The following is a 92,911-nucleotide window of genomic DNA, read 5'->3' as shown; positions in this document are numbered from 1 at the left end:
ACCGGCCGAGGACGGCAGCAACGGCTCCATCCACGCCCACGCCTCATCGGAGACCACCGCTCGATGCTGTCGCATCGCCCGGAGCCTGCCGATCCGGACCGCCAAGATCCGTCAGACACGCCCTAGGCCTCCTCGTCCTCCGCCAGGAAGCTCCAGGTCTCCCGCGGCGGGGTGGCCGCCTGGCCGACCGCGCAGCTCGGCCGGAAGTCGCACCAGGCGCACTGCCGGCCGGGGGCGGCGGGGAAGGCCTGGTCGGGGTCCAGCCCCTCCTCCACCGCCCGGGTGGCGGCGCCGATGTCGGCGGCGACGTCCTCGGCCCGGCGGACGTGGTTGGCCAGCGAGCGGTCGGTGTGCTCGAACGCCGCCACCGTGCCGCTGGGCAGGTGGTGCAGCTCCACCCGCGAGCACGGCCGGCGCAGGGTGCGGCGGACGCCGAGCACGTAGGCGGCCAGGGCGGGTGAGCCGCGGGCGTCGTCGTCGGTGCTCACGCTGCGGCCGGTCTTGTAGTCGACGACGACCAGCTCGTCGCCGCGCTGGTCGATGCGGTCGACCCGGCCCGAGAGGGCGAGGGCCGTCGTGGTGCAGCCGACGGTGCGCTCGGTGCCCACCGGCTCGTCGGTGGGGTCGAGCCCGGCGACGTACTCGGTGAGCCAGCCCGCCGCACGGGCGCGCCAGCGCTCGGACTGCTCGGCGTCCCGGAAGCCGGCCGGCGACCACGCGCTGTAGAGGAGCTGCCGGGCGGCACCGGTCGTCCGCTTGTCGACGGGCAGCTCGAACCACGACCGCAGCGCGGCGTGCACCGCGGCGCCCACGCTGTTGTGCGCCCAGGCCGGCCCCTTGGCCGGGGTGGGACGGTCGACGTAGGCGTAGCGGTAGCGGCGCGGGCAGTCGCTGAAGCAGGCGAGCTTGCTCGGCGTGGCCGGGAAGAGCCGCTTGGGCATGCCCGGCATCTCGAGCTGCGCGGCGCCGGAACTCACGCCGCAGAGGCTAACCGGGCCGCCGACGGTTCCGGCGTCAGTCGGTGAACGGCGCGCTGCCCGTGCCGGCGGCGACGAGCGCCTCCAGCTGCTCGGGATCGGTGGTGCACGCGCCGATCGGCGTCGTCTTGTTGGTGCCGTGGTAGTCGCTGGAGCCGGTGGTGAGCAGCCCCAGCTCCCGGGCCAGGCCGCGCAGGTGCGCGCGTTCCTCGGGGCTGTGGTCGGGGTGGTCGACCTCGAGGCCGAGCAGCCCGGCCTCGGCCATCGCGCGGATGGCGTCGTCGCCGACGACCCGGCCGCGCTTGGTGGCCAGCCCGTGCGCGAACACCGGGACGCCGCCGGCGGCGCGGACCAGCGCGATGCCCTCGCGCACGTCGGTGTCGCGCTTGGCGACGTAGTGGGGGCTGCGCGGGTGCAGCAGCGTGGCGAAGGCGTGGTCGACCGACTCGACGACGCCGGCCTCCACCAGGGCGCGGGCGATGTGCGGCCGGCCGACGACGCCGCCCTCGCTGGCCTCGACGATCCGCTCCCAGCTGACCGGGTAGCCCGCGGCGGCCAGGGCGGCGGCGATCTTCTCCCCGCGGCCGAGCCGCTCCTCGCGCAGCCGGGTGCGCTCGCTCATCAGCGCCGGGTGCTGGGGGTCGAACAGGTACGCCAGCAGGTGGACGCTGATCGGCCGGTCGCCCTCGGGGAACCAGCGGCAGGACAGCTCCATGCCCGGGATGACGGTGAGGCCGGGGGGCCGCTCCGCGGCGGCCATCACCCAGCCGTCGGTGGTGTCGTGGTCGGTCAGGGCGATCACGTCGAGCCCGGCCGCGCGGGCGCCGGCCACGAGCGCGGCCGGGGTCTCGGTGCCGTCGGACACCGAGGAGTGGGTGTGCAGGTCGATCCGCATCGCCGTCCACCCTGCCCGATCCGCGCTGCGGGACGCCGTCAGGGTCCCGTCCCCGGCGGTGGACGGCGCGGGATCGGCTCGGTGTCCTGCCGGTCGACCGGTGGCGGGGGTGGGCGCCGCGGCGGTGGGAGTGGCGGCTCCTCGTCGCCGAGGTCGCCGTTGTCGACGCCGCCCCCGTTGTCGCCCGGGAAGAGCAGCTCGCTGATCTTGCGGTAGAGGACGTCGGCGCGGGGCAGGTAGGTGACCCGGGACAGCGCCTGGTGCTGGCCGGCCGACTCGATGCGGAAGGTGCCGTAGCCGAAGACCTGGCCGAACAGCGTCTCCTGCCAGGTGAGGTCGGTGATCCGCCGCCGCGGCAGCAGGGTGACGGTGCGGACGATGACGCCCGAGGTCAGCAGCATCCGGCGGGGGCTGACGATGAAGTGGCGCATGTACCACTCGGCGACGTGCAGGGCGAGGTAGCCGAGCCCGGCGACGAGCAGCAGCAGCCCGGCCGAGCTGCTGACCCGGTTGTCGGGGTCGAGGGTCAGCAGCCAGAGCCCCAGGACGACGGCGGGCAGCGACTTGGCGACCGGCTCGAACAGCGAGGCCCAGTGCCGCCTCGTGGCGATGATGACCTCCTCGCCGGGCAGGAGGTACTTGGCGACGTCCTTGCGGGCCCGCCGCCCCTCGTACATGGTCCGGTGCCGGCCGGTCCCCTCCGCGGGCCGGGCAGGCGGGCTCACGTCAGACCAGCGAGCCGACGAAGTCCGCGAGGGAGGAGGCGGCGTTGCCCAGGGCGTCGCCGGCGCTGCGGACGAACTCGGCGGAGTTCTCCGGGAACTTGATCACGTAGAAGACCACGAAGGCGACGACCAGCCAGGTGACGACCTTCTTCAAGTTCACCGTCACCTCCGCGTCGGGGCCGCCGGGAGTGGCGGACCGCTTCGTCCCAAGGCTCACACAGGCCCCAGCGGTTCCCGGGCAGGACGCGCCGGGGGTGATCGACTACTTCCCCGGGAGCAGGTGCTCGCTGGGCGGGCCGAGCGGCAGGTCGGGGTACAGGCGGTCGCGCAGGTCGAGCAGCTCGAGCTGCTCGGCGAGCAGCCACGCGGCGTTCATCGGCCACATGACCAGCCACAACCAGACGCCGTAGGCCTCCCCCACGAACGCGGCGCGGTCGTCGGCGGTGGGGACCGCCCACAGCGGCGCCCGCTGCCCGGCGGCCTTGACGTCGACCGACGACGGGCCGGTGATGACGTCGCCGGGGTCGAGCCCGGGCAGGCCGGCGTAGCCGCAGCCGACCCCGGTGCCGGGCTCCTCGGCGACCAGGACGAGCTCGGCCGACCCGCCCAGGGGCGCGGGTCCGGCGGTGTCGACGACGATCGCCCGCGCGCCGGGCTCGCCGCCCCAGGCGAGGCCGGTGACCGTCCAGCCGGTCGGCATGGGGTCGGGCACCCAGGCGGGCACGCGGGCGTCGGCGGTGACGGCGCTGATGGCGTCGTGGGCGATGAGCACGGTGTGGTGCAGCGGGGTCACCGCCCCGTGCAGGTGGCACCAGGCCTGGGCGTCGTGCCCCGGGCGCACGACCAGTTGCTCGCCGCACCGGGGGCACACCGCCGAGACGCTCATCGCCGATCACCGTCCTGGGAGCGGGGGCATCCGTCAAGCCGAGCGCCGCGCCCGGCGCCGGCGGACGGGAGCCGTGCGGGCTGCGTAGCCTGCCGCGCATGCCCTCCCCCGTCCAGCCCGGCCCGGAGCGGCCGCTGGTCCCCTGCGTCGGGGCGGTGGTGCGCGACGCCGCCGGGCGGCTGCTGCTCGTCCGGCGCGGGCAGGAGCCCAGCCGGGGGCTGTGGTCGCTGCCCGGCGGCCGCGTGGAACCGGGTGAGACCGCCGAGCAGGCCGTCGTCCGCGAGGTGCGCGAGGAGACCGGCCTCGAGGTGGCGCCCGGCGCCGTGGTGGGCCGGGTCGTCGTCCCCGCGGACGCGGCCGACTACGACGTCGTCGACCTCGCCTGCACGCCCCTCGACCCGGCCGCCGAGCCGGTGGCCGGCGACGACGCCGACGACGCCCGGTTCGTGGAGCCCGACGACGTGGCGGCGCTGGGCTGCACTCCCCGCCTCGTGGAGACGCTGCGGGCGTGGGGTGTGCTCGGGACCGGCCCTTCCTAGACTCCCCGCTCGTGGACCCCGGGGTGCGGGTGCTGGCGTGGCGACGGACCGACGAGGACGCCGGCCACAGCATGGCCCGCGTCGAGCACCGCGCGGACGGCTGGACCTTCCACGGCAGCGAGGTGCTGGCCGGCCCGGCGACCGTCCTGGCGTGCGGCTTCCGCGTGGAGGTGGACGGGTCGTGGCGCACCCGCGGGGTCGACGCCTGGTCGGTGGCCGCCGACGGTGACCACCGGCTGGCCCTGGCGGCCGACGCCGAGCGGCGCTGGTGGCGCGACGGCGTGCGCGCCCCCGAGCTCGACGGGTGCGTCGACGTCGACGTCGCCGCGACGCCGCTGACCAACACCTTCCCGATCAACCGGCTGGCGTCGCTGCCGGTGGGCGCCTCCGCGACCACGCCGGTGGCCTGGGTCGAGGTCCCGTCGCTGCGGGTGGTGCGGGTCGAGCAGACCTACCGCCGGCTCGCCGGGCGGCGGTGGGAGTACAGCGACGAGGCGCACGGGGCCTTCGAGCTGTCCGTCGACGACGACGGGCTCGTCGTCGACTACACCGGCATGGCCGCCCGCGTCCGGCCCTGAGCGCCGTCCGCCGGCGGCCTGCCCGGCCGGACCGGCCGGGCCGTCGTCACCGGGCCGTCGTCACCGGGCCGCCGTCACCGGGCCGTCGTCACCGGGCCGCCGTCACCGGGCCGCCGTCACCGGCGGGCCGGCTCCGGGCGGCCGGGCTGCTCGCCGCCCCGGCTCTCGCCGTACGACCGCTTGGGCACCATGACCTTGCGCCGGAAGGTGCAGACCACCGTGCCGTCCTGCTTGTAGCCGATCGTCTCCACGTGGACGATCCCGCGGTCGTCCTTCGACTTCGACTCCGTCTTGTCCAGCACGGTGGTCTCGCCGTAGATCGTGTCGCCGTGGAACGTGGGCGCCACGTGCCGGAGCGACTCGATCTCCAGGTTGGCGATGGCCTTCCCCGACACGTCGGGCACGCTCATGCCGAGCAGCAGCGAGTAGACGTAGTTGCCGACGACCACGTTCCTGCCGAAGTCGGTGGTCTCGGCCGCGTAGTGCGCGTCCATGTGCAGCGGGTGGTGGTTCATCGTGATGAGGCAGAACAGGTGGTCGTCGTACTCGGTGACGGTCTTGCCGGGCCAGTGCTTGTAGACCGCCCCGACCTCGAACTCCTCGTAGTACCGACCGAACTGCATCTGCTCGCTCCCGATCTCGGCGCGTGCGGGCGCACGGCGATCGCAGAGCGCGGCTCCACCCGCGGTACGCGGTGCGCCGGCTGCCCACCACGAAGCACCGGTGACCCGTCTGGACGGGCGCCGATCCTACGACCCGCCCGGGCTGCCGTTCCGCGCACGGGGGCGGCCCGGGCGAGGACCGGGTCAGAGCAGCGCACCGATGCGCGCGGCCATGTCGGCCTCGTGCTGCTGGTAGGACGCCGCCACGTTGCTCAGCAGCCCGCCCATGCCGTTCAGCGCGTCGGCGACCCCCTGCGCGGACAGCCGCCACTGCTCGTAGAGCTCGGTGAACCGCGCGGCCGCCTGGCTGTCGGTCCACCCGTCGAGCACCGAGGTGTTGATGCCGGCGGAGAGCGCGGCCTGACGTCCGGTGGCGTCGGCCGCCTCCGCCCGGCACTGGCCCGCCATGTGCTGCAGGGTGGCGATGTCGACCTTCACGGCTCCTCCTGTGCGCCCGGGCCCCTCCCGGTCGACCGCAGACGCTAGGCCGGAGCGGGCCACGCCCCCCGTTGCCGTCCACAACCCCCGAGGTCGTCCACAGATCGACGCCGAGCGGCCCGCGCCCGTGGCCCCGCGGGACACCATCCGCCGGTGACCGAGACCCGCGCCGCGTCCCGGCGGCGGCCGCCGAGCACCCGCTGCTGGACGTTGTGGTCGCCCGACGGCGCCGTCGACGTGGAGCTCACCGCGTCCGACGAGGGGACGCTCGCCTCCGTCCTCCCCGCGCTGGGGCACGCGCTCGGCGCGCCGGTCGAGGGTCTCTGGGCGGGATCGACCCGGCTGCCCGACGACCTCCCGCTGACCGCTGCGCAGCTGCGGCACGGCGCCGCGCTCGGCTGGGGCCGCCCCGGCCCGCGCCCCCCGTCCGACCGGCGCACGAGCGCCCTGGAGCTGCACGTGGTCGGGGGGCCCGAGGCCGGGCGCACCGAGCCGCTCGGGCAGGGCAGGCACGTGCTCGGCCGGGGCGCCGGGGCCCGCTTCCGCCTCGACGACCCGGACGTCTCCCGCCGCCATGCGCAGATCACCGTGGAGTCGGGCCGGATCACCGTGGCCGACCTCGGCTCCACCAACGGCAGCCGGCTGGGCGACACGGACCTGCGCGGCACGCCGACCGCGTGGACCAGCGGGTCGGTCCTGCGCACCGGCGCCAGCGCCGTCACCGTCCGCGGCCCCGAGGGCGGCACGGCCGCCCTGCGCCCCGCGCCCGGGGGACGACAGCGCCTGCGGCTCGCACCGCGGCTGGCCGAGCCGCGCCAGGAGGTGGAGGTCCGGTTCCCGCGGCCACCGGCCCCGCCGCCGCGCCGTCGGCTCGCGTGGATCGCGGTCGCCGTGCCCCTCGTCGCGGGGGTGGCGATGGCCTGGCTGCTGCGCACCCCGCAGTTCCTGTTCTTCGCCCTGCTCAGCCCGGTCATGGCCGTGGGGACGTGGTGGTCGGAGCGCTGGTCGGGGCGCCGCGAGGGCCGGCGGCAGGCCGCCGAGCACCTCGCCGCCGTCGCGGAGGCCGAGCGGCGCCTCGCCGCCGCCGTGAGCGCCGACCGGCTGGCGGTCGAGCTCGCCTCCCCCGACCTGGCGGCGCTCACCACGGCCGCCCGGCGACGCTCGAGCCGGGTCTGGGAACGTCGCCGGGGCGACACCGACGCGCTGCACGTGCGGCTGGGCACGGGGTCCGGTCCGTGCGCCGTGGTCCGGGTGATGCCGGACGGCGACCGCCGGCGGGAGACCGTCGGGCACCTGCCCGTGGTCCTGGACCTCCGCGCGGCAGCGGGCCTGTCCGTCGTGGGGCCGCGGGCCGCGGCCGCGGGTGTCCTCGCCGCCGTGGTCGCCCAGGTCGCCGTCCTGCACGGCCCCGACGAGGTGCAGCTGGCGCTGGTGGCCGACGACGCCTCGGCCCCGGACTGGCAGTGGGTGCGCTGGCTGCCCCAGCTGCAGCACGCGTCGGTCGCCGGGCCCGACGCGGCAGCGGCCGACGAGCAGCTGCGCCGGTGGGTCACCCGCGTCGTGGCGGCCCGGCGCGCCGCCCTGGACGAGCGGGCGGGACCCTCCGCCGGCGAGCCCCGCCTCCCGTGGCTGCTGGTCGTCCTCGCCCGCCCCGTCGACCCCGGCGTCGCGGCGGCCCTGCGAGCCGGGCGGGACGTGGGCGTGGGAGTGCTGACGACCGCGACGACGGCGCAGCTGCTGCCGGCGACCGCCGACGCCGTGCTGGCGCTGGGCGGTGAGACGGGTGCCCGCGGGACCCTGCGCCGCGCCGGGCAGGCCGACGTGCCCGAGGTGGTGGTGGACCGGCTGCCCCGCGGGGTCGCCGACGAGCTGGCGCGCGACCTGGCCGTGCTCGAGCCGGCCGGCGCCGCGGCCACGCTGCCGCGCGAGGTCCGGCTGCTCGACCTCCCCGCCCCCGGCGTCCACCTCGACGACGACGGGCGCACCACCGGTCGCTGGAACCGGGCCCGCGACACCCTGACCGCGCCGGTCGGCCGCACGGCCGAGGGCGTGGTGAGCGTCGACCTCGGCCGGCAGGGGCCGCACGCTCTGGTCGCCGGCACCACCGGGTCGGGCAAGTCCGAGCTGCTCCAGACGCTGATCGCGGGCCTGGCCCTGCACCACCCGCCGGACCGCTGCTCGTTCCTGCTCGTCGACTACAAGGGCGGGGCCGCCTTCGCCGACGCGGTGTCGCTGCCCCACACCGTCGGCCTGGTCACCGACCTCGACGGGCCGGCGACCGAGCGGGCGCTGCGCTCCCTGGGCGCTGAGCTGACCCGGCGCGAGTCGGTGCTGGCCGCGCACGGGGTGACCGACGTGTCCGCGCTGCCCGCGGCCGTGGACCTGGCGCGGCTGGTGATCGTGGTCGACGAGTTCGCGGCCCTCGCCGAGGAGCACCCGTCGTTCGTGCCCGGGCTGGTCGGCATCGCCCAGCGCGGCCGGTCGCTCGGCGTGCACCTGGTGCTGGCCACCCAGCGACCGGGCGGGGTCGTCTCCCCAGAGATCCGGGCCAACTGCAGCCTGCGGATCTGCCTGCGGACGGCCGACGAGGCCGAGGCCCGCGACGTGATCGGGACGAGCCGGCCCGCGTTCCTGCCCGTCGACCTGCCCGGACGGGCGCTGCTGCGCACCGGGAGCGCGCCCCCCGTCGAGTTCCAGGTGGCGCGGGCCGCCACGCCGGTGCCGGAGCCCGACGCCGGCCCCGTCGTCCGGCGCTGGCACTGGGCCGGGGGTGGCCCCGCCGGCCGGGGACCGGGCCGGTCCCGCGGCGGGAGCGACCTCGCCCGGCTGTCCGCGGCGCTGCGCCGGCGCGCGGCCGACGACGGGGAAGGGGCGCCGCACCGGCCGTGGCAGCCGCCGCTGCCCAGCCGGCTGCCGGCCGAGGCGCTCGACGAGGCAGTGCCCGGCCGGCGGTCCGGCGCGCGCCTGCGCATCGGTCTGCTCGACCGTCCCGACGCGCAGGTGCAGGAACCCCTCGAGCTCGACCTGGCCGACGGCGGCGGGTGGCTGGCGGTGGGCGGCCCGCGCAGCGGTCGCACGACGCTGCTGCGCACGGTGCTCGCCGAGGCGGTGCACCGGCGGGCGCCCGAGGAGCTGCACGTGCACGTGCTCGACCACGGCGGCGGGGCGCTCGCCGGCGAGGCGGCCGGCCTGCCGCACACCGGAACCGCGGTGGGCGCCGACGACCCGTTCCGCGCCGTCCGTCTGGTGGCCCGGCTGGGCGAGGAGGTGGCAGCCCGGCGCGCGGGCCGGGCGGCCGGCGCGCCCGCCCCCGCGCTGCTGCTGCTGGTCGACGGGCTGGAGGCGGCCGGTGAGCAGCTCGACCAGGCCGACCCCGGCCAGGGTTCGGCGGCGCTGCTGCGGCTGGTCCGCGACGGCGCGGCCGTCGGGCTCACCTGCGTCCTCACCGCCGACCGTGCGGTGCCCGGGGGCCGGCTGGCGTCCGTGGCCGGCCGCCGGCTGGTCCTGCCGCTGGCCGACCGCGCCGACTACGCCGTGGCGGGCATCCCCGTCCGGCTCGTGCCGGAGGCGCGGCCGCCGGGGCGGGCGCTGCTGGGTGAGGCAGGCCAGGAGTGCCAGCTGGCCCTCCCCCGCCCGGTCGTCCGGGAGACCTTGCGGCCGCCCGACGCCGCGGCGCTGCGCATCGCCGCGCTCCCCGCCGATCCCCGGCTGCCGCTGCCGTCACCGGCGGGCGCCGACGGGCCGGCCGACCCGGCGCTCCTCCCGGTCGGGCCGGGCGGGGACGAGGGCCGCGTCCTGTCCGTGGACCTCCGCCGCACCGGCGGGCTCCTCGTCGCGGGACCACCCGGGAGCGGTCGCACCGCGGCCCTCGAGGCGTTCGCCACACACCTGCGGCACGCCGGGTTCGCGGTGCTCCTGCTCGCGCCGGGACCACCGGCCGACCTGCCGGGCTGGGCGGCGTCGCTGCGGGGCCGCCCCGGAGCGGTCGTCGTCGACGACGTCGCCACGTTCGGCGACGCCCCGTTGCTCACGACGCTGCCGGGCGCCGGCGCCACGGGCCGGGTCGTCGTGCTCGCCGCGGGGCAGGCCGCCGACCTCGGCCGCCACTACCAGGGCCCCCTAGCTGACCTGCGGCGCAGCCGCAGCGGGCTCCTCCTGACCCCCGGCCCCGGTGACGCCGACCTGCTCGGCATCCGGCTCCCGCGCGTGCCCGTCCCCGCGCGCCCGGGGTCCGGCTGGCTCGTCGTCGCCGGCACGCCGCAGCGGGTGCAGGTGGCCCGGCACCGGGACGGGGAGTAGCCGGGTGACGCCGTCAGAGGAGGTCGAGCGCGGGGCCGATCTCCTGCGTCGCGTACCAGGCCAGCTCGTGCCCCTCGGCCTGGTCGACGACGAACTGCGCGTCGTCGCTGCCGAGGTCGGCCTCCAGGACCACGTCGACCGCGGCGCGCACGTCGTCCTCCGCCTCGGCGCCGTCGATGTGGGCGCTGGCCACGTCCCGCAGGGCGATGTCCCCGGCGACCCGGACCGTGCCCCGGTCGGCGTCCGGGTCCCGCGCCGGGTCGTCCCGCAGCTCGACGGCGGGGTCGGGCACGTCGGCGGCCAGCACCACCCGCCGGCGGGCGGCGGTCGGGTCGACGTCGAGCAGCCGCAGGCTGGCGCGGGCCGCGGTCAGCAGCGCCGCGTACTCCAGCTCCTCGGTGTCCGCCTCGGCCTCGCTGACCGCGTAGAAGTCCCGCAGCGCGGGCGTCACCGCGAACGCGGTGTGCGGTCCGGGCAGCCGGCCCTCGTCCACCAGCGTCCGCAGCAGCGTGGTCGTCGCCGGCAGGTACACGCGCACCCGGTTGGCTCCCTTCGTCGGTGGACGGCGACCGTAACGCGGGAGCGCCGGGCCGCGGCGACCGGTCCGCCGGGCTCAGGCCGCCGCGTGGACCAGCTCGGCGACCTCCTGCTCGATGAGGTCGGCCAGGACGTCGACGTCCCCGACGCCGTCCCGGTCGGCGTTGAGGCCGATGAAGACGCGGCCGTCGTAGCTGGTGATGCCGATGGACAACCCCTGCCCGCGGGCCAGGGGCACGACGGGGAACACCTCCAGCACCCGGCTCCCGGCCGCGTAGAGCGGCACCTGCGGACCCGGCACGTTGGTCACGACGAGGTTGAACAGCCGGCGCGACAGACCCCGCGCGGCCCGCACGCCGAGGGCGTGCATGGTCGGGGGCGCGAACCCGGTGAGGGCGATGAGCCGGTCGGCGCCGACCGACTGCCCGTGCAGCGCGACGCCGCGCATCGCGTAGCCCAGCCGCGCCAGGCGGACGCCGGGGTTGGGCTCCCCGACCGGCAGGTCGACCAGGAAGGCGGCCACCCGGCCGCCGGGCGAGGCGTCGGCGTCCTGCAGGGACACCGGCACGAGCGCGCGCACCGACGTCGAACCCGTGACCGGCTCCCCGCGGGAGAGCAGCCACTCGCGCAGCGCGCCGGTCACCACCGTCAGCAGCACGTCGTTGACCGTCCCGCCGTGCAGGCTGCGGACCTTCTTGACGTCCTCGAGGTCGGCCCGGGCCACGGCGACCCGCCGCTGCCGGCCGGTGGTCCGGTTGAGCGGCGTGTGCGGAGCGGGGAAGACCGCCGAACGCGCCGCGCGCAGCAGGTCCCGGCCGATGCCGGCCACCCGCGCCGCGTTGGCCCGGACGTCGGTGACCGCGTGCCGGGCCGCGTCGAGGGCGGCCGTGGGGCGGCGGGCGTACTCCTCGAGCGCCTGCAGGACGAGCGCCGCCGCGCCGGGCGGCCGGGCGGGCGTCCACTCCCCCACCGGGGGCGCGGGTGCGTCAGGTTCGGGATCGAGGAGCACCTGGCCGATGTCGATGGCGCTGAGGCCGTCGACCAGGGCGGGGTGGGTCTTGGTGACGACGGCGACCCGGTTCCCCGCCAGCCCCTCGACCAGGTACAGCTCCCACAGCGGGCGGCTGCGGTCCAGCGGGCGGGACATCAGCCGCGACACCAGCTCCATCAGCTGCGCCTCGGTCCCGGGGCGGGGCAGCGCGGAGCGCCGGACGTGGTAGGTGCAGTCGAAGTCGGGGTCGTCGGCCCAGACGGGGCTGGCCAGGTTGCCGGGGACCTCGAGCACGCGCTGGCGGTACCGCGGGACCAGCGGCAGCCGGGCGGCGACGAGCGCCTCGAGGGGCTCCAGCCCGTCCGGGGGGGCGTCGAGGACGAGCACGCCGCCGACGTGCATCGGGTTGAGCCGTTCCTCCAGGTAGAGGAACGAGGCGTCCAGTGCGGTCAGCCGCTCGACCATCGCTCTCCTCGTGGGCGGGGGCTCCAAAGTACGGCGGGCCGGCCCGAGGCACAGCCGTGTGCGACCACCGTCACCCGGTGGTTCACCCGGCGCGCCGGCGGCCGCCCCACCGGCGCCCGGCCGCAGCGGGCTCGGGGACACCGGCGACCTGCGCGGCCAGGGTGCGCAGGGCGGCTCGCAGCGGCGACGCCGGCGTCACCTCGGCCAGCGTCCGGCCGGCGGCCAGCGCGGCGTCGGTCGCCCGGCGGTCGGCCGGCAGGAAGAACCCGACCGTCCGGCCGGCGAAGCGCTCCAGGGCCTCGGCGATCTCCGTCCGGGCGTCACCCGGCACCGGGCCCCGCCGCACCTGGTTCACGACCAGCACGGGGTCGACCTCCGGCAGGACGTCCGCCAGTTCGCCGAGCGCCCGGACCGTCCGCTGCAGCGCGACCGGGTCCGCCCCGCTCACGCACAGCACCGTGTCGGCGGCCTCCAGCACGGCGAGGGTGGCGCCGTTGCGCCGTGGGGCGGCGGTGTCGAACGACAGCTCCTCGTCCTCCTCTAGGCAGAAGGAGCAGTCCACCACCGTCAGCTCGGCCAGCCGGCGGGCCTCGTCGAGCACCGCGCCCACCGCGCGGGGCCGCAGTTCCGGCCAGCGGTCCGCACGGGCCAGCCCGGTGAGCACCCGCAGGCGCGGGCGGACCGTCCAGGCCAGCCGCGCGAGCGCGCCGACGTCCAGGGTGCCGAGAGCCGCCTGCCGGGCCGCACCGGCCACCCCCGGCGACTCGTCGAGCAGCCCCAGGACCTGGGCGACCACGCCGCCGTACACGTCGGCGTCGACCAGCAGGGTGGGGACGCCGAGCCGGGAGGCCTCGTCGGCCACCCCCACCGCGACGGTGGTCCGGCCCGGCGCGCCGATCGGTCCCCAGACGGCGACGACGCGGCCCCGCCCGGCGGGGTGCTCCGCGGCGACCTCCGGCGCACCGAGCGCGGGCAGCGCGGCCCGCGGGTCGCCCACGTCCCGTCCACCGGTGGGGCCGCGGTCCACCGCCTCCCGCAGCGCGCGGGCGATGGCGCCGGGCTCGGCGTCGGCCGGCAGGACCCGGGCGACGCCGAGCTGGCGCAGCCGGTCGGCGGCACGGTCGTCGCCGGGCTCCACCAGCCCGACGACGGCGACCCCGGCCGCCTCCAGCCGCGCCACCGCCTCCCCGTCGAGCCGGCGCAGGTCCGCCGACAGGAGCGCGGCCTGCCCCGTACCGGTGGCGGCCGCCGCCAGCAGCTCCGAGACGTCGACGCACCGGCGGACGACGGCGACCCCGTGGTCGGCCCGGTCGAGGGCGCCCACCAGCTCCGACTCCCAGGACGCGCCGGTGACGGCGGTGAAGACCTGCACGGCCATCAGTCGGCCGGCTCCGCCGGGGCGTCGACCGAGTCGTGGACGACCACGACCAGGGGCCGCCCGCCGATCGCGGCGAGCACGTCGGAGGCCTCGTCGGCGTCGACCGAGACGACCACCTGGACGGTCGTGGTCGGCGTGGAGAGCACGCCCTCCGACCGGCCGGAGACCGCCTGCACGGGCGCGGAGGACACGACCCGCGTCACCGAGCCGTCCGCCACGGCGGTCGCCCCCGCCGCGGGGTCGGCCACCGCGTACACGTCGACGAGCTGGCCCCGCCGCAGGCTCGGCGGGACGAACCCGGACTGCACCGGCAGCGCGAGCTGCACGAGGTCCTCCGGTTCGACGAGCGCGGACCGCGGCAGGAGCTCCCCGTCCCGGACCGCGCGCGCCAGCGTCCGCCCCTCCGGACGGGTCGTCGTCGACAGGTACGCCTGCCCGGTGCCGTCCAGCCGGACGTCGACCCGCACCAGGTCGTCGGCGGTGAGCACGGTGCCCGCCGCGAGGTCCCCGGATGCCGCCCACACCGGCACGGTGGCGTCCGCGGCCGCGACCACCCGCGCCCCGAGCAGCACCGAGCCGAGCACGAGGAGCACGCCGAGGACCAGCCGCAGGTCGAGCCACCGCGGCGGCCGGACCCGCCGTGGCGACGGTCCGGGCAGCTCCGGGGACGGCCCGGCGCCCGAGCGAGCACCGGCCGAGGGAGCGGGGCGCACGGCGGTCACGCGGAGTTCCTCCGGTTCCTCCCGGCCTCCGGGAGCGCGAGTCGACGTCGACGCCGCCGCTCGGCGTCGATCGGGAGCAGATGATGCGATACGGGCACGGGTGCGTGCATTCGCCGTCCACACGTTCGGGTGTGGACGGTGGTCACCTGCCACCGGTGCGGCTGACACACTGACCCCGACGGACGGAGACGCACCGATGCCCACACCCCGCTTCCTGACCCTCGACGACGTCGCGGAGATCCTCAACGTGTCGTGGTCGCAGGCCTATGCGCTGGTCCGGCGCAAGGAGCTGATCGCCATCCAGATCGGCGGCCGCGGTCAGTGGCGGGTCGAGGTCGACGAGCTCGAGCGCTTCATCCAGCAGAAGTACGCCGAGGCACGGGCCGGGACGGTGCCCGAGGAGCCCGCGCCCGCCGCCCCCGCCGAGCAGGTGACCGGGGCCGACGAGCCGTCGGTCCCCACCGGAGGCCGGCGCCGGCGCTGAACCGCCGGATCACCCGCCCCCGGCCGGCGCGGTCCGCACCACCGACACCGCGCTGAGCGCGACGGCCAGCACCGCGCGCACGGCGCCGGCCCGCCGGGGCTCGTCGAGGTCGTGCAGGGCGAGCTCGAGGAAGTCCGCGCCGACCCGGTCCACCGTCCCGGTCAGCACCGCGCCGTCCCCGAGCACCACCTGCACCGCGCTGCGGTCCCGCGCCAGCGCGCGCACCGCCCACCGCAGGTCCAGCCGGGGCCGCACGGCGCCCCCGTCCGTCGCCGCCGCGGTCTGCCGGCCGAGCCCGCCGACGACGAGCACCGCCGCGGCGGCGACCAGCGCCTCGCGCCCGGCGTCCTCCTCGACCAGCAGCCAGTCGCTGCCGATCTCGACCAGCGTTCCGGTGAGCTGACCGGTCCCGCGGCAGCGCAGCGCGACGGGCGCCCCCAGGGCTCCCGCCACCCGGTCGACCAAGCGCACGGCGCCGACCTCCGAGCGCGCACGCGAGGCCCACTCGGCGCGGTCCGCGGCCGCCCCGGCCTCGTCGAACTGCGCCTGCAGGTCGGCGAACAAGTGCTGCCACCGCATCCGGCACCTCCTCCCGCTCAGCTTAGATCGTCGAAGACTCTTGCGTTTACTTGCATTTGATTGCTTTAGTCTCGTTGCGTCACGGCGAAAGGAGGCGATGTGTCGGGACGACGGCTGCTCGCCACGGCGCTGGCGATGGCCCTGGTCGCGCTCGGGCTGGCGGCTCTCGGCCCCGAGCCCGAGGTCCTCCGTCAGGCGGTGACGCACCCGCAGGGGCTGTCCGACGCGTCCGGGCCGGACGTCGTCGTGCTGGCCTGGGCCGCGCTGCTCGCCTGGTCCGTGTGGGCCTGGGGCGCCGTCGGGCTGGCGTTGACCGCCGCCGGGGCGCTCCCGGGCCTGGCCGGCGCCGCCGCCCGCTGCCTGCTGCGGGTGGTGCTGCCCGCCGGGGCCCGCCGGGCCACGGCCGTGGCGCTGGGCATCGGCATCGGCGCAGGTCTCGGCGCCCCGGCGCTCGCCGTCGCCGCGCCGGCCGCCCCGCCGGTGACGGCGGCGCCCGACTGGCCCCGGACCCCGGCCGGCACGGCGCCGGACTGGCCGCAGGTCGAGGCGCCGGCCGCTGCGTCGGAGGCGCCGGCGCCCGCGGGGGACGAGCACGTCGTCGTGCGCGGGGACTGCCTGTGGGACATCGCCGAGGCGTACCTGCGGCGCACGACCGGAGCCGTACCCGGCGACCGCGCGATCGCCGACGCCGTCACGGCGTGGTGGTCGGCCAACGCCGCGGTGATCGGGCCCGACCCCGACCTGCTGCTCCCCGGCCAGGTGCTCCACCCACCCCGCTCGACCTGACCCCCGAGCAGACCCGGCCCGCGAGGACCAACCGCTCCCGCCGCTCCCCCGGCGTCCGCCACCCGCACCGACCCCACGAGGGAGCCCGCCATGAGCGCACCCACGCCCGCGTCACCCGTCCTGCACCTGACCGTGGTGCCGACCCCGCAACCGCCGCTGGAGGACCAGCGGACCCCGTTGCGGCTCGTGGTGCCGGGCGTCCGGCCGCCCCGCCCCCCGCACCGGCCCGGTCCGCGCCCGCGCTCCGGGCCGGCGGTCGCGGGACCCGACGGCGACTTCGGCCCCACCTGGTCGCTGCGCGCGGACCTCCCCGACCTCCGGCAGTCCGGCCGCCGGCTGCTGGTCACGGCGCTCGAGGCGCTGGCCGGCCGCCGTCCGATGAGCCAGCTCCGGCCGCTGATCTCCCACGGCGTGTGGACCGCGCTGTCCCGGGGCCACCGGCCGCGGTGGTGCACGGTGGGCACCGCCCCGCTGGTCCTCGGTCCGGTCCACGTGTGCGAGCCGGTCGACGGCGTCGCCGAGATCAGCGCGGTGGCCCGCCGGGGCGGGCGCGCCCACGCCCTCGCCGCCCGGCTGGAGGGCATCGACGGCCGCTGGCGGTGCACGGCGCTGCAGATCGGCTGACGCCCCCCGCGGATGACGCCCCTGCCCGCCGGCACCGGAACGGAGGGGTTCAGCAGCAGCGCCCGACCACCGCCCGCTCGCGGGCGTCGGCCCGCCGCCGCTCGAACTCCCGCCGGCTCATCGGCTCGTGACCGTGCGCGGCGCAGTGCTCGAGGTAGCGGTCCCAGCCCGCCTCCCCGCTCCACTCCCGCAGGTACCACCGCACGCCCCGCCAGGCCCGGGCCAGCGAGGCGGCCGGGGAGGCGCTCACGTCCCGTGCCCCGAGCCGCTGCCAACCAGCCGGGAGTGCTCGGCCATCGCGCGTCTCTCCTCGGCGGTGGGGAACAGCCCGGACGGCTCGACCAGCCTCGACGGCTCGGCCGGGACCTCGGTCGTGGGCACGGGACCGCGGGCGCGCAGGGCCCGCCCGATCACCACGACGGCGTTCACCACCACGACGATCACCAGCAGCGCGAAGACCGCCTGCAGGACGCCGTTGAGGGTGGAGTTGAAGACGACCTGCTCCATCTGGGTCTGGTCCTGCGCGGGCGCCAGCACCTCGCCCGCGTCGAGGGCGTCGGCGTACCGCTGACGCTGCGCGAAGTACCCCACGGCGGGGTCCGCGGAGAAGACCTTCTGCCAGCTCGCCGTCATCGTGACGACGAGGTCCCACACCAGCGGCACCGCGGTCACCCACGCGTACCTGATCCTGCCGTGCTTGATCAGCAGGACGGTGACCAGCGTCAGCGCGATCGCGGCCAGCAGCTGGTTGGCGATGCCGAACAGCGGGAAGAGCTGGTTGACGCCGCCCAGGGGGTCGGTCACGCCGACGTAGAGGATGTAGCCCCACAGGCCCACGGTGATCGCGCTGGCCAGGATGTTGCCGGGCCGCCAGGACAGGTCGCCGAACTTCTTCCAGACGTTGCCGATCGTGTCCTGCAGCATGAACCGCCCCACCCGGGTGCCGGCGTCGACGGCGGTGAGGATGAACAGCGCCTCGAACATGATCGCGAAGTGGTACCAGAAGGCCTGCAGGTTCCCGCCGAAGCCCTCCGCCAGGATGTTGGAGATGCCGACGGCCAGCGTCGGCGCACCACCGGTGCGGGAGACGAGGGTGTCCTCCTGGACCGCCGCCGAGGCCGCGGCCAGGTCCTGCGCCGTCGTGTCGAAGCCGAGGCCGTTGACGAACGCGGCGGCGGACTCGGCGGTGCCCCCGGTCGCGCCGGCCGGGGCGTTCATGGCGAAGTAGAGCCCCTGGTCGATGACCACCGCGGCGATCAGCGCGCTGATGGCGACGAAGGACTCCATCAGCATGCCGCCGTAGCCGATCAGCCGGACCTGGCTCTCCTTGGCCACCATCTTCGGCGTCGTCCCGGACGAGATCAGGGCGTGGAAGCCCGAGAGCGCGCCGCAGGCGATGGTGATGAAGACGAACGGGAACAGCGAGCCGGCGAAGACCGGACCGGTCCCCTCCCGGGCGAACTCGCTGACCGCGTCGGCCTGCAGCACCGGCCGGGCCAGCAGCAGGCCGACCGCCAGCAGCACGATCACGCCGATCTTCATGAACGTCGACAGGTAGTCGCGCGGGGTGAGCAGCAGCCACACCGGCAGCACCGAGGCGACGAAGCCGTAGACCACCAGCGCGAGGACCAGCCACTCCCGCGACAGGGTCAGCGCCTCGCCCAGGCCGGTGTCGTCGATCCAGCCGCCGCCGATCACGGCGAGCAGCAGCAGGACGACGCCGATCCCGGTGGCCTCGAGCACCCGTCCGGGTCGGAGCCGGCGCAGGTAGACGCCCATGAACAGCGCGATCGGGATGGTCAGCGCGATGGAGAAGACGCCCCAGGGCGACTCGGCCAGGGCGTTGACGACGATGAGCGCCAGCACCGCCAGGATGATGATCATGATGGCGAAGACGGCGATCAGCGCCGCGATGCCACCGACGATGCCGATCTCCTCGCGCACCATCTGGCCGAGGCTCTTGCCGTTGCGGCGCATCGAGAAGAACAGGACCGTCATGTCCTGCACCGCCCCGGCGAAGATGACGCCGACGATGATCCAGATGGTGCCCGGCAGGTAGCCCATCTGGGCGGCCAGCACCGGGCCCACGAGCGGGCCGGCCCCGGCGATCGCGGCGAAGTGGTGCCCGAAGAGCACGCGCCGGTCGGTGACGTCGAAGTCGATCCCGTTCTCCAGGCGCTCGGCCGGCGTGGCCCGCCGGTCGTCCACCCTCAGGGCGCGGTGGGCGATGAACCGCGCGTAGAAGCGGTAGGCGATCGCGTACGAGCACAGGGCGGCGAAGAGGATCCACAGCGCCGACACCGTCTCGCCCCTGGCCAGCGCCAGGACCGTCCAGGCCACCGCGCCGACCACCGCGACGGCGAGCCAGACCACCACCGACCGCACCGACGGCCGACGGCGGGTGCCGACCGGTCCGTCGCCCCTGCCCGCCTCGTCCCTGCTCACCACCGTAGACATGCGCGCCTCCCGTGCACCGGGCGGCGCCCGGACGGCGCTGCCCGAGGACAGCACGATGGTGCGACGCCCGGGCCTGCTCCACCACTCGGGAGCGCGGCTGCCCGGCCGTCCCCCGGCCGGGCAGCGCCGTGGGCTAGCGGGAAGCCCCGTGGCAGAACTTGTACTTCTTCCCCGACCCGCACGGGCAGGGCGCGTTGCGCGCGGGCTCCTTGGTCCCCGTCACCGTCGCGGTCTTGGCCGCCTTGGCCGCACCGCTCTCCTTGGGGGAGGCGTCGAGGCTCGGCGCCGAGTAGCTCAGGTTCTGCGGCGGCTTCGGGGCGTCGAGGCCCTTCACCGCAAGCTGCGGGCCGGTGCCCGAGGCCACCGGCTCCTCCGCGTCGGCGGCCGGCGCCGGGTCGGCCACCGGTGCCGCCGGTGCCGCCTCGGCGGCGGGCTTGCGGCCCCGCCGCGCGGTCGCCGTGCCCCCGCCGGCCGCGGCCTTGCGCGCCGCGTCCTCCTGGGCCTTCGCCCGGGCCAGCACCTTCGCCGTCCCCTCCTGGGCGGCGGCCAGCGCGCGGGCCTCGGCCTCGGCCTGCTTGGCCCTCGCCTCGGCCTCTTGCTCCTCCTTGGTCTTGACCTCGAGGTTGAACAGGAAGCCGACCGACTCCTCCTTGATGCCGTCGAGCATCGCGTTGAACATGTCGTAGCCCTCGCGCTGGTACTCCACGACCGGGTCGCGGTTGGCCATCGCGCGCAGGTGGATGCCGGCCCGCAGGTAGTCCATCTCGTAGAGGTGCTCGCGCCACTTGCGGTCGAGCACGCTCAGCAGCACCCGCCGCTCGAGCTCCCGCATCACCTCGGCGCCGAGCTTGGCCTCGCGCTCGTCGTAGGCGCGGTGCACGTCGGCGAGCAGCGCCTGCTCGAGCTCCTTCGCCGTCAGCGCCGCCTGGTCGCCGTCGGCGACCTCCTCCAGCACCTCGTCGACGGTGACGCCCACCGGGTACAGCGCCTTGAGCCCGGTCCACAGCTGCTCGAGGTCCCAGTCCTCGGCGTAGCCGGTCTCGGTCGCGCCGACCACGTAGGCCCGCACGACGTCGTCGAGCATCGCCTGCACCTGGTCGGCCAGGTCGGCGCCGTCGAGGATCTTGCGCCGCTCGTCGTAGATGACGGTGCGCTGGCGGTTGAGCACCTCGTCGTACTTGAGGACGTCCTTGCGGACCTCGAAGTTCTGCTGCTCCACCTGGGTCTGCGCCGAGCGGATCGCCCGGGTGACCATCTTCGACTCGATCGGCTGGTCGTCGGGGACGCGCAGCGTGTTCATCATCGACTCGAGCATCGGGCCGTTGAACCGGCGCATCAGGTCGTCGCCGAGGGAGAGGTAGAACCGCGACTCCCCCGGGTCGCCCTGCCGGCCGGAGCGGCCGCGCAGCTGGTTGTCGATCCGCCGGCTCTCGTGCCGCTCGGTGCCCAGCACGTACAGGCCGCCGGCCTCGACCACCTGCTCGTGCTCCGCCTTGACCTGGGCCTTGGCCTCCTCGAGGGCGTCGTCCCAGGCGGCCTCGTACTCCTCCGGCGTCTCAGCCGGGGACAGGCCGCGGGCGCGCAGCGCCTCGTCGGCGATGAAGTCGGGGTTGCCGCCGAGCTGGATGTCGGTGCCGCGGCCGGCCATGTTGGTCGACACGGTCACCGCGCCGAGCCGCCCCGCCTGGGCGACGATGTGCGCCTCCCGCGCGTGGTTCTTCGCGTTGAGCACCTCGTGCGGGATGCCGCGCCGGAGCAGGAACTTCGACAGGATCTCCGACTTCTCGACGCTCGCGGTGCCGACCAGGACCGGCTGGCCGGCCTCGTGCCGCTCGGCGATGTCCTCGACCAGCGCCTCGAACTTCGCCTTCTCCGTCTTGTAGATGACGTCCGGCTTGTCCTCGCGGATCATCGGCTTGTTCGTCGGGATGGGCACGACGCCGAGCTTGTAGGTCTGGTGCAGCTCGGCGGCCTCGGTGGAGGCCGTACCGGTCATCCCGGCCAGCTTCTCGTAGAGCCGGAAGTAGTTCTGCAGGGTGATCGTGGCGAGCGTCTGGTTCTCGTCCTTGATCTGCACCTTCTCCTTGGCCTCGATGGCCTGGTGCATGCCCTCGTTGTAGCGCCGCCCGGCGAGCACGCGGCCGGTGAACTCGTCGACGATGAGCACCTCGCCGTTGCTGACGATGTACTGCTGGTCGCGGTGGAAGAGCTCCTTGGCCTTGAGCGCGTTGTTCAGGTAGCCGATCAGCGGGGTGTTGACCGCCTCGTAGAGGTTGTCGATGCCGAGCTGGTCCTCGACGAACTCCACGCCCTCCTCGGTGATGGCGACCGTCCGCTTGGCCTCCTCCACCTCGTAGTGCACGTCCTTCTTCAGCAGCGGCGCGATGCGCGCGAACTCCTGGTACCACTTCGCGCTCTGCTCGGCCGGGCCGCTGATGATCAGCGGCGTCCGCGCCTCGTCGATGAGGATCGAGTCGACCTCGTCGACGATCGCGTAGAAGTGCCCGCGCTGGACCAGGTCGGCCTTGCTCCACGCCATGTTGTCGCGCAGGTAGTCGAAGCCGAACTCGTTGTTGGTGCCGTGGGTGATGTCGCAGGCGTACTGCTCGCGGCGCACCGCCGGGGTCTGGCCGGAGAGGATGACGCCGACCTTGAGCCCGAGGAAGTGGTGGACGCGGCCCATCCACTCGGCGTCGCGCTTGGCCAGGTAGTCGTTCGTCGTGATGACGTGGACACCCCTGCCGGCGATCGCGTTGAGGTAGGCGGGCAGGACACCGGTCAGCGTCTTGCCCTCACCGGTCTTCATCTCCGCGACGTTGCCCAGGTGCAGCGCGGCGCCGCCCATGATCTGCACCCGGTAGTGCCGCTGGCCCAGCGTGCGGGTGGCCGCCTCCCGGACGACGGCGAACGCCTCCGGCAGCAGCTCGTCGAGCGTCTCGCCGTCGGCGTAGCGCTCCTTGAACTCCTCGGTCCTGGCCCGCAGCTCCGCGTCGGTGAGCTCGGCCGTCTCGTCCGCCAGCGACTCCACGGCGTCGGCGATCTTGGACAGGCGACGGAGGATCTTGCCCTCACCGGCACGCAACAGCTTCGTGAACACCACGGCTCCAGGGTAGGCGTGAGCACCAGCGGCGTCGGCCGTTGCGACGTCGGGCCGCTCCGTAGGCTCCCCGGGTGGCCCTCGACCTGCACCACCTGAGTCCCGGCCTGCTCACCTTCCTCACGGAACGGCACCTGGCCACGCTCACCACGCTGCGCGCCGACGGCACCCCGCACGTCGTCCCGGTCGGGTTCACCTTCGACGCCGCGACGCTCACCGCCCGGGTGATCACCTCCGGCACGTCGGCCAAGGCCCGGCACGTCCGCGCCGGGCAGGGCCGGGTGGCGCTGTGCCAGGTCCAGGGCCGCCGCTGGCTCACCCTGGAGGGGACGGCGGTCGTGCGCGACGACGCGGCCGCCGTCCGGGACGCCGAGGCGAGGTACGCGGTGCGCTACAAGCCGCCGCGGGAGAACCCGCGTCGCGTCGTCCTGGAGATATCGGTCGACCGGGTGCTCGGCAACGCCTGACCATGTACCGGTGGACCTGAGCACCGTCGACCTGACCACCGAGGTGGTGCGCACCGAGCGCCTGGTGCTGCGCCCCTACCGCCCGGACGACGAGGACGCCGTCCTCGAGGCGTGCCAGGACCCGGGCATCCAGCGCTGGATCCACGCCCTGCCCGTGCCCTACACCCGCGAGGTGGCCCGCGCGTGGGTCACCGAGGTGGCGCCGGCCGAGCGGGCCGCGGGCCGGGGCATGCCGGTGGTGGTGGAGGCCGACGGCGTGCTCGTCGGCTCGAGCGGGGTGCACCTGCGCGAGGGCTACCTCGGCCCCGAGATCGGCTACTGGATCGCGCCGCACGCCCGTGGGCGGGGTTACGCGGCCGAGGCGGCGCACGCGCTGGCCGAGTGGGCGCTCGGGCTCGGCGCGCCGCGGGTGCACCTGGTCGCGGACGTGCGGAACACCGCCTCGCAGGCGGTGGCCCACCGGGCCGGGTTCACGAAGGAGGGCGTGGTCCGTTCCTGCATCCCCTACCGCGACGGCACGCGGGGCGACGCGGCGCTCTTCTCGCGCCTGCCCGGGGAGTGAGCGGAGGCCGGGAGCGCAGGGATGCTGCGCTCCCGACCTCCGCCTCGGCCCCCTGCGGGGTCCCGCCGCGAGCCTGCGAGTGGCGGGGGCAGGGGTCCTTCGTCAGACGGTCGCCGGCGCGGCTTCGGGTGCGCGCTGCTGCGCTGCGCCGTTCTGGGGGGTCTCGACCAGCCGGATCAGGCCGTAGTCGAAGGCGTGGCGCCGGTAGACGACGGTCGGCCGTCCGGTGTCGGCGCACTGGAAGAGGAAGAAGTCGTGGCCGACCAGCTCCATCTCGTGCAGGGCCTGGTCGACGGTCATCGGGGTGGCGGGGTGGTGCTTCTCCCGCACGATGCGGCCGGGCAGGTGCTCGTCGAGGTCGGTGACGTGCGGACCCTCGGCGAGCTGCCGGTCGAGGTCGAGCGCGGCGCCGAGATCGAGGTCGGCGGCGGTGTTGCCGGAGACCCGGACGCTCTGCGGGGTGCGCCGGCCGTGGTGCACCCGGCGGCGGTCGGCCGCCCGGCGCAGCCGGTTGTCGAGCTTGCCCTCGGCGATGTCGAGGGCCGTGTAGAAGTCCGACGCGCTGGCCTCGGCGCGGACCACCGGACCCTTGCCGCGCATCGTGATCTCGACGCGCTGGCAGTTGCCGGACTGGCGGGGGTTCTTCTCGTGGAAGAGCTCCACGTCGATGCGGAGGATCTTGAGCTTGCCGTCGAACCGGTCGAGTGGGGTGAGCTTGTCCCAGACGTGCTGCCGGAAATGATCGGGGACTTCGACATTGCGGCCCCGGACCACGATCTCCATGAGACCTCCCGTTCGTGCGCGGGCTGTGATCGCTTCGACGCTAGTCGCTCGGGTGGGCTCCCGACAGTCGATCGTGGGACGCCCGGTGTTCACCTGGGACGGCGGTTGCCGCCGGTCCCCGCGGGGTCACGGCGTGGCGTCGCCGCCACCACCGCCGCGAGCACCGGCGTGGCGTTGACCGTGCGTACCCGACCGAGCACGGAGGCGGCCTCGGTCAGGGTGGCCCCGCTGGTGACGACGTCGTCCACGAGCACCACCGGCGCCCCCACCGGCGGCCGCACGGCCAGCTCGAAGGAGCCCGCCAGGTTGGCCCGCCGCTGCGCCACCGCCAGGCCGGCCGAGTCGCGCACCCGACCGCGGCGTCGCAGCAGCCGGGTCTCGGCGGCCGGCACCCCCACCGCCCGCAGCTCGGCCGCCGCGCGCCGGGTGAGCTCCCGGACGTGGTCGCGGCCGCGGGTGCGCAACGCCGCCGCCGACGGCGGCACGGGCACCAGAAGCACCGCCCGGCCGGTCCCCCGCCCCGGGACCCCGGCGAGGACGGCCGCGGCGGCCAGTGCCAGCGCCGTGCCCAGCGCCGCGCCGAGCTCCGCGCGCCCGCGCTCCTTGAACGCGAGGACCGCCGCCCGCACCGGGCCCTCGTACGCGCCGGCGGCCACCGTGGGCGGGAAGCCCGCGGGGAACCGCCGCGGCGCGGCCGGGTGCGGCACCGCCAGCAGCCGGGCGCAGGCCCGGCAGAGGACGGCGCCGGGCAGCCCGCAGCCGGCGCAGGTGCGCGGCAGCACGAGGTCGGCGAGCGCGGACGGCCAGGAGGGCGGCACTCCCCCAGCCTGTCCGCACCGGCCGGGCGGGCGGGGCGGCCGACCGCATCTGTGGACTACAGCGGGTAGAACGGCTCCGTGCCGGGCAGCGGCTCCTCGCCGCGGATGAGGGTCACCCAGGTGCCCCCCGAGAGCTGCCAGATCGTGTCGCCGGCGCTGACCAGCGGCGAGCGGCTCGGCGCGGCCGCCACCGAGGTGGGCTGGGCGGGCAGCCCCGCCGTCCCGACGTCGTCCAGGCCCCACCCGTCGACCCCGACCGTGTAGGGCTCGATGCGGTCGCCGCCGGCGTCGCCGGCGAGGACGACGAGGCTGCCCGCGTCGCGCCAGGCGACGTCGACGACCTGGCCGAGGGAGGGCGCGATCTCGCGCAGGTCCGGCAGGGCGACCGCGCCGTTCTCGGACCGCACCACCGTGCCCACGTAGATCCGCGGGCCCTCGGGCCCGTCGACGACCACGGCGGCCCGCACGCCGTCCGGCGACAGCTGCAGCTCCTCGGTGCGGCCCAGCCCGGGCAGGGTGGGCGTGCTGACCGCCTGCGGCGGGCCCTGCGCGGGCACCCGGACGACCGCCTCGCCGTCGCGGACGACCCAGAACTCGGCGCGGGTGGCCGCGACCGTCGGCACGCTCAGCGTGCCCGCGGTGAGCGTCGGCGCCAGGTCCCCGCCGTAGCCGCCGGTGAGCAGCGACTGGCCGCCCCCGGCGCCGGTCACCCCCGCCATGGAGACGAGCTCGCCGGTGCGCGGATCGGCCGAGACGGCCGCGCTCGTGAGGCCGTAGGCCCCGGCGCCGGCCGGGCCGGGCGCCGCGCGGCCGGTCACCGTGTAGAGGGCGCCGTTGCTCAGGTAGTGCCCGGCGGCGTCCACCGCGACGCCGTCGGGGTCGAAGCGGGCCCAGTCGTCGACGGTCTGCACCGGTGACACGCCCTCGATCACCAGCGGCTCGCCGTCGACCAGGATGCGCACGTTGCGCGCCGAGAAGGGCTCCAGGGTCCAGACCAGCTGCGCGCAGATCTCCCCGAGCTGCGGGGAGTCGCGGGAGACGTTGGTCAGGTTGACGGTGAAGGTCTGCTCCGACACCGTCACCGCCTCGCGCAGCCGGGCGCCGGCCAGCGGGTTGCGCACCCCGGCGGTGAGCGCGGCGGACGGCCCCTCGAGCAGCCGGTCGACCAGCGTGGTCGGCTGGGCGTCCCCCGACACGAGGTAGCGCGGGTCGGGCACCAGCCGCTGCCCGGTCGGGTCGAGGAAGTAGGCCGGCAGCTCGTCGTACAGGCGCGCGAAGTCCGGCTCGAGCATCAGCAGCCCGTCGGGCGGGTCGGCGATCCGCCACTCGCCGTCGACCTGCTGGAGGGTGAACTCGCGGGCGAAGGACTCCTGGTCGCCCACGGTGAAGACGCCCCGGGGGTCGACCGTGCCGACGAGGCCGGCGGTGACCCGGATCGTCCCCACCGAGGTGGTCACCGCCGAGTAGTCCTGGCTGAGCACGGTGATGCCGGTCTCGTCCGACCACGTCTCGGCGGCCTCGCCGGTGAGGTGCTCCCGGGCGACCGGGTGCCCGCGCGTGGTGCTGGCCGCGGCGTCGATGAAGCCGCTCACCACCTCCTCCGGCGTCGCGCCGGGCTCCGGCGGCACCGGCTCGATGCCCACCGTCTCGTCGGGCTGGTCGGGCGCCTGGGTGATCTGCACGGTCGGCGAGCTGGTGGGCACGGTGGAGCAGCCGGCGACCGCGAGGACCGCGGTGAGCACCCCGAGCAGGCGCCTCACGGCCGCACCTCCGGCCGGGTCTCCGGGCGGCGGACGATCGTCGGCCGCAGCGGCAGCGGGGAGCTGGCCAGCTCCCCGCCGGCGAGCAGCGGCAGGGTCAGCCGGAACTGCGCCCCCTGCCCGGGCTGGCCCCACACCTGCAGCCAGCCGCCGTGCAGCCGGGCGTCCTCGAGGCTGATCGACAGCCCGAGGCCGCTGCCGCCGACGGTGCGCACCCGCGACGGGTCGGCCCGCCAGAACCGGTCGAACACGTGCTGCGCCTCGGCGGGGGTCAGCCCCACGCCGAAGTCGCGGACGGTCACCGCGGCGGCCGAGGGGTTGGCGGCGAGGGTGATCTCGACGGGCCGGCCGGCGCCGTGCTCGATGGCGTTGCCGACCAGGTTGCGCAGGATCCGCTCGACCCGGCGGGCGTCGATCTCGGCGATGACCTCCTCGGCGGGCCGGTGCACCACCAGCTCGGAGGTGTGCATCCGCGCCAGCGGCGTCATCGCCTCCACCACCCGGTCGACGAGCGCCCCGAGCCCGGTCGGCTCGGCGTCGAGGACGGCGGCGCCGGCGTCGTAGCGGCTGATCTCGAGCAGATCGGTGAGCAGCGCCTCGAACCGGTCCAGCTCGGCGCGCAGCAGCTCCGCCGAGCGCGCCACGTGCGGCGGGAAGTCGCCGCGGGACTCGTGCAGCACGTCGGCGGCCATCTGCACCGTGGTCAGCGGCGTGCGCAGCTCGTGCGAGACGTCGGAGGTGAACCGCTGCTGCAGCTGGGAGAGCCCCTCCAGCTGGGTGATCTGCCGCTGCAGGCTGTCGGCCATCGCGTTGAAGCTGGTGGCCAGGCGGGCGAGGTCGTCCTCGCCGCGGACGACCATGCGCTCCTCGAGCTGGCCCTCGGCCAGCCGCTGCGCCGTCCCGGCCGCCCGGCGCACGGGGTCGACCACGAGCCGGGTCACCAGGACCCCGATGAGCACGACGAAGAGGGTCAGCGCGATGCCGCTGATGATCACCGTGCTGCGGATCAGCGTGAGGCTCTCCGCCTCCTGGTCCAGCGGGAAGGCGTAGTAGAGGCCGATCCGCTCGGTGCCGCCGGGGGCGCCGGGCACGGAGGCGCCGACCAGCAGCGTCGGCTGCGGGGTGCCGCCGTCGTCGGGGACGAGCGCGTAGCGGTAGGACTGCCCGCCGGCCTCGACGTCGGCCCGCAGGTCGGCCGGGACCGCCGGCCACACCGGCCACCGCGTGGTCGCCGTGCGCGGCTGGGCGTCGCCGGTCCGGTAGACCATGACGACGTCGAAGTCGCCGGCCGGGCCGCCGCGGTTGAGCAGCGCCTGCACGGTGCGGTCCAGCGTGGACCGCACGCTCGCCGCGTCCCCCGCCGCGATGCCGGTCACCTGGTTCTGGGCGAAGAAGACGCCGTCCTGGGCCTGGTCGATCGCGGCCTGCCGCTTGACCGACAGCAGCTGGTCGCGGATCTGGCTGAACAGCACGACGCTGACGATGATCACCACCGTGCCGGCGACGGCCATCGTGATCGCGCCGATGCGCACCTGCAGCGACGAGCGCCAGGCGCGGACCGCCCGCGCGGTGAGCCGCCGGCTGACGTCGGCCACCCGGCGGGCCCGGGCACGCGCCGAGCCGGTGAGCTCCCGGGCCAGCCGCGGCAGCAGCGGGCCGCGCTCCCCGGGGGGCGCGGGCTCGGGCTGGGGGGCCGGCGCGATGCGCGGCCACCGGGGCTCGGCGGTCGAGCCCGCCTCCAGGGTGCCGGTGGACCGCGCCGACGCGGACGTCGCCGTCCGGCCGTCGCGCGAGGTGGTCACGGGCGGGCGGTCACGGCGGGCCGGCCTTGTAGCCCACGCCGCGCACCGTCAGCACCACCTCGGGCTTCTCGGGGTCCTTCTCGATCTTGGCCCGCAGCCGCTGCACGTGGACGTTGACCAGCCGGGTGTCGGCCGCGTGCCGGTAGCCCCACACCTGCTCGAGCAGCAGCTCGCGGGTGAACACCTGGCGCGGCTTGCGGGCCAGCGCCACCAGCAGGTCGAACTCCAGCGGCGTCAGCGGGATCGGCACGCCGTCGCGGGTGACCTGGTGGGCCGGCACGTCGATCTGCACGTCGCCGATGGCCAGGGTCTCCGCCTGGCCGCTCTCGCCGCGGCGCAGCTGGGCGCGCACGCGGGCGACGAGCTCGACCGGCTTGAACGGCTTGGTCACGTAGTCGTCGGCGCCGGCCTCGAGCCCCTGGACGACGTCGATGGTGTCGCCCTTGGCCGTCAGCATCACGATCGGCACCGTCGACTGCTGGCGGATGTCCTGGCAGATCTGCAGGCCGTTGCGGCCCGGCAGCATCAGGTCCAGCAGGACGATGTCGGGCCGGGTCTGCTGGAAGACGCCGACCGCCCGGTTGCCGTCGGAGACGAAGGCCGGTTCGTAGCCCTCCCGGCGGAGGACGATCCCCAGCATCTCGGCGAGGGCGGCGTCGTCGTCGACGACCAGGACGCGGCCTCGACTCGGCCCGTTCTGCGGCGCGGTGGGTGGCACGGCGCCCATTCTGCGCTGTCCCGCGCACCGGACGCCGCCACCCGCCCCCAAGACACACGGGCGGGTGGCAGGCGACCCGATGGAACGGCCCGGCTGCAGGGGCCCCACGCCGAGCGGAGCGAGGTGTGGGGGGGCAGCCGGGTCCTTGCTCAGTAGCGGTAGTGGTCCGACTTGTACGGGCCCTCGACGGGGACGCCGATGTAGTCGGCCTGCACCTTGGTCAGCTCGGTCAGCTTCACCCCGAGGGCGTCGAGGTGCAGGCGCGCGACCTTCTCGTCGAGCAGCTTGGGCAGCACCGTGACGGTGGGCTGCTTGCCCTCGTAGGCGGCGCGGTTGGCCCACAGCTCGATCTGGGCGAGCACCTGGTTGGAGAACGAGGCGCTCATGACGAAGCTGGGGTGCCCGGTGGCGTTGCCGAGGTTCAGCAGCCGGCCCTCGGAGAGCACGATGATCGTGTGGCCGTCGGCGAAGCGCCACTCGTCGACCTGCGGCTTGATCGTCGTCCGCGTGACGCCCGGGGTCCGCGCGAGACCGGCCATGTCGATCTCGTTGTCGAAGTGCCCGATGTTGCCGATGATCGCCTGGTGCTTGGTCGCCGCCAGCTGCTCGGCGGAGATGATGTCGCGGTTGCCGGTGGCGGTGATGATGATGTCGGCCTTGCCGATCACCTCGTCGAGCGTGGTGACCTCGTAGCCGTGCATCGCGGCCTGCAGCGCGTTGATCGGGTCGATCTCGGTGACGATGACGCGGGCGCCCTGGCCGCGCAGCGACTCCGCGCAGCCCTTGCCGACGTCGCCGTAGCCGCAGACGACGGCGACCTTGCCGCCGATCATCACGTCGGTGGCGCGGTTGATGCCGTCGATGAGCGAGTGCCGGCAGCCGTAGAGGTTGTCGAACTTGCTCTTGGTCACCGAGTCGTTGACGTTGATCGCCGGGAACAGCAGCCGGCCGTCGCGGGCCAGCTCGTAGAGGCGCATGACGCCGGTGGTGGTCTCCTCGGTCACGCCCTTGATGGCCTGCCCGATGCGGGTCCACCGCTGCGGGTCCTCGGCCAGGCTCTCCCGCAGGGCGGCGAGGATGACGCCGTACTCCTCGGAGTCGGTCCCGGTGGTGTCCGGCACGGCGCCGTCGGCCTCGAACCGGGTGCCCAGGTGCACCAGCAGGGTGGCGTCCCCGCCGTCGTCGAGGAGCATGTTCGGGCCGACGACGTCGCCGTTCTCGTCGCGGAACTCGAACAGCCGCTGGGTGCACCACCAGTACTCCTCCAGCGTCTCGCCCTTCCAGGCGAACACGGGGACACCGGCGGGCTCCTCGGGCGTGCCGTCGCCGACGACGATCGCCGCGGCGGCGTGGTCCTGGGTGGAGAAGATGTTGCAGCTGACCCAGCGCACGTCGGCGCCGAGCGCGACCAGCGTCTCGATGAGGACGGCGGTCTGCACGGTCATGTGCAGCGAGCCGGCGATGCGGGCGCCGGCCAGCGGCTGCTGGTCGCCGTACTCGGCCCGCAGTGCCATGAGGCCGGGCATCTCGTGCTCGGCGAGGCTGATCTCCTTGCGGCCGAAGCCGGCCAGGGAGAGGTCGGCGACCTTGAAGTCGGGCTCGCCGGTCGGGGTGGTCGGTACACGGGTGCCAGTGCTGGCGGTCATGTCGCTCCAGGGAACGGCCCGGCCCACCGCGGACCAGGCATCGGTCGGTCGCGTACGTGGAGAGCGAGCATGCCGAGGCTTCGGCGGGGCTCGTGCCGGCGACCAGGCTAACGCAGCCCGCCCCCGCCCCGGGTCCTGCCTCAGCCCAGGCCGGTCGTCGCGCGGTAGAGGAGGGCGGGGCCGGTGGCGCTGACCGGCTCGCCCGCGGGGACGAACGCCGACCGCCCCTTCTCGAGCACCACCTCGCCGTCGGGCGCGGCCAGGACGGCCGTGCCCTCGGTGCACAGCAGCAGCTGGGGGCCGGGGGTGGTCAGCACGCCGGTGCCCCGGTCGAGCTGGATGCGGGTCAGGTCGAAGTCCTGGACCGGGACGGGGTAGCGCAGCCCGCCGGGGCCGAGCACCGGGTGGATGACGGGGATCCGCCCGTCGGTGAAGTCCAGCACCTCGATCAGCGCGGCCAGGTCCACGTGCTTGCTGGTCAGGCCCCCGCGCAGCACGTTGTCGGAGCTGGCCATGACCTCGATGCCGGCGCCGGAGAGGTAGGCGTGCAGGTTGCCGGCCGGCAGGAACACCGCCTCGCCGGGGGCCAGCTTGAGGTGGTTGCACATGAGGGAGATCACGACGCCGGCGTCGCCGGGGTAGGACTCGGCCAGCGAGGCGGCCCACCGGTAGGTGTTGATGAACTCGGGGTCGTGCGCGTCGACGAACGACCGGGCGCGCACGGCCACCGCCTCGACCAGGGAGCTGCGCCGCTTCTCCGACAGGGCCAGCAGCTGCGGGATCGCCGTCCGCAGGCCCCCGCGCGCCAGGGCGGCGATGGTGGGCATGAGCTCGGGCAGCTGCAGCTTGGCCAGGCAGTGCAGCGACTCCTCCACCGGGCGGAAGCCGCACAACGCCTCGAAGGTCGTCAGCGCCAGGATCAGCTCGGGCTTGTGGTACGGGTCCTTGAAGGTGCGCGTGGGGTCGTCCTTCGGCACCCCGGCGGCCTCCTCGGCGGCGTAGCCGGCCTCGGCCTGCTCAGGGGTGGGGTGCGCCTGCAGCGACAGCGGGGCGTCGGCGGCCAGCACCTTGAGCAGGAACGGCAGCCGGGGACCGAACCGCTCCACCACGGCCGCGCCCAGCAGCGGGCCGGGCTCGGCGGCGATCGCCTTGTCCAGCGGCACGCCGGTCGAGAGCACGCTCGGGTCGTCCGGGTGGGCGCCCATCCACAGCTCGGCGTGCGGCTCCGCGGCCGGCGAGGGGAGGCCGAGGAGCTCGGGGATGACCGTGCGGGAGCCCCAGGGGTAGTGCCGGACGGTGTTGGTCAGCTGCCACATCGGTGCCGAGGGTAACGGCGGTCCCCGCCCGCGGGCGGCCGCTCCTCCCCCGGCAGGGAGCTCCCCGGGCCGCGTCCCCCGCGCTCAGCCGGCCGAGGTCCGCACGTCGGGCGCCCCCAGCCGGGCGGCGTCGGCGGTGCGGTCGTCGGGCATGCGCTGCGACTCCCGCTCGGCGGCCACCCGCGCGACGTAGTGCTCGACCTCGCGGGCACGCCGCTCGTCGTCCCAGCCGAGCGGGCCGGCCACGAGCTCGGCGACCCGCGGCGCCGACTCCACGCCGCGGTGCGCGGTCTCGATCGAGACCCGGGTCCGCCGCGTGAGGACGTCGTCGAGGTGCAGCGCGCCCTCGGCGGTGACCGCGTGCACCACCTCGGCGGCGAGGTAGCCGGGGGCGCCGTCGAGCGGCCGGGCCAGCGCCGGGTCCCGGCGGGCCAGGGCGAGCACGTCCGTGGTGCGGTCCCCGTGCCGGTGGAGCAGCCGCGCGACGGCGTCCTCGGGCAGGCCGCTCTCCCCCGCCAGCCGGGGCGCGGCGTCGCGCACCTCCGCCCACCGGCGCGCCCCGACCAGCGGCAGGTGCGCCGTCCGCGAGGCCGGGACCCCGGGCAGCCCGGCGACGGCGGCGTCGACGGCGTCCGCGGCCATGACCCGGTAGGTCGTGTACTTGCCCCCGGCGACGAGCACCAGGCCGGGCACCGGCGTGACGACGGCGTGCTCCCGGGACAGCCGGCTCGTCTGGTCGGCCTCGCCGGCCAGCAGCGGCCGCAACCCGGCGTAGACGCCCACGACGTCCTCGCCGGTCAGCGGCCGGGTGAGCACCCGGTTGACCTGGCCGAGCAGGTACTCGATGTCGGCGCTGCTGGCGGCCGGGTGCGCGCGGTCGAGCCGCCAGGGGGTGTCGGTGGTGCCGACGATCCAGTGCCGGCCCCACGGGATGACGAACAGCACGCTGGTCGGCGTGCGCAGGATCAGCCCGGCGTCGGAGCCGGCGATCGCCTCCCGCGGCACGACCAGGTGCACGCCCTTTGAGGCCCGCACCCGCAGGCTCGGCGCCTGGGCACCCGGCCCTCCGCTGGTCAGCATGGCGCCGACGTCGTCGCTCCAGACGCCGGTCGCGGCGATCACGCTGCGCGCCCGGACCTCGAAGGCCGACCCGTCGGTGAGGTCGGCGACCCGCACGCCGACGACCGGGCCGCCGGCGCCGTCCCGCAGCAGCCCGGTCACCCGGGCGCTGGAGAGCGCACGCGCGCCGTAGCCGGCGGCGGTCCGGACGACGGCCAGCGTGTGCCGGGCGTCGTCGACCTGGGCGTCCCAGTAGCGGATGGCCCCGCGGACGACGTCGCCGCGCAGCGCCGGGAACGCCTCGAGGGTGGCCCGGCGCGACAGGTGCCGGTGCGCGGGGATGCCGCGGTCGGCGGCGAGCGCCGCGCCCAGGACGTCGTAGAGCGCCACGCCGGCGCCGTAGTAGGCCCGCTGCCACACCGGCGCGGTCAGCGGCAGCAGGAACGGCAGCGGCGTGACCAGGTGCGGCGCGATCGTGCGCACCAGCCGGGCGCGCTCGTGCAGCGCCTCGTGCACCAGCGGGAAGGCGAACTGCTCCAGGTAGCGCAGCCCGCCGTGGATCAGCTTGCTCGACCGGCTCGAGGTGCCCGCCGCCCAGTCGCGGGCCTCGAGCAGCGCGACCGACAGCCCGCGGCTGGCCGCGTCGAGGGCGGCGCCGGCGCCGGTGACCCCGCCGCCGATGACGAGGACGTCGACGACCTCGTCCGGCAGCCGGGCCCGGTCGGCCCGCCGCCGGGCTGGTGAGAGCTCGGTGCGCACGCCCACGACTGTCCCCCCGCTGCCGGTCCCTGGTCGGTGCGGCCGTCGCGCCGCGGGTCAGGGCCGGTCGGTCTCCTCGCCGGCCCCGCTGGGGTGCGCCCCGCTGGAGTGCGCCCCGCCGGGAGCCGCCGCCGCTCCGCCGGTGGGGCGGCCGCCCTGCACGGTGCCGCCGTGAGCGGGCGGGCCGTCGGGGGCGGGGTGGTCCTTCGACGACGACGCGCGCCGGTGCCACGTCAGCGCGCCGACGAGCACGATGAGCCCGCCCACGACCAGGCCGAGGACCGCGCTGGCCAGCGTGTTGACCAGCCACCCCACGAGTCCGCCGAGCGCGCCGGTGGCCTCGTGCGCCGCCTCCTCCCAGTGGTGCACGGTGTCGTAGAGGACGTGCAGGCCCAGCTCGTCGGTGCCCACCAGCAGGATGTGGCCCCCGACCCACAGCATCGCCGCGATGCCGACCACCGTCAGCACGGCGAGGAGCTTCGGCATGCCCTTCACCAGGCCGCGGCCCAGGGCGGTCACGGCCTTGCCGGAGCGCTGGGAGAGGTTGAGCCCGACGTCGTCCATCTTCACGATCAGGCCGACGACGCCGTACACGAGGACGGTGATGGCGACCGCCACGACGATCAGGATCAGCAGCCGTGAGAGGAAGGCCTCGTCGGCCACCTCGTTCAGCGAGATCACCATGATCTCGGCCGACAGGATGAAGTCGGTGCGCACGGCGCCGGACACGATCGTGTCCTCGTCCGGTGCCGCCTGCTCGCCCGAGCCGTGGCCGCCGTGGTGCCCGCCGCCGAACCTCTCCCACACCTTCTCGGCGCCCTCGTAGCAGAGGTACGCCCCGCCGATCATGAGGATCGGCGTGAGCAGGAACGGCAGGAACTGGCTGAGCAGCATGATCGCCGGGAGGATGATCAGCAGCTTGTTGCGCAGCGACCCGATCGCGATGCGCCGGATGATCGGCAGCTCGCGCTCGGCGGCCAGGCCGTGCACGTACTGCGGCGTCACCGCGGTGTCGTCGACGACGACGCCGGCGGCCTTCACGCTGGCCCGGCCGGCGGCGGCCCCGATGTCGTCGACGGAGGCGGCGGCCGCGCGGGCCAGCGTCGCCACGTCGTCGAGGAGCGCGGCAAGTCCACCTGCCATGGAAGGTCCTCCCGGTCGATCAGCCGTCGGACGCCGTCGGCGTGCGCACCGCGGCGGTCACCTCGGTAGGTTCCGCTCGTTGTCCAGTGCCAGCGCCAGGTAAACGGCGCTGAAGTCGGCGACGGCGAGTTGGCGCGCCAGCCGGGGCAGGCGCGGGAACCGCTCGGGCTCCCCGTGCTCCGCGAGCCCGCTGACCGGGACGTTGTGCGCCGCGGCGGTGCGGAGGACCTCGCTCATGGCCTCCCCCGCCGACCGGGGCTCGCGCTCCCCGCCGTCGTGCGCGCCCGCGTCGGGGTCGCGGATGGTGAGCAGCCGCGGCCGGCGACCGGTGTCCTCGGCGCGGTCGCGGAAGAAGTCGTCCTCGCCGTCGGCGGCGGTCAGCGGCCCGCCCAGGACGGCGTTGGCGGCCACCCGCTGGTCGGGCAGCCGGAAGGTGGTCGCCGGCAGCCCGGCGAGCGTGGCCAGCTGGTCGGCGATGCGGACCGCCGCCGCGCCGGCCAGCGGCCCCTCCGCGGCGATCACCGGCAGGGCGTCGAGCAGCTCCAGCGCGAGCGTCTTCGCCGGGTTGACGAAGGACTCCTGCGCCGGGCCGCACTCGGTGGCGATCTCGTCGAGGGCCGTGGCGATCGCCTCGGCGTCGGCGGTCGCCTCGGAGAGCAGGCCCAGGTCGACGGCGAGCCGCAGCAGCGGGGTGAGCAGCGACCACAGCGTGGTGTGCCGCACCCGCCCGCGCGGCAGCGCGACGTAGGGCGCCCGGGCGGTGGAGCAGGCCGCCTGCAGCGGCGCGTCCTCCGCGCCGATGCCGAGCAGGGCCACCCCGCGCCGGGCGGCGTCGTAGGCCGGCGCGACCGCGTACTGCCCCGCGCCGGTCCGGGTGGCGACGACGGCGATGTCGGTGGGCCCGGTCCACACCGGCAGCACGGGGCCGGGGACGACGTCCACGGTGACCGGGCTCGACGGGCCGAGGAGGGCGCGCAGCACGCCGGCGGCCACGGCGCCCTCGCGCCGGGCGACGATGACCAGGCCCCGCGGGCGCCCGCCGGCGGTGACCCGCTCCAGGCCGGCCTCCTCGGTCAGCCGCGCGGTCTCGCGCACCTGGGCGCCCGCGCCGGCGACCGCCGGCAGCAGCCCGCGCGGGTCGCGGGCGCGCAGCAGCTCGAGGTCGTCGAGGACCTCCTCGGCGAGCTCGGGTGACGTCATCTGCGACGGGCCTCGTCGAGCAGCAGCACCGGGATGCCGTCCCGGACGGGGAAGGCGCGGTCGCACGTGGGGCAGACCAGCTCCCCGGCCGCCTCGTCGACGGTCAGCGGCGTGTGGTGGGTGTCGGGGCAGGCGAGGATCTCCAGCAGCACGGGATCCAGGCCCAGCGGACCGCGGGTGGTCTCGCTCATGCGCGCACCATCTCCAGGACTCGGTCCCGCAGCTCGGCCACGCGGGCCTCGTCGGGAGCTTCCACGTTGAGCCGCAGCAGCGGCTCGGTGTTGCTCGCCCGCAGGTTGAACCAGGAGCCGTCGGGCAGCGAGACGGTCAGCCCGTCGAGGTCGTCGACGGTGACGCCGTCCTGCTGCTCGTACTCCTTGCGGACGGCGGCCATCCGCTCCTGCGCGTCGGCCACGGTGGAGTTGATCTCCCCCGAGGCGGCGTAGCGCGAGTAGGCGGCGGCCAGCTCCGACAGCGGCCGGCTCTGCTCCCCCAGGGCCGCCAGCACGTGCATCGCGGCGAGCATGCCGGTGTCGGCGCGCCAGAAGTCGCGGAAGTAGTAGTGCGCCGAGTGCTCGCCGCCGAAGACCGCGTCGGTGCGCGCCATCTCCGCCTTGATGAACGAGTGGCCCACCCGGGTGCGCACCGGCTCGCCGCCGTGCTCGCGGACGATCTCGGGCACCCCCCGGGAGGTGATCAGGTTGTGGATGATCGTCGTCCCGCGGCCCTTGGCCAGCTCCCGGACGGCCACCAGCGCGGTGATCGCCGACGGGCTGACCGCCTCGCCCCGCTCGTCGACGACGAAGACCCGGTCGGCGTCACCGTCGAAGGCCAGGCCGAGATCCGCGCCGTGCGCGCGGACCGCCGCCTGCAGGTCGACCAGGTTGGCCGGGTCGAGCGGGTTCGCCTCGTGGTTGGGGAAGGAGCCGTCGAGCTCGAAGTAGAGCGGGACGATCTCCAGCGGCAACCCCTCGAGGACGACCGGGACGGTGTGCCCGCCCATGCCGTTGCCCGCGTCGACGACCACCCGCAGGGGGCGGATCGCGGAGAGGTCGACGAGCGACCGCAGGTGGGCCGCGTACTCGTGCAGGACGTCGCGCGCGGTGACCGCGCCGACCCGCTCGGGCCGCCGGTCGTAGCTGTCGCGCTCGGCCCACTCGCGGATCTGCGCGAGGCCGGACTCCTGCCCGATCGGCGCCGCGCCGGCGCGGCACATCTTGATGCCGTTGTACTGCGCGGGGTTGTGGCTGGCCGTGAACATCGCGCCCGGCAGGTCCAGCGAGCCGGCGGCGAAGTAGAGCAGGTCGGTCGACCCGAGGCCGGCCTCGACGACGTCCAGCCCGCGGCTGATCACGCCCTGGGCGAAGGCGCGGGACAGGGGGACCGACGACTCGCGCATGTCGTGCGCGGTGACGACGGCGCCGGCGCCGCTCTCGCCGTGGACGAACTCGGCGAACGCGGCCCCGAGGGCGCGCGCGACGTCCTCGTCCCACTCGCCGGGGACGATCCCCCGGACGTCGTAGGCCTTGACCACCGCCGAGAGATCACGCACGGGAAGACGATATCGGCGCGTGCCGGGACGCGCGGCGGGAGCCGGTGGAGCGGGGTGTCGCGGGCAGGGGTCAGCGCCACGTGGCGCGTCCTGCGCTCCTCGGCCGTGTCAGCTGAGGTCGGGCAGGACCCGCAGGTGACCACGCCGGGTACCGCTGCCGTCGTCGGCAGGGTTCCGCGGCGGCTCCGGGCGAGCGGCCTCGCGGACCGCGTCGGCGAGGGCCAGCAGGTCGTCGCCGGTCGGACCGGAGTCCTCGACGTCGATCTCGTGCCGCACGACCTCCCAGCCGCGCGGCGCCGTGAGCCGCTCGGCGTGGAACTCGCACAGGTCGTAGCTGTGCGGCTCGGAGAACGTCGCCAACGGGCCCACGACAGCGGTCGACTCCGCGTAGACGTAGGTCAAGGTCGCCGCTGCCGGTTGCGCGCAGCCGCTGCGCGAGCAGCGACGTGACTGCCTCACCACCGGTTCCTCACGCGAGGCACAGTAACGCCGCCCGTGCGGAGATCGCAGCAGGCGCACCGGGAAAGGGGTGGAGGGGCACATCCTGCACGATGGCCCCAGCGGCACCGACACCGGTCCGGTCGGCCGCTGAGCAGCCCGTCAGGCGCCGGGAGCCGTACGCTCGCACCCGTCATGACCCGCCCGCCCCGCCGTTCCCGCCGCGACCGCCACGGTCGCGGGCTGCGCGGACGTCTGGTGCCCGACGGGGTCCCGCTGGGCCGCAGCCGCGCCGAGCAGTTCGACGACCTCGTGCTCGACGCGGTGGAGGACCTCGAGCGGCGGTGGGAGCGGGAGCTGGCCGGGGTCGAGTTCGCCGTCGAGGACGTCCCGTGGGTCGACCACACCAGTCCCGACGAGATCGTGCTCGACCCCGACGTGCTGGAGGACGGCAGCGTGCCCCTGGCGCGGGTGCTGCCGGCGCACCGGGAGAACGGCCGCGAGGTGCCGCCGCGGATCATCGTCTACCGCCGGCCGCTGGAGATCCGCGCGCACGACCGCGACGACCTGGCCGACCTGGTCCGCGACGTGGTCGTCGACCAGGTGGCCGTGCTGCTGGGCCGCGACCCCGAGGAGATCGACCCCTGAGCGGGCCCTCCGGCCCCCGTTCCCTCACGCCCCCAGGTCGCGGGCGATGCGCCGGGCCTCGGCCAGCCGGGCCCGGGCGAAGGACGCGTCCAGCCCGTCGCCGCGGTCGGGCCGGGTGAGCCGGGCCACCAGCTGATCGAGGGCCACCGCGTGCCAGAGCAGGCCCACGTCGGGCTCCTCCCACCCGGCCGTGCGGTCGAGGACGACGTCGGCGATCGTCGCGCGGTCCTCCTCGTCGGCGGTGGTGGCCCAGAGCGTGAGCAGGTCGCGGTGGCGCGGGCCCGGGCAGACACCGGCCCACTCGAGCACCACGACCCGGCCGCGCTGCTCGTCGAGGACGGCGTTGGCGGCGCGGAAGTCGCCGTGGGAGACCTCCGACAGCGGCAGCTGGCGGGCCGCGGCGCGGATCGCCCGCAGCTCCCCCAGCCGCACCCCGCCCCGGACGAGCCGGCCGGCGTCCTCCACCGACGCCCGCGCCCGGCCGATCGCCGGCGCGCGCGGCGGCAGCCACGGGTCCCCCGGCGGCGCCGGCAGCGGCGCGATGCGGACGGCCGCCTCGACCGCGGCGCCGGTCCAGCCACGGCCGCCGGCGGTCGCGCCGTGCACGCGGCCGGAGACCAGCCAGCGGCCGTCGTCGTTGGCCGCCAGCGTCTCGGGCACGCCGACGTCCCGCTCCTCCGCCCAGCGCCGCCCGCGCAGCTCCGCGCGCAGCCGCAGCCGCCCGCTCTCGGTGACCGCGAGGTCGACGACCCGGTCGGCGAGCACGCCCTGGACGACCCCGAGCCGGGCGGAGAGGTCGGTGGTCGACAGCAGCGGCTGCTCCACGCCCAGCTCGGCCAGCAGCGCCGCGATCCGCGCGCGGGCCGTCTCGTCGGCCGGTCGGCGCGCCTCGCTCATCACCGGGATCCAAGCACGTTCCCACGGGTGCGGCGGGTCGGCGCGGCGCCCCTGCGATGCTGAGGGCGATGGACGTGACCGCCGCGGCCGCCGGGCCGTCTCTCGCGCTCGGGATCGCGGTGACCGGCGCGGTGCTGGCGCTCGCCGTGGCCGTCGCCCTGGCGGTCACCTCCCGGCGGACGCGGCGCACGCCGGCGGCGGCGGGCGAGCCGGGGCCCTGGGTCTTCCCCGACGACGACCTGCCCGCCTTCCGCGACCACCCGCCCGGGTTCCCCGGCGCGCGCCCGGCGGGCGCCCCCGCCGGGCAGCGCCCGGCGGCCGGGCCCGCGGCTCCGGCCGGGGACCCGGTGCGGGCGCTCACGGTGCTGGCGCTGGTGGCGCTGCTGCTCATCACGGCCGCGGCGGCCGTGGCCGCGCTGAGCGGCGGTGCGGCCGCCGGCCGGGCGGCCGAGCCGCGCCCCGTGCCCTCCCCCACCCCGCCCGCCGCGGGACCCGTGGCGGCCCGCCTGGCGTTCGACGTCGTCGTCCTGGAGCGGCACCCGGTCGGCGTCACGGTGACCCGGCCCGAGGTCACGGTCACCGCGGCCGCCGACGGGACCGCGCGCGGCCACCTGCGGCTGCCGAGGTGGAACTGCCTCACCGGGCAGGCGACGGCCGACCCGGCGGCGGCCGGGTGCCGGGCGACGAGCACGGAGCACGCCGACCTCTCGTCGCCGGCGCTGTCGGTGTCGCGGTCGCACGGGGAACTGCGGCTGTCGGGTCGGTTCCCCGCCTACCGCAGCCCGGGGGGCGTCGAGCGGGTCGGCACCGGAAGGACGTACACGCTGGCCCTCGTCGCGCGCGCCGAGGACCCCGCGGCGGCGGGGTGGACGGGCGCCTCCGGTGAGCTCGTCCTGGGGGACGCCCGGGCGCCCGCGGTGGACGACCCCGCGGTCAGCGCGGTGCTCGTCGGCCCCTGACGGGGCCCGGCCACCAGCGCCGCCCGGGCAGGCCGGGCCAGGGCAGCTCCGGGCGCGGGCCGCCGGTCGCGGTCAGCGACACCAGGGGGGCGCCCATCTCGCGGCCCAGGGCACCCGCCCCGGCGACGCCGCGCCACGGCCAGCGGTCGGCGCCGTCGAGCAGCGTGAGGAGGGCGGCGCGCGGCGCGTCCGGCCCGCCGACCACGGCCAGCTCCAGCTGCCCGATGGCCGCGTGCACCCGCGCCGCCGTCCGGACGAAGGTGCGCGCCCGCCGGTCGGGCTCGGCGGCCAGCAGGGCGGGCAGCGCCCGCTCGAGGGCCCGCGGATCGGTCGTCCGGTGCACCGGCCCCAGCTCCTCGAGCGCGTCGACCAGGCGCTCGGTGCGGCCGCTGCCGAACGCCGCGGAGGGCAGCCGGGCGGCCAGCGCCGCGGTCGTCGGGCAGCCGAGCGGCAGCCCGGCCAGCCGCAGCGCCCAGGGACGGCGCAGCCCGGCGAGCAGGTCGACGATCCCGGCCGCCAGCCGGTCGGCGGCCTCGTGGTCGGCGGCGAGGAGCCGGAACGGCGGCCGGCCCGCGGGAGCCGGCGTGGCGGGGCCGTCGCCGAGCAGCGTGGCCTCCACAGCCACGCCGCGGGGGCGCAGGGCCAGCAGCGCCAGCCCGTCGGGGCGGCCCTGCGGGTGGGGCTCGACGACGACGGCCACCGGCCGCACCCGGGAGCGGGAGGCGTCGGCGGTGGTGAGGACGGCGGTCAGCCAGGGCCCGCGGGCCGGCACCGGCGCGCGCAGGCGGGCCATCAGCGGCGCGGCGCCGCGGACCTCCCGGACCACCCGGGCCCGACCGCCGACGACCCGGGTGGACACGCCCCCCATACGACCACAGCCGCCGACGGCGGACCGGCGGCGGCTGGGCGTGGCCTCCCCGCCGGGAACGAGCGAGGGAGGGCGGGCGGTCGCTAGACCGCGCGGCGGCGCAGGCGGCGACGCTCGCGCTCGGAGAGGCCGCCCCAGATGCCGAAGCGCTCGTCGTTGGCCAGCGCGTACTCGAGGCACTCGGCCTTGACCTCGCAGCCGGTGCAGATCTTCTTCGCCTCGCGGGTGGAGCCGCCCTTCTCGGGGAAGAACGCCTCGGGGTCGGTCTCGGCGCACAGCGCCCGCTCCTGCCACGACTGGGCGTCGGCCTCGAGGCCGATGCCGAGCAGGCCGGCGATGCCCTGGCCCCCGAGCGGCCCCGCGACGCCGTGGTCGGAGCCCAGGCCGAACCGGTCAGCCGACCGCTCGGACGCGCCCATGTAGTCGCTCAACCACGACACCTCCGCCATGACGATGCGTCCCCTCTCGCTCTCGTCCCGGTGCGCGTCGCCGAGACGCTCTCTGGCCGCTGCACCGGATGACACCGCGGGAATTACACGCGTGTCGCTCCGAGGCCGTCAACTTCGCTCGTTGTAAGCGGATCGCCACACCGTTCCCACTGGTCACGGTCGTTCGTCAGATTCTCGCCAAGGCCCGCGACACGCCGGGCGAACAGTCGACAACTGCCATGCGGCACGATGCGTTTCGTGCAGATCGTCGTGCTCGCCGGAGGCGTCGGCGGCGCCCGTTTCCTCCGTGGGCTCAAGGGGGCCGCCCCCGGTGCCGACATCACCGGGATCGTCAACACCGGCGACGACGTGACGATGCACGGGCTGCGGATCTGCCCCGACCTCGACACGGTCCTCTACACCCTCGGCGGCGCCATCGACGAGGAGCGCGGCTGGGGCCGCGCCGGGGAGAGCTGGACGGTCAAGGAGGAGCTGGCCGCGTACGGCGCGGACCCCGCCTGGTTCGGCCTCGGCGACCGCGACCTGGCCACGCACCTCGTCCGCACCCGCATGCTCGACGCCGGGTACCCCCTCTCCCAGGTCACCGCCGCCCTCGCCGAGCGCTGGAAGCCGGGCGTCACCGTGCTGCCGATGAGCGACCAGCGGGTCGAGACGCACGTCGTGGTCGCCGATCCCGACGACACGGCGGCCGGCACGGGTCAGGCCGGCCGCCGGCAGCGCGCGATCCACTTCCAGGAGTGGTGGGTGCGCCACCGCGCCGCGCTGGAGCCCTCCGCGTTCGTGCAGGTGGGTGTCGACTCGGCGCGTCCGGCACCCGGTGTGACGGAAGCGATCGCGTCCGCCGATGCGGTCCTGCTGGCGCCCTCGAACCCCGTCGTCTCCGTCGGCACGATCCTCGGCGTCCCGGGGATCCGGGAGGCCGTCCGGGCGGCGCGGGCACGCGTCGTCGGGATCTCCCCGATCATCGGCGGCTCCGTGGTGCGCGGGATGGCCGACCGCTGCCTGCCCGTGCTCGGCATCGACGTCAGCGCCGAGGGCGTCGGCCGCTTCTACGGCGCCCGCACCGACGGCGGTCTCCTCGACGCGTGGCTCGTCGCGCCCGGCGACGACACCGACGTCCCCGGCGTCGACGTCCGGCAGGTCCCGCTGCTCATGTCCGACCCCGGGAAGACCGCCGCGCTCGCGCGCGCCGCCCTGGACGCCGCCGGTGTCTCCTGACGGACCCCCGCCCGGCTTCTCGGTCCACCCGGTGCCGGGCCTGCCGGAGTTCGGCCCGGGCGACGACCTCGCCGCCGCGATCGCCGGCGCCGCGCCCTGGCTGGCCGACGACGACGTCGTCGTGGTCACCTCCAAGGTCGTCTCCAAGGTGGAGGGCCGGCTGGTGCGGGTGCCGCCCGGCGAGGACCGGGAGGCCGCCCGCCAGCGGGCCATCGACGGCGAGACGGTCCGCGTGGTGGCCCGCCGCGGGCCGCTGCGCATCGTCGAGACCCGCCAGGGCTGGGTGGTGGCCGCCGCCGGCATCGACGCCTCCAACGTCGCCGGCGACGCGCTGGTGCTGCTGCCCGAGGACGCCGACGCCTCCGCCCGCCGCCTGCGGGAGCGGCTGCGCGCGCTGCGCGGGGTGGACGTCGCCGTCGTCGTGAGCGACACGTTCGGGCGCACCTGGCGCGAGGGGCTGACCGACGTCGCGGTGGGCGCGGCCGGCATCGTCGCGCTCGAGGACCACCGCGGCGCGACGGACCGCTTCGGCAACACCCTGGAGACCACGCAGGTCGCCGTCGTCGACGAGCTCGCCGCCGCCGCCGACCTGGTGAAGGGCAAGCTCGCCGGGGTGCCGGTCGCGGTGGTGCGCGGGCTGCCCGTCGTCCGCCCGGACGGCGACGGACCCGACGCCGGCACCCGGCCGCTGGTCCGCCTGGGCCCGGGCGACCTGTTCCCCTACGGCGCGCGCGACCTCGTGGCCTCCCGCGAGCCGGCCGCCGACCTCGTGCCCCGCCCCGGCGAGCGGGAGGCGGTCGCGGCGGCGTTCCGGGTGGCCAGCGCCGCCCTGCCGGAGTTCCCGGTCGTCCTGCGCCACGGCGGCGAGGGCGACGGGGTGGTCGACGTGCACCTGCCCGACCGGGCCACGACGACCGCCGCGCTCAACCTGGGGGCACTGCTCGGGGCCGTGATCGTCCAGCTGCACGCCGAGGGCTGGCGGACCCGCTGGGAGCCGGTGGGCACCCCCGGCGGCAGCTCCCTCGTCGGGAGGTTGTGGCTCGGCTCCGACGGGCCCTGACCTGCGGCCGTTCGATAGCGTCGCCGCCGTGGAGATCCGCGAACTCGCCGTCCCGGACAGCTACGTGGTCGACCTCGTGCCGCACGGGGACGCCCGCGGCCGGTTCACCGAGTGGTACCGCGCCGACGTCCTGTCCGGCGCGACCGGGTTCGGGCTGGGCCTGGCCCAGGCCAACCACAGCGTCTCCGCCCGCGGCGTGCTCCGCGGCGTCCACTTCGCCCTGGTCCCGCCCGGGCAGGCGAAGTACGTGTACTGCCCCTCCGGCAAGGTCCTCGACGTGGTCGTCGACGTCCGGGTGGGCTCCCCCACGTTCGGCGTGCACGACTCGGTGCTGCTCGACAGCGAGGCCCCCCGGGCGGTGTACCTGTCCGAGGGGCTCGGCCACGCGTTCGTCTCCCTGGCCGACGGCACTTCCGTCACCTACCTGGTCTCCACCGGGTACGCCCCCGACCGGGAGTTCGGCATCCACCCGATGGACCCGGAGCTGGACCTGCCCTGGCCGGCCGACGTGGAGTTCGCGCTCTCGGCCAAGGACCAGGCGGCGCCCACCCTGGCGCAGGCGCGGGAGCAGGGGATCCTGCCCACGATGGAGCAGTGCGCCGCCCGCTACGCGGAGCTCCGGGGCGCCTGATCCCTCACATCCGGCGGTAGTCCGTCGGGGCCACCCGCGGCCCGCGCCTGGGCGGGCGGCTGCCGCCGATCTCGAGCAGCCGCACGACCCGCTGCCGGTGGCCGCGCCACGGCTCGAGCAGCTCCATCATCCCGTCGTCGTCGGTCTTGCGGCCGGCCAGGGACCAGCCCACCAGGTTCTTCAGGTGGTAGTCGCCGTAGCTGACGGTGTCGGGGCAGCCGAAGGTGCGCTGCACGACCTCGGCCGCCGTCCACACGCCGATGCCCGGCACGGTCTGCAGCCGCTTCTGCAGCGTCGGGGAGTCGGGCGCGGCGTCGCACGGCTCCAGCCGGGAGGCGACCGACGCCACGGCGCGCAGCGCCCGCCGGCGGGCGCCGTCGAGCCCGCAGCGGTGCCACTGCCAGTCGGTCACGGCGAGCACCCGCTCCGGCGTCGGGACGACGCGCATGCCCTCCGGCGCCGGTCCGGGCGCCGGCTCGCCGCAGAGCCGCAGCAGCGCGCGGAACACCCGGTGGGCCTCGATCACGGTCACCTTCTGCTCGAGCACGGCCGGCAGCAGGGCGTCCCAGGTGCGGCCGGTGCGGCCCAGCCGCAGCCACGGCGAGCGGCGGTGCACCTCGGCGAGCAGCGGGTGCCCGCACGGGTCGAACTCGTCGGGCCGGTCGTGGGCGCCCAGCCAGCCCGGCACGCGCGTGCCGGCCCAGACCGCGCCCGGGCCCCACGCCCGGACGCGCACCTCGAGCCCCTCCGGGCAGGCGACCGCGCGCAGGTGCACGGTCGCCGGCCCGTCGGGGGTGGACATGGTGCGCCAGGTGCCGTCGTCGGCGTGCCGCAGCGTCGGGTCGCCGGTCCCCCGCAGGTCGCGGGAGAGGGCGCGGCGCACGTCCAGCGGCCAGTCGGGCCGCCAGACCGATTCGTACGGAGGGGTGCTCAGGGAAGACTCCGGGTGACGAGCTGGAGCGGCCCCGCTGCAGGGGCCCACGCCGAGCCTGCGAGGCGTGGGGGGCAGCGGGGTCCTCTACTTCGGGGCCATGCGCAGCGCGCCGTCCATCCGGACGACCTCGCCGTTGAGGTAGCCGTGCTCGACGATGTCGAGGGCGAGCTCGGCGAAGTCCTCGGGCCGGCCGAGGCGCTTGGGGAACGGTATCCCCGCCGACAGCGCCTGCCGCGCCTCCTCGGGCAGCGAGCCGAGCAGCGGCGTGTCCACCAGCCCCGGGGCGATGGTGCACACCCGGACGCCGACGGTGGCCAGGTCGCGGGCCGCCGGGAGGGTCATGCCGACGACGCCGCCCTTGGACGCCGAGTAGGCCAGCTGGCCGATCTGCCCGTCGAAGGCGGCGATCGAGGCGGTGTTGACCACCACGCCGCGCTCGCCGTCCTCCAGCGGCTCGGTCCGCGACATGGCCGAGGCGGCCAGCCGCAGCACGTTGAACGTGCCGACCAGGTTGACCGTGACGACCTTCACGAACGCGCCGAAGTCGTGCGGCTCGCCGCCGCGGCCCACCGTGCGCTGCGCCCAGCCGATGCCGGCGCAGCTGACCGCGATCCGCAGCGGGCGGTCCTTGCCGGTGGCGTCCTCGATCGCCGCCTGCACCGAGTCGGGGTCGGTGACGTCGGTGCGGACGAACGTGGTGTGCCCGCCCAGCTCGTCGGCGAGCGCCTTCCCGCGCTCCTCCTGCAGGTCGAGGATGGTCACGGCGGCCCCGCGGGCGGCCAGCTCGCGCACCGTGGCCTCGCCGAGCCCGGAGGCCCCACCGGAGACGACGGCGGCGACGTCGTAGGTCTTCATGCCCGGCACGCTAGCGGCCGCCTCAGCTGAACCGTGACCCGTGTCTCTCCTCCACGGCGGCCAGCAGCGCCTTGACCCGCTCGGCGTCGCCCACCGGGCACACCATCGTCACGTCGGCGGTGTGGACGACGACGCTGTCCCGCACCCCCACCAGGGCGACCAGGTGCTCCGGGTCGTCGCTGAACACGATGTTGCCGGCGGCGTCGAGGGTCACCGCCAGCCCGCGGACGGCGTTGCCGGAGTCGCCGGCCAGGGTCGAGGCCAGCGCCGGCCACGAGCCGACGTCGAGCCACTCCACGTCGAGGTCGGCCACGAGCACCCGCCCGGGCTCGGTCGCGGCCGGCTCCAGCACGGCGTAGTCGACGCTGATCTTCGGCAGGGCCGGGAACACCTCCGCGAGGACGGCGTCGCGGGCCGGGCCGGCGGGTTCGGCGACGACGCGGGCCAGCCCCTCCGCCGTCTCGGGCAGGTGGTCGGCCAGCGCGTCGAGGACGGTGCGGGCGCGCCAGACGAACATGCCCGAGTTCCACAGGTACTCCCCCGACGCCAGGTACGCCTCGGCGGTGGCGAGGTCGGGCTTCTCCCGGAAGGACGCGGCCTCGGCGACACCGGGCACCTCGGTGGCCGCGCCGCGCTGGACGTAGCCGAACCCGGTGGCCGGCGCGGTCGGCACGATCCCGAGGGTCACCAGCGCGTCCGGGCGGGCCGCCAGGGCGTCGAACGCCGTCCCCAGCGCCGCGGCGAACCGCTCGACCGGCCGGATGACGTGGTCGGCGCTGACTACCGCCAGCTCGGCGTCGGGGTCGACGTCGGCCACCAGCGCGGCGGCCAGCCCGACGGCGTTGGCGGTGTCGCGGGCCACCGGCTCGAGCACGAGCCGGTCGGGCCCCAGCTCCGGCAGGGCCGCGCGCACCTGCGCGCCGTAGCGGGCGGCCGTGCAGACCCAGATGTTCCCGGTGGGCAGCACGGCCTGCAGCCGCGCGAACGCCTCGGCCAGCAGGCTGTGCGCGCCCTCCCCGGCTCCGGCCCCGCCGTCCGGGAGCGCGCCGTCCGAGATGATGTCGAGCAGCTGCTTGGGCCGCTGCGCGCGGGACAGCGGCCACAGCCGCGTGCCCGACCCGCCGGCCATGACCACCGCGTGCCGCACCTGGGTTCCTCTCTCAGTCGTCGCCGGCCGGACGGGCCCGGCGCACGCCCCGCGGCCGCCAGCGGCGCCGGGGGGCGACCGAGAGCTCGGCGGCCGAGCGCTGGGGGGCCGCGCCGGCGCCGACCCGGGCGCTGACGTAGGAGACGAGCATCCGGGCGCCGAGGCCCGCCCGCAGCGCGATGCGCAGCGGCGCGTGGGCCGGTCCGGGGTAGCGGCGCGACATGTAGCGCAGCGCGCTGGTGTGGTGGACCCGCTGCATGCGGTGCGGCGACCGGCGGGTGGAGTGCCCGCCCTCGTGCTCGACGAGCGCCGAGGGGGCGTAGACGTGCAGCCACCCGCCCCGGCCCAGCCGGTCGCCGAGGTCGACGTCCTCGAAGTACATGAAGTACCCGGGGTCGAAGCCGCCGACGGAGTGGAAGGCCTCGAGCCGGACCAGCAGGCAGGAGCCGGACAGCCACCCCGCGGTGCGCTCCCGCGGCTGCTCGCGCTCCCTGCGGTACCGCGCGGTCCACGGGTTGCGCGGCCACGCCCAGCCGAGCAGCGCGTGGCCGGTGCCGGTGGAGAGCGAGGGCAGGTCGCGGGCGGACGGGTACAGCTCGCCGTCGGGGCTGCGGATGGCCGGCCCCACGGTCGCGGCCCGCGGCCAGCGGTCGGCCACGGCGAGCAGCTCGTCCACCGCGCCGGGCTCGAACCGGATGTCGGGGTTGGCCACGACCGCCCAGCCGCCGCGCAGGTCGGCCAGGCCGGCGTTGACGGCGGCGCCGTAGCCGACGTTGCCGCCGGTGCGCAGCAGCCGCACGTGGGGGTGGGTGGCGGCGGCCCGCTCCGGCGCGCCGTCGGTCGAGCCGTTGTCCGCCAGGACGACGTCCAGCGGCCGGGTGGTCGCCTCGCGCAGCGTCTCGAGGAAGTCGTCGAGGGCCTCTCCCGGCGAGTACGTCACCGTCACCACGCGCAGCGGCGAGGTTGCGGTCCCGTCGAGCACGCCTCGACCCTACGTGCCCGCCACGCCCGACCCGCCGGTCCCCGGACGGGTGACCGCCCCGACGTCACCCGGTTGGTCGTCGGGCTCGCCGGTACTGTCGGTGAGCATGTCGACCCGCACACCCGACCTGGTCGTCGTCGGCTCGGGGTTCTTCGGTCTCACCGTCGCCGAGCGGGTGGCGAGCCAGCTCGACCGGAAGGTGCTGGTCCTCGACCGGCGGGACCACATCGGGGGCAACGCCTACTCCGCCCCGGAGCCCGAGACGGGCATCGAGGTGCACGTGTACGGCGCCCACCTGTTCCACACCTCGAACGAGCGGGTGTGGCGGTACGTCAACCAGTTCACCGAGTTCACGAACTACCAGCACCGGGTCTTCACGATCTACCGGAACCGGACCTACTCGCTGCCGATCAACCTCGGGACGATCTGCCAGTACTTCGAGCGCAGCTTCACCCCCGACGAGGCCCGCGCGCTGGTCGCCGAGCAGGCCGGCGAGCTGGACACGGCCGAGGCCACCAACCTCGAGGAGAAGGCCGTCTCGCTGATCGGCCGGCCGCTCTACGAGGCCTTCATCCGCGGGTACACCAAGAAGCAGTGGCAGACCGATCCCACGGAGCTGCCCGCCGCGGTGATCGCGCGGCTCCCGGTCCGCTACACGTTCGACAACCGCTACTTCAACGACACGTACGAGGGGCTGCCGGTCGACGGCTACACGGCCTGGCTGACCCGGATGGCCGACCACCCGAACATCGAGGTGCGGCTGTCCACCGACTACTTCGACGTCCGCGACGAGCTCCCGCCGGACGTGCCCACGGTCTTCACCGGGCCGATCGACAAGTACTTCGGCTACGAGGCCGGTGAGCTGGGCTGGCGCACCCTCGACTTCGAGACCGAGGTGCTGCCGGTCGGCGACTTCCAGGGGACCTCGGTCATGAACTACGCCGACGAGGACGTGCCGTGGACCCGGATCCACGAGTTCCGGCACTTCCACCCCGAGCGGGACTACCCCGCCGACAGGACCGTCGTCGTCCGCGAGTACTCGCGCGCCGCCGAGACCGGCGACGAGCCGTACTACCCGATCAACACCCCCGAGGACCGCGCCAAGCTCGAGCGCTACCGGGAGCTCGCCAAGAAGGAGGCCGCCGAGCGGCGGGTGCTCTTCGGCGGCCGCCTGGGCACCTACAAGTACCTCGACATGCACATGGCGATCGGATCGGCGCTGACCATGGTCGACAACCGGATCCGTCCCTTCTTCGACGAGGGCGGCGCGCTCGACGGCCGCCTGGAGGACTGACACCCGCATGACCACCACCGAGCAGTCCCCTGCGTCCCCCGAGCGGGTCAGCGAGCCGTCGCGGGAGGACCTGCGACCGGGCCGGGCGGTGACGCTGCTGCAGCGCGTGATCATGCCGCGCCCCGGGGACCCGCTGAAGGTCCGCAGCCTCTACCTCGACGAGGCCAGCGCCGGCCGGGTCACCACCCCCGACCGGTACTCGGCGACGGTGTCCGCCGGCCGGGAGCTGTCGTTCGCCACCTACTTCAACGCCTTCCCCGCCAGCTACTGGCGGCGGTGGACCACGCTCGAGACCGTGGTGCTCTCGCTGCGCCTGACCGGCGGCGCCCGCGTCGACATCTACCGGTCCAAGGCCAACGGCGACATCATCCACGTCACCGGGGCCACCTCCGAGGGGGTCGACCAGACCCTGGAGTTCGAGCTCGAGCTCGCGCCGTTCATCGACGGCGGCTGGTACTGGTTCGACGTCACGGCCGACTCCGACGCCCGGGTCGAGGCCGGCGGCTGGTACGCCCCCCGCGCCGCCGACCGTCCCCCGCGGCTCGCCGTCGGCATCTGCACCTTCAACCGGCCGACCGACTGCGTCGCCGCGCTGGAGGCGCTGTCCACCGACGGCGTGGCGCTGGAGGGGGTCAGCCACGTGATCGTGGCCGACCAGGGCAACCAGAAGGTCCGCGACGCCGCCCGGTTCCCGGGTGTGGCCGCCGCCCTCGGCGACCGCCTACGCATCGTGGAGCAGCCGAACCTGGGCGGCAGCGGCGGGTTCGCGCGGGCGATGCACGAGATGGTGACCGGCACCGACGCCAGCCACCTGCTCTTCCTCGACGACGACATCCTGCTCGAGCCGGACAGCCTGGTGCGGGCGCTGGCGTTCGCCTCGTTCACCTCCCACCCCTCGCTGGTCGGCGGGCAGATGCTGGCGCTGCAGGACCGGTCGGTGCTGCACGTGATGGGCGAGGTCGTCGAGCGGGACAAGTTCTTCTGGCGCAACGCCCCGCACACCGAGTACGGGCACGACTTCAGCGAGGAGACCCTGCGCGAGTCGACCGACCTGCACCGGCGGATCGACGTCGACTACAACGGCTGGTGGATGTGCCTGATCCCGCGCGAGGTGATCGAGCACATCGGCCTGCCGCTGCCGCTGTTCATCAAGTGGGACGACGCCGAGTACGGCCTGCGCGCCGCGGAGCACGGCTACCCCACGGTGACCCTGCCCGGCGTGGCCATCTGGCACCTGTCCTGGACCGACAAGGACGACACCGCCGACTGGCAGGCGTACTTCCACTGGCGCAACCGGCTCGTCGTCGCCGCGCTGCACTCACCGCGCCGCCGCGGGGGCGCGCTGCTGCGCGACCTGTTCAAGTGGGACCTGAAGTACCTGATCATGCTGCAGTACTCGGCGACCGCCCTGCACCAGCACGCCTACAAGGACTTCCTGGCCGGTCCGGAGAAGCTCTTCGAGCTGCTGCCCACGGCCCTGCCGACCGTGCGCGAGGAGCAGCGGGCCTACGACGACGGCCGGGTGCTGCCCTCCACCACCGAGCTGCCGCTGCCGACGATGAGCCCGGTCAAGGCCGAGCGCATGCTCAAGCCGCCGGTCAACCCGCTGTCCATCGCCCGGACCCTGGCCGGCGCCCTGGTGCACAACCTGCTGCCCGCCAAGGGCGACCACGACCGGCCCCAGCTCAACGTCGCGGCGCAGGACGCGCGCTGGTTCCTGCTCGCGCGCCTGGACAGCGCGACGGTGGGGACGGCGGACGGCCGCGGCATCACCTACCGGCGGCGGGACTCGCGCACCTTCTGGAAGCTGCTGCGCGAGTCGCTGCGGCTGGAGTGGACGATCTACCGGCGGTGGCCCGAGCTGCGCAGGGCCTACCGCGACGCGCTGCCGCGGCTGACCAGCGTCGAGGCGTGGGACGAGGTGTTCGGCCGGCGCTGAGGCCCGGCCGGGGCGTCGCCCGCACGGGCGGCGCCCCGCGGGCCGGGCGCCTCAGCGGCGGCCGAAGTGCTCGGTACGGCCGGCGCGGGTCAGGCGCCGCCACTCCCGCCAGCCCTCCACGTCCTGCCGCCGGAGCAGGAAGTACCAGCTGAACCGGATCCACTCCAGCGGCAGCAGCCAGCGCATCCCCGGCTGGGCCATCAGGTAGCCGCGGTTGCGGTACGTGTAGAAGCGCTTGACCGGGTCGTCGGGGTACTGGGCGGACAGCGCCTGGCCGAGGAGCGGCTTGAACTCGGCCGAGCCGTCGGGGTGCAGGTAGGCCGCCCGCGTCACCGTGCCGAAGCGCAGCCCGGAGCGCAGCAGGCGCCGGTGCAGCTCGGTCTCGTCCCCGCGGACGAACATCCGCAGGTCCGGCACGCCGACGACCTCGAGCGCCTCGGCCCGGAAGAGCGCGCCGTTGAACAGCGACGCGTAGCCGTGCAGGACCCGGATGTCGCGGAAGTCGTCCCGGCGGCGGCGCCAGCGCAACCCGCGCCGGAGGGGGAAGGCCAGCCGGTCGGGGTGCCGGATGTCGACGACCATCGGCGAGACCTCGTCGAGGCTGTCCTCCACCGCCGTGCGCAGCAGGGTCTCCAGCACCCGGTCGTCCTCGGGCCGGCCGTCGTCGTCGGCGCACCAGACCCAGTCGGCGCCGAGCGCGAGGGCGTGCAGCATGCCGAGCGCGAACCCGCCGGCACCGCCGAGGTTGCGGCGCGACGGCAGGTAGGTGGCCGGCAGATCGAGCCCCTCGACGATCTCCCCGACCTTGGGGTCGGCGGCGTTGTCGACCACCACCACGCGGTCGACCCGCCGGGTCTGCCGGCAGAGGGCCTCGAGGCTGCGCTCCAGCGAGTCGGGCCGGTCCTTCGTGACCACCACGGCGATCACGACGTCGGCGGCCAGGATCCGCCGGCCGGGCCCGGTCACGGGCCGTGCCCGCCGTACATGCGCAGGATGTCCTCGAGCTCGCCGTGCGCGCGCACCCGGCCGTGCTCGAGCCACAGGGCGGTGTCGCACAGCTGGCGCAAGAACTCCTCCGAGTGCGACGCGAACACGAGCAGCCCTGCGCGCTGGACCAGGTCGGCCAGCCGGTCGCGGGCCCGCTCCATGAAGGCCGCGTCCACCGCACCGATCCCCTCGTCGAGGAGCAGGATCTCCGGGTCGATGCTGGTGACCACCCCGAGGGCGAGGCGGATCCGCATCCCCGTCGAGTATGTCCGCAGCGGCAGGGAGAGGAAATCGCCCAGTTCGGTGAACTCCGCGATGTCGTCGACGCGGGCCAGCATCTGCTTGCGGCTCATCCCCAGGAACAGGCCCCGGATGAGGATGTTCTCGTAGCCGGAGATCTCCGGGTCCATGCCGACGCCGAGGTCGAACACCGGCGCCACCCGCCCGTGGATCTCCGCCGTCCCGCGGGTGGGCTCGTAGATCCCCGAGAGCAGCCGCAGCAGCGTGGACTTGCCGGCCCCGTTGTGCCCGACCAGGCCCACCCGGTCGCCGTGCTGGAGGTTGAGGGTGATGTCCTTCAGCGCCTCGACGATCGGCACCTTGGTGTCGCTGGCGATGTTGCCGCCCACGACGCCGAGCACCGTCTTCTTCAGCGACCGCGTCTTGGCGTCGAAGATCGGGAAGTCGACGCAGGCGTCCTTGGTGGTGATGCTCACGCGGGTGACGTCGGACGTCATGGTCACACCCAGTAGGACACGCGGGCGCGGTAGCGCCGGAGCACGAAGAGGGTCAGCGCCCAGCCGACCACGGTGATCACCAGGACGACGACCCAGAACCGCAGCTCCTGGGGCTGGCCGAGCAGCGGCCGCCGGATGATCTCGATGAAGTGCAGGAACGGGTTGAGCTCGGCGAGCTGGGCCCGCTCGGCGATCGTCGGGTTGGGGCTGTTGAGCAGGGTGTCGTACATCCACACGATCGGGGTCAGGAAGAAGGCCAGCTGCACGACCGACTGGGTGATCGGCGTCAGGTCGCGGAAGCGGGTGGTCACGACCCCGAACAGCAGCGCGACCCAGGCCCCGTTGACCACCAGCAGGAGGAACGCCGGGATCGCGGTGAGGCTGGCCCACGACAGGTCCTGCGGGAAGACGAAGAGCATCACCACGTAGACGATCAGGTTGTGCAGGAAGAACAGCACCTGCCGCCAGACCAGGCGGTAGACGTGCACGCTCAACGGCGCCGGCAGGTGGGTGATCAGCCCGACGTTGGCGATGAAGACCTCGGCGCCCTCGGTGATGCAGCCGCTGATGAAGCCCCAGACGATGAAGCCGACCAGCACGTAGGGCAGCTGCTCCGCCAGCGGGGTCTGGAACAGGCCGGCGTAGAGGATGCCCAGCGCGATCGCCGTCACCGCCATGGTGATGGAGATCCAGATCGGCCCCAGCACCGAGCGCCGGTACCGCTGGCGGATGTCCTGCCAGCCGAGGTGTCCCCAGAGCTCCCGCTGCCGCCAGCCCGCTCGCAGGTCGTCGAGCGCTCGCGTCAGGGAGACGGTGGGAGCGGTCACCGCACCGGGTCGGAGGAGAGCTGCCGCACCGTGGGGGCCCCTCCTCGCGTCCGGTCGTCAGGTCCGGCCGGACACCGGGTGGGTCAGGCCGCTACTGCGCGAGCGTACGTGCGCAGGTGCTGCTGCGCACAGGCGGTCCAGGTGAAGGTGGCCGCCCGCTCGACCGCGAGCGCCGAGAGCTCGGCCCGGCGCCGGCCGTCCGCGAGCAGCGCGGCCAGCTCCGCGCCGATGCCGGCGGCGGTCGCGTCGGTGTAGGCCACGGCGTCCCCGCCGACCTCGGGCAGGGCGAGCGAGGTGGTGGTCAGCACCGGCGCACCGCAGGCCATCGCCTCCAGCACCGGCAGGCCGAAGCCCTCCCCCATGCTCGGGTAGGCCACGACCTCCGCGCCGCCGAGGAACCCCTTGAGCATGTCCAGCGGCAGGTACCCGGGCAGGTGCACCTCGAGGTGGTCCGGCACCGAGGCGAGGGCGTCCTCGATCCGGGTGTCCCACCCGCGGCCCCCGGCCACGACCAGGGCCGGCGGCTCGGGCAGGTCGGCGACCGCCCGGCGCCACCCCTCGATGAGGAAGGGCACGTTCTTGCGCGGCTCGATGGTGCCGAGGAAGGCCACGTAGCTGCGGGCGCGCAGGCCGAGGTGCTCGCGCACCGCCTCCTTCTCCCCGCCCGTCGGCAGGCGGAACACGCACGGGTCGACCCCGTGGTGGGCGACGTCCACCTGGCCGCGGACCCCGCCGGTGACCCGGGTCAGCTCGTCGAGGGTGGCGTACGACGGCACGACGCAGCGGGCGGCCCGGCGCAGGGACGCCTTGGTCCAGGAGCGGAAGAACATCCGCTTCACGGGGATGTGCACGTCGGGGTGCGTGAAGAAGGTGGCGTCGTGCAGCGTCGTCACGACCGGCACCCGGCTGCGCAGCGGCATCGTGTAGTGCGGCGAGTGGATGACCTCGGCCCCCACCCGCTCGGCCAGCCGCGGCAGGCCGGTCTGCTCCCAGACCAGGCGCGCGGGCACGCGGGAGACGTTCTCGGGAGCGGCCACCACGTCGCCGGTCGGCGCGAGCTTGCCGTAGTACTCGAGGTCGCGCGACTGGCAGACGACGACGAGGTCGGCCTCCAACGCGTCGAGGGCGGGGACGAGCTGGTCGACGTAGCGCCCGACACCGCCCCGGTTGGCCGGCACTGCGGTGGCGTCCAGGAGGACGCGCGGCCCGGTGGTCATCATGACACCCACCCTTCACTGAGAGGCAGCCCAACCATACGGAGAGTTGCCAATGCGGCGAACCCGTCCGATGGCGTGTCGTGACGGAAGATTCCGCCCAAAAGCCCGTGCCGCTAGAACCACAATTGCCGTAGTCCCACCGCCATTCCGCAGGCGTGGGCGACCCGCCGGCACCAGGGATTACGCGGCGTCCCGGTGGTCCCACGCACCCCGCGCGGAACGGCCGGGAGCCCTCCCCGGCGGCCCTAATCTGACCCGCGCCGGCGTCCCGGGACGCCGCGGCCGACCGGCAGCACGACGACAGAGGGGCGACCGTGAAGATCTCGCTGAGGAGACCGTCCGAGGGGCGGCGCTGGCTGGTCGCCTTCGTCCTCTTCTCCACGCTCGGCGGGCTGTGGGGCCTGTCCAGCCCTCTGTTCAGCGTCCCCGACGAGCCGGCGCACACGGTCTACGCCGCCGCCGCCGTGCGCGGCGAGGTCTGGGCGCCCATGGAGGACGTGCTGACCACCGTCACCGTGCCGGCCGACATCGCCCAGGCCGGTGGCGTCCCCTCCTGCTACGCCTTCTCCGGGACGATCACCGCCGAGTGCGCGCCGCAGTACGGCGGCCGCTCGGGCGAGGCCGAGGCCGTCACCTACGTCGGGCACTACCCGCCCGCCTACTACCTGTACGCGGGGCTGCCCACCCTGGTCGCCTCCGGCAAGGCCGCCGTCTACCTGATGCGCGCGCTGACCGCCGTGCTGGTGGGCGCGCTGCTGGCCTCGGCGACGTGCAGCGCGCTGGCCACCCGCCGGCCCCGCACGGCCCTCGCCGGCCTCGGCCTGGCGACCACCCCCATGCTGCTGTTCTTCGCCGGCGCGGTGAACCCGCAGGGCCCGGAGATCGCCGCCGCGATCAGCCTCTGGGCGGCCGGCTTCGTGCTCCTCACGCGGTTGCGGGAGGAGCACGGGCTGCCGCTGACCTGGCGCGAGCCGGCGCTGCGCCGCAGCCTGGTCGCGATCGTGCTGCTGACCCTGATGCGGCCGATGTCGCTGCTGTGGCTGACCCTGATCGTGGTCGCGCTGCTGGCGCTGCTGGGCACCCGCGAGGGCCTGCTGCGGCTGCTGCGCAGCCGCGCGGTGCTCTCGGCGGTCCCCGTCGTGGCGGTCACCGCCGGCTCGACGTTCGTCTGGATCCTCCTGCGCGACGCGCTCACCCTCGCGCCGATGACCTTCTGGGAGGACATGGCCTTCCCCGAGGCCGCGGCCACGACCCTCACGTCGATCGACCGGCAGCTCGGGGAGATGGTGGGCGTCTTCGGCTGGCTGGACACCCCCCTGCCGCCGCTGCTGCTGCTGGCGTTCACGGTGGCGCTGGTCGCGCTCGGGACGCTGAGCCTGGCCGGGGCGGAGCGCCGGGCCCTGGTCGTCCTGGCCGTGCTGCTCGCCGTCGTCCTCCTGCTCCCCTCGGTCCTCCAGCTGATGACCTACCGCGAGAGCGGGCTCACCTGGCAGGGCCGCTACGTCCTGCCGCTCGCCGTCGGGCTGCCGCTGCTCCTGGGCCTGCTGCCGGCGACGGGCGAGCGCGGCGTGCCGACCCGGCGCGTGGTGGCGCTGGTGGCCGGGGTCTTCGTGCTCGTCCAGGCCGGCGCGCTGGTGTGGGCCGTGAACCGCTACGTCAACGGGGTCGACGGCTTCTACCGGCTGCTGGTCGGCAACTCGGGCCCGTGGGCCCCGCCGTTCCCCGTCCCGGTGCTCGCCCTCGCCGGGCTGGCCGTCACCGTCGCCTGCGCCGTGCTGGCCCTGCGCGCGGAGGGCCCCGCCCCGGCGACGACCGCGGACGAGCCGGCGGCGGGCGCGGACGAGCACGCGCCGACCGCCCCGCCCCGGCTCCGGTCCCCGCTGCCGGTGCCGCCGGTCCCGGAACCGGCCCGGGACCGCACGGCGCCGGTGACCGTGGTCCGCGAGCGCGAGCCGGCCGTCTGAGGCCCCGGCGGCGCCGACGGGCGTCCCGCCGGTGTGGCTAGTCTGGCGCGGTGCGCGGCATCATCCTGGCGGGCGGAAGCGGGACCCGGCTGTACCCGATCACCAAGGCCATCAGCAAGCAGCTGATGCCGATCTACGACAAGCCGATGATCTACTACCCGCTGTCGCTGCTGATGAATGCCGGGATCCGCGAGATCCTGATCATCACCACCCCCGAGGACCAGGGCAGCTTCCAGCGGCTGCTGGGGGACGGATCCGACATCGGCATCGAGCTCAGCTACGCCGTCCAGCCGCGGCCCGAGGGGCTCGCGCAGGCGTTCCTGATCGGCGCGGAGTTCATCGGTGACCAGCCGGTGGCCCTGGTCCTCGGCGACAACATCTTCTACGGCACCGGCCTCGGCGAGAGCCTGCGGGCCAACACCGACCCCGACGGCGGCCACGTCTTCGCCTACCACGTGGCGAACCCGCAGGACTACGGCGTGGTCGAGTTCGACGAGAACGGGCGGGTGCTCTCCATCGAGGAGAAGCCGGCGCGGCCGAAGAGCTCCTACGCCGTCCCGGGGCTCTACTTCTACGACAACGAGGTCGTCGACATCGCCCGCGCGATCCGGCCCAGCGCCCGCGGCGAGCTGGAGATCACCGCGGTCAACGACGAGTACCTGCGCCGCGACCGGCTGACGGTCACCGTCCTGCCGCGCGGCACCGCGTGGCTCGACACCGGCACGCACGTGTCGATGATGCAGGCCGCCGAGTTCGTGCAGGTCGTGGAGGACCGGCAGGGCTGGAAGGTCGGCTGCATCGAGGAGATCGCCTGGCGGCGCGGCTACATCGACGACGCCCAGCTCGAAGCCCTGGCCAAGCCGCTGCAGAAGAGCGGGTACGGCGACTACCTGATGGGCCTGCTCGCCGAGGGCTGAACCACCGGCCGGTCAGGCCACCCGCCGGTAGACCTCCAGGTGCCGCTGGGCGGTCGCCGCCCACGTGTACCCGGCGGCGCGCTCGCGACCGGCCGCCACCACGGCGGCGCGCAGCCCCGCGTCGCCGCACACGCGGCGCAGCGCGTCGGCCAGCCCGTCCGGGTCGCCCGTCGGCGCGGCCACCGCGGCCGGTCCGCCCACCTCGAGCAGCGCCGGGTCCTCGGAGGTCACCACCGGGACGCCCGCCGCCATCCCCTCCACCACGGGCAGGCCGAACCCCTCGGCCAGGCTCGGCACGACCAGCGCGGCGGCGTTGGGGAGGACCGCGGCGAGATCGCGGTCGTCGAGCCGGCCGAGCACGCGCACCCGGCCCTCCGGGAGGCCGGCGGCACCGGCCACCGCGACCGGGTCGAGGCCGCCCCACCCCGGCGCGCCCACCAGCGCCAGCGGCAGGTCCGGGGCCCCGGACCTGGCCAGTGCCCGGATCAGGACGTCGAGGCCCTTGCGCGGTTCCAGCGTGGCCAGGCTGAGCAGGTAGCCGCCCGCCGTCAGCCGCAGCCGGTCGAGGCGGGCGGCGGCGTCGTCGGGCACCGGCAGCGGGGTGGCGCCCAGCGGCACGACGTCCGGGTCGTGGCGCAGCGGCAGCCGCTCGGCGAGGGCGCGGGCGGTCGCCGCGCTCGGCACCACGACCGCGTCGGCGGTGCGCACGGCCCGCTCCGCCATGGCGCGGTGCCAGCGCACACCCCGGGGGGTCAGCGTCTCGGGGTGGGTCCACGGCACCGCGTCGTGGACGGTCACCACCAGCGGGCGCCGGCCGCGCGGCGGGAGCAGCAGCGTGGGCGCGTGCACCACGTCGGCTCCTCGGGGCACCGGGCCGGTCCCCCGCTCCCACACCGCCGTCAGGGCCCGCCGCCCCAGCGGGAGCCGCCGCGGCCCGGCGACCCCCGGCACCCGGGCCGCCGCCGCGTCGCGGTGCCACGCCGTCCACCCGGTGACGGCGGTGCCGTCCGCGGCGAGGGAGCGCGCCAGCTCGACGGCGTAGCGGCCGGTCCCGCCCGGGACCGGCGCCAGCGCCTGCTCCAGGACCAGGCCGAGGCGCATCAGCCGCGGAAGCCCTCCTGCATGGCCACGGACAGGGCCTCCCGCCACGGCCGCGGCGCGGGGAGGCCCGCTGCCGTCCAGGCGCCGCCGTCGAGCACCGAGAACGCCGGTCGCGGCGCGGGGCGGGGGAACTGCGCGGTCGTCGTCGGCAGCACCCGCGAGGGGTCGGCGCCGACCTCCTCGAAGACGGCCCGGGCGAGCCCGCACCAGCTCACCTGGCCGGCGTTGGTGAAGTGCAGCACGGGCGGCGCCGGCTCGGCCCGGTCGCCGAGCGCGACCAGGCCGGCGGCGAGCTCGGCCGACCAGGTCGGCGAGCCCACCTGGTCCTCGACGACGGAGACGGTCTCGCGCTCCTTCTCCAGCCGGACCATCGTGCGCACGAAGTTGGCGCCGTGCCGGCCGTACACCCACGCCGTGCGGACGGTCGTCGCGTCGCCACCGGCGGCGGCGACCGCCCGCTCCCCCGCGGCCTTCGTCCGGCCGTACGCCGAGCGGGGGGCGACCGGCGCGTCGACCGGGTACGGCTCGGTGGCGGTGCCGTCGAACACGTAGTCGGTGGAGACGTGGACCAGCCGGCCGGCGCCGGCCATCTCCTGCGCCAGCCAGCCGGGGGCGTCCCCGTTGACCACCTGGGCGGTCGCCTCGTCCTCCTCGGCGGCGTCCACGGCGGTGTAGGCGGCCGCGTTGACCAGGACCGCCCGGTGCCCGCGGCGGCGCGCCTCGTCCAGCCAGGACCGCACCAGCCGGCGGACGCCGGCCTCGTCGGTCAGGTCGAGCTCGTCGCGGGCGACCCCGCGGACGTCGTCGTCCGGCCGCCCGCCGAGCACCTCCAGCAGGTCGTGGCCGAGCTGGCCGCGGGCTCCGGTGATCAGCCAGGCGACGCTCACCGGCGGGCCGTGGCCGCGGCGGCCTTGAGCGGCTCCCACCAGTCGCGGTTGTCGCGGTACCACTGCACGGTCAGGGCCAGGCCGTCCTCGAACGACATCCGCGGCGCGTAGCCCAGCGCGGCGGTCTTGGAGTAGTCGACCGAGTAGCGCAGGTCGTGGCCGCCGCCGCGCGGGTCGACGATGTTCTCGACGTAGCTCCAGTCGCGGCCGGTGGCCTCGAGCAGCTTCTCCGTGAGCTCCTTGTTGGACAGCTCACGCCCCCCGCCGATGTTGTAGAACTCGCCGGGCAGGCCCTTCTCCACCACCAGCTGGATGCCCCGGCAGTGGTCGTCGACGAACAGCCAGTCGCGCACGTTGGCGCCCTCGCCGTACAGCGGCACCTTCTCGCCGTCGAGGAGGTTGGTGACGAACAGCGGGATGACCTTCTCGGGGAAGTGGTACGGCCCGTAGTTGTTGCTGCACCGGGTGATCGAGATGTTCAGGCCGTAGGTCTTGGCGTAGGCACGGGCGATGAGGTCGCTGCCGGCCTTGGCCGCGGAGTAGGGCGAGTTGGGCTCGAGGATGTGGTCCTCCTGCCACGAACCCTCGTCGATCGAGCCGTACACCTCGTCGGTGGATACGTGCAGCACCCGCCCCACGCGGTGGCGCAGCGAGGCCTCGAAGACCTGCTGCGCGCCGAGCACGTTGGTCAGCACGAAGTCGGCGGCGCCGTGGATCGAGCGGTCCACGTGCGACTCGGCCGCGAAGTTGACGACGACGTCGTGCCCGGGCAGGGCGGCGTCGAGGTCCTCCTGGCTGCAGATGTCCCCCTGCACGAACCGGTACCGCGGGTTGTCCGCGACCGGGGCGAGGTTGGCGAGGTTGCCGGCGTAGGTCAGCTTGTCGAAGACGGTCACCTCGGCGTCCTCGAAGCCGGGGTAGCCACCGCTGAGCATCGTGCGTACGTAGTGCGAGCCGATGAAACCGGCTCCGCCGGTCACGAAGATGCGCATGAGGACAGGGTTCCTCCGGATCGGGCGATCCGCACGCATGCGGGGGGATGCGCGGGGTCCGTGTGGTGAACGGGGTCCAAGTGTTCCAGAGGACGGCGTCGATCACCGTCGCGTGCAGGTTCCGGACGTATCGTCCCGTCACATCCACGCCGCGAGCCGGGTGCCCCCGACCCGCGGCTCGCCGGCTCCCCGCGGAAGGACGACCGCCCGACGTGAGCAGCTCCGACCCCCGACGCGGGAGCGGCGCCCAGCGCCCGCTGCCGCCGAGGCTCGACCCCCGCGCGGGGCAGGCCGGTCGCCGGCCCGCCGGCGCCGACGGGGCGCGCGCCGGGGACGGGGCTGCGCGCCGCGGCGGGCGGGCGGCCGGGGCCGGCCGGCTGGTCGCGGGCCTGCTCTCCCTGGTGCTGCTGGCCACCACCGGGTGGGGCTGGTACCTGGGCCAGGTCGCCAACGCCAGCGTCCACCGCACCGACGCCATCCCGTCGTCCGGCAACGACGGCATCGGCGGCGGCGCCGCGATGAACCTGCTGCTCGTGGGCAACGACAGCCGCGCCGGCGCGACGGAGGAGGAGCTCGCGCAGCTCAACACCGAGGACAACGGCGGCATGGCCACCGACACGATGATCCTGGTGCACGTGCCCGCCGACGGGTCGGCCGCGTCCTTCGTCTCCTTCCCCCGCGACTCCTACGTGGAGATCCCCGGCCACGGCTGGGACAAGCTCAACGCCGCGTACGCCTACGGGGTCGCCGACGCCGGTCCCGACGCGGACGAGGACGCGCAGCAGGCCTCCGGCGCGCAGCTGCTCATCCAGACGATCAGCCGGCTCAGCGGGCTGCAGATCGACCACTACGCCGAGGTGGACCTGCTCGGCTTCTTCAACCTCAGCAGCGTCATCGGCGGCGTCGAGGTGAACCTCTGCCAGGCGGTGCGCGACCCGTACTCCGGCGTCGACCTGCCGGCCGGGGTGCAGACCATCAGCGGCGAGCAGGCGCTGGCGTTCGTGCGCCAGCGCCACGGCCTGCCCCGCGGCGACTTCGACCGGATCGTCCGCCAGCAGACGTTCATCGCCGGCATGATCCGCAAGGTGCTGTCGGACAACGTGCTGTTCGACCTGGGCAAGCAGCGCGAGCTCGTGGAGGCCGCGGCCGGCTCGCTGACCATCGACCAGAACCTCGACCTGTTCGACCTGGCCGCACAGATGCAGTCGGTCACGGCCGGCAGCATCACCTTCGAGACCATCCCCTACGTCGGGGACGACCACGACGAGGACGGTCGCTACATCCTGCGCCTGCAGGACACCGACACCCTCCACGAGTTCTTCGCGAACCTCTCGGCGGACACCGGCACGGCCGCGCAGCCCACCGAGAGCGGGGCCGTGCCGACGGTCACCCCGGGCGAGGTGTCGGTGGCGGTCTACAACGGGTCCGGGATCGGCGGGCTCGCGGCCGACACCGCCGACGAGCTGACCGCCGCGGGGTTCACCGTGGTGAGCACCGGCAACGCCGACAGCGCGGAGTACACGGCGACCGAGATCCGTTACGCCATGGGCGACGACGCCCTGGCCAACACGCTGGCCGCGGCCATCCCCGGCGCCACGACCGTGCAGGCGGACGAGGCTCCGGAGGGCACGGTCGAGCTGGTGCTGGGCTCCGACTTCAACGGCGTCGGGCAGGCGGTCTCCGCACCGGAGGCGCCGCCCCCCGCCGAGGGAGACGAGGCCCGGACAGCGGCCGACACCAGCTGCATCAACTAGGGCTCGCCGGACCCGCCCCTCTTCCCCATCAGCCGAGCAGTGAGGACACCCGTGACCCGAGAGCGTGAGGCCCGCGGCGCGACGGCGAGCGGCCGCCCCCTGCCCGCGCGGCTCGACCCTCGCGCGGGTCGCCCCAGCCGCCGGCCGGCGCCGGCGTCCGGCTCCCGCTCGTCCGCGTCCCGGCCCGCGGCCCCCCGCTCCTCGGCCACCATGCCCCCGCCCCGGCCCGCCGCCGGCCTGCCGCCGGTGCCCCGGGGCCGGGCCGGCATGCCGCCGGTCCCGCCGCCGCGCGTCGCCGTGCCCGCCCGGGCCGAGCGGCGCTGGGACGAGGAGCCGGTGCGCGGTGGCCAGCTGGTCGCCGACCGCTGGGACGACGACCTCGACGAGCGCTTCGCCCGGTTCGAGCAGGACGACTGGGACGACGACTGGGACCGGGACGAGGACTGGGACGACGCCGACGCCTCGGGACCCCGCCGCGGCTTCGGCGCGGTGCTCGGGCTGACCGTCCTCGGCGCCCTGGTCCCCGGCTCGGCCTTCGTCGCCGCCGGCCGCCGCAAGCTGGGCTGGGCCCTGATCGCCCTCGTCGTCCTCGCCCTCGCCGGCGGCGCCTGGCTGGCGACCGCCGGCCGGCGGACCGCGCTGCACCTCGCCGTCGACCCGACCGCCCTGCTCTGGGTGACGTGGGGCGCCGTCGCGGTGGCGGTGGTCTGGGCGCTGGTCGTCATCGCCGGCTACCGGATGCTGGCCCCCGACACCACGACGCGCGGCCAGCACGTCGTCGGCGGGCTGCTGGTGACGGCCCTCGCGCTGGGCATCGCCGCGCCGGCGTTCGAGGTCGCCCACCTGAGCAACGTGCAGCGGAACCTGCTCGCCGGCCTGTTCGCCGACGGTGAGTCCGCGACCGTGCCCGAGGTCAGCGGGCCGAACCCGTGGGCCGACAAGCCGCGGGTCAACGTGCTCCTCCTCGGCGGCGACGGGGGCGACGGCCGCGAGGGCGTGCGCACCGACACCGTGATGGTCGCCAGCATCGACACCACCACGGGCGCCACCGACCTGTTCAGCCTGCCCCGCAACCTCGAGGAGCTGCCCTTCCCCGAGGACAGCCCGCTGCACGAGGTGTTCCCCGACGGGTTCGACGCCGGCAGCGAGAGCGAGAGCCTGCTCAACGCCGTGTACCGCAACGGCCCCGCCCTGTACCCCGACATCCTCGGGCCCACCGACAACCCGGGCGCCGACTTCCTCAAGCTCGGCGTCGGCGAGGCCCTGGGCCTGGACATCGACTACTACGTGCTGGTCAACCTCGACGGGTTCAGCCAGCTGGTCGACGCCCTCGGCGGCATCACGGTCAACGTCAACTACTGGGTGCCGATCGGCGGCGAGCCGACGAAGGGGTACCTGCCGGACGGCTACATCAGCCCCGGCCCCGATCAGCACATGAGCGGCGAGACGGCGCTCGCCTTCGCCCGCGGTCGCTTCGGTCTCACCGACTACACCCGCATGGACCGCCAGCGCTGCATGATCAACGCCATCGTGGACGCGGCCGACCCGATGACGCTCCTGTCGCGCTACCAGCAGCTGGCCGCCACCACCCAGGACATCCTCAGCACGGACATCCCCCAGGACGTGGTGGGCGCCTTCGTCGACCTGGCGCTCAAGGTCAAGGACGCGGGCATCCAGAGCGTCGTCTTCGACGACTCGGTGATCACCCCGGCCTACCCGGACTACGACGAGATCCGCGCGATCGTGTCCCAGGCGATCGGCACCGTCCCGGCCGGGAGCGCGTCGGGCGGGACCACCGCCACCGGCGGCACGACCGGCGGCACCGCTCCCCCGGCGACGGGGACCTCCGGCGGCACGTCGTCGGGCGGCACGTCCACCGGCGGCACGTCGTCCGGGAGCGGGTCGTCCGGGACGTCGGGCACCGCCCCGAGCACCGCCGTCGACGACGCGGCCGACGCCTGCGCCTACGACCCGGTGGCCGCGCAGCAGGCTCTGGACGAGGGCATGCCGCCGACCAAGAACGACCCGAACGGGGGCTGAGCCCCTCCGCCGGTCCGGCGTCAGCCCCGGGACCGGCGGCGGGCCGCGGCCCGCACCGTCCGGGCCGCGACGCCGCCGAGCACCGCCCCGGCCACGACGTCGCTGGGGTAGTGCACGCCGAGCAGGACGCGGGAAACGAGCATGCCCGCCAGCGCGGTGCCCATGAGCGGCCGGCCCAGCAGCGGCCCGTAGCCCACCGCGGCGGCGGCGGTCGAGCAGCTGTGGGCGCTGGGGAAGGACAGCCGGCTCGGCGTGGACACCAGCGCCGGGACGTCCGGCAGGATCGGCCGCTGCCGGCGCACGAGCCGCTTGAGCACCACCCCCGAGGCGTGGGCGACGAGCACCCCGGCCGCCCCGGTGGCCCACTCCTCCCGCCGCCGGCCGCGGAGCCACCCGACGGCGGCGAGGCCCAGCCACCCGGCGCCGTGCTCGCCGAACAGGGAGAGGGCGCGGGCGACCGGGACCGCGGCGCTCCCGCCGAGCCGGCGGCGGGTGCCCCGCAGCAGGGAGACGTCGACGGCGGTGAGGCGCGCGAGGGTGCTGTCCATGGCGGGCGGACCCTAGCGGGCCGGGCCGAGGGCGCCACCTGCCACCCTGGGCCCGTGCCCGCTGCCCCGGACCTGCCCAGCGCCCTGCTCGACGCCGCCGTGCGCCGGGCCGCCGCCGCCCCGGTGATCACGTCCTACGACGACGCGACGGGCGAGCGGGTGGAGCTCTCGGCCACCACGCTGGCCAACTGGGTGGCCAAGACGGCCAACCTGCTGCAGGACGAGTTCGACGTCGGCCCGGGCAGCACGGTGGCCGTGGCGCTGCCGGTGCACTGGCAGACCGCCGCCGTGCTGCTGGGCGTGTGGAGCTGCGGCGCGACCGTGCTGGACACGGCCGCCGAGGACGACGGGCGGCTGGCCGAGGCCGACGTCGTCCTCGCCGCGCAGGACCGCGTCGAGGCGGTCGCCGAGGTCGCGGGCGGCGAGCTGCTCGGGCTGTCGCTGCACCCGCTGGGCCTGGGCATGCGCGACTACGCCGGGCCGGCCCGGGACTTCGCGCTCGAGGTGCGCGCGGCCGGTGACCGGTTCGTGCCCTGGACGGCGCCGGACCCGTCGGCGCCCGGGCTGCGCGTCGGCGGGCTGGAGCTCACCCTCGGCGGCCTGGCCGGGGCCGCCCGCGAGCTCGCCGGCCGGCTCGGCCTGGCCGAGGGCGACCGGGTGCTGGTCGACGAGGCCACGGCCGCGGAGGCCGGTCCGGTCGCCTGGCTGCTCGCCCCGCTCGCCGCCGGGGCGTCGGTGGTCCTCTGCCGCCACCCCGACCCGGCCGGCCTGGCCGCCCGTGCGGCCGCCGAGCGGGTCACCGCTACGCTCGGACCCGAGATCGACGGCATCCGCGCGCTGGGCCGCCCCGCCTGACGAGGGCTCCCCGCCGCCCGAGAACGGTGGTACGTGCATGGACAAGGTGGTCGCCAGCGCCCGCGAGGCCGTGGCCGACGTCTCCGACGGCGCGACGCTCGCCGTCGGCGGTTTCGGGCTCTGCGGGGTCCCCATCAAGCTGATCGACGCGCTCCTCGCGCAGGGCGCGAGGAACCTGACGACGATCTCCAACAACTGCGGCGTCGACGACCAGGCCCTCGGCGTGCTCCTGTACGCCGGCCGGATCACCCGCACCATCAGCTCGTTCGTCGGCGGCAACAAGGAGCTCGCGCGGCTGTACCTGTCCGGCGAGCTGGAGGTGGAGCTCACCCCGCAGGGCACGCTGGCCGAGCGGCTGCGCGCCGGGGGCGCCGGCATCCCCGCGTTCTACACCCCCACCGGCGTCGGCACGATGGTCGCCGACGGCGGCATCCCGATCCGCTACGACGCCGAGGGCAACGTCGTCGAGACCAGCCGGCCCAAGGAGGTCCGCGAGTTCGACGGCCGCCAGTACGTGCTGGAGACCGCGCTGACCGCCGACTTCGGGTTGGTCCGCGCCGCGGTCGGCGACCGGCACGGCAACCTGGTCTTCCACGAGTCGGCGCGCAACTTCAACCCGCTGGCCGGGATGGCCGGGCGGGTCACCATCGCCGAGGTCGAGGAGCTCGTCGAGCCCGGCGAGATCCGCCCCGAGGACGTCCACCTGCCCGGGGTCTACGTGCAGCGCGTGGTCGTCGTCGGCCCGGAGGGCAAGAACATCGAGAAGCGCACCACCCGGCCGCGCAGCCAGGAGGCCGCGCCCGCCGGCGCCGGCGACGAGACGACGGAGGCCTGACGAGATGGCGCTGACCCGCGACGAGCTCGCCGCCCGCGTGGCCCTCGAGCTCACCGACGGCCAGTACGTGAACCTCGGCATCGGCATGCCCACCCTGGTCCCCAACTACGTGCCCGACGGCGTGCACGTCGTGCTGCACAGCGAGAACGGCATCCTCGGCGTCGGCCCGTACCCGTTCGAGGGCGAGGAGGACCCGGACTTGATCAACGCGGGCAAGGAGACGGTGACGATCCTGCCCGGGGCGAGCTTCTTCGACTCCGCGCAGTCCTTCGGCATGATCCGCGGTGGCCACCTCGACCTGGCCATCCTCGGCGCCATGCAGGTCAACGTCCGCGGCGACCTGGCCAACTGGCTCATCCCCGGCAAGATGGTCAACGGCATGGGCGGCGCGATGGACCTGGTCCAGGGCGCCAAGCGGGTGATCGTGATGATGGAGCACGTCGCCCGCGACGGCTCGCCCAAGATCGTCCAGGAGTGCACCCTGCCGCTCACCGGCAAGGGCTGCGTCGACCGGGTCGTCACCGACCTCGCCGTCGTCGACGTCACCGCCGACGGGCTGGTGCTGCGCGAGGTCGCCCCGGGCGTGACCGTCGACGAGGTCGTCGCCGCCACCGGCGCCCCGCTGACCGTCCCCGACGACGTGCCCACGATGTCGCTGCCGGTCCCCGCCGCCTGACCCCGGGCTTGCGAGGTTCGGCGGCGGCACCGCGTCCCGGGCACGGCGCGCCGGTCGCCGGCGGGGGGCGGTCGTGACCTTCTCGGTCGTCGCGCGCGACCCGGGGACCGGGGAGCTGGGGATCGCCGTCTCCTCGTGCATCCTCGCCGTCGGGCGCGCGGTGCCCGCCGCGCGGCCCGGCACCGGGGTCGTCGCCGTCCAGGCCCGCAGCCGCCGGGGCCTGGGCAGCTCCCTGCTGGCCGGCCTGGCCGAAGGCGCGGCCCCGGAGGAGCTGGTCAAGAAGGCGGCGCACTCCGCCGAGGACGCCGACCGGCAGATCGCCGTCCTCGCCGCCGACGGGCGGGTGGCGGCCGACACCGGCCGCGGCTCGTTCCCGGTCAGCGGCCACCTCCTGGGCGACGGCTGGAGCGTGCAGGGCAACATGCTCGCCTCGACCGAGGTGCTGCCGGCCATGGCGCAGGCCTTCACCGCCGCCGTCGGCGGGCTGCCCGACCGCCTGCTCGCCGCGCTGACCGCCGGCCAGGACGCCGGCGGCGACCTGCGGGGCAGGCAGTCGGCGGCGCTGCTCGTCGTCTCCGGGGAGCCCCCGGCCGACGAGGACGACGGCGTCCGCATGGACCTGCGGGTCGACGACTCCGCCGACCCCGTGGCCCAGCTGCGCATGCTGCGCAACCTCCAGCGCGCCTACGACGAGCGGGACTACGAGACCCTGGCGCTGTTCGCCCCCGAGGGCGCCCGCGACCTCTACGCGGCGCTGGCCGCCTCCCGGCGGGGCGACCGCGAGGCGGCGCGCGACGCCCTGGAGGCCATGCGGGCGCGGCCGGGCTGGTCGGCCTGGCTGGCGGCCATGGCCGGGGACTCCCGGCTGGCCGCGGTGTCCCGGCTGCTCGACCGGGCCTGAGCCGGCCCGTCAGCGGGTGAGGACGCCCAGCCCGACGGTGGCGGCCCAGAGCAGGCCCAGGACCAGCAGCACGCGGTCGCGCAGCACGATGTCCTCGGGCGCGCCGGCGTCGCCGCGGTCGACGTCGACGGCGTAGCGCAGCAGACCGAGCACGAACGGGGCGATGGAGATCGTCGACCACGGCACCCCGTCGTGCCCCTCGCGCATCTCGAAGGCCCACAGGCTGTAGGCGGTGCAGGCCACGCCGGCCGAGAGGCTCCAGACGAACCGCAGGTAGCTGGCGGAGTACCGGCCGAGCAGGCGGCGGGTGCCGGCCGCCTCGCCGAGCGCCACCACCTCGGCGTAGCGCTTGCCGGCGACCATGAACAGGGCGCCGAACGCGGCCACGAGGAGGAACCACTGGGACAGCGCGATCCCGGCGGCGGCGCCACCGGCGACCCCGCGGAGCAGGAAGCCGCTGGCCACCGCGGCCAGGTCGATGACCGGCTGGTCCTTGAGGTAGAACGAGTAGCCCAGCGAGATCGCGACGTAGGTGGCGAGGACGGCGGCCAGCTGCGGGCGGCTCACCAGGACCGCGAGCGCCAGCCCGGCCGCGAGCAGCAGCAACCCGACGGTGAGGGCCAGCGGCACGGGCACGCTGCCGGCGGCGACCGGGCGGAACCGCTTGGTGGGGTGCCGGCGGTCCTCCTCCACGTCGCGGGCGTCGTTGACCAGGTAGATGCCGCTGGACACCACGCAGAACAGCAGCGCGGCCACGACGCTGGCGGCGAGCACGTCGAGCTGGAACACCGTGCCCGACGCGAGCGGGGCCGCGAACACCAGCAGGTTCTTCACCCACTGCCGGGGGCGCAGGCTGCGCCCCAGCCCCGCGACCAGCGACCGCGGCGCCGGCTGGGGCCCGACGACGACGTTGCCGGAGAACGCCGTGCGCGCCGCCTCCGTCGTCGTCCGCCGTTCCGCGCTCACCGCCGCGTTCTCCTCCTCGACCGTCACGTGGCGCAACACTACGCACGACCGGCACCCCGGGGTCCGGTCGTGTCCCCCGATGGTGTCCCGCCGGCCGCCGGTTCACACACTGCGTGACCGTCCGGACCCGGTCACCCCTCCGGCGGTCCGGCCCAGCCCGTCCGGGAGACCCGGGGGACGTCGAGCCGGTAGCCGTCGACCGGGTACGGGACGTCGAAGCGGAAGACCTGCAGGTTGCGCAGGCCCGGCGCGCTGGGCAGCTCGACCGCCAGCTCGGTGATCCCGGAGGTCCGCCGCACCGGGGCGAACAGCCCGCCGCGGAACACCTGCCAGGTGTTGTCGTCCATGCCGTTGCCGGCCGGGTCGCGCCAGAGGACGGCGTACTCCACCGGCTCGGTGATCCCGTGCCGCACGTCGGGCTGTCGCTGGCACGGGAAGAGGAAGGCGATCTGCCACGCCAGCGCCACGGGGGCGTCGGCCGGCAGGTACTGCGCCAGGGGGACGGTGCGGGTCACCGACGGGCCGGTGAACGCCAGCCAGCCCCCCGGCCCGCCCGAGTGGTCCCCGGCCACGACCCGCACGAGGTCGGCCCCCTCGTCGCGGGCGGCCGCGACGTCGAGCGCGAAGCTGCGCCAGGCCGGCGAGTCGACGGCGTCCTGCAGCGTCTGCCGGTGCAGCACCCGCGGATCGCCGTCCCCCGCCGCGGCGGCGAACTCCACCTCGAGGGTGTTGCCCCCGGCCAGCCGGCCGGCGGCGAGCACCACGACCCGCTCGTCGTCCTCCAGCGCGGGCAGGGCCGACCACGGCGTCTCCACGGTCCCGGTCCCGTCCTCCGCACCGGGCGTGACCAGGCTCCCCCAGACGTCGCCGGACGCGGCCGGTTCCGGCGGGTCGTCGGTGCCCGACCACCCGCCGCCGTCCACGAACGCCGTCGAGGTGTCCGGCTCGGGGACGCCGGCCGCCGGGGCCAGCGGCTCGGCGGTGGCCGGGTCGAGCACGTTCACGGCCGCGGCGGCGCCGCAGTCGGCGGCCAGGGGGTCGCGCAGGGCGTCGGCCCACGGCGAGTAGCCGTCCAGGGTGCGGTAGGTGGCCAGGCCGAAGCTGCCCAGCAGGAACCCCAGCGACAGGAGCACGACCACCAGCGAGAGCACCGGCGCGGCCACCAGCCAGGGGCGCGCCCCGCGCTCGCCCCGGCGGCGCGAGCGCAGCGCGCAGGCGCCCAGCACGACCAGCGCGATGCCGACCCAGAGCGCCACGCTGCCCAGGGGCACGTCCTGCAGGTCCGGCGGCTCGAAGGCGTCGGGCTGGCCGGGCAACCAGCTGTAGGGCCAGGCGTTGGGTCCGCGCAGGCTGAGCGCCGCGACGACGACCAGGGAGCCCAGCACGAGGAACGGCACGCCCGGGCCGGCCGGGCGGCCGCCGTAGGCGCGGCGGACGACGACCACGACCGAGACCAGGAACAGGGCGAGGAACGCCGGCCCGAGCCCGGCCAGGGCGCCGAAGTGGTGGGTCCACTTGCTCGGGGTGATCCACAGCAGCAGGAACGCCGCCGCGAGCGACTGGCCGGCCAGCAGCAGCGGCGCGGGCAGGGGCGTCGAGCGCGCGCGGGCCGCCACGGCGACCACGAGGAACCAGGCGAGCGCGGCGATCGCGAGCAGCACGGCCGTGCGCTTGGCGTAGGCGCCCATCGGGCTCTGCTGCAGCAGGAAGGCGTACCGCTGGTACTCGTCGTACCAGGCGTTCTGCTCCTGGATGGACAGGAAGATCTCCTGCCCCCGCTGGAAGTCGCGCAGCGACCCGTCGGCGAACGCCGCCGCGGCGGCGAAGGAGAACGGCGCCAGCAGCAGGGCGCCCCGGCCCAGCGCGCCGACGGTCGTGGTCCCCGCCCGGACGAGGCGCACCAGCCGCGGCAGCGCGACCAGCAGCGGCGCCAGCGCGACGAAGCCGGTGGGGTGGCAGACCACCGCCAGGCCCGCGGCCCCCACGGCGAGCCCGACCGGCAGGAACCGCTCCCGCTCCAGGCCGCGCAGCACGCCGACGAGGGCGGCCACCGCCAGGACGCCCACGATCGCCTCGGGCCGGACGCCCATGCCGTACGGCAGCCACCAGGCGAGGAAGCAGGCGGCGGCCACGAGGACCACCCGCCGCCGCCCCCGCCGCGTGCCGCCCAGCGGTGCGGGCAGGGCACCGGGCCGGCTCACGTACCGGCGCACCAGCAGCCAGGTGCCCAGCCCCGCGGCGAGCGCGGGGACGCGCAGCACCACCGGGCTGTCGCCGACCTCCTGCCACCACCCCAGCACCCGGTAGAACCAGGTGAACGGCGTGAAGGACTGGTTGAGCAGCTGGTAGTAGTTCCCGACGAAGCCCTCGGCCGACGCGTTGCGCGCCATCGCCGCGTAGTAGCCGTCGTCGTCCCCCGGCGGCGCGAGGAACAGCCACAGCAGCAGGGTGCCGACGACGGCGACGTCGACGAGCAGCAGGAGCGGGTCCCCGCGGGGGCGCGGGCGCGCGCCGCCGTCGGGGCCGGGAGCCCGCCGCCGGGCCCGGTCCGCGCTCCACAGCAGGACGACCGATCCGAGGGCGGCGACCAGCAGGACGGCGACCAGCACCTTCTTCACCGGCGACGGCGTGGTGTCGAACTGGTCGTCGACCGTGAGCCGCACCGACAGGTCCTCGCCAGGGAGCGCGTCGATGCTGGTGGTCAGCACGTCCACGTCGGGCAGGACCTCGCCGTCGCCGGCCGCCCGGACCTCGCCGACGACGGCGCCGTCCCGCTCGACGGTGAGCCGGTCGGTCGAGCCGACCACGCGGTAGGCGCACTCCCCCGCCGGCGGCGCCTCGCGCAGCACCGTCCGGCCGCGGTCGGCCACGCGCAGCTGGCCGTCGCGGACGGTGACCACCAGGCCGTCGCGCGCGTCGACCGGGTGGTCGGGGACCAGCGTGGCGAGCAGGACGCCGTCGTCGGTCGCGCCGGCCGCCCGCACCGCGGCGCAGGTGAAGCGCACGTCCAGCGACAGCGGCGTCTGGTTGGTCAGCTCGAGCATGGTGGGCTCGGGCCGCTGGGGGTCCAGCGGCCAGCTCACCTCGGGGACGGCCATCTGCACCGGCGCTAGCGGCAGGGCCGCGGCGCAGACCAGCGCCACGAGGCCGAGCACCAGCGCCAGCACGGAGCGGGCCCGGTGCGGCGGGGGTGGCGCGGGCGACGCCTCGTCGGCGGGCTCGGCCCGCTGGCGGTCGACCACGTCCACCCGCGATCCTCCCTGTCTGCCGTCGATCGGTCCCGTGGCCAGTGAACAGTGGCCAGTGAACACCAGCCGTTCCGGCCGGCGCGCACGCCGGCCCCGGCGGGCGCCGCCGCACGGTCGCCGCCGGGGTGTCGCTACGGTCGGCGGGTGACCTGCCGCCGGCTCCCCCGCCCCCGACCCCGGGTGGCGGCGCGCTGAGCGCCCCCGACGCCGCGCGCGCCCGCCCCGCCGACCGCCGGGCACGCCTGGTCTCGTCGCTGAGCTGGGTGGCGCTGTGCCTCGTGCTGTCGGGGCTGCTCGTCTACGTCTACCTGGCGGTGATCGCCCGGGCGCTGCCCACCGCGGAGTACGGCTGGTTCGGGGCGTACTGGTCGCTGGTGCTGGTCGTCGGCTTCGGCGCGTTCCTGCCGGTGGAGCTGGAGCTGACCAGGCTGGTGCACCTCCGCCCGGCCGGCGCCCCCCTGCCGCCGGGCACCGCGTCGGCGGTCGGCGGCATGACCGTGCTGAGCCTGGCCACCGTCCTCGCCGGCTGGCCGCTGCTGTCCCCGGCGCTGGGCGGCCGCACCGGGCTGCTGGCCGCGCTGGTCGGCGTGTGCCTCGTCTCGTCCGCCCAGTTCGTCCTGCGCGGGCTGCTGCTGGGCCGCGGCCGGGTGGGCGCCCACGGCGGTGTCCTGCTGCTCGACTCGGCCCTGCGGGTGGTCGGGGCGGTCCTGGTGGCGGTGCTGGTGGCGACGCCGACCGCCTCGGACTTCGGCTGGACCCTGGTGGCGGCCATCGCGCTGGCCCACCTGCCGCTGCTGGTGGTGCTGCTGGTCCGGGCGCGGCGGCACCGCGCACCGGTCGTCGAGACGCCGGGGACGCGGCTGCGGCTGCGCGCCGTCGGCCACCTGCTCCTCGCGTCGCTGGCCGCCCAGGCCCTGCTCAACGCCGCTCCGGTGCTCGTCACCCACGCGGCCGACCCCGACGAGGCGACGGTGGCGGCGGCCTTCGTGGCCAGCTTCACGCTCGTCCGGCTGCCCCTGTTCGTCGCCGTCCCCCTGCAGAGCACCCTGCTCCCCGCCCTCACCGAGGTGCGGGCGTCGACGGGCCGCGGCGCCCAGCGGCGCATCACCCTGCGCGTCGCCGCGCTGGTGGCCGCGGCCGCCGCGGTCGCCGCGCTGGTCGCCGCGCTCGCCGGCGGGCCGCTGGTGAGCCTGCTCTTCGGCGCCCGGTACGCCCTGCCCGGCGGCGACCTCGCGGTGCTGGCGGCCGGGAGCGTGCTCTACATCGGCGTGCTGCTGGTGACCCAGGCCCTGGTGGCGTCGGCCCGCCACCGGGACAGCGCGGTGACCTGGATCGTCGCGCTGATCTCGTCGGCCGTCGTGTTCGCCGTCGTGCCCGACCTCGCCGCCCGTGCCGCGCTGGCCTTCGCCGTCGGCTCCGGCGTGGGGCTCCTGGCGGGCACGGCCGCGCTGCTCGTGCAGCGGGGGAACCCCGCCGCGGTGGGCAGCGCCGTCCCCACCGGAGGTGCCCGATGAGCGACCGGCTCGACGTGCTGATCGCCCTGGACTACTACGCCCCCTACGTCAGCGGCCTGACCAACGTCGCGCGCGACGTCGCGGAGGGGCTGGCGGCGCGGGGCCACCGCGTCCGCGTCGTCACCAGCCGCCACGACCGGTCGCTGCCCGAGCGGGAGGTGCTCCGCGGGGTGGAGGTGGACCGGGCGCCGGTGCTGCTGCGGGCCGGGAAGGGTGTCGTCAGCCCGGCACTGGTGCGGCGGCTCGTCGCCGCGTCGCGCACCGCGTCGGTGACCAACCTGCACCTGCCGATGCCCGAGGCGGGGCTGCTCGCCCTGCGCTCCCGCTCGCCGCTGGTGACGACGTACCACTGCGACGTGAGCCTGCCGCCGGGCGCGGTGAACCGGGCGCAGACGGTCGCGGTGGACACCTCCAGCCGGCTCACCCTCCGCCGGTCCCGGCGGGTGGTGGTCACCAGCGACGACTACGCCCGGCACAGCCGGCTGTGGCCGGCCATGGAGGGGCGCACCGCGGTGATCCCCCCGCCGTGCCACGAGCGGCCCGCGGGCACGCCGCGGTTCCGCGACGGGGCCGGGCTGCACGTCGGCTTCCTCGGCCGGATCGTCGAGGAGAAGGGCCTGCAGTACCTGGTGCGGGCGTTCCGCGAGGCGGCCGCCCCCGACGCCCGGCTGCTGATCGCCGGCGACTTCGCCGACGTCGCCGGCGGGTCGGTGGTCGCCGAGGTGCGCCGGCTGGTCGAGGACGACCCGCGGGTCCGCCTGCTCGGCTTCCTGCCCGACGAGGACCTCGCCGACTTCTACGCCTCGCTCGACGTGTTCGCGCTGCCCTCGGTCAACGCCTTCGAGGCCTTCGGCATCGTCCAGGTCGAGGCGATGATGGCCGGGGTGCCCGCGCTGGCCAGCGACCTCCCGGGCGTCCGCACCCCGGTGCGGGAGACCGGGTTCGGCGTCGTCGTCCCCCCGCGCGACGTGCGGGGGATCGCCGACGGCCTGCGGCGGCTGGCCGCCGCCCCGCCCGACCGGGCCGCCGGGAGCCGGCGGGCCCGCGAGCGCTACGCGCCGGCCACCGTGCTCGACGCCTACGAGGAGGCGTTCGCCCAGGTCAGCGCAGCAGCGAGCGGGCGATGACCATGCGCTGGATCTGGTTGGTGCCCTCGTAGATCTGGGTGATCTTGGCGTCGCGCATCATGCGCTCGACCGGGAAGTCCTGGGTGTAGCCGGCGCCGCCGAACAGCTGCACGGCGTCGGTGGTCACCTGCATCGCGACGTCGGAGGCGAAGGCCTTGGCCGAGGCCGACACCCGGGTGACGTCGGGGCGGCCGGCCTCACCGGCGGCGGCGGCGACGTAGACCAGGTGCCGGGCGGCCTCGATCTTCATCTCCATGTCGGCGAGCATGAACTGCACGCCCTGGAAGCTCGCGATGTTCTGGCCGAACTGCCTGCGCTCCTTGACGTAGGCCACCGCGGCGTCGAGCGCGCCCTGGGCGATGCCCACGGCCTGCGCGCCGATGGTCGGCCGGGTGAAGTCCAGCGTGCGCAGCGCGGTCTTGAAGCCGGTCCCCTCGGCCCCGATGATCCGGTCGGCCGGGATGGTGCAGTCGGTGAGGTAGAGCTCGCAGGTGGGCGAGCCCTTGATGCCCATCTTGCGTTCCTTGGGGCCGACGGCGAAGCCCGGGTCGTCCTTGTGGACGGCGAACGCGGAGATGCCGTTGGCACCCTTCTCCGGGTCGGTGACCGCCATGACCGTGTACCAGGAGGAGACGCCGGAGTTGGTGATCCAGGCCTTGGTGCCGTTGAGCACCCAGGAGTCGCCGTCGCGGCGGGCGCGGGTCTTCATGCCGGCGGCGTCGGAGCCGGCCTCGCGCTCGGACAGCCCGTAGCTGATCATCGCCTCGCCGGCGGCGACCGGCCGCAGCACCTCCTGCTTCAGCCGCTCGTCGGCCGACAGGATGATCGGCATCGAGCCGAGCTTGTTCACGGCGGGGATCAGCGAGGCGGAGGCGTCGACCCGGGCGACCTCCTCGATGACGATGCAGGTCGCGATCGCGTCGGCGCCCTCACCCCCGTACTCCTCGGGGACGTGGGTGGCGTGGAAGCCGGCCGCGGTGAGCGCCTTCTGCGCCTCGATCGGGTACCGGGAGTTCGCGTCGACGTCGGCGGCGTGCGGCGCGATCTCCCGCTCGGCGATGTCGCGGACCGCCTCCCGGATCGCCTCGTGCTCCTCGGTCAGCGCGTACAACCCGGTGCTACTCACGAGTAGAGGTTAATCCCGCCGCCCGCCGTCGGCGGCGAACCGGGCCTGGAGCGCGGCGTCCCGGGCGAGCACCGACTCGGCGAGGTCGGCCTGGAACCGCGCCACCTCGGCGCGCAGCCGCTCGTCGCCGGCGGCCAGGATCCGGACGGCGAGCAGCCCGGCGTTGCGCCCGCCGCCGATGCTCACCGTGGCGACGGGCACCCCGGCGGGCATCTGCACGATCGACAGCAGGCTGTCGAGGCCGTCGAGCCGGTCCAGCGGCCGGGGGACGCCGATCACCGGCAGCGGGGTGGCCGCGGCCACCATGCCCGGCAGGTGGGCCGCTCCCCCGGCCCCGGCGACGACGACCCGCAGGCCGCGGTCGGCGGCGGTCTCGGCGTACTCGAGCATCCGCCGCGGGGTGCGGTGCGCCGAGACGACGTGCGCCTCCCAGGGCACGGCGAACTCGTCGAGCGCCGTCGCGGCCGGCTCCATGGTCGGCCAGTCGGAGTCGCTGCCCATCACGATGCCGACCAGCGGCTGGGTCACGCGTGCTCCTCCTCGAACGCGAACGCCGGGTCGACGACGCCGTCGGCCAGGTAGCGGGCGGCGGCCACGGCGCGGGCGCGGACCTCCTCGAGGTCCCCGCCCAGCGCGGTGACGTGGCCGAGCTTGCGGCCGGGGCGCTGCCCCTTGCCGTACCAGTGCAGCTTGACGTCGGGCCAGTGGGCCATGAGGTGGTGCACGCGCTCGTCGAGCCCCGGCCCGGTCCAGCCGTCGGCCGCGGCCGCACCGCCCAGCACGTTGGCCATCACCACCGCCGGCGCCGTCATCGCCGTCGACCCCAGCGGGTAGTCGAGGACGGCGCGCAGGTGCTGCTCGAACTGGCTGGTGCGGGCGCCCTCGATGGTCCAGTGCCCGGAGTTGTGCGGCCGCATCGCCAGCTCGTTGACCAGCACGCCGTCGGCGGTCTCGAACAGCTCGACCGCCAGCAGGCCGACCACGCCGAGCCGCTCGGCGATCCGGACGGCGAGCTCCTGGGCGGCGGTCGCGCGGGCGTCGTCCAGCCCCGGCGCGGGGGCGAGCACCTCGTGGCAGACGCCGTCGCGCTGCACCGTCTCCACGACCGGCCAGACGGCCACCTGGCCGAACGGCGAGCGGGCCACCTGCACGGCGAGCTCGCGGACCATCGGCACGCGCTCCTCGGCCAGCAGCGTCCCGTGCCGCTCGAGCAGCGCGGTGGCCTCGGCGGCGTCGTGCACCACGAAGACGCCCTTGCCGTCGTACCCGCCGCGCGGGGTCTTGAGGACGACGGGCCAGCCGGTGGCCCCGGCGAAGTCGGCGACGCCGACCGGGGTGCGCACCTCGGCCCAGGCCGGCTGCGGCTCGCCGGCCTCGGCCAGCGCGCGGCGCAGCACGAGCTTGTCCTGGGCGTGCACCAGCGCCCCGGGACCGGGCGCCACGCGGTGGCCGGCCTCTTCCAGGGCGCGCAGGTGCTCGGTCGGGACGTGCTCGTGGTCGAACGTGACGACGGTGGCGCCGTCGGCGAGCGCGGTGAGCGCGGCGAGGTCGCGGTGGTCGCCCAGCCGCACGTCGGCGGCGACGAGCGCGGCGGACTCGTCGGGCCCGGTGGAGAGCACGCGCAGGGACTGGCCGAGGGCGATCGCGGCCTGGTGGGTCATGCGGGCGAGCTGCCCGCCGCCGACCATGGCCACCACGGGCAGACCGGTGCGGGGATCGAGCGGGGCGGCCATGGCGCGGTCAGGGTACCGGGCACCCGGATCTCCCTACACTGGCCGGGTGGCCTCCCCCCGGCTGACCAGCCGCCTGCGCGACACCTGGCGGCTGCTGCTCAAGGAGCTCAGCGCCTTCGGGGTGGTCGGGGCCTGCTGCTTCGTGCTCGACCTCGCCCTGTTCCAGGTCTGCTACGCCCACCTCGGCGTCGACGCGGTGACCGCCAAGCTGGTCAGCACCGTCGTGTCCACCACGGCGGCCTACTTCGGGCACCGCCACTGGTCGTTCTCCCACCGGGCCCGCACGGGGCTGCGCCGGGAGTACTCCCTCTTCGTCGCGGTCAACGCGGTGACCCTGCTGCTGGGCCTGGCGGTCGTCTGGACCGTGCGCTACCCGCTGGGCCAGGAGAGCGCCTGGGTGCTGCAGCTGGCCAACCTGGCCTCGATCGGGCTGGGCACGGTCGTCCGCTACCTCAGCTACCGCCGCTGGGTGTTCGTCGCGCACGACCACCCCGCCGCCGCGGTGCGGCTCGACGAGCCCTCGCCGGCGCGCCCGGCCGCCTGACGCCTCCCGGCGGCGCTCAGCGCGCGGGCTGGCGGCTCTTCTCCGGCTCGGCCGGCACCGGCCGGGGCGCGGGCCGGCCCGGTCGCCGCGCGGCGGACGGCGCCGCCGACTCGTGCCGGGCCGGGGGCCGCCCGGCCGCCACCGGCTCCTCCGGGTGCGCGGCGGTCGGCGACGGGTCGGGCGCCCGGCGCAGGCGCAGCAGCCGCGCGCCCTCCGCGACGGCCACGACGCCGAAGGCCAGCAGGAGCGTGTGCGCGGGGAACAGGTAGCGCGGCTGGTCGGCGTCGTAGTCGGCCGCGTCGACCACGGTGAGCAGGCCGAGCCGCGTCGCCACGCCGACGGCCAGCGCGACCGCCAGCAGGGCCAGCGGCCCGGCGGCCCGGCGCCCCCGCCGGGTGGCGAGCTGCCAGGCGAGCAGCGCCGCCCCGAGCCCGGCGAGCAGCGGCACCAGCACCGTGTAGACGGCGCCCAGCGCCCGGTACTGCCACACGACCTCGTCGAAGCGGGCCTGCTGCTCCGCCGCGGCGGCCTCGGTGGCCGGCGTCGCGGGGGCGACCGCGACGAACTCCTGCCGCCACGGTCCGGGCACCTCGGGGACGGCGGTGACCTGGTCGTAGAGGTCGCGGGAGGTGACCAGGGCGCCGGTGACCCGCAGCAGGGAGTCGGTGAAGCTGCCCGGGGTCAGCCGGCCCACCGAGGCGAACGACGAGGGCAGCTCCGCGCGGCAGCTGAGCCGCCCGCTCGCGCAGGCCCCCTCGATCTCGGCGGCGAGCCGGGCGAAGTACGCCTGGGCCTGCGGGGCCGAGGCGAACGCCCCGGCGTCGGCGGTGCGGTGCGCAGCGCCCACGGCATCCAGCCGCCGGCGTAGTCGCAGTCGGGCGGCGTGGTGCAGCCGAAGACCCGCCAGCCGTTGGCGGGGTCCTCCAGGCTCGGGGCGAGCAGCCGGGCGGCGGGGCTGACCTCGTACACGGCCTCCCGCTGCGCCTCGCTGATCGGGACCCGGTCGGGGACCGGGCCGGCGTCGACGCGCTGCCACTGGGCGTAGGCGTCGAGGAACGAGCCCTGCGCCCAGTCCGTGGTCACGCCGACGCCGTAGGCCCGCTCGTTGCGGTCGGTGACGAGCACGACGGGGCCGGCGGCGGCCAGGCCCAGCACCAGCGCGGCCGGCAGCGCGCGGGCGAGGGCCCGCAGCAGCCGGCGGCCGGACGGCAGGCCGCCGGCCCGGCGCCGGCGCAGCAGCCGGAGCACCGGCGCGGCCAGCAGGGCCGCGGCCGCCGTGGGCAGGACCGTGACGCCCTCCTCCCGGGTGAGCAGGTAGGCGGCCAGGGACAGCCCGGCCACCAGCGCGCTCACGGCGGGCCAGAGGACCGACCGGCGGTGGGCCAGCAGGTACCCGGTGAGGAACAGCGAGGCCACCACGAGCACCGTGACCGAGGCGAAGAGCGGGTCGCGGAGGAAGTCCGCGCCGCCCCGGCTGAGGAAGATCGGGTCGAAGGCGAGGACGACGAAGGCCGCCAGGGCCCACCACGGCCGCCGGGCCACCACCAGCACGCACACCGCCGTCAGCAGCGCGGCGGCGAGCGCGACGAGCTGCTCGGCGTCCTTGAGCCCGATGCCGAGCCGCACCGTCGCGGCGATGAACAGCGGGTAGCCCGGGGCCTTGGCCAGCGTGGTGTCGTCGAACGCCCCGAGCCAGTCCCCCTCGGCGATGCTGCGGGCCTGCCGGACGTAGAGCAGGCCGTCGTAGGCGGAGAGGTTGAAGGGGCTGGGCACGCGCCGGCGCAGCAGCACCGTGACCACCGAGACCACGACGACGACCACCGCGGCCGCCGGGTAGGCCACGGCCGGCCGGTGGAGGGCGGCGCGCAGGTGCGCCCACCGGTGCTCCCGGTGAGCCGGCGCTGCGTTCGTGGTCATCGTGCTCCCGTGCTCGGGGCCGCCGGCGTTCGTGCGGGCGTCGAGGACCGGCCCGGGGACGGGCCCGGCACCGGGACGAGCGGCCCTCACCGTGCGCAGGCCTGTCATCACGGATGGTACGGCCGCCGGCGGGTCGCCGACCGGGTCCGTGAGGTGGGTGGGGTCAGGCGGACAGCCGTGACCCGTTCCGCCCGGTGACCACCTCGATGCGGGTCGGGATGCGGGTGCGCAGCTCCTCGACGTGGCTGATCACGCCGACGGTGCGCCCGCCGCGGCGCAGCTCGTCCAGGACCGTCATGACCGCGTCGAGCGCCTGCGCGTCCAGGGTGCCGAAGCCCTCGTCGACGAAGAGGGTGTCGATCTGCACGCCGCCCGTCTCGGCGGTGACGACGTCGGCCAGCCCCAGCGCCAGGGCGAGGGAGGCCATGAAGCTCTCGCCGCCGGAGAGGGTCTTGGTCGGCCGCCGCGTGCCGGTGTACTCGTCGAGCACGTCCAGGCCGAGCCCGCCCCGGGCGCCGTGGCGGCCCTGCGCGTCGCTGTGCACGAACGTGTACCGCCCGCCGGACATGTCCGAGAGCCGCCGGCTGGCGACGTCGGCGACCTGCTCGAGCCGCGCGGCGAGCACGAAGGACTGCAGCCGCATCCGCTTGGTGTTGGCCCCGCGGCCGGCGACCACCTCGGCCAGGGCGCTCACCTGCTCCCACCGGTGCCGGCGCTCGTCGAGGCGGACCTCGGCGGTGACCACCTCGCCGGCGAGGTCGTGCAGGTCCCCGGCGCACCGCCGGGCGCGCTCGGCAGCGCTGACCGCCCGTTCCCGCTCCGCCGCGGCGCGCGCCCGCCGCTGCTCGGCCGCCGCGACGTCGGGCCGCTCGCCGAGGTCGGCCAGCTCGGGGTCGGCCAGGATCCGCTCCACCGCCGCCCGGGCACGGTCGTGCTCCTCGATCCGGCGCTCCAGGACCGCCAGCTCGCCCGGGTCCAGCAGCGCCTGCGCGGCGGCGGGCACGTCGGCGAAGCCGGCCTCGCCGGCCCGCTGCGCGGCCGCCTCCCGGGCCCGTTCCCCCTCCGTCCGCGCGCGGAGCTCCTCGGCCTCCGCGGCCAGCAGCGCCTCGCAGGTCTCGGCCGCCGTCGCGCACCGCCGGGCGCGGGTGGCCAGGTCGGGATCGCTGCCGCGCGCGGCGTCCAGGGTCGCCACGAGCTCGGCGTGGACGGCCTGCCGCGCCGCCCGCTCGGCGGTGCGCGACCGGAGCTGGTCGCGGTCGGCGGCCCACCGGGCGAGCTCGGCCTCGGACGTGGCCGTGAGCCGGTCGAGGCTGCGCGCCAGCGCCTCGGCGTCGCGGGCTCCCGCCGCCGTGCGCTCGACCTGCTCGCGCTCGGCGGCGACCGCGCCCACGAGCTCGGGCACGGTCCGCGCCGCCGCGCGCTCGCGGAGCACGGCGAGCTCCCGCTCGAGGTCCTCGACCGCGCGCCGGCGCGCGGCGGCCCGCTCCGCGGCCGCGTCGGCGCCGGCGCGGGCCTCCTCCTCGGCCTCGGCGGAGACCGGCGTCGCCGTCGGCTCGGCCGGCCGCGGGTGCTCCCGCGCACCGCAGACCGGGCAGTCCTCGCCGTCGACCAGCCCGGCGGCCAGCTCGGCGGCCATGCCGTCGAGGCGGCGGGTGCGCACGTCGAGCAGCCGCTCGCGGGCGGCGAGCTCCTCCTCGCGGGCCGCCTGCGCGTCCCGCCGCGCCCTCTCCAGCGTGGCCGTCACGCGCTCGGCGGCGCGCGCGGCGGCGAGCGCGGCCTCGGTCGTCCCGAGCGCCGCGCGCTCGGCCGGCAGCCGGGCGGCTGCCTCGCGCGCGGCCTCGAGGTGGTCCCGGGCGGCCGCCAGCCGGGCGGGCCACGCCTCGGCCGCGGCCGCGCCCTCGGCGCAGCGGCGCTCCAGCGCGGCCACCGAGCGGTCGAGCAGCTCGAGCTCCCGGGCCAGGGCGTCGGCGCGCTCGGCCTCGGGCGCGAGCCGGCGCGCCTCGGCGGCCTCGGCCCACAGGTCCCGGACGACGAGCGCGTCCGCGGCCCGGCCGTCGCCGATCGCGGCCCACGCGGCGCGGGCGGCCGCCAGCCGGTCGGCGGCCGACGTGGCGGCCGCGGTCGCCCGGTCGGCCGCCCGCAGCACGTCGCGCAGCGCCTCGGCCCGGCGCCCGGCGTCGCGGCGGGCCCGTGCCGGCACCAGCCGCGCCTCGGCGGCGACGAGGCGGTCGAGCTCGGCGCGGGCGTTCGCCCGCCGGTCGTGCCGGGCGGCCCGCGCCCGCGCGTCGGCGAGCTCGGCGTCGGCCCGCGCGAGCTGCTCGGCCGCGGCGTCGGCCGCGGCCGCCGCCGCCGCGAGGTCGTCCCGGGCGCGGCCGCGCACCGTCTGCAGCCACGCGCCGACCCGGGCCGCCGGGTCGGCGCCGACGAGCTCGGGCGCAAGGGACTCCGGGACGGTGGCCTCGGCGATCTGCGCCACCCGGGCCAGCAGGGTGCTCACGTGCAGCCGCTGGGTGCGCAGGGCCTCCTCCGCGGCGCGCCGCTCCTCGGCCAGCCACTGCTCGGCGCGGCCGTAGCGGCCGACGTCGAACAGCGTGCTCAGCAGGCGGGCCCGCTCCTCCGGCTCGGCGCGGAGGAAGCGGGCGAAGTCGCCCTGCGGCAGCAGCACCACCTGGCAGAACTGCTCCGCGGTCAGCCCGAGGCGGGTGGCGAGGTACTCGGAGCCCTCGTCGATGCGCGTGCTCACCGGCTCCCACGTGCCGCCGTCCCAGCGCTGCACGGTCAGCCGGGCGGGCTCGACGGTCAGCCCGGTCCCGCGCTTCTTCGGCCGGGCCTGCTCCGGGCGGCGGAGCACCCGCAGCCGCTGCCCGGCGAGGGTCAGCTCGCAGCCGACCTCCGTGCGCACCTCGGCGGCGGCGTGGTCGCTGCGCAGCCGCTTCTCGTGGCCTCGGGGCCCGGGCACGGTGCCGTAGAGGGCGTAGACCACCGCGTCGAGCAGGGTCGTCTTCCCGGCGCCGGTGGGCCCCCAGAGCAGGAACAGCCCGTCGCCGGCGACCTCGTCGAGGTCGAGGGTGACCGTGCCGGCGAACGGCCCGAACGCGGTGAGGGTCAGCGAGTGCAGCCTCACCCGGCCGCTCCCTCGGCGGCCGCGGCGGCCAGCGCCCGGTCGACCAGCCGCTGCTCGGCCGGGCTGGCCGTCGCGCCGCGGACGTGGCCCAGGAACTCGTCGACGACCTCGCGGTCGCTGCGCCCGCGCAGCCGCTCGCGGTAGCTGCGCCCGTCGGGCGTGCCGGTCTCGGCGACCCACTCGAGGTGGACGCAGTGCGGGAAGCGGGTGCGCAGCCGGCGCATGGGGTCGGCCGGCCGGACCGGGTCGGTCAGCCGGACCGAGACGAAGTGCTCCTCGACCGCGGCGTGCCCGGGATCGGCGAGCAGCTCCTCGAGCTGGCCGGTGAGCACCGTGAGGGAGCGCGGCGTGGGCACCGGGACGGCGCGGACGTCGGCGAGCCCGCCGGCGTCGAGGTCGACCAGCCAGACCTGCTTCTGCTGGCCGGCCTCGCCGAAGGAGTAGGCCAGCGGCGAGCCGCTGTAGCGCAGCCGCGGCGTGAGGGTCTGCGGCCGGTGCAGGTGCCCCAGGGCCACGTAGTCCACGCCGTCGAAGACCGCGGCCGGCACCTGGTCGACGCCGCCGACGCAGATGTCGCGCTCGCTCTCGCTGGCGACACCGCCGCCGACGAAGGCGTGCGCCAGGACGACGGACCGGGTGCCGGGGCGCAGGAACAGGTCGGCGCGGACCCGGTCCATGGCGGCCGCCATGACCGCCTCGTGGCTGCGCCCGAGCGCCTCCCCGCCGCCCAGCTGGTAGCGGGCCAGCTCCGGCTCGAGGTAGGGCAGCCCGTAGACGGCGACGTCGCCGTGCGCGTCGGAGAGCAGCACCGGCTCGTCGAGCGTGCCGACCTCGACGCGGACGTGGACGCCGGACACCGCGAACAGGCCGGCCCCGAAGCCCAGGCGGCGCGCCGAGTCGTGGTTGCCCGGCGTGAGGACCACCGCGGCGCCGGCCGCGCGCAGCCGGGTGAGCACGCGGTCGAGCACCGCCGTGGCGTCGGCGGAGGGCACCGCGCGGTCGTACACGTCGCCGGCCACGAGGACGACGTCGACCGCCTCGGCGGCGACGACGTCGGCCAGCGCACCCAGCACCGCCTCCTGCTCGGCGAGCAGCTCGGTGCCGTGCAGGGACCGCCCGACGTGCCAGTCGGAGGTGTGCAGCAGACGCATGGGGACGAAGCTAGAGCGCTCGGCCGACACTTCGCCGCGCGCGGGGGGTCCGCCGTCCCACGCGGCCCACCCGTCTCAGACGTACGGGTGCTGCTCCCCGCGGATGTAGCCGGCGTTCTCCTGCGCGCGGCGGTCGGCGTCCTCCTCGATCATGTGGTTGAGCAGCTGCTGGACGCCGTCGCTGCCGGGGATGGCCCTGAGCACGGTGGCGCCGCTGTCGCCGGCCGACTCGATGGTGAGGGTGCCGGAGTTGATCACCCGGTCCCACAGGCTCTGCCGGTAGGAGACGTCGGTGATCCGCGACAGGCCGATGTCGCGGCCGTGCCGCGACAGGATGCCCACGCGGAACAGCAGCCGGTGCGTCGTGATCACGTAGTGCGTCGTCCGCCAGCGCAGCAGCGGGACGAGGACCAGGACGAGCAGCAGCACCAGCGCGGCGCCCACGACGACCAGGCGCCACACCCCCTGCTGCCGCCCCTCGGGGACGAGCGCGGCGCCGAACGAGGCGGCGCCGACGATCAGCAGGAACCAGACGACGGGCCAGAAGACCGTCAGCCAGTGCGGGTGCAGGTGGCGGACCACCTCTTCGTCGTCGGCGAGGAGCTTGTCGGGGTACGGCACGGCGCAAGGATGACGGACGGATGCGGCCCCGTCGGGCTCCGCGTCGCGGTGTCGTGACGAGTGGGGAGCCGGAGGCTCTCCGCGACGAGCGCCGGACCGGCTCAGCGCGACCGGGGCGCGGCACCTGGCCGCGGTGTCGCGAGGAGCGGGGGCCCGCAGGGCTCCCCGACGAGCGACGGACCGGCTCAGCGCGACCGGGGCACGGCACCTGGCCGCGGTGTCGCGAGGAGCGGGGGCCCGCAGGGCTCCCCGACGAGCGACGGACCGGCTCAGCGCGACCGGGGCACGGCACCTGGCCGCGGTGTCGGCCGGTAGGCCGACCATGTCACCGTCACCGTCACCGTCGCCGCACGTGCTGCACGTCCCCCGACGCCAGCTCGACGGTGCCGCCCGGGGTGGCGACGACGAGGCGGCCGTCCCAGTCGACCGCCTGCGCGACGCCCTCGAGCACCGAGCCGTCGGGCAGGGTGACGGCCACGTCGGTGCCGACCGTGGAGGACCAGGCCAGGTAGTCGCGGGCCAGCCCGGAGGCCACCGGGTCGCCGAGCCCCTCGACCCACGCGGTGTAGCGCCGTTCGAAGGCCCGCAGGTAGGCCAGCAGCACCGGCCCCCGGTCGACCGGGGCGCCGGTGACCACCGACAGCGAGGTGCCGGTGTCCGGCAGCTCGGCGGTGTGGGTGTTCACGTTGAGCCCCGCGCCGACGACGACCGCGCCGGACGCGGCCTCCGCCAGGATGCCGGCCAGCTTGCGGCCGTCGAGGGCGAGCAGGTCGTTGGGCCACTTCAGCGACGCGCGGACGCCGGTCACCCCGCCCACGGCCTCGGCCAGGGCCACGCCGGTGAGCAGCGGCAGCCAGGCCCGCCGGGCGGCCGGCACGTCGGGGCGCACGAGCACCGAGACGGTCAGCCCGGCGCGGGGCGGGGACACCCAGGTGCGGTCCAGCCGGCCGCGGCCGGCCTCCTGGTGCTCGGCGACGAGCACCAGTCCCCCGGGAGCGCCGTCGGCGGCGCGGGCGAGCAGGGCGGCGTTGGTCGAGCCGATGCTCTCGACCACCTCCAGCGCCGTCCACAGCCGGCTGTCGCGGGTGAGCGCGGCCGACAGCGCGGGCCCGTCGAGCCCCGGCCGGTCCAGGTCCGACCAGCGGGAGGAGGGCGCATCGGGCACGTCACCTACGCTACGGCGCGTCCGAGCCTGACGAGGAGAGCCCGTGAGCGCCGAACTGCAGGACGCCGGGGACGCCGTCCCCGCCGACGTCGACATCCACACCACGGCCGGCAAGCTCGCCGACTTCGAACGCCGGGTGCAGGAGGCGACCCACGCCGGCTCGGCGCGGGCGGTGGAGAAGCAGCACGCCGCCGGCAAGATGACCGCCCGCGAGCGGATCGAGGCGCTGCTCGACCCGGGGTCGTTCACCGAGTTCGACGAGTTCGCCCGGCACCGCTCCACCAACTTCGGCCTGGAGTCCCGCCGGCCGTTCGGCGACGGCGTCGTCACCGGCTACGGCACGGTCGACGGCCGGCCGGTGGCGATCTTCTCCCAGGACGTCACCGTGTTCGGCGGCAGCCTCGGCGAGGTGTACGGCGAGAAGATCGTCAAGGTGCTCGACTTCGCCGTGACCAACGGCTGCCCGGTCATCGGCATCAACGAGGGCGGCGGCGCGCGGATCCAGGAGGGCGTGGTCTCCCTCGGCCTCTACGGGGAGATCTTCCGCCGCAACGTGCACGCCTCCGGCGTCATCCCGCAGATCTCGCTGATCATGGGCGCCGCCGCCGGGGGGCACGTCTACTCCCCCGCGCTCACCGACTTCACGGTGATGGTGGACAAGACCAGCCAGATGTTCATCACCGGCCCCGACGTGGTGAAGACGGTGACCGGCGAGGACGTCACCCTCGAGGAGCTCGGCGGCGCCCGCACCCACAACACCAAGTCCGGCGTCGCGCACTACCTCGCCGAGGACGAGACCGACGCCCTCGACTACGTCAAGGCGCTGCTGTCGTACCTGCCGAGCAACAACCTCGACCCGCTGCCGGCGGTCGAGGTGGCGCCGGTCGACACCGTGCTGCCCGACGCGCTCACCGACTCCGACCTCGAGCTCGACACCTTCGTGCCCGACTCCGCCAACAGCCCGTACGACATGCACACCGTGATCGGGCACGTCCTCGACGACGGCGAGTTCCTCGAGGTGCAGGAGCTGTGGGCGCCGAACATCCTGGTCGGCTTCGGCCGGGTCGAGGGCCGGCCGGTCGGCGTCGTGGCCAACCAGCCGACCCAGTTCGCCGGCACGCTGGACATCGACGCCAGCGAGAAGGCCGCGCGGTTCGTGCGCACCTGCGACGCGTTCAACGTCCCCGTGCTCACCTTCGTCGACGTGCCCGGCTTCCTGCCCGGCACCTCGCAGGAGTGGGAGGGGATCATCCGCCGCGGCGCCAAGCTCATCTACGCCTACGCCGAGGCGACGGTCCCGAAGATCACGGTGATCACCCGCAAGGCCTACGGCGGCGCCTACGACGTCATGGGGTCCAAGCACCTCGGCGCCGACCTCAACCTGGCCTGGCCGACGGCGCAGATCGCCGTCATGGGCGCCCAGGGCGCCGTCGGCATCCTCTACCGCAAGGAGATCGCCGCGGCCGCGGACCCCGAGGCGCGGCGGGCCGAGCTGATCGGCGAGTACGAGGACGCGCTGCTCTCCCCGTACATCGCGGCCGACCGCGGGTACGTCGACGCGGTGATCCCGCCCTCGCACACCCGCGTCCAGGTCACCAAGGCGCTGCGCGTGCTGGCCAACAAGCGCCAGTCGCTGCCCGCCAAGAAGCACGGGAACATCCCGCTGTGACGAGGACGCCGTCGTCGTCCGGACGACACCGCCACCACGTGCCGTCGCCGACCGCTCCGGGCGACGCAGCCGGGAGCGCTCGGTGACGGACGCCCCCTTGCTGCGTGTCGTGAAGGGCGAGCCCACCGCCGAGGAGCTGGCCGCGCTGACCGTCGTCGTCGCCGCGCTGTCGCAGGCCCGCCCCCGCAGGCGCCCTGTGCCGGTCGGCGCCTGGGGCTCCTACGCCGACGCCCACCGCGCCCCGCTCCGCCCGGGCCCGGGCGGGTGGCGCGCGTCGGGGAGGTTCTCGTGAGCGAGGTGCGCCGGCTCGTCCTGGGCAGCGCCTCGCCGGCCCGGCTGAACCTCCTCCGGCAGGCGGGGCTCGCTCCCGAGGTGGTGATCAGCAACCTCGACGAGTCCACCGTGCAGGCGCCGCGGGTCGCCGAGCGGGTCTCGCTGCTGGCCGCGGCCAAGGCCCGGGTGGTGGCCGAGCAGGAGACCGACGCCCTGGTCATCGGCGCCGACTCGCTGCTGGAGTTCCGCGGCGCGGCGTACGGCAAGCCGGCCGACGTGCACGAGGCGCGCGACCGCTGGCAGCGGATGGGCGGGCACAGCGGTGTCCTGCACACCGGTCAGGCGCTCTTCGACGTCCGGGACGGCGCCGTCGTCAGCCGCGACGTCGCCGTCGTCTCGACCGTCGTCCACTTCGCCTCCATCACCCCCGAGGAGCTCGAGGCGTACCTGGCCACCGGCGAGCCGCTCGCGGTCGCCGGCGCGTTCACGCTGGACGGCCTCGGCGCGCCGTTCGTCCGGCGGGTGGACGGCGACCCGGCGGCCGTGGTCGGCCTGTCCCTGGCCGCCCTGCGCAACCAGCTCGCCAAGCGCGGCGTGACCCTCACCGACCTCTGGCGACGCTGAGCCGGGCAACCCCGCCGGCGCCTCGGCGCCGGCGGCGTGGGGCTAGCATCCGACCGGTGTTGGCCGCGCACCGCTTCCTCCTGCTCCGGACGCCGAAGCTGTACTTCCACCTGCGCAACCTCGGTCGGAGGGTCGTCGGCACCCGGCGGCACCAGCGCGCCCTGTTCGGCGGCCTGCTGGACCCCGGCGACCTCGTGATCGACGTCGGCGCGAACATCGGCGAGTTCACCGGCGCCTTCCGCGACGTCGGCGCCCGGGTGCTCGCGGTCGAGCCCCAGCCGCGCCTGGCGCGGCACCTGCGGCGGCGGTTCCGCGACGACGGCGACGTGACGGTGGTGGAGACCGCGCTGTCCGACCACACCGGCGAGGCGACCCTCTACTGCACCACCGCCGACGCCCTGGCCACCCTCGAGGAGGACCGGGCGGCCGGCGAGACCGGCCCCGGCGCCGAGCTGGAGTGGGGCGACACGATCACCGTCCCGCTGCGCACGCTCGACGAGCTGATCGCCGAGCACGGCCGCCCGGCGCTGGTCAAGATCGACGTGGAGGGTCACGAGCCCGGCGTCGTCCGCGGCCTCACGGCGGCCCGCCCGTCGGTCTTCTTCGAGGTCAACCGGCCCGGCGTCCACGACGTCCTCGACACCCTGCAGGCCCGGGGCTACACCGACTTCTTCCTCCGCCCCGGCGAGCGGCCCGAGTGGCTGACCCGGCAGCCGCTGACCGCCGCCGAGGTGCACGACCGGGTCGAGGCCACGCCCACCGACTGGGACTGCCTCGCGGTCTCGCCCGAGCCCGGGGCGCGCCGGCCCGCCTGAGGCCCGCGGGCCGCCTGCGGGCGTCCCCGCGGTGGCTGGTTACAGTCCGGTCGGCCCACTCGGAGGAGGAGACGCCCCGTGCAGAAGGTCCTGATCGCCAACCGTGGCGAGATCGCCGTGCGGGTGGCCCGGGCGTGCAAGGACGCCGGCCTGACCAGCGTCGCCGTGTACGCCGAGCCCGACCGGGACGCCCTGCACGTCCGCGTCGCCGACGAGGCGTTCGCCCTCGGCGGGACGACGCCGGGCGACTCCTACCTGGTGATCGACAAGATCATCGACGCCGCGAAGCGGTCGGGCGCCGACGCCGTCCACCCCGGCTACGGCTTCCTCTCCGAGAACGCCGGCTTCGCGCAGGCGGTCCTCGACGCCGGGCTGACCTGGATCGGCCCCTCCCCCGAGGCGATCATCGCCCTGGGCGACAAGGTGCAGGCCCGGCACATCGCGATGAAGGCCGGCGCCCCGCTGGTGCCGGGCACCAAGGACCCGGTCGGCAGCGCCGACGAGGTGGTCGCCTTCGCCGAGGAGCACGGCCTGCCCGTCGCGATCAAGGCGGCGTTCGGCGGCGGCGGTCGCGGGCTCAAGGTGGCCCGCACCATGGAGGAGATCCCCGAGCTCTACGACTCGGCGGTGCGCGAGGCGGTGTCCGCCTTCGGCCGCGGCGAGTGCTTCGTCGAGCGGTTCCTCGACAAGCCGCGGCACGTCGAGGCGCAGGTGCTCGCCGACACGCACGGCACGGTGGTCGTCGTCGGCACCCGGGACTGCTCGCTGCAGCGGCGCAACCAGAAGCTGGTCGAGGAGGCGCCGGCGCCGTTCCTCACCGACGAGCAGCGGTCGCGGATCCACGAGTCGGCCAAGGCCATCTGCGCGGAGGCCGGCTACCACGGCGCCGGCACGGTGGAGTACCTGGTGGGCGCCGACGGGTCGATCTCCTTCCTCGAGGTGAACACCCGCCTGCAGGTGGAGCACCCGGTCAGCGAGGAGACCGCCGGCGTCGACCTGGTCCGCCAGCAGTTCCGGATCGCCGAGGGCCTGCCGCTGGAGATCCCCGAGGATCCGACGCCGCGCGGGCACAGCATCGAGTTCCGGATCAACGCCGAGGACGCCGGGCGCAACTTCCTGCCCGCGCCCGGCCCGGTGACCCGGCTGGAGATCCCGCAGGGGCCCGGTGTGCGCTGGGACTCCGGGGTCGAGCAGGGCGGCGAGGTCGCCGGCGCGTTCGACTCCATGCTGGCCAAGCTGATCGTCACCGGCGCCACCCGCACCGAGGCGCTGCAGCGCGCCCGGCGGGCCCTGGACGAGCTGGTGGTCGAGGGCATGCCCACGGTCATCCCGTTCCACCGCGCCGTCGTCCGCGACGAGGCGTTCACCGGCGAGCCGTTCACCGTGCACACCCGCTGGATCGAGACCGAGTGGGACAACCAGGTCGAGCCCTACGGCGCCGGCCCGGCCGAGCAGGAGGAGCCGGCGCCGCGGCAGACCGTGGTGGTGGAGGTCGGCGGCCGCCGGCTGGAGGTCTCCCTGCCCGCCGGTCTCGCGGCCGGCGGCGGGGGCGCCGCCGCCGGCGGTGCGCCCGCGAAGCCGCGCCGGCGCGGCTCCGGGCACGGCGGCTCGGGCGCGTCGGGCGACTCCCTCACCTCGCCCATGCAGGGCACGATCGTCAAGGTCGCCGTCGAGGACGGCGCCACGGTGCGCGCCGGCGACCTGGTCGTCGTCCTCGAGGCGATGAAGATGGAGCAGCCGATCACCGCGCACAAGGACGGCGTCGTCTCCGGGCTGGCCGCCGAGGTGGGCGCCACCGTGGCCAGCGGCGCCGTCCTCTGCACGATCGCCGACGCCGGCTGACCCCTCCCGACGACGGACGGGCCGTGCCCCCCAGGGGGCACGGCCCGTCCTCGTTCCGGCGGCGGGGTGGGTCAGCGGGGTGGGCCGGTGGGGATCAGCGACAGCGCGTAGGCCGAGGCCGCGATCGTGTTGCTCGCGGTGCCGCCCAGCGCCAGGTAGTCGTTCCAGGACCGGATCAGCCGCTTCACCCC

The 92,911-nt window shown here is 75.8% G+C and carries 85 protein-coding genes; 31 read left to right on the top strand and 54 right to left on the bottom strand.

All coding sequences use genetic code 11. From position 1 onward, the window contains the following. Positions 1–122 precede the first annotated feature (122 nt). The 5 genes from ACI78S_RS18165 to ACI78S_RS18145 form a co-directional block, all read right to left on the bottom strand. Entirely contained in the window at positions 123–977 is an 855-nt protein-coding gene (locus tag ACI78S_RS18165) for a RecB family exonuclease (protein ID WP_456975877.1), read from the bottom strand. A gap of 37 nt (positions 978–1,014) precedes the next feature. Next, positions 1,015–1,872 (bottom strand): PHP domain-containing protein, encoded by an 858-nt coding sequence (locus ACI78S_RS18160; protein WP_456975875.1) that lies wholly within the window; start codon positions 1,870–1,872, stop codon positions 1,015–1,017. 38 nt (positions 1,873–1,910) lie between these two features. Continuing rightward, positions 1,911–2,597, bottom strand: a complete 687-nt coding sequence (locus ACI78S_RS18155; protein WP_456975873.1) for a PH domain-containing protein — start codon at positions 2,595–2,597, stop codon at positions 1,911–1,913. Position 2,598: 1 nt separating this feature from the next. After that, a complete protein-coding gene (locus ACI78S_RS18150) occupies positions 2,599–2,757 on the bottom strand; it encodes a hypothetical protein (protein WP_456975871.1) in 159 nt (52 codons plus the stop codon). Between the two features lie 102 nt (positions 2,758–2,859). Beyond that, the gene (locus ACI78S_RS18145; RefSeq protein WP_456975869.1) at positions 2,860–3,483 is read right to left on the bottom strand and encodes a DUF6758 family protein; all 624 of its coding nucleotides are present in this window, start codon (positions 3,481–3,483) and stop codon (positions 2,860–2,862) included. Between the two features lie 98 nt (positions 3,484–3,581). Between ACI78S_RS18145 and ACI78S_RS18140 the strand changes: the two genes are divergently transcribed. Beyond that, entirely contained in the window at positions 3,582–4,022 is a 441-nt protein-coding gene (locus tag ACI78S_RS18140; protein ID WP_456975867.1) for an NUDIX hydrolase, read from the top strand. Between the two features lie 11 nt (positions 4,023–4,033). Then, positions 4,034–4,600: a putative glycolipid-binding domain-containing protein gene (locus ACI78S_RS18135; RefSeq protein WP_456975865.1), complete on the top strand. Its 567-nt coding sequence runs from the start codon at positions 4,034–4,036 to the stop codon at positions 4,598–4,600. Between the two features lie 116 nt (positions 4,601–4,716). On the opposite strand, the gene ACI78S_RS18130 is transcribed toward ACI78S_RS18135, so the two are convergent. After that, positions 4,717–5,223 (bottom strand): MaoC family dehydratase, encoded by a 507-nt coding sequence (locus ACI78S_RS18130; protein ID WP_456975863.1) that lies wholly within the window; start codon positions 5,221–5,223, stop codon positions 4,717–4,719. A 183-nt stretch (positions 5,224–5,406) separates the two neighbouring features. After that, positions 5,407–5,700: a WXG100 family type VII secretion target gene (locus ACI78S_RS18125; RefSeq protein ID WP_456975861.1), complete on the bottom strand. Its 294-nt coding sequence runs from the start codon at positions 5,698–5,700 to the stop codon at positions 5,407–5,409. Positions 5,701–5,853: 153 nt separating this feature from the next. Between ACI78S_RS18125 and ACI78S_RS18120 the strand changes: the two genes are divergently transcribed. Further along, positions 5,854–9,999, top strand: a complete 4,146-nt coding sequence (locus ACI78S_RS18120; RefSeq protein ID WP_456975859.1) for an FtsK/SpoIIIE domain-containing protein — start codon at positions 5,854–5,856, stop codon at positions 9,997–9,999. 13 nt (positions 10,000–10,012) lie between these two features. Here ACI78S_RS18120 and ACI78S_RS18115 read toward each other — a convergent pair whose 3' ends face one another. The 4 genes from ACI78S_RS18115 to ACI78S_RS18100 all read right to left on the bottom strand — a co-directional run bounded on the left by ACI78S_RS18115 (position 10,013) and on the right by ACI78S_RS18100 (position 14,092). Then, entirely contained in the window at positions 10,013–10,537 is a 525-nt protein-coding gene (locus tag ACI78S_RS18115; RefSeq protein ID WP_456975857.1) for a DUF6912 family protein, read from the bottom strand. 75 nt (positions 10,538–10,612) lie between these two features. Then, positions 10,613–11,992, bottom strand: coding sequence for a WS/DGAT/MGAT family O-acyltransferase (locus ACI78S_RS18110; protein WP_456975855.1), 1,380 nt, complete (start codon positions 11,990–11,992; stop codon positions 10,613–10,615). 82 nt (positions 11,993–12,074) lie between these two features. Beyond that, positions 12,075–13,370, bottom strand: a complete 1,296-nt coding sequence (locus ACI78S_RS18105) for an AAA family ATPase (RefSeq protein ID WP_456975853.1) — start codon at positions 13,368–13,370, stop codon at positions 12,075–12,077. After that, positions 13,370–14,092: an SAF domain-containing protein gene (locus ACI78S_RS18100; protein WP_456975851.1), complete on the bottom strand. Its 723-nt coding sequence runs from the start codon at positions 14,090–14,092 to the stop codon at positions 13,370–13,372. The genes ACI78S_RS18105 and ACI78S_RS18100 overlap by 1 nt, the downstream gene beginning before the upstream one ends. A gap of 196 nt (positions 14,093–14,288) precedes the next feature. On the opposite strand from ACI78S_RS18100, the gene ACI78S_RS18095 reads away from it, so the two are divergent. Further along, positions 14,289–14,576 carry a helix-turn-helix domain-containing protein gene (locus ACI78S_RS18095; protein ID WP_456975849.1) on the top strand — a complete coding sequence of 96 codons (288 nt, stop codon included), beginning with the start codon at positions 14,289–14,291 and terminating at the stop codon, positions 14,574–14,576. A 9-nt stretch (positions 14,577–14,585) separates the two neighbouring features. Here ACI78S_RS18095 and ACI78S_RS18090 read toward each other — a convergent pair whose 3' ends face one another. Continuing rightward, a complete protein-coding gene (locus tag ACI78S_RS18090) occupies positions 14,586–15,155 on the bottom strand; it encodes a hypothetical protein (protein WP_456975847.1) in 570 nt (189 codons plus the stop codon). Between the two features lie 99 nt (positions 15,156–15,254). Here ACI78S_RS18090 and ACI78S_RS18085 point away from each other — a divergent pair, with 99 nt between their 5' ends. Next, on the top strand, positions 15,255–15,941 hold the full coding sequence (locus tag ACI78S_RS18085) for a LysM peptidoglycan-binding domain-containing protein (protein WP_456975845.1): 687 nt from the start codon (positions 15,255–15,257) through the stop codon (positions 15,939–15,941). Positions 15,942–16,031: 90 nt separating this feature from the next. Beyond that, entirely contained in the window at positions 16,032–16,565 is a 534-nt protein-coding gene (locus ACI78S_RS18080; RefSeq protein ID WP_456975843.1) for an Rv3235 family protein, read from the top strand. A gap of 49 nt (positions 16,566–16,614) precedes the next feature. Here the strand turns inward: ACI78S_RS18080 and ACI78S_RS18075 are convergent, their stop codons facing one another. The 3 genes from ACI78S_RS18075 to secA form a co-directional block, all read right to left on the bottom strand. Further along, entirely contained in the window at positions 16,615–16,815 is a 201-nt protein-coding gene (locus ACI78S_RS18075) for a YbdD/YjiX family protein (protein WP_456975841.1), read from the bottom strand. Next, on the bottom strand, positions 16,812–19,022 hold the full coding sequence (locus ACI78S_RS18070; protein WP_456975839.1) for a carbon starvation CstA family protein: 2,211 nt from the start codon (positions 19,020–19,022) through the stop codon (positions 16,812–16,814). The genes ACI78S_RS18075 and ACI78S_RS18070 overlap by 4 nt, the downstream gene beginning before the upstream one ends. A gap of 133 nt (positions 19,023–19,155) precedes the next feature. Next, positions 19,156–22,122, bottom strand: coding sequence for a preprotein translocase subunit SecA (secA, locus tag ACI78S_RS18065; protein ID WP_456975837.1), 2,967 nt, complete (start codon positions 22,120–22,122; stop codon positions 19,156–19,158). Between the two features lie 71 nt (positions 22,123–22,193). Here secA and ACI78S_RS18060 point away from each other — a divergent pair, with 71 nt between their 5' ends. Both ACI78S_RS18060 and ACI78S_RS18055 read left to right on the top strand, forming a co-directional pair. Continuing rightward, positions 22,194–22,586: a PPOX class F420-dependent oxidoreductase gene (locus ACI78S_RS18060; protein WP_456975835.1), complete on the top strand. Its 393-nt coding sequence runs from the start codon at positions 22,194–22,196 to the stop codon at positions 22,584–22,586. A gap of 10 nt (positions 22,587–22,596) precedes the next feature. Further along, positions 22,597–23,148, top strand: coding sequence for a GNAT family N-acetyltransferase (locus ACI78S_RS18055; RefSeq protein ID WP_456975833.1), 552 nt, complete (start codon positions 22,597–22,599; stop codon positions 23,146–23,148). Between the two features lie 102 nt (positions 23,149–23,250). On the opposite strand, the gene hpf is transcribed toward ACI78S_RS18055, so the two are convergent. The 13 genes from hpf to ACI78S_RS17990 form a co-directional block, all read right to left on the bottom strand. After that, positions 23,251–23,931 carry a ribosome hibernation-promoting factor, HPF/YfiA family gene (hpf, locus tag ACI78S_RS18050; RefSeq protein WP_456975831.1) on the bottom strand — a complete coding sequence of 227 codons (681 nt, stop codon included), beginning with the start codon at positions 23,929–23,931 and terminating at the stop codon, positions 23,251–23,253. A gap of 89 nt (positions 23,932–24,020) precedes the next feature. Then, entirely contained in the window at positions 24,021–24,749 is a 729-nt protein-coding gene (locus ACI78S_RS18045; protein WP_456975829.1) for a ComF family protein, read from the bottom strand. Between the two features lie 56 nt (positions 24,750–24,805). Next, positions 24,806–26,509 carry an LpqB family beta-propeller domain-containing protein gene (locus ACI78S_RS18040; RefSeq protein WP_456975827.1) on the bottom strand — a complete coding sequence of 568 codons (1,704 nt, stop codon included), beginning with the start codon at positions 26,507–26,509 and terminating at the stop codon, positions 24,806–24,808. After that, a complete protein-coding gene (mtrB, locus tag ACI78S_RS18035; protein WP_456975825.1) occupies positions 26,506–28,311 on the bottom strand; it encodes an MtrAB system histidine kinase MtrB in 1,806 nt (601 codons plus the stop codon). Before mtrB ends, ACI78S_RS18040 begins: the two co-directional genes overlap by 4 nt. Before the next feature lie 10 nt (positions 28,312–28,321). Further along, on the bottom strand, positions 28,322–29,038 hold the full coding sequence (gene mtrA, locus ACI78S_RS18030; RefSeq protein WP_456975823.1) for an MtrAB system response regulator MtrA: 717 nt from the start codon (positions 29,036–29,038) through the stop codon (positions 28,322–28,324). A 140-nt stretch (positions 29,039–29,178) separates the two neighbouring features. Next, complete coding sequence (gene ahcY, locus ACI78S_RS18025) at positions 29,179–30,675, bottom strand: adenosylhomocysteinase (RefSeq protein ID WP_456975821.1); 1,497 nt, start codon at positions 30,673–30,675, stop codon at positions 29,179–29,181. A 140-nt stretch (positions 30,676–30,815) separates the two neighbouring features. Continuing rightward, complete coding sequence (gene manA / locus ACI78S_RS18020; protein WP_456975819.1) at positions 30,816–31,991, bottom strand: mannose-6-phosphate isomerase, class I; 1,176 nt, start codon at positions 31,989–31,991, stop codon at positions 30,816–30,818. An 84-nt stretch (positions 31,992–32,075) separates the two neighbouring features. Next, a complete protein-coding gene (locus ACI78S_RS18015) occupies positions 32,076–33,809 on the bottom strand; it encodes a glycerol-3-phosphate dehydrogenase/oxidase (RefSeq protein ID WP_456975817.1) in 1,734 nt (577 codons plus the stop codon). 57 nt (positions 33,810–33,866) lie between these two features. Continuing rightward, on the bottom strand, positions 33,867–34,952 hold the full coding sequence (locus ACI78S_RS18010; RefSeq protein WP_456975815.1) for a DUF808 domain-containing protein: 1,086 nt from the start codon (positions 34,950–34,952) through the stop codon (positions 33,867–33,869). A gap of 57 nt (positions 34,953–35,009) precedes the next feature. Further along, entirely contained in the window at positions 35,010–36,152 is a 1,143-nt protein-coding gene (locus ACI78S_RS18005) for an SIS domain-containing protein (protein WP_456975813.1), read from the bottom strand. After that, positions 36,149–36,343 (bottom strand): Trm112 family protein, encoded by a 195-nt coding sequence (locus tag ACI78S_RS18000; protein WP_456975811.1) that lies wholly within the window; start codon positions 36,341–36,343, stop codon positions 36,149–36,151. Before ACI78S_RS18000 ends, ACI78S_RS18005 begins: the two co-directional genes overlap by 4 nt. Further along, positions 36,340–37,704 (bottom strand): phosphomannomutase/phosphoglucomutase, encoded by a 1,365-nt coding sequence (locus ACI78S_RS17995; RefSeq protein ID WP_456975809.1) that lies wholly within the window; start codon positions 37,702–37,704, stop codon positions 36,340–36,342. The genes ACI78S_RS18000 and ACI78S_RS17995 overlap by 4 nt, the downstream gene beginning before the upstream one ends. 108 nt (positions 37,705–37,812) lie before the next feature. After that, complete coding sequence (locus ACI78S_RS17990; RefSeq protein WP_456975880.1) at positions 37,813–38,247, bottom strand: DUF3499 domain-containing protein; 435 nt, start codon at positions 38,245–38,247, stop codon at positions 37,813–37,815. A 90-nt stretch (positions 38,248–38,337) separates the two neighbouring features. Here ACI78S_RS17990 and ACI78S_RS17985 point away from each other — a divergent pair, with 90 nt between their 5' ends. Continuing rightward, positions 38,338–38,790 carry a metallopeptidase family protein gene (locus tag ACI78S_RS17985; RefSeq protein ID WP_456975807.1) on the top strand — a complete coding sequence of 151 codons (453 nt, stop codon included), beginning with the start codon at positions 38,338–38,340 and terminating at the stop codon, positions 38,788–38,790. 24 nt (positions 38,791–38,814) lie between these two features. Here ACI78S_RS17985 and ACI78S_RS17980 read toward each other — a convergent pair whose 3' ends face one another. Continuing rightward, entirely contained in the window at positions 38,815–39,687 is an 873-nt protein-coding gene (locus ACI78S_RS17980) for a phosphotransferase (RefSeq protein ID WP_456975805.1), read from the bottom strand. A gap of 68 nt (positions 39,688–39,755) precedes the next feature. Here ACI78S_RS17980 and ACI78S_RS17975 point away from each other — a divergent pair, with 68 nt between their 5' ends. Continuing rightward, positions 39,756–40,646 carry a hypothetical protein gene (locus tag ACI78S_RS17975; protein ID WP_456975803.1) on the top strand — a complete coding sequence of 297 codons (891 nt, stop codon included), beginning with the start codon at positions 39,756–39,758 and terminating at the stop codon, positions 40,644–40,646. Here the strand turns inward: ACI78S_RS17975 and ACI78S_RS17970 are convergent. Further along, positions 40,621–41,514 carry a hypothetical protein gene (locus ACI78S_RS17970; RefSeq protein WP_456975801.1) on the bottom strand — a complete coding sequence of 298 codons (894 nt, stop codon included), beginning with the start codon at positions 41,512–41,514 and terminating at the stop codon, positions 40,621–40,623. The genes ACI78S_RS17975 and ACI78S_RS17970 overlap by 26 nt on opposite strands. Positions 41,515–41,597: 83 nt before the next feature. Then, positions 41,598–41,852 (bottom strand): WhiB family transcriptional regulator, encoded by a 255-nt coding sequence (locus tag ACI78S_RS17965; RefSeq protein WP_179722282.1) that lies wholly within the window; start codon positions 41,850–41,852, stop codon positions 41,598–41,600. 339 nt (positions 41,853–42,191) lie between these two features. Between ACI78S_RS17965 and cofD the strand changes: the two genes are divergently transcribed. The 3 genes from cofD to ACI78S_RS17950 are packed head-to-tail and all read left to right on the top strand — an operon-like array spanning position 42,192 to position 44,872. Then, positions 42,192–43,181: a 2-phospho-L-lactate transferase gene (gene cofD, locus ACI78S_RS17960; RefSeq protein WP_456975799.1), complete on the top strand. Its 990-nt coding sequence runs from the start codon at positions 42,192–42,194 to the stop codon at positions 43,179–43,181. Further along, positions 43,171–44,241 (top strand): coenzyme F420-0:L-glutamate ligase, encoded by a 1,071-nt coding sequence (locus tag ACI78S_RS17955; RefSeq protein WP_456975797.1) that lies wholly within the window; start codon positions 43,171–43,173, stop codon positions 44,239–44,241. Before cofD ends, ACI78S_RS17955 begins: the two co-directional genes overlap by 11 nt. Before the next feature lie 28 nt (positions 44,242–44,269). Next, positions 44,270–44,872 (top strand): dTDP-4-dehydrorhamnose 3,5-epimerase family protein, encoded by a 603-nt coding sequence (locus ACI78S_RS17950; protein WP_456975795.1) that lies wholly within the window; start codon positions 44,270–44,272, stop codon positions 44,870–44,872. Positions 44,873–44,876: 4 nt separating this feature from the next. On the opposite strand, the gene ACI78S_RS17945 is transcribed toward ACI78S_RS17950, so the two are convergent. The 4 genes from ACI78S_RS17945 to ACI78S_RS17930 form a co-directional block, all read right to left on the bottom strand. Then, positions 44,877–45,755, bottom strand: coding sequence for a DNA-3-methyladenine glycosylase family protein (locus ACI78S_RS17945; protein WP_456975793.1), 879 nt, complete (start codon positions 45,753–45,755; stop codon positions 44,877–44,879). Between the two features lie 135 nt (positions 45,756–45,890). Further along, positions 45,891–46,661, bottom strand: coding sequence for an SDR family NAD(P)-dependent oxidoreductase (locus tag ACI78S_RS17940; RefSeq protein ID WP_456975790.1), 771 nt, complete (start codon positions 46,659–46,661; stop codon positions 45,891–45,893). A 22-nt stretch (positions 46,662–46,683) separates the two neighbouring features. Continuing rightward, positions 46,684–47,808, bottom strand: coding sequence for a mannose-1-phosphate guanylyltransferase (locus ACI78S_RS17935; RefSeq protein ID WP_456975788.1), 1,125 nt, complete (start codon positions 47,806–47,808; stop codon positions 46,684–46,686). Positions 47,809–47,821: 13 nt separating this feature from the next. After that, positions 47,822–48,790: a glycosyltransferase family 2 protein gene (locus ACI78S_RS17930; protein ID WP_456975786.1), complete on the bottom strand. Its 969-nt coding sequence runs from the start codon at positions 48,788–48,790 to the stop codon at positions 47,822–47,824. A gap of 106 nt (positions 48,791–48,896) precedes the next feature. On the opposite strand from ACI78S_RS17930, the gene glf reads away from it, so the two are divergent. Both glf and ACI78S_RS17920 read left to right on the top strand, forming a co-directional pair. After that, the gene (gene glf / locus ACI78S_RS17925) at positions 48,897–50,084 is read left to right on the top strand and encodes a UDP-galactopyranose mutase (RefSeq protein WP_456975784.1); all 1,188 of its coding nucleotides are present in this window, start codon (positions 48,897–48,899) and stop codon (positions 50,082–50,084) included. A gap of 7 nt (positions 50,085–50,091) precedes the next feature. After that, a complete protein-coding gene (locus tag ACI78S_RS17920) occupies positions 50,092–52,023 on the top strand; it encodes a glycosyltransferase (protein WP_456975782.1) in 1,932 nt (643 codons plus the stop codon). 51 nt (positions 52,024–52,074) lie between these two features. Here the strand turns inward: ACI78S_RS17920 and glfT1 are convergent, their stop codons facing one another. The 4 genes from glfT1 to ACI78S_RS17900 all read right to left on the bottom strand — a co-directional run bounded on the left by glfT1 (position 52,075) and on the right by ACI78S_RS17900 (position 55,794). Beyond that, entirely contained in the window at positions 52,075–52,989 is a 915-nt protein-coding gene (gene glfT1, locus ACI78S_RS17915; protein WP_456975780.1) for a galactofuranosyltransferase GlfT1, read from the bottom strand. Further along, positions 52,986–53,747 carry a galactan export ABC transporter ATP-binding subunit Wzt/RfbE gene (gene wzt / locus ACI78S_RS17910; protein WP_456975778.1) on the bottom strand — a complete coding sequence of 254 codons (762 nt, stop codon included), beginning with the start codon at positions 53,745–53,747 and terminating at the stop codon, positions 52,986–52,988. The genes glfT1 and wzt overlap by 4 nt, the downstream gene beginning before the upstream one ends. A gap of 2 nt (positions 53,748–53,749) precedes the next feature. Beyond that, a complete protein-coding gene (gene wzm / locus ACI78S_RS17905) occupies positions 53,750–54,574 on the bottom strand; it encodes a galactan export ABC transporter permease subunit Wzm/RfbD (RefSeq protein ID WP_456975776.1) in 825 nt (274 codons plus the stop codon). Between the two features lie 83 nt (positions 54,575–54,657). After that, positions 54,658–55,794 carry a glycosyltransferase family 4 protein gene (locus ACI78S_RS17900; RefSeq protein WP_456975774.1) on the bottom strand — a complete coding sequence of 379 codons (1,137 nt, stop codon included), beginning with the start codon at positions 55,792–55,794 and terminating at the stop codon, positions 54,658–54,660. 311 nt (positions 55,795–56,105) lie between these two features. Between ACI78S_RS17900 and ACI78S_RS17895 the strand changes: the two genes are divergently transcribed. Continuing rightward, positions 56,106–57,755 carry a DUF2142 domain-containing protein gene (locus tag ACI78S_RS17895; RefSeq protein WP_456975773.1) on the top strand — a complete coding sequence of 550 codons (1,650 nt, stop codon included), beginning with the start codon at positions 56,106–56,108 and terminating at the stop codon, positions 57,753–57,755. 50 nt (positions 57,756–57,805) lie between these two features. After that, complete coding sequence (rfbA, locus tag ACI78S_RS17890) at positions 57,806–58,672, top strand: glucose-1-phosphate thymidylyltransferase RfbA (protein ID WP_456975771.1); 867 nt, start codon at positions 57,806–57,808, stop codon at positions 58,670–58,672. A gap of 12 nt (positions 58,673–58,684) precedes the next feature. On the opposite strand, the gene ACI78S_RS17885 is transcribed toward rfbA, so the two are convergent. Genes ACI78S_RS17885 through rfbB form a run of 3 tightly spaced genes read right to left on the bottom strand, consistent with a single transcriptional unit; the run spans position 58,685 to position 61,652 of the window. Further along, a complete protein-coding gene (locus ACI78S_RS17885) occupies positions 58,685–59,773 on the bottom strand; it encodes a glycosyltransferase family 4 protein (protein ID WP_456975769.1) in 1,089 nt (362 codons plus the stop codon). After that, the gene (gene rfbD, locus ACI78S_RS17880; RefSeq protein ID WP_456975767.1) at positions 59,773–60,660 is read right to left on the bottom strand and encodes a dTDP-4-dehydrorhamnose reductase; all 888 of its coding nucleotides are present in this window, start codon (positions 60,658–60,660) and stop codon (positions 59,773–59,775) included. Before rfbD ends, ACI78S_RS17885 begins: the two co-directional genes overlap by 1 nt. Further along, positions 60,657–61,652: a dTDP-glucose 4,6-dehydratase gene (gene rfbB / locus ACI78S_RS17875; RefSeq protein WP_456975765.1), complete on the bottom strand. Its 996-nt coding sequence runs from the start codon at positions 61,650–61,652 to the stop codon at positions 60,657–60,659. Before rfbB ends, rfbD begins: the two co-directional genes overlap by 4 nt. Before the next feature lie 212 nt (positions 61,653–61,864). On the opposite strand from rfbB, the gene ACI78S_RS17870 reads away from it, so the two are divergent. Both ACI78S_RS17870 and ACI78S_RS17865 read left to right on the top strand, forming a co-directional pair. Next, the gene (locus tag ACI78S_RS17870; RefSeq protein ID WP_456975763.1) at positions 61,865–63,406 is read left to right on the top strand and encodes an LCP family protein; all 1,542 of its coding nucleotides are present in this window, start codon (positions 61,865–61,867) and stop codon (positions 63,404–63,406) included. 210 nt (positions 63,407–63,616) lie between these two features. Beyond that, entirely contained in the window at positions 63,617–65,446 is a 1,830-nt protein-coding gene (locus ACI78S_RS17865) for an LCP family protein (RefSeq protein WP_456975761.1), read from the top strand. Positions 65,447–65,466: 20 nt separating this feature from the next. Here the strand turns inward: ACI78S_RS17865 and ACI78S_RS17860 are convergent, their stop codons facing one another. Next, the gene (locus ACI78S_RS17860) at positions 65,467–65,994 is read right to left on the bottom strand and encodes a phosphatase PAP2 family protein (protein WP_456975759.1); all 528 of its coding nucleotides are present in this window, start codon (positions 65,992–65,994) and stop codon (positions 65,467–65,469) included. A gap of 54 nt (positions 65,995–66,048) precedes the next feature. Between ACI78S_RS17860 and ACI78S_RS17855 the strand changes: the two genes are divergently transcribed. The 4 genes from ACI78S_RS17855 to ACI78S_RS17840 all read left to right on the top strand — a co-directional run bounded on the left by ACI78S_RS17855 (position 66,049) and on the right by ACI78S_RS17840 (position 69,261). Further along, positions 66,049–66,849: a TIGR03089 family protein gene (locus tag ACI78S_RS17855; RefSeq protein WP_456975757.1), complete on the top strand. Its 801-nt coding sequence runs from the start codon at positions 66,049–66,051 to the stop codon at positions 66,847–66,849. Positions 66,850–66,886: 37 nt separating this feature from the next. Beyond that, positions 66,887–67,684, top strand: a complete 798-nt coding sequence (locus ACI78S_RS17850; protein WP_456975755.1) for a CoA transferase subunit A — start codon at positions 66,887–66,889, stop codon at positions 67,682–67,684. A gap of 4 nt (positions 67,685–67,688) precedes the next feature. Next, the gene (locus tag ACI78S_RS17845; protein WP_456975753.1) at positions 67,689–68,360 is read left to right on the top strand and encodes a CoA transferase subunit B; all 672 of its coding nucleotides are present in this window, start codon (positions 67,689–67,691) and stop codon (positions 68,358–68,360) included. A gap of 73 nt (positions 68,361–68,433) precedes the next feature. Beyond that, the gene (locus ACI78S_RS17840) at positions 68,434–69,261 is read left to right on the top strand and encodes a DUF1028 domain-containing protein (protein ID WP_456975751.1); all 828 of its coding nucleotides are present in this window, start codon (positions 68,434–68,436) and stop codon (positions 69,259–69,261) included. A 9-nt stretch (positions 69,262–69,270) separates the two neighbouring features. Here ACI78S_RS17840 and ACI78S_RS17835 read toward each other — a convergent pair whose 3' ends face one another. Together ACI78S_RS17835 and ACI78S_RS17830 are read right to left on the bottom strand one after the other, a co-directional pair. Then, positions 69,271–70,254 carry a decaprenyl-phosphate phosphoribosyltransferase gene (locus ACI78S_RS17835; protein WP_456975749.1) on the bottom strand — a complete coding sequence of 328 codons (984 nt, stop codon included), beginning with the start codon at positions 70,252–70,254 and terminating at the stop codon, positions 69,271–69,273. 104 nt (positions 70,255–70,358) lie between these two features. Continuing rightward, on the bottom strand, positions 70,359–73,475 hold the full coding sequence (locus tag ACI78S_RS17830; RefSeq protein ID WP_456975747.1) for an arabinosyltransferase domain-containing protein: 3,117 nt from the start codon (positions 73,473–73,475) through the stop codon (positions 70,359–70,361). A gap of 125 nt (positions 73,476–73,600) precedes the next feature. Here ACI78S_RS17830 and ACI78S_RS17825 point away from each other — a divergent pair, with 125 nt between their 5' ends. Together ACI78S_RS17825 and ACI78S_RS17820 are read left to right on the top strand one after the other, a co-directional pair. Beyond that, complete coding sequence (locus ACI78S_RS17825; protein WP_456975745.1) at positions 73,601–74,989, top strand: hypothetical protein; 1,389 nt, start codon at positions 73,601–73,603, stop codon at positions 74,987–74,989. Beyond that, a complete protein-coding gene (locus ACI78S_RS17820) occupies positions 74,986–76,116 on the top strand; it encodes a glycosyltransferase family 4 protein (protein WP_456975743.1) in 1,131 nt (376 codons plus the stop codon). The genes ACI78S_RS17825 and ACI78S_RS17820 overlap by 4 nt, the downstream gene beginning before the upstream one ends. Here the strand turns inward: ACI78S_RS17820 and ACI78S_RS17815 are convergent. From ACI78S_RS17815 to ACI78S_RS17805, 3 genes are read right to left on the bottom strand one after another with little or no spacing between them, the layout of a single operon-like run. Then, positions 76,091–77,242 (bottom strand): acyl-CoA dehydrogenase family protein, encoded by a 1,152-nt coding sequence (locus ACI78S_RS17815; protein ID WP_456975741.1) that lies wholly within the window; start codon positions 77,240–77,242, stop codon positions 76,091–76,093. The genes ACI78S_RS17820 and ACI78S_RS17815 overlap by 26 nt on opposite strands. A 9-nt stretch (positions 77,243–77,251) precedes the next feature. After that, a complete protein-coding gene (gene purE / locus ACI78S_RS17810) occupies positions 77,252–77,770 on the bottom strand; it encodes a 5-(carboxyamino)imidazole ribonucleotide mutase (protein ID WP_456975739.1) in 519 nt (172 codons plus the stop codon). Continuing rightward, positions 77,767–78,975 carry a 5-(carboxyamino)imidazole ribonucleotide synthase gene (locus tag ACI78S_RS17805; RefSeq protein WP_456975737.1) on the bottom strand — a complete coding sequence of 403 codons (1,209 nt, stop codon included), beginning with the start codon at positions 78,973–78,975 and terminating at the stop codon, positions 77,767–77,769. Before ACI78S_RS17805 ends, purE begins: the two co-directional genes overlap by 4 nt. Positions 78,976–79,021: 46 nt before the next feature. On the opposite strand from ACI78S_RS17805, the gene ACI78S_RS17800 reads away from it, so the two are divergent. Continuing rightward, positions 79,022–79,519: a GtrA family protein gene (locus ACI78S_RS17800; protein WP_456975734.1), complete on the top strand. Its 498-nt coding sequence runs from the start codon at positions 79,022–79,024 to the stop codon at positions 79,517–79,519. A gap of 16 nt (positions 79,520–79,535) precedes the next feature. Here ACI78S_RS17800 and ACI78S_RS17795 read toward each other — a convergent pair whose 3' ends face one another. The 6 genes from ACI78S_RS17795 to ACI78S_RS17770 all read right to left on the bottom strand — a co-directional run bounded on the left by ACI78S_RS17795 (position 79,536) and on the right by ACI78S_RS17770 (position 87,497). Beyond that, a complete protein-coding gene (locus ACI78S_RS17795; RefSeq protein WP_456975732.1) occupies positions 79,536–80,213 on the bottom strand; it encodes a hypothetical protein in 678 nt (225 codons plus the stop codon). Continuing rightward, the gene (locus tag ACI78S_RS17790) at positions 80,201–81,436 is read right to left on the bottom strand and encodes a hypothetical protein (protein WP_456975730.1); all 1,236 of its coding nucleotides are present in this window, start codon (positions 81,434–81,436) and stop codon (positions 80,201–80,203) included. The genes ACI78S_RS17795 and ACI78S_RS17790 overlap by 13 nt, the downstream gene beginning before the upstream one ends. Positions 81,437–81,599: 163 nt before the next feature. After that, positions 81,600–84,560 carry an AAA family ATPase gene (locus tag ACI78S_RS17785; RefSeq protein ID WP_456975728.1) on the bottom strand — a complete coding sequence of 987 codons (2,961 nt, stop codon included), beginning with the start codon at positions 84,558–84,560 and terminating at the stop codon, positions 81,600–81,602. Continuing rightward, entirely contained in the window at positions 84,557–85,711 is a 1,155-nt protein-coding gene (locus ACI78S_RS17780) for an exonuclease SbcCD subunit D (RefSeq protein ID WP_456975726.1), read from the bottom strand. Before ACI78S_RS17780 ends, ACI78S_RS17785 begins: the two co-directional genes overlap by 4 nt. Positions 85,712–85,786: 75 nt before the next feature. After that, positions 85,787–86,332, bottom strand: a complete 546-nt coding sequence (locus tag ACI78S_RS17775; RefSeq protein ID WP_456975724.1) for a PH domain-containing protein — start codon at positions 86,330–86,332, stop codon at positions 85,787–85,789. A 337-nt stretch (positions 86,333–86,669) separates the two neighbouring features. Next, the gene (locus ACI78S_RS17770) at positions 86,670–87,497 is read right to left on the bottom strand and encodes a biotin--[acetyl-CoA-carboxylase] ligase (RefSeq protein ID WP_456975722.1); all 828 of its coding nucleotides are present in this window, start codon (positions 87,495–87,497) and stop codon (positions 86,670–86,672) included. A 43-nt stretch (positions 87,498–87,540) separates the two neighbouring features. Here ACI78S_RS17770 and ACI78S_RS17765 point away from each other — a divergent pair, with 43 nt between their 5' ends. From ACI78S_RS17765 to ACI78S_RS17745, 5 genes are all read left to right on the top strand, one after another. Continuing rightward, complete coding sequence (locus ACI78S_RS17765; RefSeq protein WP_456975720.1) at positions 87,541–89,166, top strand: acyl-CoA carboxylase subunit beta; 1,626 nt, start codon at positions 87,541–87,543, stop codon at positions 89,164–89,166. 82 nt (positions 89,167–89,248) lie between these two features. Further along, positions 89,249–89,458 (top strand): acyl-CoA carboxylase subunit epsilon, encoded by a 210-nt coding sequence (locus ACI78S_RS17760; RefSeq protein ID WP_456975718.1) that lies wholly within the window; start codon positions 89,249–89,251, stop codon positions 89,456–89,458. After that, positions 89,455–90,063: a Maf family protein gene (locus ACI78S_RS17755; RefSeq protein WP_456975716.1), complete on the top strand. Its 609-nt coding sequence runs from the start codon at positions 89,455–89,457 to the stop codon at positions 90,061–90,063. Before ACI78S_RS17760 ends, ACI78S_RS17755 begins: the two co-directional genes overlap by 4 nt. 56 nt (positions 90,064–90,119) lie before the next feature. Beyond that, the gene (locus ACI78S_RS17750; protein WP_456975714.1) at positions 90,120–90,878 is read left to right on the top strand and encodes an FkbM family methyltransferase; all 759 of its coding nucleotides are present in this window, start codon (positions 90,120–90,122) and stop codon (positions 90,876–90,878) included. Between the two features lie 78 nt (positions 90,879–90,956). Next, positions 90,957–92,720 (top strand): acetyl/propionyl/methylcrotonyl-CoA carboxylase subunit alpha, encoded by a 1,764-nt coding sequence (locus ACI78S_RS17745; RefSeq protein WP_456975712.1) that lies wholly within the window; start codon positions 90,957–90,959, stop codon positions 92,718–92,720. The last annotated feature ends 191 nt before the right edge of the window (positions 92,721–92,911 follow it).

It is taken from the genome of Geodermatophilus sp. SYSU D00815 (assembly GCF_054050035.1).
This window is presented reverse-complemented; position numbering and strand designations above follow the sequence as displayed.

Coding starts and splice junctions, on each gene's coding strand:
- ACI78S_RS17850 (WP_456975755.1), top strand. CDS start 66,887: ATGGACAAGGTGGTCGCCAGCGCCCGCGAGGCCGTGGCCGACGTCTCC.
- ACI78S_RS17845 (WP_456975753.1), top strand. CDS start 67,689: ATGGCGCTGACCCGCGACGAGCTCGCCGCCCGCGTGGCCCTCGAGCTC.
- ACI78S_RS18145 (WP_456975869.1), bottom strand. CDS start 3,483: ATGAGCGTCTCGGCGGTGTGCCCCCGGTGCGGCGAGCAACTGGTCGTG.
- glf (WP_456975784.1), top strand. CDS start 48,897: ATGTCGACCCGCACACCCGACCTGGTCGTCGTCGGCTCGGGGTTCTTC.
- mtrA (WP_456975823.1), bottom strand. CDS start 29,038: ATGGGCGCCGTGCCACCCACCGCGCCGCAGAACGGGCCGAGTCGAGGC.
- ACI78S_RS18000 (WP_456975811.1), bottom strand. CDS start 36,343: ATGAGCGAGACCACCCGCGGTCCGCTGGGCCTGGATCCCGTGCTGCTG.
- ACI78S_RS18110 (WP_456975855.1), bottom strand. CDS start 11,992: ATGGTCGAGCGGCTGACCGCACTGGACGCCTCGTTCCTCTACCTGGAG.
- ACI78S_RS18140 (WP_456975867.1), top strand. CDS start 3,582: ATGCCCTCCCCCGTCCAGCCCGGCCCGGAGCGGCCGCTGGTCCCCTGC.
- ACI78S_RS18105 (WP_456975853.1), bottom strand. CDS start 13,370: ATGGCCGTGCAGGTCTTCACCGCCGTCACCGGCGCGTCCTGGGAGTCG.
- ACI78S_RS17900 (WP_456975774.1), bottom strand. CDS start 55,794: ATGATGACCACCGGGCCGCGCGTCCTCCTGGACGCCACCGCAGTGCCG.
- ACI78S_RS17980 (WP_456975805.1), bottom strand. CDS start 39,687: ATGAGCGAGGCGCGCCGACCGGCCGACGAGACGGCCCGCGCGCGGATC.
- ACI78S_RS17990 (WP_456975880.1), bottom strand. CDS start 38,247: ATGTGCCCCTCCACCCCTTTCCCGGTGCGCCTGCTGCGATCTCCGCAC.
- ACI78S_RS18005 (WP_456975813.1), bottom strand. CDS start 36,152: ATGACGTCACCCGAGCTCGCCGAGGAGGTCCTCGACGACCTCGAGCTG.
- ahcY (WP_456975821.1), bottom strand. CDS start 30,675: ATGACCGCCAGCACTGGCACCCGTGTACCGACCACCCCGACCGGCGAG.
- manA (WP_456975819.1), bottom strand. CDS start 31,991: ATGTGGCAGCTGACCAACACCGTCCGGCACTACCCCTGGGGCTCCCGC.
- ACI78S_RS17970 (WP_456975801.1), bottom strand. CDS start 41,514: ATGGGGGGCGTGTCCACCCGGGTCGTCGGCGGTCGGGCCCGGGTGGTC.
- ACI78S_RS17975 (WP_456975803.1), top strand. CDS start 39,756: ATGGACGTGACCGCCGCGGCCGCCGGGCCGTCTCTCGCGCTCGGGATC.
- ACI78S_RS18095 (WP_456975849.1), top strand. CDS start 14,289: ATGCCCACACCCCGCTTCCTGACCCTCGACGACGTCGCGGAGATCCTC.
- ACI78S_RS18130 (WP_456975863.1), bottom strand. CDS start 5,223: ATGCAGTTCGGTCGGTACTACGAGGAGTTCGAGGTCGGGGCGGTCTAC.
- ACI78S_RS18010 (WP_456975815.1), bottom strand. CDS start 34,952: ATGGCAGGTGGACTTGCCGCGCTCCTCGACGACGTGGCGACGCTGGCC.
- ACI78S_RS17940 (WP_456975790.1), bottom strand. CDS start 46,661: ATGAAGACCTACGACGTCGCCGCCGTCGTCTCCGGTGGGGCCTCCGGG.
- ACI78S_RS17885 (WP_456975769.1), bottom strand. CDS start 59,773: ATGCGCCTCGGCCTGGTCCTGGAGCAGGCGCTGGCGCCGGTCCCGGGC.
- wzt (WP_456975778.1), bottom strand. CDS start 53,747: ATGACGTCCGACGTCACCCGCGTGAGCATCACCACCAAGGACGCCTGC.
- ACI78S_RS18070 (WP_456975839.1), bottom strand. CDS start 19,022: ATGTCTACGGTGGTGAGCAGGGACGAGGCGGGCAGGGGCGACGGACCG.
- ACI78S_RS17820 (WP_456975743.1), top strand. CDS start 74,986: ATGAGCGACCGGCTCGACGTGCTGATCGCCCTGGACTACTACGCCCCC.
- ACI78S_RS17985 (WP_456975807.1), top strand. CDS start 38,338: ATGACCCGCCCGCCCCGCCGTTCCCGCCGCGACCGCCACGGTCGCGGG.
- ACI78S_RS18160 (WP_456975875.1), bottom strand. CDS start 1,872: ATGCGGATCGACCTGCACACCCACTCCTCGGTGTCCGACGGCACCGAG.
- ACI78S_RS17790 (WP_456975730.1), bottom strand. CDS start 81,436: ATGACCACGAACGCAGCGCCGGCTCACCGGGAGCACCGGTGGGCGCAC.
- ACI78S_RS18080 (WP_456975843.1), top strand. CDS start 16,032: ATGAGCGCACCCACGCCCGCGTCACCCGTCCTGCACCTGACCGTGGTG.
- ACI78S_RS17920 (WP_456975782.1), top strand. CDS start 50,092: ATGACCACCACCGAGCAGTCCCCTGCGTCCCCCGAGCGGGTCAGCGAG.
- hpf (WP_456975831.1), bottom strand. CDS start 23,931: ATGGAGATCGTGGTCCGGGGCCGCAATGTCGAAGTCCCCGATCATTTC.
- ACI78S_RS17865 (WP_456975761.1), top strand. CDS start 63,617: ATGCCCCCGCCCCGGCCCGCCGCCGGCCTGCCGCCGGTGCCCCGGGGC.
- rfbB (WP_456975765.1), bottom strand. CDS start 61,652: ATGCGCATCTTCGTGACCGGCGGAGCCGGTTTCATCGGCTCGCACTAC.
- ACI78S_RS18090 (WP_456975847.1), bottom strand. CDS start 15,155: ATGCGGTGGCAGCACTTGTTCGCCGACCTGCAGGCGCAGTTCGACGAG.
- ACI78S_RS17805 (WP_456975737.1), bottom strand. CDS start 78,975: ATGGCCGCCCCGCTCGATCCCCGCACCGGTCTGCCCGTGGTGGCCATG.
- ACI78S_RS17780 (WP_456975726.1), bottom strand. CDS start 85,711: ATGCGTCTGCTGCACACCTCCGACTGGCACGTCGGGCGGTCCCTGCAC.
- ACI78S_RS17860 (WP_456975759.1), bottom strand. CDS start 65,994: ATGGACAGCACCCTCGCGCGCCTCACCGCCGTCGACGTCTCCCTGCTG.
- cofD (WP_456975799.1), top strand. CDS start 42,192: ATGCGTTTCGTGCAGATCGTCGTGCTCGCCGGAGGCGTCGGCGGCGCC.